The 111,968-nt window shown below is 62.2% G+C and carries 114 protein-coding genes, 3 tRNA genes, 3 pseudogenes and 2 riboswitches (2 of these 122 cut by a window edge); of the genes and pseudogenes, 58 read left to right on the forward strand and 62 right to left on the reverse strand.

Translation table 11 applies throughout. The features are described 5' to 3' along the window. A protein-coding gene (locus tag GST84_16000; protein ID XGB13754.1) for an isochorismatase family protein crosses the window boundary here: on the reverse strand, positions 1–274 show its 5' portion. It extends 203 nt beyond the left edge of the window; the window shows 274 of its 477 coding nt (coding positions 1–274); its start codon is at positions 272–274; the stop codon falls past the left edge of the window. 250 nt (positions 275–524) lie between these two features. Between GST84_16000 and GST84_16005 the strand changes: the two genes are divergently transcribed. Genes GST84_16005 through GST84_16015 form a run of 3 tightly spaced genes read left to right on the forward strand, consistent with a single transcriptional unit; the run spans position 525 to position 3,438 of the window. Continuing rightward, positions 525–1,388 carry a diguanylate cyclase gene (locus GST84_16005; GenBank protein XGB13755.1) on the forward strand — a complete coding sequence of 288 codons (864 nt, stop codon included), beginning with the start codon at positions 525–527 and terminating at the stop codon, positions 1,386–1,388. Positions 1,389–1,405: 17 nt separating this feature from the next. Further along, the gene (chrA, locus tag GST84_16010; GenBank protein XGB13756.1) at positions 1,406–2,758 is read left to right on the forward strand and encodes a chromate efflux transporter; all 1,353 of its coding nucleotides are present in this window, start codon (positions 1,406–1,408) and stop codon (positions 2,756–2,758) included. Between the two features lie 11 nt (positions 2,759–2,769). Further along, positions 2,770–3,438 carry a methyltransferase domain-containing protein gene (locus tag GST84_16015; protein ID XGB13757.1) on the forward strand — a complete coding sequence of 223 codons (669 nt, stop codon included), beginning with the start codon at positions 2,770–2,772 and terminating at the stop codon, positions 3,436–3,438. 68 nt (positions 3,439–3,506) lie between these two features. Here the strand turns inward: GST84_16015 and GST84_16020 are convergent, their stop codons facing one another. After that, positions 3,507–5,414 carry a TIM barrel protein gene (locus tag GST84_16020; protein ID XGB13758.1) on the reverse strand — a complete coding sequence of 636 codons (1,908 nt, stop codon included), beginning with the start codon at positions 5,412–5,414 and terminating at the stop codon, positions 3,507–3,509. A 289-nt stretch (positions 5,415–5,703) separates the two neighbouring features. On the opposite strand from GST84_16020, the gene GST84_16025 reads away from it, so the two are divergent. Further along, a complete protein-coding gene (locus GST84_16025) occupies positions 5,704–7,077 on the forward strand; it encodes an MFS transporter (GenBank protein ID XGB13759.1) in 1,374 nt (457 codons plus the stop codon). A 67-nt stretch (positions 7,078–7,144) separates the two neighbouring features. Here the strand turns inward: GST84_16025 and GST84_16030 are convergent, their stop codons facing one another. The 5 genes from GST84_16030 to GST84_16050 form a co-directional block, all read right to left on the reverse strand. Next, positions 7,145–8,557: an aminotransferase class V-fold PLP-dependent enzyme gene (locus GST84_16030; GenBank protein ID XGB13760.1), complete on the reverse strand. Its 1,413-nt coding sequence runs from the start codon at positions 8,555–8,557 to the stop codon at positions 7,145–7,147. An 81-nt stretch (positions 8,558–8,638) separates the two neighbouring features. Further along, positions 8,639–9,583, reverse strand: a complete 945-nt coding sequence (locus GST84_16035; GenBank protein ID XGB13761.1) for a LysR family transcriptional regulator — start codon at positions 9,581–9,583, stop codon at positions 8,639–8,641. Between the two features lie 137 nt (positions 9,584–9,720). Further along, the gene (locus GST84_16040) at positions 9,721–10,434 is read right to left on the reverse strand and encodes a YebC/PmpR family DNA-binding transcriptional regulator (GenBank protein ID XGB13762.1); all 714 of its coding nucleotides are present in this window, start codon (positions 10,432–10,434) and stop codon (positions 9,721–9,723) included. A 97-nt stretch (positions 10,435–10,531) separates the two neighbouring features. After that, on the reverse strand, positions 10,532–11,923 hold the full coding sequence (locus GST84_16045) for an FAD-dependent oxidoreductase (protein XGB13763.1): 1,392 nt from the start codon (positions 11,921–11,923) through the stop codon (positions 10,532–10,534). Positions 11,924–11,937: 14 nt separating this feature from the next. Continuing rightward, positions 11,938–13,254 (reverse strand): MFS transporter, encoded by a 1,317-nt coding sequence (locus GST84_16050; protein ID XGB13764.1) that lies wholly within the window; start codon positions 13,252–13,254, stop codon positions 11,938–11,940. Positions 13,255–13,497: 243 nt separating this feature from the next. On the opposite strand from GST84_16050, the gene GST84_16055 reads away from it, so the two are divergent. Both GST84_16055 and GST84_16060 read left to right on the forward strand, forming a co-directional pair. Continuing rightward, positions 13,498–14,367: a LysR family transcriptional regulator gene (locus tag GST84_16055; protein XGB13765.1), complete on the forward strand. Its 870-nt coding sequence runs from the start codon at positions 13,498–13,500 to the stop codon at positions 14,365–14,367. Between the two features lie 156 nt (positions 14,368–14,523). After that, positions 14,524–14,895: a DUF2784 family protein gene (locus GST84_16060; GenBank protein ID XGB13766.1), complete on the forward strand. Its 372-nt coding sequence runs from the start codon at positions 14,524–14,526 to the stop codon at positions 14,893–14,895. Here GST84_16060 and GST84_16065 read toward each other — a convergent pair. Then, positions 14,885–15,661: a trans-aconitate 2-methyltransferase gene (locus tag GST84_16065; protein XGB13767.1), complete on the reverse strand. Its 777-nt coding sequence runs from the start codon at positions 15,659–15,661 to the stop codon at positions 14,885–14,887. The two genes, GST84_16060 and GST84_16065, sit on opposite strands and share 11 nt — an antisense overlap. 114 nt (positions 15,662–15,775) lie before the next feature. Here GST84_16065 and GST84_16070 point away from each other — a divergent pair, with 114 nt between their 5' ends. After that, on the forward strand, positions 15,776–15,955 hold the full coding sequence (locus tag GST84_16070) for a hypothetical protein (protein ID XGB15786.1): 180 nt from the start codon (positions 15,776–15,778) through the stop codon (positions 15,953–15,955). 3 nt (positions 15,956–15,958) lie between these two features. Here GST84_16070 and GST84_16075 read toward each other — a convergent pair whose 3' ends face one another. Next, positions 15,959–17,371, reverse strand: coding sequence for an amino acid permease (locus GST84_16075; protein XGB13768.1), 1,413 nt, complete (start codon positions 17,369–17,371; stop codon positions 15,959–15,961). A 325-nt stretch (positions 17,372–17,696) separates the two neighbouring features. Here GST84_16075 and GST84_16080 point away from each other — a divergent pair, with 325 nt between their 5' ends. From GST84_16080 to GST84_16090, 3 genes and pseudogenes are all read left to right on the forward strand, one after another. Next, positions 17,697–19,121: an aminotransferase class I/II-fold pyridoxal phosphate-dependent enzyme gene (locus tag GST84_16080; GenBank protein XGB13769.1), complete on the forward strand. Its 1,425-nt coding sequence runs from the start codon at positions 17,697–17,699 to the stop codon at positions 19,119–19,121. Between the two features lie 231 nt (positions 19,122–19,352). Beyond that, positions 19,353–19,577 (forward strand): annotated as a pseudogene (locus GST84_16085) (NAD-dependent DNA ligase). Between the two features lie 361 nt (positions 19,578–19,938). After that, complete coding sequence (locus GST84_16090) at positions 19,939–20,490, forward strand: WYL domain-containing protein (protein ID XGB13770.1); 552 nt, start codon at positions 19,939–19,941, stop codon at positions 20,488–20,490. A 75-nt stretch (positions 20,491–20,565) separates the two neighbouring features. Here the strand turns inward: GST84_16090 and GST84_16095 are convergent, their stop codons facing one another. Beyond that, on the reverse strand, positions 20,566–21,288 hold the full coding sequence (locus GST84_16095; GenBank protein XGB13771.1) for a hypothetical protein: 723 nt from the start codon (positions 21,286–21,288) through the stop codon (positions 20,566–20,568). A 79-nt stretch (positions 21,289–21,367) separates the two neighbouring features. Continuing rightward, positions 21,368–21,670: a DUF3077 domain-containing protein gene (locus GST84_16100; protein ID XGB13772.1), complete on the reverse strand. Its 303-nt coding sequence runs from the start codon at positions 21,668–21,670 to the stop codon at positions 21,368–21,370. Positions 21,671–21,867: 197 nt separating this feature from the next. Between GST84_16100 and GST84_16105 the strand changes: the two genes are divergently transcribed. Beyond that, positions 21,868–22,491, forward strand: a complete 624-nt coding sequence (locus GST84_16105; protein ID XGB13773.1) for a glutathione S-transferase — start codon at positions 21,868–21,870, stop codon at positions 22,489–22,491. A gap of 52 nt (positions 22,492–22,543) precedes the next feature. Here GST84_16105 and GST84_16110 read toward each other — a convergent pair. Further along, positions 22,544–22,985: pseudogene (locus GST84_16110) on the reverse strand (MFS transporter). Here GST84_16110 and GST84_16115 point away from each other — a divergent pair. Next, a pseudogene (locus GST84_16115) lies at positions 22,985–23,791 on the forward strand (LysR family transcriptional regulator). The pseudogenes GST84_16110 and GST84_16115 overlap by 1 nt on opposite strands. 52 nt (positions 23,792–23,843) lie before the next feature. On the opposite strand, the gene GST84_16120 reads toward GST84_16115, so the two are convergent. Continuing rightward, positions 23,844–24,464 (reverse strand): TetR family transcriptional regulator, encoded by a 621-nt coding sequence (locus GST84_16120; protein XGB13774.1) that lies wholly within the window; start codon positions 24,462–24,464, stop codon positions 23,844–23,846. Between the two features lie 131 nt (positions 24,465–24,595). Here GST84_16120 and GST84_16125 point away from each other — a divergent pair, with 131 nt between their 5' ends. The 3 genes from GST84_16125 to GST84_16135 all read left to right on the forward strand — a co-directional run bounded on the left by GST84_16125 (position 24,596) and on the right by GST84_16135 (position 28,556). Beyond that, positions 24,596–26,278 carry an amidohydrolase family protein gene (locus tag GST84_16125; protein ID XGB13775.1) on the forward strand — a complete coding sequence of 561 codons (1,683 nt, stop codon included), beginning with the start codon at positions 24,596–24,598 and terminating at the stop codon, positions 26,276–26,278. A 14-nt stretch (positions 26,279–26,292) separates the two neighbouring features. Continuing rightward, a complete protein-coding gene (locus tag GST84_16130) occupies positions 26,293–27,450 on the forward strand; it encodes an MFS transporter (protein XGB13776.1) in 1,158 nt (385 codons plus the stop codon). 110 nt (positions 27,451–27,560) lie between these two features. Further along, positions 27,561–28,556, forward strand: coding sequence for a D-2-hydroxyacid dehydrogenase family protein (locus GST84_16135; GenBank protein XGB13777.1), 996 nt, complete (start codon positions 27,561–27,563; stop codon positions 28,554–28,556). Between the two features lie 7 nt (positions 28,557–28,563). Here GST84_16135 and GST84_16140 read toward each other — a convergent pair whose 3' ends face one another. Beyond that, positions 28,564–29,049: a hypothetical protein gene (locus tag GST84_16140; GenBank protein ID XGB13778.1), complete on the reverse strand. Its 486-nt coding sequence runs from the start codon at positions 29,047–29,049 to the stop codon at positions 28,564–28,566. 142 nt (positions 29,050–29,191) lie between these two features. Here GST84_16140 and GST84_16145 point away from each other — a divergent pair, with 142 nt between their 5' ends. The 3 genes from GST84_16145 to GST84_16155 all read left to right on the forward strand — a co-directional run bounded on the left by GST84_16145 (position 29,192) and on the right by GST84_16155 (position 32,376). After that, positions 29,192–30,187, forward strand: coding sequence for a 5'-nucleotidase (locus GST84_16145; protein XGB13779.1), 996 nt, complete (start codon positions 29,192–29,194; stop codon positions 30,185–30,187). An 82-nt stretch (positions 30,188–30,269) separates the two neighbouring features. Beyond that, on the forward strand, positions 30,270–31,547 hold the full coding sequence (locus GST84_16150) for a bifunctional O-acetylhomoserine aminocarboxypropyltransferase/cysteine synthase (protein ID XGB13780.1): 1,278 nt from the start codon (positions 30,270–30,272) through the stop codon (positions 31,545–31,547). A 64-nt stretch (positions 31,548–31,611) separates the two neighbouring features. Further along, entirely contained in the window at positions 31,612–32,376 is a 765-nt protein-coding gene (locus tag GST84_16155; GenBank protein XGB13781.1) for a hypothetical protein, read from the forward strand. 81 nt (positions 32,377–32,457) lie between these two features. On the opposite strand, the gene GST84_16160 is transcribed toward GST84_16155, so the two are convergent. Then, positions 32,458–32,937 (reverse strand): hypothetical protein, encoded by a 480-nt coding sequence (locus tag GST84_16160; GenBank protein XGB13782.1) that lies wholly within the window; start codon positions 32,935–32,937, stop codon positions 32,458–32,460. 145 nt (positions 32,938–33,082) lie between these two features. Here GST84_16160 and GST84_16165 point away from each other — a divergent pair, with 145 nt between their 5' ends. Continuing rightward, positions 33,083–34,246 carry an AAA family ATPase gene (locus GST84_16165; GenBank protein ID XGB13783.1) on the forward strand — a complete coding sequence of 388 codons (1,164 nt, stop codon included), beginning with the start codon at positions 33,083–33,085 and terminating at the stop codon, positions 34,244–34,246. A gap of 28 nt (positions 34,247–34,274) precedes the next feature. Here the strand turns inward: GST84_16165 and GST84_16170 are convergent, their stop codons facing one another. Then, the gene (locus tag GST84_16170) at positions 34,275–34,931 is read right to left on the reverse strand and encodes an HD domain-containing protein (GenBank protein XGB13784.1); all 657 of its coding nucleotides are present in this window, start codon (positions 34,929–34,931) and stop codon (positions 34,275–34,277) included. 254 nt (positions 34,932–35,185) lie between these two features. Here GST84_16170 and GST84_16175 point away from each other — a divergent pair, with 254 nt between their 5' ends. Next, a complete protein-coding gene (locus tag GST84_16175) occupies positions 35,186–37,414 on the forward strand; it encodes a TonB-dependent siderophore receptor (protein ID XGB13785.1) in 2,229 nt (742 codons plus the stop codon). A 40-nt stretch (positions 37,415–37,454) separates the two neighbouring features. On the opposite strand, the gene glsB is transcribed toward GST84_16175, so the two are convergent. Next, entirely contained in the window at positions 37,455–38,363 is a 909-nt protein-coding gene (gene glsB, locus GST84_16180) for a glutaminase B (GenBank protein XGB13786.1), read from the reverse strand. Positions 38,364–38,409: 46 nt separating this feature from the next. Between glsB and GST84_16185 the strand changes: the two genes are divergently transcribed. After that, positions 38,410–38,640 (forward strand): hypothetical protein, encoded by a 231-nt coding sequence (locus GST84_16185; GenBank protein XGB13787.1) that lies wholly within the window; start codon positions 38,410–38,412, stop codon positions 38,638–38,640. Here the strand turns inward: GST84_16185 and GST84_16190 are convergent. From GST84_16190 to GST84_16200, 3 genes are read right to left on the reverse strand one after another with little or no spacing between them, the layout of a single operon-like run. Further along, on the reverse strand, positions 38,627–39,085 hold the full coding sequence (locus GST84_16190; GenBank protein ID XGB13788.1) for a DUF3429 family protein: 459 nt from the start codon (positions 39,083–39,085) through the stop codon (positions 38,627–38,629). The two genes, GST84_16185 and GST84_16190, sit on opposite strands and share 14 nt — an antisense overlap. Positions 39,086–39,120: 35 nt before the next feature. After that, positions 39,121–39,681 (reverse strand): GTP cyclohydrolase I FolE, encoded by a 561-nt coding sequence (folE, locus tag GST84_16195; protein XGB13789.1) that lies wholly within the window; start codon positions 39,679–39,681, stop codon positions 39,121–39,123. Continuing rightward, positions 39,666–40,079, reverse strand: coding sequence for a DUF393 domain-containing protein (locus tag GST84_16200; protein ID XGB13790.1), 414 nt, complete (start codon positions 40,077–40,079; stop codon positions 39,666–39,668). Before GST84_16200 ends, folE begins: the two co-directional genes overlap by 16 nt. 797 nt (positions 40,080–40,876) lie before the next feature. On the opposite strand from GST84_16200, the gene GST84_16205 reads away from it, so the two are divergent. The 3 genes from GST84_16205 to GST84_16215 all read left to right on the forward strand — a co-directional run bounded on the left by GST84_16205 (position 40,877) and on the right by GST84_16215 (position 42,187). Beyond that, the gene (locus GST84_16205; protein ID XGB13791.1) at positions 40,877–41,056 is read left to right on the forward strand and encodes a hypothetical protein; all 180 of its coding nucleotides are present in this window, start codon (positions 40,877–40,879) and stop codon (positions 41,054–41,056) included. Positions 41,057–41,530: 474 nt separating this feature from the next. Further along, on the forward strand, positions 41,531–41,773 hold the full coding sequence (locus GST84_16210; GenBank protein XGB13792.1) for a hypothetical protein: 243 nt from the start codon (positions 41,531–41,533) through the stop codon (positions 41,771–41,773). A gap of 150 nt (positions 41,774–41,923) precedes the next feature. Further along, complete coding sequence (locus tag GST84_16215) at positions 41,924–42,187, forward strand: DUF3077 domain-containing protein (GenBank protein ID XGB13793.1); 264 nt, start codon at positions 41,924–41,926, stop codon at positions 42,185–42,187. Between the two features lie 169 nt (positions 42,188–42,356). Here the strand turns inward: GST84_16215 and GST84_16220 are convergent, their stop codons facing one another. Continuing rightward, a complete protein-coding gene (locus GST84_16220; GenBank protein XGB13794.1) occupies positions 42,357–43,073 on the reverse strand; it encodes an SDR family NAD(P)-dependent oxidoreductase in 717 nt (238 codons plus the stop codon). A 45-nt stretch (positions 43,074–43,118) separates the two neighbouring features. After that, a complete protein-coding gene (locus GST84_16225) occupies positions 43,119–43,604 on the reverse strand; it encodes a DUF2165 family protein (protein XGB13795.1) in 486 nt (161 codons plus the stop codon). A gap of 366 nt (positions 43,605–43,970) precedes the next feature. On the opposite strand from GST84_16225, the gene GST84_16230 reads away from it, so the two are divergent. Then, positions 43,971–45,008 (forward strand): diguanylate cyclase, encoded by a 1,038-nt coding sequence (locus tag GST84_16230; GenBank protein ID XGB15787.1) that lies wholly within the window; start codon positions 43,971–43,973, stop codon positions 45,006–45,008. A 157-nt stretch (positions 45,009–45,165) separates the two neighbouring features. On the opposite strand, the gene GST84_16235 is transcribed toward GST84_16230, so the two are convergent. Next, positions 45,166–45,375, reverse strand: a complete 210-nt coding sequence (locus GST84_16235; protein ID XGB13796.1) for a 2-hydroxymuconate tautomerase family protein — start codon at positions 45,373–45,375, stop codon at positions 45,166–45,168. 69 nt (positions 45,376–45,444) lie between these two features. Beyond that, complete coding sequence (locus tag GST84_16240) at positions 45,445–46,176, reverse strand: SDR family oxidoreductase (protein XGB13797.1); 732 nt, start codon at positions 46,174–46,176, stop codon at positions 45,445–45,447. Positions 46,177–46,289: 113 nt separating this feature from the next. Here GST84_16240 and GST84_16245 point away from each other — a divergent pair, with 113 nt between their 5' ends. Both GST84_16245 and GST84_16250 read left to right on the forward strand, forming a co-directional pair. Beyond that, positions 46,290–47,216, forward strand: coding sequence for a LysR family transcriptional regulator (locus GST84_16245; GenBank protein ID XGB13798.1), 927 nt, complete (start codon positions 46,290–46,292; stop codon positions 47,214–47,216). Positions 47,217–47,338: 122 nt separating this feature from the next. Beyond that, the gene (locus GST84_16250) at positions 47,339–47,578 is read left to right on the forward strand and encodes a hypothetical protein (protein ID XGB13799.1); all 240 of its coding nucleotides are present in this window, start codon (positions 47,339–47,341) and stop codon (positions 47,576–47,578) included. 6 nt (positions 47,579–47,584) lie between these two features. On the opposite strand, the gene GST84_16255 is transcribed toward GST84_16250, so the two are convergent. The 9 genes from GST84_16255 to thrS all read right to left on the reverse strand — a co-directional run bounded on the left by GST84_16255 (position 47,585) and on the right by thrS (position 55,071). Next, positions 47,585–47,661 (reverse strand) — tRNA-Pro (locus tag GST84_16255). 114 nt (positions 47,662–47,775) lie between these two features. Further along, the gene (locus GST84_16260; protein ID XGB13800.1) at positions 47,776–48,132 is read right to left on the reverse strand and encodes a MerR family transcriptional regulator; all 357 of its coding nucleotides are present in this window, start codon (positions 48,130–48,132) and stop codon (positions 47,776–47,778) included. Beyond that, positions 48,113–48,415 (reverse strand): integration host factor subunit alpha, encoded by a 303-nt coding sequence (gene ihfA, locus GST84_16265; protein XGB13801.1) that lies wholly within the window; start codon positions 48,413–48,415, stop codon positions 48,113–48,115. The genes GST84_16260 and ihfA overlap by 20 nt, the downstream gene beginning before the upstream one ends. A gap of 4 nt (positions 48,416–48,419) precedes the next feature. After that, positions 48,420–50,801: a phenylalanine--tRNA ligase subunit beta gene (pheT, locus tag GST84_16270; GenBank protein ID XGB13802.1), complete on the reverse strand. Its 2,382-nt coding sequence runs from the start codon at positions 50,799–50,801 to the stop codon at positions 48,420–48,422. 31 nt (positions 50,802–50,832) lie between these two features. Next, positions 50,833–51,849 carry a phenylalanine--tRNA ligase subunit alpha gene (gene pheS / locus GST84_16275; GenBank protein ID XGB13803.1) on the reverse strand — a complete coding sequence of 339 codons (1,017 nt, stop codon included), beginning with the start codon at positions 51,847–51,849 and terminating at the stop codon, positions 50,833–50,835. 109 nt (positions 51,850–51,958) lie between these two features. Continuing rightward, entirely contained in the window at positions 51,959–52,315 is a 357-nt protein-coding gene (rplT, locus tag GST84_16280; protein ID XGB13804.1) for a 50S ribosomal protein L20, read from the reverse strand. A gap of 27 nt (positions 52,316–52,342) precedes the next feature. Next, positions 52,343–52,537: a 50S ribosomal protein L35 gene (gene rpmI / locus GST84_16285; GenBank protein ID XGB13805.1), complete on the reverse strand. Its 195-nt coding sequence runs from the start codon at positions 52,535–52,537 to the stop codon at positions 52,343–52,345. 60 nt (positions 52,538–52,597) lie between these two features. Further along, on the reverse strand, positions 52,598–53,131 hold the full coding sequence (gene infC / locus GST84_16290) for a translation initiation factor IF-3 (protein ID XGB15788.1): 534 nt from the start codon (positions 53,129–53,131) through the stop codon (positions 52,598–52,600). 17 nt (positions 53,132–53,148) lie between these two features. Continuing rightward, positions 53,149–55,071, reverse strand: coding sequence for a threonine--tRNA ligase (gene thrS / locus GST84_16295; protein XGB13806.1), 1,923 nt, complete (start codon positions 55,069–55,071; stop codon positions 53,149–53,151). 338 nt (positions 55,072–55,409) lie between these two features. On the opposite strand from thrS, the gene GST84_16300 reads away from it, so the two are divergent. Both GST84_16300 and GST84_16305 read left to right on the forward strand, forming a co-directional pair. Then, positions 55,410–55,715 carry a hypothetical protein gene (locus tag GST84_16300; GenBank protein ID XGB13807.1) on the forward strand — a complete coding sequence of 102 codons (306 nt, stop codon included), beginning with the start codon at positions 55,410–55,412 and terminating at the stop codon, positions 55,713–55,715. 162 nt (positions 55,716–55,877) lie between these two features. Continuing rightward, positions 55,878–56,090 (forward strand): cold shock domain-containing protein, encoded by a 213-nt coding sequence (locus GST84_16305; protein XGB13808.1) that lies wholly within the window; start codon positions 55,878–55,880, stop codon positions 56,088–56,090. Between the two features lie 201 nt (positions 56,091–56,291). On the opposite strand, the gene GST84_16310 is transcribed toward GST84_16305, so the two are convergent. Continuing rightward, complete coding sequence (locus GST84_16310; protein XGB13809.1) at positions 56,292–56,612, reverse strand: hypothetical protein; 321 nt, start codon at positions 56,610–56,612, stop codon at positions 56,292–56,294. 273 nt (positions 56,613–56,885) lie between these two features. On the opposite strand from GST84_16310, the gene GST84_16315 reads away from it, so the two are divergent. After that, positions 56,886–57,098, forward strand: a complete 213-nt coding sequence (locus GST84_16315; GenBank protein ID XGB13810.1) for a hypothetical protein — start codon at positions 56,886–56,888, stop codon at positions 57,096–57,098. Here the strand turns inward: GST84_16315 and GST84_16320 are convergent. The 7 genes from GST84_16320 to GST84_16350 all read right to left on the reverse strand — a co-directional run bounded on the left by GST84_16320 (position 57,070) and on the right by GST84_16350 (position 64,006). Continuing rightward, positions 57,070–58,071, reverse strand: coding sequence for a nucleoside hydrolase (locus tag GST84_16320; protein ID XGB13811.1), 1,002 nt, complete (start codon positions 58,069–58,071; stop codon positions 57,070–57,072). The genes GST84_16315 and GST84_16320 overlap by 29 nt on opposite strands. Before the next feature lie 63 nt (positions 58,072–58,134). Continuing rightward, positions 58,135–58,533: a D-ribose pyranase gene (gene rbsD, locus GST84_16325; protein XGB13812.1), complete on the reverse strand. Its 399-nt coding sequence runs from the start codon at positions 58,531–58,533 to the stop codon at positions 58,135–58,137. Next, a complete protein-coding gene (rbsK, locus tag GST84_16330) occupies positions 58,530–59,438 on the reverse strand; it encodes a ribokinase (protein ID XGB13813.1) in 909 nt (302 codons plus the stop codon). Before rbsK ends, rbsD begins: the two co-directional genes overlap by 4 nt. Before the next feature lie 15 nt (positions 59,439–59,453). Then, positions 59,454–60,476 (reverse strand): substrate-binding domain-containing protein, encoded by a 1,023-nt coding sequence (locus GST84_16335; GenBank protein ID XGB13814.1) that lies wholly within the window; start codon positions 60,474–60,476, stop codon positions 59,454–59,456. A 4-nt stretch (positions 60,477–60,480) separates the two neighbouring features. Beyond that, positions 60,481–61,476, reverse strand: a complete 996-nt coding sequence (locus GST84_16340) for an ABC transporter permease (protein ID XGB13815.1) — start codon at positions 61,474–61,476, stop codon at positions 60,481–60,483. Beyond that, positions 61,473–63,026: an ATP-binding cassette domain-containing protein gene (locus tag GST84_16345; GenBank protein ID XGB13816.1), complete on the reverse strand. Its 1,554-nt coding sequence runs from the start codon at positions 63,024–63,026 to the stop codon at positions 61,473–61,475. The genes GST84_16340 and GST84_16345 overlap by 4 nt, the downstream gene beginning before the upstream one ends. Before the next feature lie 20 nt (positions 63,027–63,046). Continuing rightward, a complete protein-coding gene (locus GST84_16350) occupies positions 63,047–64,006 on the reverse strand; it encodes a substrate-binding domain-containing protein (GenBank protein ID XGB13817.1) in 960 nt (319 codons plus the stop codon). Positions 64,007–64,407: 401 nt separating this feature from the next. Here GST84_16350 and GST84_16355 point away from each other — a divergent pair, with 401 nt between their 5' ends. The 3 genes from GST84_16355 (at position 64,408) to GST84_16365 (ending at position 66,653) form a co-directional block, all read left to right on the forward strand. Next, a complete protein-coding gene (locus tag GST84_16355) occupies positions 64,408–65,496 on the forward strand; it encodes a type II asparaginase (protein XGB13818.1) in 1,089 nt (362 codons plus the stop codon). Positions 65,497–65,711: 215 nt separating this feature from the next. Continuing rightward, complete coding sequence (locus tag GST84_16360) at positions 65,712–65,954, forward strand: DUF1654 domain-containing protein (protein XGB13819.1); 243 nt, start codon at positions 65,712–65,714, stop codon at positions 65,952–65,954. A gap of 6 nt (positions 65,955–65,960) precedes the next feature. Next, the gene (locus GST84_16365) at positions 65,961–66,653 is read left to right on the forward strand and encodes a deoxyribonuclease (GenBank protein XGB13820.1); all 693 of its coding nucleotides are present in this window, start codon (positions 65,961–65,963) and stop codon (positions 66,651–66,653) included. Positions 66,654–66,656: 3 nt separating this feature from the next. Here GST84_16365 and GST84_16370 read toward each other — a convergent pair whose 3' ends face one another. From GST84_16370 to GST84_16385, 4 genes are all read right to left on the reverse strand, one after another. Continuing rightward, positions 66,657–67,082, reverse strand: a complete 426-nt coding sequence (locus GST84_16370) for a GTP pyrophosphokinase (GenBank protein ID XGB13821.1) — start codon at positions 67,080–67,082, stop codon at positions 66,657–66,659. Positions 67,083–67,234: 152 nt separating this feature from the next. Then, positions 67,235–67,804 carry an SPOR domain-containing protein gene (locus GST84_16375; protein ID XGB13822.1) on the reverse strand — a complete coding sequence of 190 codons (570 nt, stop codon included), beginning with the start codon at positions 67,802–67,804 and terminating at the stop codon, positions 67,235–67,237. Positions 67,805–67,935: 131 nt separating this feature from the next. Then, positions 67,936–68,012: transfer RNA gene (locus tag GST84_16380), tRNA-Val, on the reverse strand. Between the two features lie 171 nt (positions 68,013–68,183). After that, positions 68,184–68,260 (reverse strand) — tRNA-Val (locus GST84_16385). A 203-nt stretch (positions 68,261–68,463) separates the two neighbouring features. On the opposite strand from GST84_16385, the gene GST84_16390 reads away from it, so the two are divergent. Further along, positions 68,464–69,747, forward strand: a complete 1,284-nt coding sequence (locus GST84_16390) for an FAD-dependent oxidoreductase (protein ID XGB13823.1) — start codon at positions 68,464–68,466, stop codon at positions 69,745–69,747. A gap of 89 nt (positions 69,748–69,836) precedes the next feature. Here GST84_16390 and GST84_16395 read toward each other — a convergent pair whose 3' ends face one another. After that, positions 69,837–70,571 carry a peptidase C39 family protein gene (locus GST84_16395; protein ID XGB15789.1) on the reverse strand — a complete coding sequence of 245 codons (735 nt, stop codon included), beginning with the start codon at positions 70,569–70,571 and terminating at the stop codon, positions 69,837–69,839. 166 nt (positions 70,572–70,737) lie between these two features. On the opposite strand from GST84_16395, the gene GST84_16400 reads away from it, so the two are divergent. After that, complete coding sequence (locus GST84_16400; protein XGB13824.1) at positions 70,738–70,917, forward strand: hypothetical protein; 180 nt, start codon at positions 70,738–70,740, stop codon at positions 70,915–70,917. A gap of 129 nt (positions 70,918–71,046) precedes the next feature. Here GST84_16400 and GST84_16405 read toward each other — a convergent pair whose 3' ends face one another. Continuing rightward, the gene (locus GST84_16405) at positions 71,047–71,799 is read right to left on the reverse strand and encodes a TerC family protein (GenBank protein ID XGB13825.1); all 753 of its coding nucleotides are present in this window, start codon (positions 71,797–71,799) and stop codon (positions 71,047–71,049) included. 28 nt (positions 71,800–71,827) lie between these two features. Continuing rightward, positions 71,828–72,067 carry a hypothetical protein gene (locus tag GST84_16410; GenBank protein ID XGB13826.1) on the reverse strand — a complete coding sequence of 80 codons (240 nt, stop codon included), beginning with the start codon at positions 72,065–72,067 and terminating at the stop codon, positions 71,828–71,830. Positions 72,068–72,199: 132 nt separating this feature from the next. On the opposite strand from GST84_16410, the gene nhaR reads away from it, so the two are divergent. The 3 genes from nhaR (at position 72,200) to GST84_16425 (ending at position 75,138) form a co-directional block, all read left to right on the forward strand. After that, positions 72,200–73,093 (forward strand): transcriptional activator NhaR, encoded by an 894-nt coding sequence (gene nhaR, locus GST84_16415; protein ID XGB13827.1) that lies wholly within the window; start codon positions 72,200–72,202, stop codon positions 73,091–73,093. A 97-nt stretch (positions 73,094–73,190) separates the two neighbouring features. After that, complete coding sequence (gene sstT / locus GST84_16420) at positions 73,191–74,402, forward strand: serine/threonine transporter SstT (GenBank protein XGB13828.1); 1,212 nt, start codon at positions 73,191–73,193, stop codon at positions 74,400–74,402. 88 nt (positions 74,403–74,490) lie between these two features. After that, complete coding sequence (locus GST84_16425) at positions 74,491–75,138, forward strand: DUF480 domain-containing protein (protein XGB13829.1); 648 nt, start codon at positions 74,491–74,493, stop codon at positions 75,136–75,138. A 4-nt stretch (positions 75,139–75,142) separates the two neighbouring features. On the opposite strand, the gene GST84_16430 is transcribed toward GST84_16425, so the two are convergent. From GST84_16430 to ahpC, 3 genes are all read right to left on the reverse strand, one after another. Continuing rightward, complete coding sequence (locus GST84_16430) at positions 75,143–75,331, reverse strand: hypothetical protein (GenBank protein XGB13830.1); 189 nt, start codon at positions 75,329–75,331, stop codon at positions 75,143–75,145. Between the two features lie 167 nt (positions 75,332–75,498). Then, positions 75,499–77,061 (reverse strand): alkyl hydroperoxide reductase subunit F, encoded by a 1,563-nt coding sequence (ahpF, locus tag GST84_16435; GenBank protein ID XGB13831.1) that lies wholly within the window; start codon positions 77,059–77,061, stop codon positions 75,499–75,501. A 124-nt stretch (positions 77,062–77,185) separates the two neighbouring features. Next, complete coding sequence (gene ahpC, locus GST84_16440; GenBank protein XGB13832.1) at positions 77,186–77,749, reverse strand: peroxiredoxin; 564 nt, start codon at positions 77,747–77,749, stop codon at positions 77,186–77,188. Positions 77,750–78,070: 321 nt separating this feature from the next. Here ahpC and GST84_16445 point away from each other — a divergent pair, with 321 nt between their 5' ends. Next, positions 78,071–79,135 (forward strand): TerC/Alx family metal homeostasis membrane protein, encoded by a 1,065-nt coding sequence (locus tag GST84_16445; GenBank protein ID XGB13833.1) that lies wholly within the window; start codon positions 78,071–78,073, stop codon positions 79,133–79,135. 7 nt (positions 79,136–79,142) lie between these two features. On the opposite strand, the gene GST84_16450 is transcribed toward GST84_16445, so the two are convergent. From GST84_16450 to GST84_16460, 3 genes are all read right to left on the reverse strand, one after another. Then, the gene (locus tag GST84_16450) at positions 79,143–79,532 is read right to left on the reverse strand and encodes a hypothetical protein (protein XGB13834.1); all 390 of its coding nucleotides are present in this window, start codon (positions 79,530–79,532) and stop codon (positions 79,143–79,145) included. Beyond that, a complete protein-coding gene (locus tag GST84_16455; protein XGB13835.1) occupies positions 79,525–80,922 on the reverse strand; it encodes a PAAR domain-containing protein in 1,398 nt (465 codons plus the stop codon). Before GST84_16455 ends, GST84_16450 begins: the two co-directional genes overlap by 8 nt. Positions 80,923–81,085: 163 nt before the next feature. Continuing rightward, entirely contained in the window at positions 81,086–82,315 is a 1,230-nt protein-coding gene (locus GST84_16460) for an acyl-CoA dehydrogenase (GenBank protein XGB13836.1), read from the reverse strand. Positions 82,316–82,455: 140 nt separating this feature from the next. Between GST84_16460 and GST84_16465 the strand changes: the two genes are divergently transcribed. Both GST84_16465 and GST84_16470 read left to right on the forward strand, forming a co-directional pair. Continuing rightward, entirely contained in the window at positions 82,456–83,382 is a 927-nt protein-coding gene (locus tag GST84_16465; GenBank protein XGB13837.1) for a LysR family transcriptional regulator, read from the forward strand. 193 nt (positions 83,383–83,575) lie between these two features. Then, positions 83,576–84,730 (forward strand): aminotransferase class V-fold PLP-dependent enzyme, encoded by a 1,155-nt coding sequence (locus GST84_16470; protein XGB13838.1) that lies wholly within the window; start codon positions 83,576–83,578, stop codon positions 84,728–84,730. Positions 84,731–84,737: 7 nt separating this feature from the next. Here the strand turns inward: GST84_16470 and GST84_16475 are convergent, their stop codons facing one another. From GST84_16475 to GST84_16485, 3 genes are all read right to left on the reverse strand, one after another. Then, entirely contained in the window at positions 84,738–85,175 is a 438-nt protein-coding gene (locus GST84_16475) for an RES domain-containing protein (GenBank protein XGB13839.1), read from the reverse strand. Beyond that, positions 85,172–85,621 carry a DUF2384 domain-containing protein gene (locus tag GST84_16480; protein ID XGB13840.1) on the reverse strand — a complete coding sequence of 150 codons (450 nt, stop codon included), beginning with the start codon at positions 85,619–85,621 and terminating at the stop codon, positions 85,172–85,174. The genes GST84_16475 and GST84_16480 overlap by 4 nt, the downstream gene beginning before the upstream one ends. A gap of 142 nt (positions 85,622–85,763) precedes the next feature. Continuing rightward, positions 85,764–86,417 carry an oxygen-insensitive NAD(P)H-dependent nitroreductase NfsB gene (locus GST84_16485; protein ID XGB13841.1) on the reverse strand — a complete coding sequence of 218 codons (654 nt, stop codon included), beginning with the start codon at positions 86,415–86,417 and terminating at the stop codon, positions 85,764–85,766. 103 nt (positions 86,418–86,520) lie between these two features. Between GST84_16485 and GST84_16490 the strand changes: the two genes are divergently transcribed. The 3 genes from GST84_16490 to GST84_16500 are packed head-to-tail and all read left to right on the forward strand — an operon-like array spanning position 86,521 to position 88,958. After that, positions 86,521–87,444: a LysR family transcriptional regulator gene (locus GST84_16490; protein ID XGB13842.1), complete on the forward strand. Its 924-nt coding sequence runs from the start codon at positions 86,521–86,523 to the stop codon at positions 87,442–87,444. A gap of 48 nt (positions 87,445–87,492) precedes the next feature. Continuing rightward, positions 87,493–88,323: a helix-turn-helix domain-containing protein gene (locus tag GST84_16495; protein ID XGB13843.1), complete on the forward strand. Its 831-nt coding sequence runs from the start codon at positions 87,493–87,495 to the stop codon at positions 88,321–88,323. Between the two features lie 50 nt (positions 88,324–88,373). Continuing rightward, entirely contained in the window at positions 88,374–88,958 is a 585-nt protein-coding gene (locus GST84_16500) for a LysE family transporter (GenBank protein XGB13844.1), read from the forward strand. A gap of 39 nt (positions 88,959–88,997) precedes the next feature. On the opposite strand, the gene GST84_16505 is transcribed toward GST84_16500, so the two are convergent. Continuing rightward, entirely contained in the window at positions 88,998–90,197 is a 1,200-nt protein-coding gene (locus tag GST84_16505; protein XGB13845.1) for a sugar transporter, read from the reverse strand. A gap of 205 nt (positions 90,198–90,402) precedes the next feature. Between GST84_16505 and GST84_16510 the strand changes: the two genes are divergently transcribed. After that, complete coding sequence (locus tag GST84_16510; GenBank protein ID XGB13846.1) at positions 90,403–91,719, forward strand: hypothetical protein; 1,317 nt, start codon at positions 90,403–90,405, stop codon at positions 91,717–91,719. 110 nt (positions 91,720–91,829) lie between these two features. Here the strand turns inward: GST84_16510 and GST84_16515 are convergent, their stop codons facing one another. Continuing rightward, a complete protein-coding gene (locus GST84_16515; GenBank protein XGB13847.1) occupies positions 91,830–92,882 on the reverse strand; it encodes an alcohol dehydrogenase catalytic domain-containing protein in 1,053 nt (350 codons plus the stop codon). A 181-nt stretch (positions 92,883–93,063) separates the two neighbouring features. Here GST84_16515 and GST84_16520 point away from each other — a divergent pair, with 181 nt between their 5' ends. Continuing rightward, a complete protein-coding gene (locus GST84_16520) occupies positions 93,064–93,969 on the forward strand; it encodes a helix-turn-helix domain-containing protein (GenBank protein XGB13848.1) in 906 nt (301 codons plus the stop codon). Positions 93,970–93,996: 27 nt separating this feature from the next. On the opposite strand, the gene thpR is transcribed toward GST84_16520, so the two are convergent. Beyond that, on the reverse strand, positions 93,997–94,542 hold the full coding sequence (gene thpR, locus GST84_16525) for an RNA 2',3'-cyclic phosphodiesterase (GenBank protein ID XGB13849.1): 546 nt from the start codon (positions 94,540–94,542) through the stop codon (positions 93,997–93,999). A 158-nt stretch (positions 94,543–94,700) separates the two neighbouring features. Here thpR and lpxO point away from each other — a divergent pair, with 158 nt between their 5' ends. From lpxO to GST84_16565, 8 genes are all read left to right on the forward strand, one after another. Next, positions 94,701–95,600 carry a lipid A hydroxylase LpxO gene (lpxO, locus tag GST84_16530; protein ID XGB13850.1) on the forward strand — a complete coding sequence of 300 codons (900 nt, stop codon included), beginning with the start codon at positions 94,701–94,703 and terminating at the stop codon, positions 95,598–95,600. 119 nt (positions 95,601–95,719) lie between these two features. Next, positions 95,720–96,064 (forward strand): carboxymuconolactone decarboxylase family protein, encoded by a 345-nt coding sequence (locus tag GST84_16535; GenBank protein ID XGB13851.1) that lies wholly within the window; start codon positions 95,720–95,722, stop codon positions 96,062–96,064. Between the two features lie 78 nt (positions 96,065–96,142). Continuing rightward, positions 96,143–96,712 (forward strand): GNAT family N-acetyltransferase, encoded by a 570-nt coding sequence (locus GST84_16540; GenBank protein XGB13852.1) that lies wholly within the window; start codon positions 96,143–96,145, stop codon positions 96,710–96,712. A 94-nt stretch (positions 96,713–96,806) separates the two neighbouring features. Continuing rightward, positions 96,807–97,015: riboswitch (cobalamin riboswitch) on the forward strand. A gap of 108 nt (positions 97,016–97,123) precedes the next feature. Next, a complete protein-coding gene (locus GST84_16545) occupies positions 97,124–99,250 on the forward strand; it encodes a TonB-dependent siderophore receptor (GenBank protein ID XGB13853.1) in 2,127 nt (708 codons plus the stop codon). A gap of 117 nt (positions 99,251–99,367) precedes the next feature. Next, positions 99,368–100,534: a DUF1624 domain-containing protein gene (locus tag GST84_16550; protein XGB13854.1), complete on the forward strand. Its 1,167-nt coding sequence runs from the start codon at positions 99,368–99,370 to the stop codon at positions 100,532–100,534. Between the two features lie 28 nt (positions 100,535–100,562). Next, positions 100,563–100,761, forward strand: a riboswitch (cobalamin riboswitch). A gap of 110 nt (positions 100,762–100,871) precedes the next feature. Then, on the forward strand, positions 100,872–101,882 hold the full coding sequence (locus tag GST84_16555) for an ABC transporter substrate-binding protein (GenBank protein XGB13855.1): 1,011 nt from the start codon (positions 100,872–100,874) through the stop codon (positions 101,880–101,882). After that, entirely contained in the window at positions 101,882–102,898 is a 1,017-nt protein-coding gene (locus tag GST84_16560; GenBank protein XGB13856.1) for an iron chelate uptake ABC transporter family permease subunit, read from the forward strand. Before GST84_16555 ends, GST84_16560 begins: the two co-directional genes overlap by 1 nt. After that, complete coding sequence (locus GST84_16565; protein XGB13857.1) at positions 102,895–103,683, forward strand: ATP-binding cassette domain-containing protein; 789 nt, start codon at positions 102,895–102,897, stop codon at positions 103,681–103,683. The genes GST84_16560 and GST84_16565 overlap by 4 nt, the downstream gene beginning before the upstream one ends. Positions 103,684–103,739: 56 nt before the next feature. On the opposite strand, the gene GST84_16570 is transcribed toward GST84_16565, so the two are convergent. After that, entirely contained in the window at positions 103,740–104,237 is a 498-nt protein-coding gene (locus GST84_16570) for a GNAT family N-acetyltransferase (protein XGB13858.1), read from the reverse strand. A gap of 133 nt (positions 104,238–104,370) precedes the next feature. Here GST84_16570 and GST84_16575 point away from each other — a divergent pair, with 133 nt between their 5' ends. The 4 genes from GST84_16575 to GST84_16590 all read left to right on the forward strand — a co-directional run bounded on the left by GST84_16575 (position 104,371) and on the right by GST84_16590 (position 108,935). Beyond that, positions 104,371–104,850 carry a hypothetical protein gene (locus GST84_16575; GenBank protein XGB13859.1) on the forward strand — a complete coding sequence of 160 codons (480 nt, stop codon included), beginning with the start codon at positions 104,371–104,373 and terminating at the stop codon, positions 104,848–104,850. 59 nt (positions 104,851–104,909) lie between these two features. After that, entirely contained in the window at positions 104,910–106,481 is a 1,572-nt protein-coding gene (locus GST84_16580) for a diguanylate cyclase (protein ID XGB13860.1), read from the forward strand. A gap of 159 nt (positions 106,482–106,640) precedes the next feature. Further along, on the forward strand, positions 106,641–107,417 hold the full coding sequence (locus GST84_16585; GenBank protein XGB13861.1) for an AAA family ATPase: 777 nt from the start codon (positions 106,641–106,643) through the stop codon (positions 107,415–107,417). Between the two features lie 180 nt (positions 107,418–107,597). After that, positions 107,598–108,935, forward strand: coding sequence for an MFS transporter (locus tag GST84_16590; GenBank protein XGB13862.1), 1,338 nt, complete (start codon positions 107,598–107,600; stop codon positions 108,933–108,935). 32 nt (positions 108,936–108,967) lie between these two features. On the opposite strand, the gene GST84_16595 is transcribed toward GST84_16590, so the two are convergent. Then, positions 108,968–111,968 carry the 3' portion of a CusA/CzcA family heavy metal efflux RND transporter gene (locus tag GST84_16595; protein ID XGB13863.1) on the reverse strand. The gene runs 146 nt beyond the window's last position, so only the last 3,001 of its 3,147 coding nucleotides appear in the window; the start codon falls outside the window, past its right edge; the stop codon is at positions 108,968–108,970.

Below are 111,968 nucleotides of genomic sequence, written 5' to 3' on the forward strand. Positions count from 1 at the left end.
CCCGCTCTACACCCAGTTGCCGGATGTAGTCGATAGCTTCGGCACTTTGCCCATAGCCATGCTTGACGAACACCTGGTCGGCCTCGACCAGGCTCTCGTCCTCGGCCGCCGGGTGCCAGCCAAGCTGGCGCTCGAACGGCGTGATCTGTTCATCGTGCAACTCGACCGAGGCTATGGTGGGAATGTTCGCTGACAACCGGCGCAAACCATCGACCAGCCACTCGGGCGGGCTGAAGGTGGACTGAACATCGACGATGAGCAAAACCTGGCGCATAGCGTACTCCGGCCATCATGCAAAATGGCGCGGAGTATAACGCGTGGCACCGGGCCTTGATCACCCATCGTTGCTCCCCCCACCGACAAGGCCGGCGCAAGTTGGGCAAATACCTTGGCGAGCAGCACAAGGCAGCTTCTGCAAGCACTGGACTGTGACGACAATCGGCGCCCTGGCCCTGCAGGCTGCCGTAGCTGCGACGTATTCCTTCAGGCTATGATCGGTCACCCTGCCGCGGACCCCCTGAACCATGCCCGTAGACCTGCAAGCGTTGTACCCCAGGCTGATCCACCTGATGCTGGACACGGTATTCGTGGTCGACAGGGACAACCAGATCGTGTTCGTCAGTGATGCCTGCAAGACGCTGCTGGGCTATGAAGCCTGCGAACTGATCGGCACACCGATCACCCGCTACATGCACCCTGACGACCTCCCGGCTACGCGCGCCTCGATCATGCGGGTGATGAACGGCCAGCCGCACTACGACTTTAGCAACCGTTACCTTCGCAAGGATGGCAGCGTGGTGCACATACTGTGGGCGGCCTGCTGGTCCGACGAGGCCCAGGCGCGTATCGGCGTGGCACGGGACGTTACCGCCCTGCGCGAGGCCGAAGACGAACTGCGCTTCCTCGCCCATCATGACCCACTGACCCGGCTGGCCAACCGCGCCATGTTCAATGAGCGGCTGGACACCGCCCTGGCCGCGGCCCGGCGTCACAACCGCAGGCTGGCCTTGCTGTTCCTCGATATCAATGACTTCAAGCAGATCAACGACAACCACGGCCACAGCGTGGGTGACCGGGTACTGTGCACACTGGCCCGACGCCTGGAAAGCTGCGTGGGGGCGGCTGGCACGGTAGCGCGGATGGGCGGTGACGAATTCACCGTGCTGTTACCCGATTGCCCGTCGCCGGAGGCCATTGCCACGCACGTACAGCACATTCTCGCGGTCATGGCCAAACCGCTCGACGCCGAATTTTCCGGCATCGAGGCACCTTCCTGCAGTATTGGCGTGGCCTGCTTTCCCGAAGACGGCAACGATGCCGACATGCTACTGCGCCATGCTGACGGGCACATGTACCGAATCAAGCGCCAACGCGCTGCGACGGGCTGAAGGCAAGGGCACACCGCATGGCTGAACACCTGCAAGCAACTGCCGGGCAAACACCCGCCTCTGTCGGCCTGGGCCAGGCATTGCTGTTCTGGCTGAAGCTGGGTTTCGTCAGTTTCGGTGGCCCGGCCGGGCAGATTGCGATCATGCACCAGGAGCTGGTGGAGCGGCGCCGCTGGATCAGTGAGCGGCGTTTTCTGCATGCCCTCAACTACTGCATGTTGCTGCCCGGGCCGGAGGCCCAGCAACTGGCCACCTACATCGGCTGGCTGACGCACCGTACCTGGGGCGGGGTGATTGCCGGCGCTCTGTTCGTGCTCCCGTCGCTGTTCATTCTGATCGGCCTGTCGTGGGTGTACCTGACCTGGAGCGAAGTACCGGTGGTAGCCGGGATTTTCGAAGGGATCAAGCCGGCCGTGACCGCCATCGTCGTGCATGCCGCCCACCGCATTGGCACGCGGGCGCTAAAGAATGGCTGGTTATGGGCCATTGCCGCGGCCTCGTTCGTGGCCATTTTCGCGCTCGACGTCCCCTTTCCGCTGATCGTGCTGGCGGCCGCACTGCTGGGGTATGTCGGTGGCCGGGTGCTGCCGGCACAGTTCGCGCCAGGTGGTGGCCACAGCGCAGCCAGGGCCCGCCAGCGCCCGGCGCTGATCGACGACGAGACCCCGATACCCTCGCACGCCCGCTTCAGCTGGGGCCGTCTGGTGACCTTGCTGCTGGCAGTGGCGGCGCTTTGGCTTCTGCCCATGGGCCTGCTGACGGCGGCCTTTGGCTGGCAAGGCACACTGACGCAAATGGGCTGGTTCTTCACCAAGGCGGCGCTGCTGACCTTCGGAGGTGCCTATGCAGTGCTGCCCTATGTCTATCAAGGGGCTGTCAGCCACTATGGCTGGCTGTCGCCCACGCAGATGATCGATGGCCTGGCGCTGGGCGAGACCACGCCCGGGCCGCTGATCATGGTGGTGGCCTTCGTCGGTTTCGTCGGTGGCTACCTGCAGCCGATGTTCGGCGCCAACCAGGCGTTCCTCGCGGGCGCTGTGGCGGCGGGCCTGGTGACCTGGTTCACCTTCCTGCCCTCGTTCCTGTTCATCCTCGCCGGAGGGCCGCTGGTGGAGTCGACCCACAACGAACTGAAATTCACCGCCCCGTTGACCGCGATAACTGCGGCTGTAGTGGGGGTAATCCTCAACCTTGCGCTGTTCTTCGGCTACCACGTGCTGTGGCCGGCCGGGTTCGATGGCGCGTTCCACTGGTCCTCGGCTGCGATAGCGCTCGCGGCGGCTGTGGCACTGTTCCGTTACAAGCGCGGGGTGATACACGTGTTGATCGGCTGCGCCGTTGCCGGGCTCGCCCTTCACCTTTTCCGCTGATGGAGCCGATCATGCGCAACCCTGAAGACGCCTTGCTCGACAGTTGGCACCATAACGCCCAAGCCTGGATCGACGCCGTACGCAACGGCGCCATCGAGAGCCGTCGCCAGGTCACTGACCAGGCCATCCTGCTGGCCATCCTTGGCCGCCAGCCCGAACGGGTGCTCGACCTGGGTTGCGGTGAGGGCTGGCTGCTGCGCGCGCTGGCCGACCGGGGTATCGAGGCCGTGGGCGTCGACGGCGACAGAACGCTGGTAGATGCAGCGCGAGCCGCGGGCGCGGGTGAGGTGCACCTGGCCAGCTATGCGCAGTTGGCTGAGGCGAAGGTGCATGTTGGCAAAAACTATGACCTGATCTGCGCCAACTTCGCACTGTTGCACCAGGACATCATTGAACTGTTGTCGGCAATGCGTGCTTTGCTGGTGCCAGGCGGTGCGCTGGTGATCCAGACCCTGCACCCGTGGAGCGTGGCCGACGGGGATTATCAGGATGGCTGGCGAGAGGAGTCTTTTGCCGGGTTCGTCGGGGATTGGCAACCGATGCCTTGGTATTTCCGCACCTTGGCCAGCTGGCTGATTGCGCTGGACATGGCGGGGTTGCGACTGGTCAGTCTGCAGGAACCGCAGCATCCGCAGAGCGCGGTGCCGCAGTCATTGTTGATGGTGGCTGAGCGTCACTGAATCGGGCCGTAATAATCCTGTGGAAGCAGGGTTCACCCCACTCCCACAAGACAGGCCAGTGCAGGCGACTACAGCACCGGCTTGCGCGCCGCTCCGCTACGGGCCTTGGCCATGGCTGCCAGGCGCACCGCAACGTTGGCAGCGCCGTAACCGGCGTACCCTGCCTTGCGCTGGATGATCTCGAAGAAGAAACGCTCCTCGAACGGCTCGGTATAGACGTGGAACAGCTCGCCACCTTGAGCGTCGCGGTCATACAGCACGTTGTAGTACGCCAGTTCGCTGAGGAACTCGTCGTCGAAATCGAAACGCGCCGCCAGGTCGTCGTAGTAATTCAGCGGGATTTCCAGCAGTGGCACCCCTGCCAGCTTGGCCCGCGCCACTTCGCGGAAGATGTCGTCACAATCGAAGGCGATGTGATGCACGCCCGAACCACGGTAGCTTGAAAGCGCATGGGCGATGGCGGTGTTGCGGTTTTCCGAGATATTCAGCGGCAGGCGCAAGGTGCCGCACTGGCTGCGCAGCGCGCGGCTCTTGACCAAGCCGTACGGGTCGGGGAGCACCACTTCGTCGTCGGCGGCGAAGTCGAACAAACTCTTGTAGAACAGCACCCAGCTGTCCAGCGACTCGGCCGGCAGGGCCAGGGCCATGTGGTCGATGCGGCGCAGGCCGCCGGTCGCGGCTGCGTTCTTGTCCAGGCTGAAGTCGGTGTCGTACAGGGAGTGGCCGGCAGTGCCCTGCTCTACCAGGTACAGCAGGCTGCCATCGGGCGCACGCACGGCCGGCACTTCACATTCGTTGGGGCCGACCAGGCCGCGGAACGGCTGGCCACGGAACGCAGTGGCACGCTTCAGGGCCGCTTGCTGGTCCTTGACCCGCAGCGCAGTGGCGCACAGCGACGGGCCATGGGCCTCGAAGAAGTTGTGGCCGAAGGAATACGGTTCAGCGTTCAGCACAATGTTGATATCACCCTGACGCAGCAGTTGCACTTCTTTGCTGCGGTGCTTGCCGGCTTCGGCAAAGCCCAGGCGCTTCAACCAGTTGCCCAGGCGCGCGCCGACGGCTTCGTCGACCGCGAACTCCAGGAACTCCACGCCGTCGTAAGCGCTGGCCGGCGGAGGGGTGAACAGTACGCCAGGTTCGATCGGCGTGTTTTCCTGCTCCAGGCGCAAGCGAGTCTGCTCTTCGAGGTACAGCAGCGAACGCAAGCCGTCGGCGGCATTCTGCCGGGTTGGTGCGGCGCGGAAGCCGTCATTGAAGATTTCCAGCGACAGCGGGCCACGGTAGCCCGTGGCGAGGATCGGCGCCAGGAAACCCGCCATGTCCATTTCGCCCTGCCCCGGGAAGCAGCGAAAGTGGCGGCTCCACTCCAGCACATCCATGGCCAGGATCGGCGCATCGGCCATTTGCACGAAGAAGATCTTGTCGCCGGGGATGTCGCGGATCGCGCTTGGGTCACCTTTGAGCGACAAGGTGTGGAAGCTGTCGAGGATCACCCCGAGTGCCGGGTGGTCGGCCTGGCGCACCAGGTTCCACACTTGCTGGTATGTGTTGACGTGGCGGCCCCAGGCCAGCGCTTCGTAACCAATGCGCAGGCCGCGCTTGCCGGCATGTTCGCCCAGCAGGCGCAGGTCGTCGACCAACAGTTGCTCGTCACCCAGGGCATCGGCCTGGACGTTGCTGCACACCAGCACCAGGTCAGTACCCAGCTCCTGCATCAGGTCGAACTTGCGTTCGGCGCGGTCGAGGTTTCTCTGCAGGCGGTCGCGGCGGCAGCCTTCAAAGTCGCGGAACGGCTGGAACAAGGTGATGGCAATACCCAGGTCGGCGCACATCTGGCGCACCTGGCGCGGGCTGCCAGCGTAATAGAGCAGATCGTTTTCGAAGATCTCGACGCCGTCAAAACCGGCGGCGGCGATGGCTTCGAGCTTTTCCGGCAGAGTGCCGCTCAAGGACACGGTAGCGATCGAACGCTGCATGGCGGGAGTTCCTTGTTGTTGGAGGAATACGGTGCCATTCGGGCAAATAACCCCTGTCACAGTTTATGGCACGATCGATTATTCGCAGGTAAAGTCGACGCTTCAATATCTTTGTACGGAATGGTTAGTTTTGCGTTCGATTATCGCACAAAACCCGTTTTAGCGAATTGCTAGACCGCGGGCCCGTGGTCAACATGGACCACAGACGCAGGCACACCGACCGTTGCCTCCTGCCTTGGCATAACCTCTGGCGGAACCTGCGCAAACAACAATAACAACGGAGACAACGATGGCTCACTCCAGCTCGCAAGCAAAGAAAGCGACCGCCAGTGGATGGATAGGCTCGGCACTCGAGTACTACGACTTCTTCATCTACGCCCAGGCCGCTGCGCTGATTTTCCCGCAGATTTTCTTCCCCAACACCGACCCGAAAATGGCCATCATTGCCTCGTTGGCCACCTATGGCGTGGGCTACCTGGCACGTCCGGTCGGCGCCTTCGTACTGGGCCACTGGGGTGACACCCGCGGTCGCAAGAACGTACTGCTGCTGTGCATGTTCCTGATGGGCCTGTCGACCATGGCTGTCGGCCTGCTACCCACCTACCACGACATCGGCTACCTCGCACCGGCCTTGCTAGTTGTGCTGCGCCTGATCCAGGGCTTTGCCGTGGCCGGGGAAATTTCGGGTGCCAGTTCCATGATCATGGAGCATGCGCCGTTTGGCCGAAGGGGCTACTACGCCAGTTTCACCCTGCAAGGTGTGCAAGCGGGCCAGGTACTGGCGGCGGCGGTATTCCTGCCACTGGCTTACTTCATGCCCAGCGAAGCCTTTACCGAATGGGGCTGGCGCATTCCGTTCCTGATGAGCGCCATCGTGCTGATTGCCGGCTTCATCATCCGTAAGGAAGTGCACGAAACCCCGGCGTTCGTTCAAGAAGAGAAACAGGACAAGGTTGTCAAATCGCCCATCAGCGAAGCCTTCCGCCACAGCTGGAAGCACATGGTGCTGGTGATGTTCATGGCCCTGATGAACGTGATCCCGGTCGTGGCCACCATCTTCGGTGCGGCCTACGCGGTACAGCCGGCGTATGGCATCGGCTTCGACAAGAGCGTCTACCTGTGGATTCCGGTGGTCGGTAACATCGTCGCGGTGCTGGTGATCCCGTTCGTGGGCAACCTGTCGGACAAGATCGGCCGCCGCCCGACCATGATCGCTGGCTGCCTGGGCTCAGGCCTGCTGGCCTTCGTCTACCTGTATGCGATCAGCATCCAGAACGTGCCAATGGCGTTCGCCGCCTCGATCGTCATGTGGGGCATGGTTTACCAGGGTTACAACGCGGTGTTCCCAAGCTTCTACCCAGAGCTGTTCCACACCCGCTACCGCGTTACCGCCATGGCCATCGCGCAGAACATCGGCACCATGCTGACCGCCATGCTGCCCGCGCTGTTCGCAATGGTTGCCCCACCTGGCTCGGACAACATTCCGCTGGTAGTCGGTGGGCTGGCCTTCTTCATCACCGGCGTGTGCGCCCTGGCGGCCTACATTGCCCCCGAAACCCACCGCCTGGCGATGGAAGACCTGGGCAACCCAGAGGCCAAGCCGATGGAAAAGGCAGCCTATGAAGCCAGCCGTAAAGATAGCTTTCAGGCAGTAAGTCACTGATAGATTGCAGGGGCTGCTTTGCAGCCCCTTCGCGGTCAAGCCCGCTCACACACGTACCGTACAGGCTTCAGCCTTTGATCACGTCCTGCAGACGTGCCCACAGCCGCTGCACATCCCCCCGCTCGGTCGGCAGCGCACCAATCGACACCCGCACCATCCACCGCCCGTCCAGTGTAGCCGGCGTCACATAAGCATCGCCGGATGCATTCAGCCGCTCGGCCCAGCCCTTGGTATGCGCATCCAGCGCCTCCCCTTCAAGCCCCGCCGGTCGATGGCGAATGCACAAGGTTTGCAGCTGTACTGGCGCCAACACTTCCCACTCCGCCGCCGCCTCGACCTGCCCCGCCAGCCACTGGGCATTGTCCAGGTCACGCCGCAGCCGTGCCTGCAATGCGTCGACACCCTCGCTGCGCAACATGAACCACAGCTTCAAGGCGCGGAACCGACGACCCAGCGGAATGCCCCAGTCGCGCAGGTTCTTCACCTCGCCATCCACCGCCGACTGCAGGTAGCTGGGATTGGTGCTCATCACCCGGATCAGGTGCTGCGGATCGCGCACGTAATAGATCGAGCAATCGAAGGCCACACCCAGCCATTTGTGCGCGTTGACCACCACCGAATCGGCCAGCTCGATGCCGTCCCACATCCAGCGGCACTCGGGCAGGATCATCGCCGAACCGGCCATGGCCGAGTCAACGTGCAACCACAGCCCATTGGCCCGGGCAATTTCGCCCACCGGGCGCAGCGGGTCGAGGGCAGTGGTCGTCGTAGTGCCGGTGGTGGCAACCACGGCGCAGGGCTGGTTGCCGGCGGCCAGGTCCTGTTCGATCGCCGCCTGGAGTGCCTCTGGGCGCAGGGCGTAGCGTTCGTCGGTGGGGATCAGGCGGATATTGTCGCGCCCAAAACCTGCCAGCAGTGCAGCCTTGTCCACCGAGCTGTGGGCATGAGCGCTGACATATACGATCAAAGGCTTGGCTTCGGCCTGCAGGCCGCCGCGTACCAAGGCGTAGTCGGTGGCACGTTCACGGGCGCTGATCAGCGCCACCAGGGTGCTGGTCGAGGCGGTGTCCTGGATCACGCCACTCCATTGGCCAGACAGGCCGAGCAGCTGGCGCAGCCAGTCGAGGGTGGTTTCTTCCAGTTCGCTGAGGGCCGGGCTGGATTGCCACGACAGGCCCAGCACGCCCAGACCGGTACTGAGGAAGTCACCCAGCACCGAGGACAGGGTGCCGTTGGAGGGGAAGTAGCCGTAGAAGTCCGGGTGCTGCCAATGGGACAGGCCAGGCATGACCAGGTTGTTGACGTCGTCGAGAATGGCCGCGAAAGGTTCGCCTTGTTGAGGGGCAGTTGCGGGCAAGGCGGCCTTGAGATAGCCAGGTTCGACCTGGGCCATGACCGGGCGTTCGCCCACGGTCTGGCGGTAGTCGGCGATCAGATCGATCAGCTGGTGGCCGTACTGGCGGAATTGTTCGGGGGTCACACTCGCTCTCCTGTGGGTTACGTATCGCCCCCAGTCTAGGCACCTATCCCCAGCCGAATAACCCCGCTTCCCGCATAGCTGCTATGGCGAACCCGCATGCCCGCCCTGCACACCAAACTGCGACTGGCGCCACAACTCGAATACCCGGTTACGCAACCAGCGGTGCTCGGCCGAGGCCTGCAGGCGCTGGTGCCACACAACCCAGTACCGCTGGCTGTGGTCGATAAAGCCCAGTGGCCGCCAGGCCAGATCATGCAAACGGCTCAACTGCCGGGCGATGTGCTCGGGGACCGTGGCCACGGCCTGGCTGCTGGCAATCACGTTGACCGTGGCGGAGAAAAACGGCACTTCCAGGCTGACCCGCCGCTGCAGGCCCTGCGCGCGCAGATGGCGGTCGATGAAGCTGTCCTTGTCCCCGCCGCCGGAGATACGTACGTGCTTGTGCGCCAGGTAGTCGGCCTGGCTGAGCGCGCCATGTGCAGTCAGCGGGTGATCGCGGCGCATCAGGCACACTGCGCGGTCCTCCCCCAGCAGGCGCCCGTGCAGGTTGGGCGGCGACTCGTCGAACAATGTGGTCGCCAGGTCGATTTCGCCACTGGCCAGCAAGGCATACTGGCCGGCTTGCCAGGTGCGATACTCCAGCGAAACGCAGGGCGCTTCGTGCTCCAGCGCAGCGACCAGCAACGGCAGCATGTGCTCGGCCACATAGTCCGAGGCAGCCAGGCAGAAGCGCCGCTCGCAGCGGGCCGGGTCGAATACGGCAGGTTGGCGCAGCGCCTGCAGTTCTTCGAGCACTTGGCGCAAAGGCTCGACCAGGGCTTCGGCGTGCTCGCTAAGCACGTAACCACGCCCTTGGCGCACCAGCAATGGATCATCGAAGGCTTCGCGCAGGTGGGCCAACTGGCGGCTAAGGGCCGATTGGCTGACGCCTAGGCGCTCGGCCGCGTGGCTGAGGTTTTTAAGCTGCAACAGGTGGTCGAGGGTACGCAGGTGGGCGAGGCTGAGGGAGGCGAAGGTGGGGTTCATGCAGGCTCCCTGCGGTGGAATTCAAGGGCCCTCTCGCGGGCAAGCCCGCTCTCACAGGGTTCTCACATCGTAAAGCATCGTGAAAAACCTGCGGGAGCGGGCTTGCCCGCGAACAGGCCGCAACGCGGCCCGGACGATTACTCGGTCAGGCCAACATAGACGTTCTGCACGTCATCGTGCTCGTCGATCGCTTCGAGGAACGCTTCAACCTCAGCCAGTGCTTCTGCACTCAGGCTCGCCGCGCTTACCGGGTTTTTAGGGGTGTAGCCGATTTTCGCCGCGGTCACGGTGAAACCATGCTCTGGCAGGGCCTTCTGCACCGCGTCCAGGTCGGTGGTGTCGGTGATGAACAGGGTCGAGCCCTCTTCTTCACCTTCCTCGAAGTCCTGGGCACCGGCTTCGATCGCGGCCATTTCCGGATCAGCGTCAGCGCTCGCAGGCGTGGCTTCGATCAGGCCTACATGGTTGAAGTCCCACGCTACCGAACCGCTGGCACCCAGCTGGCCCTTGCGGAACAGCACGCGGATCTGCGCGACGGTGCGGTTGATGTTGTCGGTCAGGCACTCGACGATCAGCGGTACCTGGTGCGGTGCGAAACCTTCATAGCTCACCGCATGGTATTGCACGGCATCACCGTCCAGGCCTGCGCCCTTGCGGATTGCCCGATCCAGGGTCTCGCGGGTCATCGAAGCCTTCTTGGCTTGCACGATGGCCAGGCGCAGGCGCGGGTTCATGTCGGGATCGGCACCCGACTTGGCCGCGATCTGGATTTCCTTGGACAGCTTGCCCATGATCTTGCCTTTGGCATTGGCCGCTGTTTCTTTATGTTTGGCTTTCCACTGTGCGCCCATGTCGACTCTCTTGTTTCAGCGGCCGGTTCAGGAAGCGACCGGCCAAAAGTGGGTGCATTTTATACGCCCTCGAGCATGGGATCGACAAGAAATCTCATCAGCCTTTATCGGCCTTGCCCGCCGCCGCGGCAAACCGCGCCAACCGCACGTCCAGCCTTCGCGGGCGCACACCACGATCTTCGGCCTGCTCCTTGCGGCGGATGGCATTGCGCACCATCAGCGAACCCAGGTAGCGGATCGGCTCGGGCGGGAACAGCCCCAGCGGCCCCTTGACCAGCGGCGACCGGGTCCACGGGTTGTCCAGCCCCAGCGCCAGCGACGAAAGAATCTGCCCGCCCATGTGGCACGGGCCAACGCCGCTGCCGGAGTAACCGAAGCCGTAGAACACGTTGCCCTGCCCGTCCAACCGGCCAAAGAATGGCAAGCCGGTCACCGAGCGATCCGACGGCCCGTTCCAGCTGGCCGCCAGTGGCACCTCGGCCAAGGCCGGGAAAAAGCCGCCAAGGCTTTCGCCCAGCAACCGCCGATACGGCGACGGCTGGTCGAACACCGGCAACATGCGCCCGCCATAGGCAAACGTGTTGCCGCCCTTGCCGAGCATCAGCCGGCCATCGGAGGTGTTGTGGTAGTAGTGCACGAAAATACGCGAGTCGAGCACGCTGATCCCGCTGTCCAGGCCGATCTGGCGCAGCAGCTCGGGGCACGGTTCGGTAATGACCATGTCGCTGGAAACGATCGCCACACTGCGCTCGAACTGCGGGAAGACGCGCGCCATCCAGGCATTGAGGCCCAGCACTACACGGTCGGCGCGCAGCGTGCCGTGGGCCGTGCGGACCTGCACCGGGGCACCGTGCTCCAGGCCGGTCATGGCGGTGCCTTCGTAGAGGCGCACGCCGCGCTGCAAGGCCACCCGGCGCAGGCCGCGCACCAGTTTGCCCGGCTGCACGGTGGCGGCGGCCGGCGAGAACCAGCCTTCCAGGTGCCGTGCCGAACCGGCCAGGCGCTGCACCTGCTCCAGCGGCAAGCGGCGGAACGAGTTGATGCCCTTGCGCTCCAGCGCGGCGATCACCGCGTCGGTGGCACCCACCTGGGCTGCATTGGTGGCCGTGTACAGCGTGCCGTCCAAGCGGAAGTCGCAGTCGATGCCATTGGCCGCGCAGAACACACCGATGTCTGTGATGCTGCGCTCCGACTCGCGCACCAGCCGTACCGCCTCCTCCTCCCCGAACAGGCGTTCGAGGGTGAAGTACTTGGCCGACCAGGACAACGCACAGCCCCCATTGCGGCCGCTGGCACCAGCACCGCAGATGTCGGCCTCGATCAGCACCACATCCAGGGCCGGTACCGCCTCCTTGAGCATCAGCGCTGTCCACAGACCGGTGTAGCCACCGCCCACAATGCACACATCGCAACGGGTATCGCCTTGCAGCGGCGGGCATACCGCCTCCTGCGCCGAATCCAGGGCCTGTTGCAGCCAGAAGGGTCTCATTCGCTCGCTTTCCTTTAAGTACGCAGTGGCTTGATTGCCATGCTGGTGTTCGGTGCCACGTCGGTGCCTTGCGCGCTGCTGGCCGGGCGGCTGTTCCAGTGCGGCAGCAACACCAGCGCCGAGAACAGCGCGCAGCCCGCGAACACGATGAACACCGTGACGCCGTCGAAATAACCCGGCAGCAGCCCGCCCAGCACCGCGCCCACCGACCCACAGCCGTTGACGAAACCTGCTGCGGTAGCGCCGGCCTTGGCGGTGCCGAAGTCGATGGCCGCAGCGCCGCTGATCATCGAGTCCGGCCCGTACAGGGTCAGGCCCATGACGAACAGCAAGGCCACCACCAGCAGCACGCTGCCGGTGTGCATGGCCGCCATGAACAACGCCAGTGTCACGGTCAGCAGCACCAGGCTGATCACGCAGGCCGGCATGCGGCGGGCGCCAAACAGTTTGTCCGAGGCCAGGCCGATCATGATCGGGCCAAGCAGCCCGGCCAGTTCGAAAGCGGTCGGGATGATTGCCGCGCCCACCTTGCCCACCGAGGGCATCTGCTCGAAGACGATCACAGGGCCCCACAGCAAGATGGCGTAGCGCGCCGGCTTCAGCAGGAAGTACGCCAGGCCCAGGGTCAACACCGTGCGGTTGCGCAGGATTTCCCGCAGTGGCGCCCACACGCTGCACAGGTTGTCGGCCGGGGCCATGCTTTGCGGCTCGGGCTCAACCGCCGGCAAGCCGACGTCCTCAGGTTTGTTGCGCTGCAGGAAGAAGAACAGCACCGCCACCAGCGCCACCACGACCGCGCTGGAGAAAAACGCCGCATGCCAGGTGCCCACCAGGGTGTAGGCCCACCAGCCCGCGAACGGCGAGGCTACCAGGCCGCCGAAGGCATAGCAGGAACTCCACAGGCCCAGCACCCGCCCACGCTGCGAAGCCGGGAAGAAGCTGCCGATGTTCTTGCACAAGCCGGCCCAGCCAGTGGATTGCGCCAGCCCCTGTACCAGCATGCAGGTGGCGAAGATCGGGAAGGTTGCGTAACTGCCCATCACCACTGCCGCCGCCGCAGAGATCAGCAACCCGCCCAGTACGACCACGCGAGGGCCGAAGCGGTCGGCAAGCATGCCCCAGGTGAACTGGCCCACGGCATAGGCGGCCAGGTAGATGGCGTCCAGGTTGGCCATGGCGGCCTTGTCGAGCATGAAACCTGGGTCTTCGGCGATGCCCAGCTTGGCCACCGAGAAGGCTTTGCGGGTGAAGTAGAAGGCGGCGTAAGCCAGCCAGGTGATGGCGAAAATCTGGATGCGCCAGCGTTTGAACGCGGCTAGGGAATGGTTCATGTAAGTCTGACCTCTTGCTCAAGTGTGCCGGCAGAATGTGAAGAAACGCCTGTCTTGTTCTTGTGTTACGCACAGCGATGACGAGGCTGTCATCGGGTCAGGTGGCGCCGTGTGAGCGCCATGGCCCTGGCGGCATTCGTGGTGCCAGCGTCGGGCTGAAATCCATGGAAACAGTTGCTGTAAGATAAATAAAATCGATTTATCGTATTACACACATAAGCTCAGCTTGTTACTGAGGTCGTCATGTCGGTTTCCCACGCTCAACTCAAGGCTTTCCACGCGGTGGCCGTGCACGGTAGCTTTACCCGCGCCGCAGAAAAGTTGTTTCTTACCCAGCCTGCGGTGTCCGACCAGGTGCGCAAACTGGAGGAGCGCTTCGGCGTATTGCTGTTCCACCGCAACAAACGCTCGGTGCAGCTCACCGACCTTGGCGAGCGGCTGCTGGGCATCAGCCAGCGCCTGTTCGCCTGCGAGGCCGAAGCCCAGGAGCTGCTGCACGACTCGCGTGCACTGCAGACCGGCAGCCTGGTGCTGGCAGTGGATGCGCCGGTGCACGTGCTGCCGCAGATCGCCCGCTTCTGCCAGCGCTATCCGGGGATCCAGGTGAAGATCGAAACCGGCAACACCGACGAATCATTGGCGCGGCTGTTCAGCTATCAGGCTGACCTGGCCCTGCTGGGCCGGGATGTCGATGACGAGCGCCTGCATTGCCTGCCGCTGCGTCGTGACCCGATGGTGGCGTTCGTTTCCCACCACCACCCATGGGCCAGCCGCGGCTCGATCAGCCTGGCCGACCTGGACGACACGCCACTGGTGCTGCGCGAGCCCGGCTCGGTGACGCGGCAGACGCTGGAAGAAGAGATGCAACGTGCCGGCCTGCGGATGCGCGCAGCGATCCAGGTGGAGGGGCGGGAAGCGGCGCGTGAAGCAGTGGTGGTAGGGATTGGTGTGGGCGTGGTGTCTGCGGCGGAGTTTGGTGCCGATGCGCGGGTATGTGCGTTACCGATAGTGGATTGCCAGCGCCATTTGACCGAGACCCTGGTGTGCCTGAGCGAGCAGCGAACCCGCCGGGTGGTGGCGACTTTCCTGCAGATGGTCGAGGAAAGGGTGTAGGCCTGTGCTGGCCTTTTCACGGGCTCGCCCGCTCCCACAGGTCCTGCGCAGCATCCACAATCCGCGGTGAAGCTGTGGGACCGGGCGAGCCCGCGAAGGGGCCAGTTCAGGCAACCCAACTATGCTGGGATAACCTCGATCCGTGGGCACCCACCCATGCTCTACCGCCTTGCCGCCGACACCTTGGTGCTGCTGCACCTGGCCTTCATTCTGCTGGTGCTGTTCGGCGGCCTGCTGGTGCTGCGCTGGCGCCCTGCCCTGTTGCTGCACTTGCCGGCCCTGGCCTGGGGCCTGGCGGTGGAGTGCCTGCATCTGGGCTGCCCGCTCACCACCTGGGAAAACCGCATGCGCAATGCCGCCGGTGACGCAGGTTACCGGGGCGGTTTCGTCGAGCACTACATCTGGCCACTGATCTACCCCGCCGGCCTCACCCCGCAGACCCAGCTGCTGCTGGGCACCCTCGTGCTGGCGCTGAACCTCGGCATCTACAGCTACGTGGCCTGGCGCTGGCGCCGTCCTAGCGGGTAGCGATCACGAACAACCGCGGGAAGGGCAACAGGACCTTGCCATCAGAGGCCGGCGGGTAATCGCGCTGCATGGCCTGCAGGTACATCTGCAGGAAGTCAGCCTGCTCCTGCTCATCAAGCCTGGCCAGATAAGGCCGCAACGCCGAGCCCTTGAACCATTCCACTACCGCTTCGGCGCCGCCCATCAACGGGTGATGATAGGTGGTGCGCCAAACGTCCACCCGTGCGCACAGCGGGCTGAGCAAGTCGTAGTAGAACGCCGCGTTGTGCCGTGGCGGCAACTGCAAGTCGGCGAACTTCGCCGCCCAGGGGCCTTGGCTTGCGATCTCGCGCAACTGCCGGTGGGCCGGTTCGTCGAGGTTGTCCGGGGTCTGCACGGCCAGGCTGGCGCCCTCGCTGAGCTGGCGCACCAGGTGCGGATACAGCAAGGCGTGGTCAGGCACCCATTGCAGCGAGGCATTGGCCAGGATCAAGTCCTGCGGCTCGGGGGCAGTCCAGCCGGCAATGTCGGCAATGACCGTGCGCACACGCGGGATGCACAGCCGCTTGCGCTCACGGGCCTTGTCGATCATGTCCGGGTCGCTGTCCAGTGCCGTCACCTGGGCATCGGGGTAACGTTGCAGCAGCACCTCGGTCGAGTTGCCGGGGCCGCACCCCAAGTCAGTGGCGTGGCGCACCGGCCGTGGCGGGATGGCGGCAATCAGGTCGCGTACGGCGCGCGTGCGTTCGTCTTCGAACAGGGAATACTGGGTGGCGGACCAGGCCATGTGCGGCTCCTTTGGGCGGGCAATGTGCCTAGCATATGCCATCTGTCGCCCGGCGGGACGGTTGCGCAGGGATAACACCGGAACTGATCACCTATGCTTGAAGTCAGTCCTTCCATGCGCACGCCCATGAAGACCTACATCGCCCTCGCCATCCTGGCCCTGATCGCCGCGGCCGCCCTGCTCGGTTCACCGTGGATGAACCAGCGTTTCCACATGCCCGCAGAAAAAGCCCAGGCCCAACAACGCGAAACGGCCGGGTCCCCAAGGGAGCCGGCCGTTTCCAGACGCGAGTGACGCTTAGTGCTGCTTGCTACCAGAGCGGATCTGGTGCACCACACCCATTGCCACCACGACCGCCGCAGCGATACCGGTGGAAATGACCAGGATCTGATAGTCAGGCATGAAGGCCATGGTGACCAGGGCAGCCACGATGAACGCGATCACCAGGTAGGTCAGCCACGGGAACAGCCACATCTTCAGGCGTACTTCCTTACCTTGGGCAATCAGCTTGCGGCGCATGCGCAGTTGCGAGAAGGCGATGACCAGGTACACCAGCAGGGCGATCATGCCGGTGGTGTTCATCAGGGTGTCCAGCACGTCTTTCGGGCGCAGGGTCTCGCTGAAGTTGATCAACGCACATACCACGGCCACGGCGCACGAACCCATGATCGCGTACACCGGTACACCGGTACCGGCGCGGGTGATCTTGAAGAACGACGGCGCGTCGCCACGCTGGGCCAGGGAGAACAGCATGCGCGATGCGGTGTAGTGGCCAGAGATCAGGCAGCTGCTCACCGAAGTCAGCACCACGAAGTTCATCAGCAGCTCGGCATACGGCACGCCCAGCAGTTCCAGGGTACGGCGGTAAGCGCCATAGCCAGAAACCCCCAGGTGCGGGTCGTTCCACGGTACCAGGCAGACGATCAGGAAGATCGAACCGACGTAGAACAGGCACACACGCCAGACCACCGAGTTGGTTGCCTTGACGATCTGCGCAGCCGGGTCTTTGGCTTCGGAAGCGGCGATGGTGACGATTTCGGCGCCGAGGAAGGCGAACATCACCCCGAGCAAGGCACCGATCACCGTGGTGATGCCATTGGGCATGAAGCCTTCGGCAGTGAGGTGGCTGATGCCACGCACTTCACCGAACTGCCAGATGTTCATCACGGCAGCGGTACACACGATCAGGAAGCAGACGATCGCAATCACCTTGATCAAGGCGAACCAGAACTCGAACTCACCGTAGTGCTTGACGTTGAAGAAGTTGACGGTGATCAGCAACAGGGTCGTGGCCAGCACGAACACGTTGACGCTAACGTCGGGGAAGAAGCCATGCAGGATCTTGCCCGCCACATAGGCTTCCCAGGCCATGAGGATGACCCAATACCACCAGTACAGCCAGCCGATGGTAAAACCGGCCCAACGGCCAATGGCGCGGTCGGCGTAGGTTGAGAACGAGCCGGTGTCAGGCGAGGAAGTCGCCATTTCACCCAGCATGCGCATGATCAGCACCACCAGGATGCCGCCTGCCAGGTAGGCCAGGACAGCGGCTGGGCCGGCACTGTGGATCACGCTGCCGGATCCGACGAACAAGGCGCCGCCAATAACCCCGGCGATCGACATCATCGTCAGGTGGCGCGACTTCAGCGAGGCACTGAGCTTGCTCTCGTGCCCGCTTTTCGCGGTGGTGGTTGTGGATGTTGCGTCCATCAGTTGTGTACCCCGTGCTTCTTTTTATCCAAGGAAAACTGTGAAACCCCGATGGCTGGCGATTTCACCTGTACATCAGTGCTAATGCGGGCAGGATGGTGTGAACGAACACACGCAGGCCTTCCATGGCGGCCTGCTGACGCGCCCCAGGGCGACTGCCTGAGGCGAACTGAACATGCTTTATGTGGCGATATCCGACACCTAATGTAAAAATGTACGACGCAGAGAGCCATGCACAGTGGCATGAATCTCGCACTGCACTGTATAGGTCGCCCATGCAGTACACCCTGCAAACGCCAGGCGATACGCACCCTGAAGGCCCCGAATGTTCGAATTACATCCAGACTCCTCAACCCCGCTGGTCAACCAGATCATCGACGGGCTGCGCGATCTGATCGACAACCAAACCCTCAAGCCAGGCGCCAAGGTCCCGTCGATCCGCGCCTTTGCCGCAAGCTATTCGGTGAGTACCTTCACCGTGGTCGAAGCCTACGACCGCCTTGTCGCCCAAGGGCTGCTGGTGAGCCGTGGCAATGCGGGGTTCTTCGTCAACCGTGCGGCGGGCGACCTGTTGGAGCAGCACAACGCCGAGGCCGACACCAGTCGACCAATGTTCAACTCCGAGTGGTACCTGCAGCAGATCTTCGAAATCCGCCAGTTGCCTTACAAGCCGGGGTGCGGTTGGCTGCCCAACGACTGGATGTACGAAGACGGCCTGCGCCGCGGCCTGCGCCAAGTGGCCGGCAGCCCGCTGGAGTTGTCGGGGTACGGCGACCCCATGGGCCTGATGGAGCTGCGTGCGCTGACCGCCCAGAACCTGCAGCAAGAGCTGTCGATCGTCGCCAACCCGGCACAGCTGATGCTCACCCACGGCGCCAGCCAGGCCCTGGACCTGGCCGCACGCACACTGGTGCGCCCAGGCGATGTGGTGCTGGTGGACGACCCCGGCTACCCGAACCTCATGAGCATCCTGCGCACCCAAGGCGCAACCCTGGTAGGCGTGCCACGTACACCGGCCGGCTACGACCTGAACCAGCTGGAGCAATTGCTCACCCACCACCGCCCGACGGCGTTCTTCACCCAGCCGCACCTGCACAGCCCGACGTGCTCGCGCACCCCGCTACCGCAGTTGCACCGCCTGCTGCAGCTTGCCAGCCAGCATGGCTTCCGCCTGGTGGAGAACAACCTGTACGCCGACATGGTCGCCGAGCCGCAGCCATGCCTGGCCAGCCTCGACCATCTGCAGCAGGTGGTGTACGTGGGCAGCTATTCCAAGAGCATTTCGCCCAACGTGCGGGTCGGCTACATGCTGGCCAACCCCGAGTTGATGCAAAAACTGCTGCACCTGAAGATGCGCTCAGGCCTGACCACCTCGCAGGTGATGGAGCGCGTGGTGTATGCGGCGATCATCGACGGGCGCTGGCGCAAGCACCTCAAGCGCCTGCGCCAGCGCCTGGCCGAGGCGCATCAGGAAGTTGGCCGGCACCTGCACCGATTGGGCTTCGAACTGTTCACCGAGTCGGATGAAGGCATGTACATCTGGACCCGCCACCCGGCGATTCCCGATAGCGCCGCGTTGCTGGATGATGCGCTGGAGAAAGGCATCATGCTTGGGCCTGGGCAGTTGTTCATGGTCGACGCCAAGGCGACCGGGTGGATGCGCTTCAATGTGGCGTTCAGTACGGACCCGGCGATGTGGGAGTTGTTGGAGAAGGTGTTGGTGAAGCATGTGCGGCGGGGCGGGATGTAAGGCCGCTCCACATCAGTTTTGGGCCACACCTTCCTGTGAGGGCCCGCTGTCCGCCTAGTTTGTTCCCTTGATATCGAAGGTTCCCCGCTGCACCTCATCATTTCCAGCCATGCCCCCGGGGGAGGCTCGCGGGGCGCAATGGCAAGGTGAAATAACACCTGGCTTTTTTACCAATAGCGCATGACGCTTGATTCAGATGACCCCATAACTAACCGGACAACAAAGGAACGGGGGCCTCGCAAAGCATGCGAAGCACTGGTAGTCGAACGTGGGGGTTCAATCGCCGCGGGGGTGAGCAAGAAGATCCACTATCTGGTCATTGGCAGTATTGGCAACGAGCAGTGGCTGCACAGCAGTTACGGCACGAAGATCAAGAAAGCAGTGGAAATCAGGGAAGCGGGTGCGAACATTGCGATTGTGAGCGAGGCGCATTGGCAGCGTGCGGCGTTTGGTTGATGACCATGATGGCGTTCACCGCTTCTGAGCAGATCGATAGACCTCGCTACGCTCGCGCTTGCCAACCGATACCACCCACTACAACGATACGCTCGTCTTCGACGCGATAGGCGAGGCCTTTGTGGGACATCGCCCAACCCCTTGGACTGCGCAGTCGCGCAGAAAACTCAGCGCGCAAGCGGTCCGCGTACCATGTGGGAGCGAGCCCTTGTGGGATTGGTAGTTGTGGCAAGACAGTGACACGCCTCAAGCCAAGAGCGCGTCCGGGAACTTGGATCCCATTCCTGGAAAAGGTATGCTGGGCAATAGCTAAACGCCACTACCCAGGCAGGCTTGGTGCCTGTCTTCAAGGACGAACCCTTTGCCCAGCCACCCGACCCGCCATACCATCGCCCGCCAGTGGCAACTGCTCAAGTTACTGCCCGGCCGCCACCCGGGTATGAGCTCCACCCAGTTGCAGGCTGCCCTAACAGCCGTGGGCCATACCACCAGCAAACGCACCGTCGAGCGCGACCTGGTCGAGCTCGCCGCACTGTTCCCGCTACAGTGCAACAGTAAAGGCATGCCTTATGGCTGGTACTGGCAACCGGGCTTGAGCCTGGGCGAAGCGCAGCAGCTGCAACCCGACACACTTGCGCCCCCGACACACGTTGTACTGTATGCCTGGGTCGATGACGCGCTGGCCCGCCGGCTGGAACAGTCACCACTATCCCTCGACATGCAACTGACGCCGCAGGCTAGCGGCGGTGCCGCGCTGGTGGCCACCGTCGTCGACAACCGTGCGCTGATGGGCTGGCTGCTGTCCCAGGCGGGTTCGATCCGCATCCAGGCCCCGCAGGCGCTGCGCGCGGCCATGATTGAACAATTGCGCCAGAGCCTGGCGCTGCATGATGGAGAGAGCTGTAAGCAATAACGCCAACGGCGTCAGTAGGTTCCGGGATACGCTACGGCATCGCCAAAACGCGACGCCGGAATGGCTCAGGTCGCTTTACCGCGGGTCACGACGTGCCAGGCAAGCATAGGCCAGGCCCAGTACGCTGGCCGCCAGTATGCCAAGCAGTATCATCAGCTCACGGCTGTAACGGGCCACCATGGCCGGAAAACCGATGACCTCGCGGTACACCTGCACTTTGGCCTCACCATCGGCATGGCTGATACTGACCCCGCCATGGCGGATCTGTGAGTAGTCGGCATCGAAATACACCCACACCTTGCATGTGCCACCTGGCTCGATGGCCGGTATATCAACCTGGGCGGTGGGGGTTTCCAGCAGCGTGTCGTTGCCGGCAGCATTTCGCACCTGCACCAGGCCCTTGGCTGGCAGGCGGATTTTCACCTGCCGGACCTGCGCATCACCACTGTTGTGCAGTTCGACCAGCAGGCCGGTACGGTGGTCGACCAGCCCGGCCTCGAAAGGCTTGGCGAACAGCTGAGCATAAGGTGCCTGCGCCATTTCGATGAGCCGCTCGACCTGATCATGGCCCAGCTGGCCTTGAACGATACCGTTGATTTGCCCCTGCAACTGCTCGTACTTCAGCTGTTCGCTGGCTTTGCTGATCCGCTCGCTGAACTGGCCGGGGTAAGTGAGGTAGGCATAGGTGAGGGACGCCTCAAGACGCGGATTGCCCCTGAGCAACGCGTAGGCGGCCAACAGGACCATCAGGCCGATCAGCACGGCGACGAGAAGCTTTCCCACCTTGTCCCAGCTCAATGCATGCTTCCTTCTGTCGTGTTACAGACGATTAAAACCGCCCAAGGGTGCCAAGTTCGCGCCCCCCAGGCAAGCCTGGCTAGGCTTCGCCCTCGCCTTCGCGTGCCTGACGTATCTGCAGCAGCTGGCCGTCGATCAGTGACTTGGCCATCCCGGCCAGATAGTACGTGGCCTTCATCATCACCTGGCGGTCGCCAGGCCTGTCGATGGCCTTGCGAGTGATTTCGGTGATGCAGCCCATGATGCCCGAAGCTTCCATCAGTGCGGTGCGTATTGGCAGCTGCGGTTTCATTTGCACCAGTTCGGCATCGCTGTTGCCAAAGCGGCTCGCTGCACGCACGACAGTGGGTTTGCTGCTGTTTTTCGGCGTTTCGCTGTCCATGTCCATTCCTCAAGGTTAGGCGCGTGCAGAGGCTAGGCCGCTGTCTACCCCATTACAATGACAAAGGCCTGGAAACGGTCACTTTAGGAAATGGACTACAAGAACCCTGCAAAGGGAGCGCCGAGCCACCGCTCAGCCCCTTGACCCGCCCCCGGCAGTGGCGGACGATCAACCTCCCCCACACAAGGACGAACACCATGCTGCGGATACTGGGAAGAGCCTCTTCCATCAATGTGCGAAAAGTCATGTGGGCCTGTGCCGAATTCGAGATCGCATTCGAACGCGAAGACTGGGGCTCTGGCTTCAAGGCCACTGACAGCGCCGAGTTCCTCGGGTTGAACCCCAACGCCATGATCCCGGTGATCCAGGACGGCGACTTCACTTTGTGGGAATCCAACAGCATCATCCGCTACCTGGCCAACCGCTACGGCGCCACCGCGTTCTATCCCGGCGAGGCCCAGGCGCGGGCCAGGATCGATCAGTGGATCGACTGGCAGGCCTCGGACCTGAACCGCTCATGGAGCTACGCGTTCATGTCGCTGGTCAGGCACTCACCCGCTCACCAGGACCCGCAAGCACTGGCTGCCGGTTGTGCCGAGTGGTCACGCTACATGCGCATCCTCGACCGCCAACTGGCGAGCACCGGCGCCTATGTGGCCGGCAGCCAGTTCACCCTGGCCGACATCCCTATCGGCCTGTCGGTCAACCGCTGGTTCGAAACGCCGTTCGAGCACCCGCACCTGCCTGCTGTGCGCGATTATTACGAGCGACTCAGCGAGCGCCCTGCCTATCACTTGCATGGCCGAAACGGTACTCCGTAGTACCGCCAGGAAGTGTGTCGAGGGGCGCAAAGCGCCCCAAGGTTCCGGCCTGTTACAGCGCAACCTGCCGCGCAGCTACCCCCCCTCGCCCTCGCCAGGCAAACAGCAGCACCAACACCAGCCCCAGCGCCGCCATCGCAGCCCCCGCCAGGGAGATCGCCGGGTAGCCCAGCCCCGCGTTGATCACCGCGCCGCCCAGTGCCGCACCGATTGCATTGCCCAGATTGAACGCGCCGATGTTGACTGCCGAGGCCAGGTTGGCCGCCTCCATTACCCGCATTTGCAGCGGCGGCACCAGGGCAAAACTGGCCGCCCCCCCAAACCAGGATCGCCAGGGCGGTCGGCAATGGCCAGTCCAGTACCAGCGGGAACACCAGCAGCACGGCAATCAGCCCAGCCAGTGACAGGATCAGGGTGCGATCGATGGAGCGGTCCGCCGCCTTGCCGCCCCACACGTTGCCCAAGGTCAGGCCGACACCGAACAGCACCAGCATCACCCTCGGCGGTCAGCCGCATTCTCGCCCGCACCGAACAGCGCCTGGGTACCCGCCTGCTACTGCGCACGACCCGAGCGCTCGCCCTCACCCCCGAGGGAGAGGCCTACCTGCGCGGCGCACGGCGAGTGCTGGCGGACATGCTCGAAGTGGAAGAAGCCATCACTGACCAAGGCGTGCCACGCGGGCGCTTGCGGGTCAGCGCTGCGCTGGGCCATGCCCGGTTGACCGTAGTGCCCCTGCTGGCGGCCTTCAGCGCACGCTACCCGCAAGTGCTGGTTGACCTGACCCTCAGCGACGAGGTGGCCGACATTCTCAGCGGCCAGGCCGACGTGGCGCTGCGCTTCGGTCACCTGCCGGACAGCTCGTTGAGCGCCCGCGCCATCGGCGAGACCGGCCAGGTAGCGGTGGCCTCGCCCGATTACCTGCAACGCCACGGTACCCCGCTTGCGCCTGAAGACCTTGCCAGGCACAACTGCCTGCGCTTCAACTTCCGCCGTGCGATGCCCGACTGGCCGTTTCACCGCGACGGGCATACGTTCTCACTGAAGGTTAAAGGGAATATCGAATGCAGCAGTGGCGAGGCGCTGGCGCAACTGGCCAGGCTGGGCGCCGGCGTGGCGCGTATCGGCACCTTTACCGTGGCCGATGACCTGGCCAACGGGCAGCTGGTGCCGTTGCTGGAGGCTTACAACCCTGGTGATCGGGAACCGATTCATGCGGTGTTCGTCGGCGGCCCGGCGATGCCGGCGCGGGTACGGGTGTTTGTGGACTTTCTGGTGGAGCAGCTATCTGGCGGCCTGTAGAGCCGGCCTCATGTCGCGACAAGGCCGCCCACACGCCCCCTGGTCAGTCTCATCACGCTTGCATGCCGGCCAGGATAAAGCCCATGAACCGCCGCACATCCGCCCGGTGTGCCGCCATGTCCAGCGGCTCGCGGCTGCAAAGGCGCAGCAACTGAAGGTGCCCGTAATCGTTGATCAGGAACGCCGCATACCCCACGTCCAGCCCAGCCGACAGCCTGCCGCTGTCGCACAAGTCCTGTAGCAGGCACTTCAACTCGTTGACCAGCGCGTCATTGACCCGCCTGTAGGCATCCGGCACGCCCTGCTGCTCAGCCCCCAGCAACGGCAGCAACGGCGGCAATATCTCGCGCCAGAGCGGTGCAGGCAGCACCTCGAATGCGTAATCGGTCAAGTGCGCTTCGTAGCAACACAGGGCCTCCAGCGCATCGTCGAATTCCGGCAGGCGCCGCCGGGCTTCGGTCACCGCCCGGTGGTCGGCCTCGCGGAGCTTCTCCAGCAAAATCTCCTGCTTGCTGCCGAAGTAGGCAAACACCGTGGGCACCGACACTGCGGCCAGGCGCGCGATCTGTTCCATGGTGGTGGTCTGGTAACCCTGCGTTTCAAACAGGCCTAGCGCCGTTCGGCTGATGGTTTCACGACGCATCGCCTTCTGCTGCTCGCGCAATCCGCTCACATTCACACCTTTTTTCGATCCGTACACGTCGGCGCCCAGCATAACGCAAAGCTGTGTCGTAAAAATATTTTATTGACTAAAGGTTTTAATCAACTCAAAACTAATGTTCTATTCTGACCCCGGGAGTTGCCATGTCCACCGCCGCAGACCTCATCATCCACAATGCCCGCATTTACACGGTCGACCCGCACAGGCCCTGGGCCGAGGCGGTGGCCATTTGCGGCGAACGCATCGTTTGCGTGGGCGACCGCGGCAGCGTCATGGCATACGCCGGCCCTGCCACACGGCTGCTGGATGCCGGCGGCAAACTGGTGCTGCCGGGCTTCGTCGAGTCTCACTGGCACTTTTCCTCTACCGCCTTTGCCTTTCAGGCGCTGGTCAACCATACAGACCCACAACAGGTGCTGGCCCTGCTCAAGGCCTACGTCGAGGCCAACCCCTCTGAAAAAGCCATTACCGGCATGGGCTGGATCCAGCCGTTGATGCCTGGGCACATGTTGCGCCGCGAAGTACTGGATGCCATCTGTCCGGACAAGCCCGTGTGCCTGCTGTCCACCGACTATCACACCATGTGGGTCAACAGCTTCGCCCTGAACGCTGCCGGCATCGACCGCAACACCCCGGCGGTAGAAGAAGGCGCCAGCTGGTTCGAAAAGGACCCGATCACCGGCGAGCCAACGGGCCTGATCATTGACTGCGCAGCCTATTCGCTACTGATGCAACGCCTGAGCGAAGCCGGCTACCTGCCGACAGGCATCGACCTGTACCTGCGCTCGATCCCCTTCTGGCAGGAGAAACTGGTGGCGGCCGGAATTACCACAGTATTCGATGCCGGTTTCCTCGACCCCGCCGGCGACCAGTCGCTGCTGTATGAAACCTTGCAGCAACTGGAGCGTGAGGAGCGCCTTAAACTGCGGGTAGTCGGCAGCTACATCAACATGGGCACCGAGGACGACCCGGTCACTCGGCTGCAGGCCCTGCGCGAACGCTACGACTCGCCGCTGGTCAAGGCGCAGACCCTCAAGCTGATGCTGGACGGGACCGAGCTGAACCACACCGCATTCCTGCTCGAGCCCTATTGCGACAAGCCACACAGCTGCGGTTCGACGACCATGCCCGAGGAAGTGTTCGAGGGCCATGTACGCAAGGCCGACGCCCTCGGTATCGACGTGATGGTGCATGCAGTGGGCGATGCCGCCGTGCGCATGGCGCTGGACGTGTTTGAGCGCACGTTCTCCAGCAACCCGCCCCGCGACCGTCGCCACGTCATCACTCACGCCTTCCTCACCCACCCCGACGACATCCCGCGCTTTCGCCGTATCGGCGTCATGGCCAACACCCAGTTGCAGTGGGGCGTGGTCGACGCCTACGCCGAGGCCATCCAGCAGGCCTATGGCTACCCGCGCTGGGCGTCGATGTACAAATTCCGCAGCTTCATCGACCAGGGTGTGACCGTGTCCATCGGCATGGACGGCCTGGTGTGCCAATGCCGATGCCAGCACAAGCCGGTGGAACACATCGAATCGGGCCACACCCGCCAGCTCAGTGGCGAACCCGATGCCCCTGTGATGCCCGATGCCGACGAGCGCCTGAGCATCCCGCAACTGATCGCCGCCTATACCCTCAACGGTGCCTACCAACTGGGCCTGGAACGGGAAATCGGTTCGATCACCGTTGGCAAGCGTGCCGACATCATCGTGCTGGAGCAGGACCTGTTCGAACTGGACCGCTACCAGATCGGCAATACCGAAGTAGCGCTGACCGTGATGAACGGCCGCATCACCCACGACGCAGGTACCCTGCCCCGCGCCTGACCCCGGACCCGACCATGCACAACAATAACAACACCTTGCTTCTGCGTGCCGCGTTGATCTACATCGCCGCCACGGCGCTGATCATCATTGGCGTACAACCCATCTTCATCGGCCTGCTGGCCGAGCGGTTGCATCTGGACCTGAGCCAACAGGGCTGGGTACTTTCCAGTGAAATGAGCGGAACCCTGCTCGGTTGCCTGCTGCTGTCGATACCCAGGCGTCACCCGAGTGGCCGTGGGCTGTACCTGGCGGCAGCCTTTGCAGCGCTGATGTTGAACGTCCTCAGCGCTACGCTGGACACTTTGACGACGTTGATTCTGTGCCGTTTTGCCTGTGGTATCGCTGCAGGTCTGCTGTATGCCGGGTCGATCAGCGGGCTCGGCCGGCTGCCGGGCCAGGATCGCTCGTACGGCCTGTCGCTGCTGATTCAAACCGCTGTCTTTGCCCTGTACGCGACGTGCCTGCCACAACTGGCAGAGCAGTTCGGTCACCGCACGGCGATTGCATCACTGGGTTTCTGGTTCGTGCTGATCGCTATGGCTGCGTTGTTCATTCCGGTACGGCTGCAGCATGCAACACCCGTGCGCCTGGCGCAGCCAGGCGGTGGCTCGGCGATTATCGGGCACTACGCCCTGCTGGGGATGCTGTGCCTGCAGCTGGCCATCTATTCGTTGTGGGGGTTTGTCGAACAGTTGGCGCGCGAACGCGGCATAGACGCGGTGGATGTGGGCTGGGCGTTCGGGCTGGGAATACTGGGTGGCTTGCCTGGCGGTGCCCTGCCCAGCCTGCTGGGTGCACGGGTGAGCCGTGGCCCTATGATCGGCCTGGGCTCGCTGGTAGTGCTGGTGTCAATCACCCTGCTGGCGCGCTATACGCATGATGCCGATCAGCTGTGCATGGCACTGTTTCTGATGAACTTCGGCTGGGTGCTGGCGCTAACCTACTACATGGGGGCAATTGCCACCAATGACCCACGCGGCACGTTAACGCCCTGGGTCAGTGCGCTGCAACTGGGGGCCGCGGCGGCAGCGCCGGCGTTAGTGGCCTTGCAGCAACAGAGTGCCGGGCGGGAAATGATCTTTGCCAGTGCAGGGACGGCGGTGGTGTTGGGGTGTGCGCTGAAGTGCGTGGCCGGCGTGGTTCATCGGCGGGCAGTTCGTGAAGCTGGTTGATGGGGCGCATGAGCCGGTGATGGTGTGCAACGACTGCAGCCTGATCTGACACCGATACCGCCAGTTAGGTTATCTTCGACGCTTCACTGTACCGCCCGGGCCAGACCACCATGCGCATTGTCATTCCCGACGACTACCAGGATGTAATCCGTACGCTCGATTGCTTCGGCAAGCTGAGCGGGCATGCTGTCAGCGTCCTTCATGAGCACGCACCTGCCACGCTGGAACAACTTGCAGCACGCTTTGCCGATGCCGACGCCCTGGTACTCACCCGTGAACGCACACGCATCGACGCCGCCTTGCTCGACCGCCTGCCCAACCTCAAGCTGATCAGCCAGACCGGCAAGGTGTCCAGCCACCTCGACCTGGCTGCCTGCACCGCGCGCGGCATTGCCGTGACCGAGGGGCGGGGATCGCCGGTAGCGCCTGCCGAACTGGCCTGGGCGCTGATCCTCAATGCCCGCCGGCAACTGGTGCCGGCCATTGATGCCTTCCGCCAAGGTCAATGGCAGGTCAACCTGGGTCAGGCGCTGGCCGGGCAGACGCTGGGCATCTGGGGCTATGGCAAGATCGGCCAGCGCCTGGCGCGTTATGCGCAGGCCTTCGACATGCCCGTGCTGGTGTGGGGCAGCGACAGCAGCCGCGCCGCAGCCAAAGCCGATGGCCACTCTGCTGCCGCCTCGCGCGAGGCGTTTTTTGCCGAGGCGGATATTGTCAGCCTGAACCTGCGCCTTTCGGATCAGACACGCCATGGGGTGACCTTCGACGACCTGTCCCACATGAAGCCCGACGCCTTGCTGGTGAACGTCAGCCGCGCGGAACTGATTGCACCAGGCGCATTACTGCAGGCATTGGATGCCGGGCGGCCGGGCTACGCGGCGGTGGATGTTTATGAGGAAGAGCCGTTACTCGACCCGGCCCATCCCCTGCTGCGCCACCCACGTGTACTCAGCACGCCCCACTTGGGGTATGTGGAGAAGAACGGCTACGAGCTGTACTTCGGTGACGCCTTCGACAATGTGCTGGCGTTTTTCGAAGGGGTGCCGAAGAACGTCGCCAACCCGCAAGCTTTGGCACTTCAACGCTTGAACCCAGTGCAGCCTTGAGGTTGCACTACCCAAGCAGGTGCAGCCCCAGCGTAAACACAGCCACGGCCAAGGCGACCAACGACACTCCATGACGTTCCAGATACGCTGACCAACCGGGCGCTGACTGCGACGCGCATCCACATTGGTGCTTGGCCAGGCCGGTCAACCGCGTCTCCACACTGTCCATGCGGTCTGCCTGGGCGCTGGTTGCCAGTACGAGCTTCTTCAGCGCCGTGGTCACCGTGATGGACAGCTCCTCCCGAGCCTGGTTGCTGGCGGCCAGTTGCTGCTGGCACTGCTCAAGGCTCTTGCGGATCGCCCCTTCTTTCTGCACGCGGGCCAGGGTACTTGCCACCAGCTTTTTGTTCAGCGCCTCGATACTGGCCTGCAGTGCTTCGTGTTCGGTGGCCCGCAGGGTCGAAGCGTCCGCCTCAAGGTGGGGCTCGTGCATCCTGTTCCCACTCGCCTCGGCAAGCGGAGTCAGGGTGCCGTGTTCATGTAGCTGGTTCATCAATCACTATCCGGATACTGCGGTAAGGGGCGAGAAGCTATCAAATTGACATCATCGGATCCACTGATGAGTCGCGCAATTCGCGGCTTTCGTCAGAACGTGCGCGTACACTTGCCTTCATGCCACTCGCAGGAGCCGCTTCATGCCCTACCCCATTGAAGAAAAACTGGTCATCGGCGTTGCCTCGAGTGCGCTGTTCGACCTCTCCGTTTCCGATGACATCTACCAGACACAAGGTGTCGAGGCCTACCGCCAACATCAGGAACAGAACCTGGACGAGCCGTTTCCCAGGGGGGTGGCGCTGCCGTTCATTCGCCGCTTCCTGAGCATCAACAAGGCATTCCCCGACCAGTTGCCGGTGGAAGTGGTGCTGCTCTCGCGCAACTCGCCGGAAACCGGCCTGCGGGTGTTCCGCTCCATCAGCCACTATCAGCTGGACATCACCCGTGCGGCATTCATGTCAGGTCGCTCGCCCTACGAGTACATCCCCGCGTTCAATGCTTCGCTGTTCCTCAGTGCCAACGAGGAAGATGTGCAAAAGGCCATCGACGCCAACTACCCTGCCGGGCGTGTGCTGCCTACGCGCATCTACGATGATGAAATCGACACCGAGCTGCGGGTGGCCTTCGACTTCGATGGCGTGATTGCCGACGACGAGGCAGAGAGTGTGTACAAGCGCAACGACAACCTGGACGACTTTCAGGAACACGAGCGCGTGCACAAGGGCACCCCGCATTCGCCGGGGCCTTTGGCAGACCTTTACCGCAAGCTCTCGCGGATACGCATGCTGGAGGACCGCAAGCTGTCCGAAGACCCGACGTACCAGCGGATCCTGCGCATTGCCATCGTCACGGCGCGCAACGCACCTTCGCATGAGCGAGTAGTGACGACCTTGAAGGATTGGGGCGTATCGCCGGATGAGTGCTTTTTTCTAGGCGGTATGGATAAACCCAGAGTGTTGTCGATATTGAAGCCACATGTGTTTTTCGACGACCAGCGCACGCACTTGCAATCGCCAGCGGGGAACCTGCCGATGGTGCATGTACCGTTCGGGGTGGCGAACAGGGTGCGCTCGCCTCAGGCACCAGACCCGCAGCAGGAACAACTGTCAATTTGCGAATTGTCACGCGAGCCATAAACCGCCAGAGCGACACCCTTGACCCACGCCCGCTCGCCGCCGCATGCTCGAGCGCTTCCACCCACGCTCAAGGAACGATTGCATGAAGCTGGAAACGCTTGCCATCCATGCGGGCTTCAGCCCCGACCCGACCACCAAGGCGGTGGCCGTACCGATCTACCAGACCACCTCCTTCGCCTTCGATGACACCCAGCACGGCGCCGATCTGTTTGACCTGAAGGTTGCCGGCAACATCTACTCGCGCATCATGAACCCCACCAACGACGTGCTCGAGCAGCGCATGGCCGCCCTGGAAGGCGGGGTTGGCGCGCTGGCCGTTGCCTCGGGCATGGCGGCTATCACCTACGCCATCCAGACCGTCGCCGAAGCCGGCGACAATATCGTCTCGGTGGCCAAGCTGTACGGTGGCACCTACAACCTGCTGGCGCACACCCTGCCGCGCATGGGTATCCACACCCGCTTCGCGGCCCATGACGACATCGCCGCCCTCGAAGCGCTGATCGACGCGCGTACCAAAGCGGTATTCTGCGAGTCCATCGGCAACCCCGCCGGCAATATCGTCGATATCGCCGCGCTGGCCGAAGCTGCCCACCGCCACGGGGTACCGCTGATCGTCGACAATACCGTGGCCACCCCGGTGCTGTGCCGGCCGTTCGAGCACGGCGCCGACATCGTCGTGCACTCGCTGACCAAGTACATCGGCGGTCACGGCACCAGCATCGGCGGTATCGTCATCGACTCCGGCAAATTCCCCTGGGCCGAAAACAAGGAACGCTTCGCCCTGCTCAACACCCCCGACCCGTCCTACCACGGCGTCACCTACACCGAAGCCTTCGGGCCTGCCGCCTTCATCGGCCGCTGCCGTGTGGTGCCCTTGCGCAACACGGGCGCCGCGCTGTCGCCGTTCAATGCTTTCCTGATCCTGCAAGGCCTGGAAACCCTGGCCCTGCGCATGGAGCGCCATACCGAGAACGCGCTAAAGGTCGCCCATTACCTGCAAGCCCACGAGCAGGTGGCCTGGGTGAAGTTCGCCGGGCTGCCCGACCACCCCGAACATGAACTGGCCCAGCGCTACACCGGCGGCAAGCCGGCGTCGATCCTGTCGTTCGGTATCAAGGGTGGCCAAGCGGCTGGCGCGCGCTTCATCGACGCGTTGCAGTTGGTGGTACGCCTAGTGAACATCGGCGACGCCAAGTCACTGGCCTGCCATCCCGCTTCCACTACTCATCGTCAGCTCAACGACGAGGAACTGGAGAAGGCCGGCGTGCCACGGGACATGGTGCGCCTGTCGATCGGCATCGAACACAGTGACGACATCATCGCCGACCTGGCCCAGGCCTTGGAGGCCAGCCGCGGCTGATTCCTCCGCGCCCTACCCAATGTCGAAGGCGGGCGCACCTTCATCAAGCCTGGATGCACCCGCAATGACCCTGTTTTACCTGAAACTCACCATCACCCCCCTGCTGATGTGGGCCATCTCCCTCGCCTCCCGGCGCTGGGGCGGCCTGCTAGGCGGTTTGCTGTCCGGCCTGCCGATCACCTCGGCGCTGGTGATGACCTTCCTGTGCCTGGAACAGGGCACGGCCTTCGCCCTGGGCGCGTTGCCCGGCGCACTGGGCGGCCTGGCGGCGGTGCAGGCCACCTACACCGTCTACCTGCTGGCCACGCGCACACTCGGCATCGCCGTGGCCGTACTGCTGGCGTTGCTGTTCTATGGCCTGGCGGCCTATGCCTTTACCCACTGGGGCAGCCTGTACCTGTCGATTGCAGTGGCGTTGGCGCTGATCGGCGTGCTGATCCGCGCCAGCAGCCGCGAGCCCAAACCTGATACCTTGGCCCGCCCCCGGCACCGGCACTGGGAAATCCCGTTGCGCATGGTATCTGCCACTTCCCTGCTGATGATCACCACCAGCCTGGCCAGTTGGCTGGGCCCGGCGACCAGTGGGATGCTGGCGCCCATTCCGGTGATTGCGTGGCCACTGGTGGTGTTCGCCCATGTGCAGGGCGGGCGAGCCGGGATGGCGGCGATGGTGCGGGGCAATGCGATCGGCGCGGTGGGAGTGATTGCGTTCTATCTGGTCTTGGCGGGGCTGCTGGAAACGTGGGGCGTTGGTGTGACCATCGGGCTGGCCATGCTGTGCGCTGTGGTGCTGACCATTGGGCTGGCCGCTGTGTTGCGGCGACGTTGATAGCCCGTTGGGGCTGCTTCGCAGCCCATCACAGGCAGCCAGCGCCTGCAGGAACCGAGCGCACTGCTCGCACCTGCGGTCTTAGTCGAACGCCCCGTTCAACACCTCATAGATGATCCCGGTCGCCACGGCGACCAGAATCAGGTCTGCGCCCGCTTGCATCCACTCATACCCGTCGTAGTGAGGCAGCTGCCCCAACAGACGGCCATCCAGTTTCTTGGCGATACCAGGTGGCAGGGGCTTGCCGCGGGCCAGGTTCTTCTGAATGCCTGGAGGCAATGCCGGGCCCGGGCTCCAGTAGTTGCGGTGGCCACCGAGGATACCCAATACATCGCCACGGTCGATGGACGGGCCGCCGTGCCAGTCATTGCCGCCGGCGCTCTGCTTGTGGCCGCCCGAATTGCCCTGGCCCTGGGCGTGCGGCGCCTGGCCCTTGCCGTGCCCCTGACCTTGGCCCTGGCCCTGGCCTTTGCCATTACCCGGGTCGGCGAGCACCGGGCCAGAGGCCAAGGCCACCGCCAATGAGGTGACAACGGCTGTCATGATTGTTGATCTGGCCATGTGAGCATCCTTTGCGAGAGAGGTTGCCCCACACTATAGACGGTGCGCACGCCTGCTTCACTTGCAACAGCCTCAGCAGGGAGGCTGACAAGGCAGGCACGCTTCGGCCACAATCGGTCGCCTGGTCCACGCTGGGAAGCACTGCATGCTCACTACCCTCGCCATCGGCAACTACCGCTCGATCAACCACCTGGTCCTGCCGCTGGGCCAACTCAACCTGGTGACCGGTGCCAACGGCAGCGGCAAATCCAACCTGTACAAGGCGCTGCGCCTGCTGGCCGAAACCGCACAGGGCGGTGTGGTCGAAGCCCTCGCCCGTGAAGGCGGGCTGGATTCGACCTGGTGGGCCGGCCCAGAAACCAGCGCACGAATGCGGCGCGGCGAAGTGCCCATCCAAGGCCAGCATCCGAGCGAAGCCAGGCGCCTGCGCCTGGGCTTTGCCACCGAGGACCTCGGGTTTGCCATCACACTCGGCCTGCCAATTCCCCTGCCGTATCCGACCGCGTTCATGCTCGACCCCGAAATAAAGTGCGAGGCCATCTGGGGCGCTGGCGCCTATCGGCCCTCGTCCTTGCTGGTCGAGCGCAAGAACGCCTTGGTGCGGGCCCGCGAGGGCAACAGCTGGGCGGTGCTTGATCAGCATGCTGACAGCGGCGAGAGCTTCTTCAACATCGTCGGCCGGCCCCGCCAGGCACCGGAAATCGGTGACCTGCGCGCATTCATCAATAGCTGGCGGTTTTACGATCACTTCCGGATTGACCGTGATGCGCCTTGCCGTCAACCCCAACTGGGCACTCGCTCGCCGGTACTGCATCACGACGGGCGCAACCTGGCCTCGGCGTTGCAGACCATTATCGAAATTGGCGATGTGGAGGATCTGGTGGAAGCGCTGAATGACGCGTTTCCCGGCAGCCGTCTGGAGATCAATGCGCCACCTGGCGGGCTGTTCAGTGTAAGGCTGCACCAGCACGGTCTTTTGCGCCCGCTCGAGGGTGCTGAATTGTCGGACGGCACCCTGCGTTATCTTCTGCTGATGGCCGCCCTGCTTACACCACGGCCGCCATCGCTGATGGTCTTGAACGAACCGGAAACCAGTCTGCACGCGGACCTGCTTCCGGCCTTGGCGCGGCTGATCATTCGTGCATCACGCCGTAGCCAGGTTTGGGTGGTATCGCACAGTGCGCCATTAATCAACGCGCTGGCAGCCTGTGACGGGTGCAATGTGCTAGAGCTGGAAAAAATACAAGGGCAAACCCAGCTGCGGGGGGTTGGGTTGCTGGATGAGCCGCTGTGGCGCTGGGCTGACTGAATTCAAGGACGGTATGAGCCCGGCATGACTAACCGGCCCCGGTAATCTCATCCATGAACTGGGTAAGAAAGGTTTCAAGCCGGGTATGACGCTCGGCAGCAAGGCGAGCCCCTTCTTGGGTTTTAAAGCCCGAGGCGAGCTTGAGCAGTTTGGTCTGGAAGTGGTCGATGGCATACGCCCCGTCCTGGTACGCCCTCTGCTGCGCGAAAGGATTCTCGAAGTCATAGAGCGCCGACCCCATTCGCCCGGAGACGTAAAAACACCGGGCAATACCCACCGCGCCTATGGCGTCAAGCCGGTCACTGTCCTGAAGGATGCAGGCCTCAAGTGTCAGCGGTTCGAGTCCTGCCGAGTAACTGTGTGTTTTGATCGCATGCACTACTTGCTCAACGCGCCCACTCGGCCAGCCCATCTCAGCAAGGGCTGATGCAGCCTTGTTCGCCGACAACGTCGAAGCCTGCCCACGTAACGGCGAATGCTTTTCCACTGCCACACAGTCGTGCAGCACCGTCGCCGCAAGCAAGATTTCAAGGTCGCCACCCTCTACCCGCTGGATCCGGTGCGCATTGACCCACACGCGCTGAATATGGGCCAAGTCGTGGGAGCCATCACGCTGGTCGGACGGCAGATACTTCAGCAAGTCAGTGGCAAGAGACTGATAAGGGGCAAACGCTTCGCGGGTCATCTTCGGTAGATTCCATTTCCGGTGAATGCACGGGTTCACGGGTGCCGTCCGGACGCTGCCTTGGGCAAGTACCGAGAGCCTGCATGTCGGTTTCAAAGCCTGTACAGCACTGGCAGGAGCAGCCTTGTGCTGCAATGAGGATGTTACTGCCAAAGTAATTCCTCAGTCCTATCAGCACCTTGCTACTAAGTATTTCCGTCAACAACACGTTTGTTACTGGGAGCACTTGTATTCGATCAGCAAGGAGTCAATGGATGTCCGCTCGCTTTTCCTCCCCCGCCACCCGTATTCGCCAAACCGCACTAGCGGTCAGCTTCGCGGGCTCGCTGCTGGGCACTGCAAATGCCAGGGCTGAGCCAGTGGATTACAGCACCCCGGCAGATTCGTTAGCCAGCGCTGAACAGGATGGCGCCATGGAGCTTGCGGCAACCACCGTCTCCAGCATGGCCCTGGGTGCCACCACCGAAGGCACCGGCAGCTACACCACCGGCTCGGTCAATACCGCAACCGGGCTGCGGCTGTCTGCACGCGAGACACCCCAATCGGTCAGCGTGGTCACCCGCCAGCAGATTGAAGACCAGAACCTGAACGATGTTGCCCAAGTGCTTGAACAGACACCAGGCGTGGTCGTTGACAGCATGGGGCCCGCCGGAAGCGACGCCAACCATATCTACGTGCGCGGCTTCGAGGTCGGCAGCATCCAGGTGGACGGCATCAACCGCCCCGATACCTTTGGCTTCAGGGACGACCTCTCCGACATGGTGTCGTATGACCGGGTAGAGGTAGTGCGCGGTGCCACGGGCCTGATGTCCGGCACTGGCGACCCGGGCGCCACCGTCAACCTGATCCGCAAGAAGCCGACCCTGGAAACACAACGCAAGCTGACCTTGAAAGCGGGCTCGTGGGACAACTACCGCACCGAACTAGACGTTTCTGGCAAGTTGACGCAAAGCGGCAATGTCCGCGGGCGTTTTGTCGCCTCCAATACCGACAGCCAGAGCTACGTCGACCGCCAATCGCTGGAACGGCAGGTGGCCTATGGGGTGCTGGAGTGGGACATCACCGACAGCACGATGCTGACAGCGGGTGCGGAATATCAGGAGATGGACAACGACGGGGCAGGCAACCACGGCTTCCCGATGTTCAATTCAGATGGCAGTCACTTCAGCCCCTCCCGCACGTTCAATTCAGCTTCGGACTGGAGCTATCACAAGCGTCGCACCAAGACGGTATTCACTACGCTGGAGCATCAACTGGACAACGGCTGGCAGTTGAAAGTGAATGCCGAACACAGCCGTCGCAGCTATGACGACACCTTTGCCACGGCTGCCAGCGGCACCGTCAAGCCCGATGGCAGTGGCATCAGCACCTGGACGGGGCGTTGGGCCGGCGAGCCCCGGCAGACCTCGTTCGACCTGTCGGCGTCGGGCCCGTTCGAGCTGTTTTCACGCGAGCACCAGGCCTACCTCGGGGCCAGTCACTACCGCGCCTACTACCGCAACGACGGTTACCCACTGTGGACGATCCAGACCATCGACAACATTTACACCTGGGACGGTTCGCTGGCGATACCAGACGCCATCCATGCCAAGTCCTCGGAGGACGCGCTGGATGAAACCCAGGACGGCCTGGTGGCTTCGGTACGCTGGAGCCTGGCCGATGACCTGTCGCTGATTACCGGGGCGCGGCTGATCGACTGGAAACGCGACGAAACCTCTACCACCCTGTCGTCCGGCGCGACAAGCCGCACTTCGCGTAGCGAAACCGGAGTCGTCACGCCCTACCTTGGCCTGGTGTATGACCTCAACGAGCACTGGTCGGCGTATGCCAGTTACACCACCATTTTCAAACCGCAGAGCAACAAGGATATCAACGGGACCTACCTGGACCCGTTGGAAGGCGTTAACTACGAGCTCGGTCTGAAGAGTGAGTTCTGGGACCAGCGCCTGACCGCGGCTTTCAGCGTTTTCGAGGTACACCAGGACAACCTGGCGGTAGCCGACGGAAGCAACCTGGCGCCAGACGGCAACCAGGCCTACCGTGCCGAGTCGGGTACCAAGACACGCGGTTTCGAGATGGAAATGGCGGGCGAGGTTTTGCCTGATTGGCAGGTCTCGGCCAGCTACACCTATGCGGTGAGCAAGGATTCGGATGGCGACCGCCTGAACACTGAAATACCGCGAGACACCTTGAAACTGTTCACCAGCTACCGCCTGCCGACCCTGCCACAGTTGAAGGTCGGGGGTGGTGTGCGCTGGCAGGGTACCGAGTATTACAAGAGCGCCGGGCCCAACAACGAAACGTTCACCCAGGACCCCTACAGCGTGGTCGACCTGATGGCTCAATATGCCTTCACGCCGCAGACCAGCGTTTCACTGAACCTCAACAACGTGTTTGACAAAACCTACTACACGGCGATTGGCGCGCGCGGCTGGTATGGCAGCCCACGCAGCGCCACGGCCACGTTGGTGTACGCGTTCTGACCCGCCAAGGCGACGCCTGATTGCCCCCTGAGTTCGCTGATCAGAACACCGACCATCCGATCCGCGAACTGAGCAGCTCAAGCGCCGCCATCCCGGCCAGGGAGTTGCCCGCAGCATTCAGCTCTGGCGACCACACGCATACGGTAAATTGCCCCGGCACGATCGCCACGATACCGCCACCCACGCCACTCTTGCCAGGCAAACCCACCCTGAAGGCAAAATTCCCCGCCTCGTCATACAGCCCGCTGGTGGCCATGATCGAGTTCACTTGTTGGGTCTGGCGCCGCGTCAGGATCTGCTCACCGCTGTGCTTGCAGAACCCATCATTGGCCAGGAAGCAGAATGCCCGCGCCAGGTCCAGGCAGTTCATTTGCAGTGCGCAGTAACTGAAGTAACTGCGCAGCACCGTCTCGACCTCGTTGTGGAAGTTGCCAAATGACTGCATCAGGTACGCCATGGCAGCGTTGCGCGCGCGAAACTGATATTCCGAATCAGCGACCCGGGTATTGATCGAGATGTGAGGGTTGCCTGAAAGCCGTCGGACAAAATCGCGCATCGACAACGTGGGGGCCGCGAAGCGCGACTGATTGATATCGCAGATCACCAATGCCCCGGCATTGATGAACGGGTTACGCGGCCGCCCGCGCTCGAACTCCAGCTGCACCAACGAGTTGAACGGCTGCCCCGAAGGCTCATGCCCCAGCCGCTCCCAAATGGCTTCCCCCGAATGGCCAATGGCCTGAACCAGGCTGAACACCTTGGAAATGCTCTGCACCGAGAATGGCACCTGCGCGTCGCCTGCGCAGTGATAACTGCCATCGTTGCCATAGACAGCGATGCCCAGCTGGTTCGCCGGCACGTCCGCCAGCGCGGGAATGTAGTCAGCGACTTTGCCCTTGCCGATCAAGGGACGTACTTCTTCGAGAATCTCGTTCAACAGCGTTTGCATGGAAGGCCCTGTATCAATCCCCAGACGACGGCGAGGGGCAGTCTTCTTGACGAAGACCGAGCGGGAGAGATCACACATTCAGAAACAAATCACCGTAAGCGTCGTCATCGCCAGGAAGATCGCCGCGCGTTACGGCCGTGAAGGCAGCTGTAAAAAGCTGCGAGGGCCGGCCACGCGCCGCACCGATGTTGTGGGAATTTCCCCAACGATCCGGCCATCACGCGGCTGGCTGGGTAAAACGGATCGAAGCGTGGATTGGGGTTTCAAAAATCAATGAATACGGCGAGTGCACTGAGCAGCAAACAGAGGCTCGCGACAGCCGTTAAATGCACGCGCATCGGCAGATACCACCCAGGCACCGCTTGCGCCAGTTTGCGATCCTGCCAAAGATGGCCGATAAAACCAAAGGTCAACACTAGACACCCCACCGGCACAGGCAGCAACGCGCCAACCCAACCGATCAGGGCCGGTATAACGCTCCACACCAGTCGCTCTTGACGCTGCTTCGCGGGCAACCCCTGCAACGTCATGGCGAACCCCCAGTGCAGGGCACCGACGAAGCTCAATATCACCGCGCCATAGCCAACCAGCATCATCGAGAAAAACGCTCGATACTCAGCCCAAAAAAGGATGAGCAGCGTCAAACCAATAAACGGCAGCAGACCGCCGTACCCCAGGGCAGCGAAGCGGCTTGGAGATAACGCAGTAGCATCGGTATTCATCTGGGCGCCCCTTCGCGACGGTTCAGGACCGGACGTCAACTGTGTCGTCCAATGAGGTTAAGGAATTCGTGCCGCGTAGAGGGGTCGTCGCGAAATTCACCTAACATCACGGATGTCATCATCACCGAGTTCTGCTTCTCTACCCCGCGCATCATCATGCACATATGCTTGGCTTCGATCACGACCGCCACTCCTGCAGCATCCGTGACTTCCTGCACGGCATACGCGATTTGCCGCGTGAGGTTTTCCTGTATCTGTAAACGACGAGCGAACATGTCCACCACGCGTGCAACCTTGGAAAGGCCTAACACGCGTCCTGTTGGCAGGTACGCGACATGAGCCTTGCCAATAAACGGCAGCATGTGGTGTTCGCACAATGAGTAGAGCTCAATGTCACGCACCACAATCATTTCATCGTTTTCACTCTCGAACAGAGCACCGTTTACAACCTCGTGAAGATCCTGGGCATACCCGTTGCACAAGTACTGCATCGCTTTTGCCGCACGCTGGGGTGTGTCCAGAAGCCCTTCGCGCTGCGGGTTCTCACCAATGCCGACGAGGATTTCATGAAAGTGCTCGGCTAACGAATGTGACATTTGGACTCCTCACCGCTACAGCGGTGCCCGCCATCGGGATGTGGTAGCCAGGCCAAGCGTGGCCTCAATCGACAGAACAGCCTGTAAAGAACCGAAAACAGGGGACGTAGCGGGCGCCAGGCCAGTGGCGCGACCCACAGGCCCACATCGGCAGCACGCCAACTCCACAAGGTGGCGTCCAAGCCTGTAACCCAGTGCCCGCTCGCGAACCTTCCATGCAGGCATGACCTCAGTTGTTCAACCGTGAAGCCCAATGCCCCTGCATCGAAATCATCAGCACTGATGTCAACCAGGGTGAGCTTTCCACCGGTCGAGTGCCTGCGCAGGAAGGCGATCTCCCGAGCGCACAATGGGCAGGCGCCGTCGAAGTACAGGGTGAAGGGCCACTTGCAATACATGTACAACCTCTCATGCTTGTACAGATTTTTGTATAAGTTAGCTGAAACCAGGAAATTCGCAATGGGGGGGGTTATAGGGGGGCTGGGGGGTGTTCGCCGGTGGATTTGTGTTGCCGGTGAGATCGAGCGCCGCCCGCGCGGCGCATCGCGAGCTGCGCTCGCTCCTACGTTTGTTTCGGGCCAGTAATGCCTGTGAGAGGCGCGCGCGACCGCCTTGTTTGTACGACGCGATATCGCGCCATGCGCCAAGGCGTTCGCGCGCAAATCCCCAGGAATCATTGGCCCGAAACAAACGTAGGAGCGAGCGCAGCTCGCGATGCGCCGCGCGGGCGGCGCGCGATCTCACTGCCACCAAACCTCCCATGGCAGTTAGCTGAAACCAGGAAATTCGCAATGGGGGGTATAGGGGGCTGGGGTGCTCGCCGGTGGATTTGTGTTGCCGGTGAGATCGAGCGCCGCCCGCGCGGCGCATCGCGAGCTACGCTCGCTCCTACGTTTGTTTCGGGCCAGTAATGCCTGTGAGAGGCGCACGCGACCGCCTTGTTTGTACGACGCGATATCGCGCCATGCGCCAAGGCGTTCGCGCGCAAATGCCCCAGGAATAATTGGCCCGAAACAAACGTAGGAGCGAGCGCAGCTCGCGATGCGCCGCGCGGGCGGCGCTCGATCTCACTGCCACCAAACCTCCCATGGCAGGCACCCTCCACTCGCCGCAACCAGATTTGCTAAGATCGCGGCATTCCCGCTGGGTGAACTGCGTATTCACTCGAGCCCTTTGCAGCCTGCTGGAACACCCGATGAACAAACTGATCCTGCCTTTCACCATCTTCGTTAGCGTCATCATCACAGGGAAGATCGCCGAGCATTACGGCCTGGAGGGCAGCTGGAAAGTCGGCCTACTGTGCCTCGTTGCAGCTGCCGTCCAGATCGCGGTTACCCGCTTTCAGCGCCACCAGCGGCACAAAGCCGAGCTTTAAAGGGCGCGGGGCCCTCTGGATGATCACGTTATGGGGACCTTTCTTTCACCCAATTTTTACAGTGGCTTGGGCAGGATGAAGCTATCCCTACGTGATAGTACTTAGCCCGCCTCGGCGGGCTTTCTTTTGCCCGCATATTTCCTATCGACGTTTTGAGGAACGGGAGCGGGTCGAAAAATCAGAAATTACCCCTTCCTTGTAGGCCATTTCCCAAAGATACTCCTCGCGCCTGATTTTCGTTGCACATGGAAATAGTCAGCCCTAGTCTCGATCCGTCGCTGCCAATTCAGCGACCGGTTTTGACAGACCGCTGACGTTGTCCTCATGTGCTCGCTTTCATGGCGGCTGTACGTGTGGGCACCCTGTGGTGCGCCGAGTGCCAACGTCTCGGTCTGTCAACCCGCGTACAGCTGCCACCATCTTGTTTGACAGCAAGGTTGAGGTAGCTCCACTTTCCGACGTTGGAGTTACGCCATGCTCAAGATCGTTCCAGATCCACCCCACAGAACCCTCTGCCTTGAAGACACCCTGATCCAGGCCACGGATTACGCGCTTTGCGCGGCGACCGTCGTGCATCAGGCAATGCTGCTGCAGCCCAAGTCACCCGCGTCGATTCTGATGATGGCCTCGATGCATGAACTGGAGACCTTGAGAGCTTTACTCGAGTCCGCAATAGCCCAAGTGCAGATGCCCAGTGAGCCTCGGACTATGCATTGACGTGTCGCTGATGTACTGCCTGGGCCGGCCTCTCTGCGGATACCCCCTCCCAGGCACTCCCTCAGCCTTGAAGACTGCCGTGCTCCTGTAGGAGCGGTTCACCCGCGAATAGGCCCGTACAGGCTGAAGCAATCTTGGGGAAACTGAACAATGTCCACAGAAGAAACCAAATTCACCGTCGGCAAAACCACCTTCTACCAAGGTGAAAACCAGACCCATCCCCTCTTCCGCATCGAAGCCGGTATCCCTTGCCAAAGCGCACGTGAACAGGCGTCCGAGCTGATGGGCTATGCACGGGACATGACCCTGGATGGATTGATGGAAGACAAACCTCAGTTGATCTGGGCTTCGCACTACCTTTGCGCTTTGGCCAAGGCGCTCATGGATGATGCTGAACTGGGCATGATGCGCTGAATGACTCATTTTTGACTGGGTGCCTTCAAGACCTATGCGACTCCCGGTTTTGAAGGCGACTCAGCGACCTAACCCCTGCCCCTTTCTTGCTAGACGTGATCCAAGATTCAGCTCCATCGATTGCGACATCAAAGCCGAACCCACACGCAAAGGCTCCGGTGCTTTGGCCTCAGAAGCGCTCATCACCGATAGCCGGCAAGATCAGCTCCCGTACGAACGAAGCCCCGGACAAGCGCAACAGCGCGTCGACCATAGTGACCACATCATGCACCGGTACCTGGCGCCGCTCGCCACGTGCTGCGGCTTGTGCCAATGGAGTGTTCAGGGAGTCGTCGGTATTCAGATAACCCAGTTGAAGCACGGTCACCGCCAGGTTGTCATCCCTAAAACCTTCGCGCAGCGCATCAGCCATGCCGTTGAGGGCGAACTTTGAGGCGCCAAACGCTACCTCCGGGCGCCCACTCTGGCGAAGAGCTGAGGTCGAACCGGTGAGGATCAACTGCGGCCGGGGCGCGCCAAGCAACTTGGGCACCAGGCGCTTGAGCAGAAGCAGCGTGGCCGTGATATTCACCTCGACCAGCCTGGTGATCGATTCGTCGCTGTCGTCAAGGAATGCATAGTGCTCACTGAAGGCGTGTTCTTCCCAGATGCCAACGTTGTAGATCAGGACATCCAGATCGGCAGGAGTCCGATCCGCGATCTGTGCTACAGCCGCCGTTGGCTTGGCAAGGTCGGCATCGACCCACTGCAGATCGATGCCCGGGGCAAGGGCCAAGTCTGGCGGCTGATTGCGTGATACGCCGATCAGCGTGTCCCCTGGCTTGCCGAGCCCTTCGAGCAAAGCCCGGCCCAACCCTCTGCCGGCGCCTACGATCATCATCTTCATCTGTTGCTCCTTTTAACTGAAATGCTCCAAGCTTCCCTGGGCCGCTCAACTCCACCGGACATTCAGTACGACGAAGTGCAGCAGGATCCAGACCATCAACAGCAGATGGGTCAGTTGCAACCCTTCCTGGCGGATCCAGTAGCCGAACCATATCCCGCCCAGCAGCATCGCGAGCAGGAACCCGAGCGCTGCGCTCAAGGCCAGGTTCAACCAGGGCCGCGCCACCTCCAAGCCGGCGCCAAGCAGCAGTTCATAGCACCCGACCCAGGCCGCGAGAGCGGCGGCTGCCTGTGTCAGCACTATGATCGACAAGGCCAAGCGATGGATGGCGTGAGAGGTCATCGCTCGCACCAGCAGAGGGAGGCTGATTCCGGGAGGTTGGGCCAGCGGCGCCATCGACATGGTCTCCCCGATCGCCCCGGCTGAGCTGGCAAAGGCCTGCAGGTTGTTGATCAGGCTGATACTCAGCCACAGGCTCAAGCCAACGCAGCAGGTGATCTGGAAAATCAGCAGTGAAGTCGGAGTGTCCATTCCTGGTCCTTTGTGAGTTCGTTTCCGAAAGCAGCGAGAGCGTCCGGACGCCACTCTAAAACCTTGACTTAACTCGAGGTCAATACCGGTTTTCCAATAAGGCAGCCAGGGGCGACAACCTCAACCGTTTGTTCAAGCCGCCTGTAAGTCTTAGAAGTTTGTCGAGGTCTTGGGCGACCGACCGAGCCGCGCCGATCAACGCCACAGGTATTACCCACTGGAGGATCCGGGATAGAGCCAACCGGTTTGCTATGCTCTCTACTTCGGCTGGCCTGAAGGCGCCGAGCGTGTGCGGCATTGGCCAAGATGCTTGAGATTTTTCTATCCGCGTTTGTGAAAAACGAATCAAGGAGTGGAGTAACAGACATGCCAGCTTGCCCCCTACCCTCTGATGAAGCACTTCGTCAGCGCACACTTGATGACATGAACTTGGTCGATACGCCGGCCGAGCATTATCTTGATACCTTGGTACGACTCACCCAAGAACTAGCCCAGGTCGAGACCGTTCTGATCAGCCTAATCGATCAGGATCGGCAGTGGTTCAAGGCTCGGATCGGCATCGAGGTAAGCGAGACGAAACGCAATGTGTCCTTTTGCGGCTACGCGATTCTCGGCGAAGATACCTTGATGGTTTCCGACGCCAGGTGCGACTCACGCTTCGAGGACAATCCCCTCGTGCTGAACCCACCCTATATCCGGTTCTATGCGGGCCACCCGTTACGTGCCTCAAATGGCAAAGCCATTGGCACCCTGTGCATGTTCGATCCTCGGCCGCGGAAGCTCAGCGAAGCGCAACAGGCTAATTTTCGGGACTTAGCCACGCTCACCGAGGGTTATTTGCAACTGCGGAGCCTAGCTCAGGTCAATCGCGCCTTGCGTGTTGAAATGGATCGCGGGCAGCGCAGGGCTTTGCTTGATCCTTTGACACAACTATGGAACCGCGGGGCGTTGGCAGCATTTCAGAATCGAGAGCTTCGTTTGGCTGAAGAGCGAGGTTTACAGCTAGGTGCCGTATACGCAGACCTCGACCGTTTCAAATCCGTCAATGACGAGCATGGCCACGATGCCGGCGATAAAGTGCTCTGCGAGTGTGCCCGCCGACTGCGGGCTACGCTTCGGCCAGATGACCTGCTGGTACGCCAGGGAGGAGAGGAGTTCGTGGCCCTGCTACGGGTTAAAGATAGCCAAGAATTAACGCAGATTGCGGAGCGCTTGCGTCAGTCAATCGGCAGCGCGCCGTTTTTGATACCCGGCGGCCCTCGGAAAATGACCATCAGCATTGGATGCACCCTGCTTACCCCTGGTGAGCAGATTGATGATGCAATAAAGCGCGCTGACGGCGGTCTCTATGCGGCCAAACATGGGGGGCGTGACCAAGTTGTCTATGTGCCAGCGTTATCCTGAGGAAGTTAAGACTCGGTAACATGGGGCGAGACTCTACCTATACGAGATGCGCTAGCGTATTGGCCACCCCGGTCTCCAAGTGGGTTCTCCTTCGCAAGCGTGTCGAGCCAAGGCCGCCCTGGAGGCGCTGATTCGCGCCGCCGGGGCAGTTCGCAGCTCATCCCTGAGTTTTTTTGCTGCGGTACTCGGTGGTGGTCATGCCGGCGTAGCCCCAGTTATCGGTGTCGACCTCCTCGATCACGATATGGGTGAGCTCAGGTTTCTTTCCGAGCACTCGCTGCAAGGTCTCGGTGATTTCCTTGATGACCTGGGCTTTCTGATCACGGGTGACGCCGTCGCGAGTGATGCGGACGCTGACGAAGGGCATGGTATTACTCCTATGGGCTGGGGAAATCAGGGCACGGAGGCGGGATGCCTCCCCGTTACGTTCAGCCTATTACCATTTGCCGACACTCATACCGCCGTCGACCGGCAACACCACGCCCGTGGTGAACCCGGCGTTGGCCAGGTAAAGCACGGCGTCGGCAATGTCGCTTACGCGGCCGATGTGTCCGGCCGGTTGCAGGCCGTTGAGGAAGTCGAAGCTGGCCGGATCGTGCATCGGCGTCTCGATGATGCCGGGAGCCACCGCGTTAACCTGGATGTTGTGCGACGACAGCTCCAGCGCCAGCGCGCGGGTGACCTGGTTGAGCCCCCCCTTGATCAGCACCGGCAGGGCGGCGGGCACGGCGATGTTGGGTTGCAGCGCCACAGCGGCGGTGATGTTGATGATGTGGCCCTGACGCCGCTCGATCATGTGCGCGGCGGCGGCCTGGGAGGCGTAGACCACGCCCTTGAGGTTGGTCTCCAGCATGCCTTGGATGTCTTCCGGGCTGTATTCGATGAAGGGTTTGGGCAGGAAGAAGCCAGCATTGTTGACCAACACGTCGACCTGGCCGAAGGCATCGATGCTGGCCTGAATCAGGCGGCGGGCGGTCTCAGGCTTGGCGATATCGCCGGCCACGCCGATGAAGGCGGGGCTGTCCAGTTGTGCCTTGGCCTCGGCGAGGCGTTCGGCGGAGCGAGCATTGCCGACCACATTGAAGCCACTGGCGAGGAAAGCCTTGGCCAGGCCGAAGCCGATGCCGCTGGAGGCGCCGGTGATCACTACCGTTTTGCTGTTGCTCATGTCGTATCTCCCAATCAGGTGGCGCCGAAGAGCGCCGTTGGGAGGACTATATTTTTGCTTCAGATAAGGATAAATATGGCAGCGAGAACTTCAGTTGATACATGGTGTAATCAATGCAGCGGCATTTCGACGACGTCCTACTCGGCAGCATCGAGCTGTTCTGTCTGGCGGCGGAGCTGGGCAGCTTCACCGCAGCCGGTCTCGCGGCGGGCGTGACGCCGGCAGCGGTCAGTCGCTCGATCAGCCGCCTGGAAGAGCGCTTGGGCTCCAGACTGTTCGTCCGTACCACTCGCAGCATCCGTCTTACCGAGGGCGGGCGAGGCTACTACGAACAGTGTCGTCAGGCACTGACCCAGCTGGTGGAGGCCGAACGGGTAGTGACCGGGCAGCAGCAGGAGCCTTCGGGCACGCTGCGCATCAGCCTGCCCACGACCTACGGGCACCACCGAATCCTGCCGTTGCTGCCCGAGTTTCGCCGGCGCTACCCGAAGGTGCAGGTCGACATCCACCTGGGCAACCGCAATATCGACTTTGTCGGCGAGGGCTACGACCTGGCCATCCGCGTGCGTGCACAACCGGATTCGACCCTGATCGCCCGGCCGCTGGAAGACGCCCGGCTGGTGGTGGTGGCCACTCCAGATTACTTGGCACACGCGGGCGAGCCGCAGAGCCTTGAAGAACTGGCGCGGCATGACTGCATCCAGTTCGAACTGCCCAGCAGCGGTCGGCGCATCGCCTGGCTGTTCGACGAGGGGGGCTGCGAACGGGAAGTCCTCACCCAGGGCGGCTGCGTCTGCTCGGACGACGTGCTCGGTGGCGTGACCTTGGCCAAGCACGGCGCGGGACTGTTCCAGACCTACCGCTTCATCGTCGAGCGCGAGCTGGCCGAGGGCTCGCTGGTCGAGGTGCTGCGGCCCTTCGCGGGCCGCTCGCGGCCGTTCACCCTGCTATATCCCCAGGGCCGGCACATGCCGTTGCGCCTGCGAGCATTCGTCGACTTCATCATGGACAAGCGGCGCCACTGGGCCGCTGGCAGCTGAGGGGACGTATCACTCTGTATCAGTGCCATGGTGGATGCGGCGCCGATGGGCCAGCCTGTAGTTGGCCTTGGACCGATATCCGGTTTAGCACCTGCCGGCCCAGCACCGGGCCGGTGGCATGGATGGACTCACGCTCACCTCAGACGCACGCCACGATCTCGAACGAGGTTAAGCAGCACAACCTCAAATTCGGTGGAGCGCCTGCCTCGGCGGTCAACGACTACAGCATTTCGCTCTACACCCACGTCGATCCTGGCGAGGTTGACGGCATGAGAATTCGCGGTGGTGTTATCCTGAGAAGTCACGCAAAAGTCACGCAAATGAAAAAGGCCACTCCTTTCGGAAATGGCCTAAGTCATTGAAATATATGGTCGGGACGGAGTGATTCGAACACTCGACCCCTTGCACCCCATGCAAGTGCGCTACCGGGCTGCGCTACGCCCCGACTGGGCTTTGAAGCATGTTCTCAATCTTGCCGAGAACGTTGAAGAATGTACCCTAACCTCCTGATAAATGGAAGCTTTTTCTCAAAAAAATTTCCACTCATCAGAAACCCGGCTCACTTCTTCAAAACCACCAATACATCCTCCAATTCAACAATCATCTGCCGAATCAGCTGCTTGTACTGGCTGGATTCATCTTTAGCCTCATCACTGGAGAGCCTCAACCGCGCCCCGCCAATGGTGAACCCCTGGTCATACAGCAACGCACGAATCTGACGGATCATCAGCACATCCTGCCGCTGGTAATACCGCCGGTTCCCCCGCCGCTTCACAGGGTTCAGCTGGTCGAACTCCTGCTCCCAATACCGCAGCACGTGTGGCTTTACGGCACACAACTCACTCACTTCACCAATGGTGAAGTAGCGTTTGCCCGGTATGGGGGGCAGTTCGTCGTTATGGCTTGGTTCCAGCATAGGCCTCAACCCGGGCCTTCAACTTCTGCCCTGGACGAAAGGTGACGACGCGCCGTGCGGTGATCGGGATCTCTTCCCCTGTCTTGGGGTTGCGGCCCGGCCGCTGGCGTTTGTCGCGAAGGTCGAAGTTGCCGAAACCGGACAGCTTGACCTGCTCGTTCTCTTCAAGTGCGTGCCGAATTTCTTCAAAAAACAGCTCGACCAGCTCCTTGGCCTCACGCTTGTTAAGCCCCAGCTCCTCGTACAGCCTTTCGGCCATCTCAGCTTTCGTCAGAGCACCCATGCCGTTATTTCCTTAACGTGGTGTTCAACCTTTGTTCGAGCGAGGTGAGGATGTTTTGCAGGGTAGTGTTCACCTCATCGTCGTTAAGAGTGCGCGATGGATGCTGCCAGGTCAAGCCGACGGCAAGGCTTTTTCTATCAGGATCAATGCCTTTACCTTGGTACACATCAAACAGCCTGAGGTCTGTGAGCCATTCGCCTGCATTGTCACGAATTAATTCAAGCACCGCGCTAGAAGCCACATCACGTCCTGCGATCAAAGCCAGGTCACGACGGGTTTCCGGGAACTTGGACAGTTCGCTGAATTTCGGCAGGCGGCCTTCGACCACATCGCCCAGCACCAGCTCGAACAGGAATACCGGGCGGTCCAGGCCCAGGGCCTTGGCCAGCTCCGGGTGGATGGCGCCGAGGTAGCCGACCAGTTTGCCGTCACGCTCGATGGCAGCGGTCTGGCCTGGGTGCAGGGCTGGGTGTTTGCTGGCACTGAAGGTGAAGTCGCTCAGGGCGCCGGAGTAACCCAGCAGGGCTTCCACGTCGGCTTTCACGTCGAAGAAATCGACGCCGTCGCGGCCGTTGGCCCAGCCTTCTGGCAGGCGGCTGCCGGTGATGACGCCGGCAATCATTGGCTGCTGCTGCAAGTCACCCAGTTGGCCGACAAAGCGCAGGCCGCTTTCGAATAGGCGCACGCGGTCTTGCTGGCGGTTGAGGTTGTGCTGCAGTGCCTTGACCAGGCCCGGCCACAGCGAGGCGCGCATGGCGGCCATGTCGCTGGAGATGGGGTTGGCCAGCAGCAGCGGCTCTACGCCCGGGCTGAACAGTTCGAACAGTTTCGGGTCGATGAAGCTGTAGGTGATGGCTTCCTGGTAGCCACGGGCAACCAGCAGACGGCGCAGGGTCGGCAGGTCACCGCGGGTTTCCGGCTTGCCCTGTGGGGCCAGGCGGGCTTGCGGGTAGCGTACAGGCAGGTTGTTGTAGCCGTACAGGCGGGCCAGCTCTTCGATCAGGTCCACTTCCAGGCTGATGTCGAAGCGGTGGCTTGGCACGCTGACGGTCCACTGCCCTTCCCCGCTCTTGGTCGTGGTCAGTTCGAGGGCGTTGAGCAACTGCTCGACCTGGGCTGGGTCCATTTCCATGCCAAGCATCTGGGTGATGCGTTCGGCGCGCAGGGTGACCGGGGCTACTTGTGGCAGGTGCTGTTCGCTGACCGCTTCGACCACAGGGCCGGCTTCGCCGCCAACGATGTCCAGCAGCAACTGCGTGGCGCGCTCCATGGCTTCGCGGGCCAGTTGCGAGTCGACGCCGCGCTCGTAGCGGTGCGAGGCATCGGTGTGCAGGCCATAGGAACGGGCTTTACCAGCGACGGAAATCGGCTCGAAGAAGGCACTTTCCAGGAACAGATCGCGGGTTTTTTCGGTGTTCACACCGCTGTGCTCGCCACCCATGACGCCGGCGATGGCCAGAGCGCGGGTGTGGTCGGCGATGACCAGGGTGTCGGCACGCAGGGCCACTTCCTGGCCGTCGAGCAGGACGAGCTTTTCGCCCTCTTCGGCCATGCGCACGCGGATGCCGCCGTTGATTTCTGCCAGGTCGAAGGCGTGCATCGGCTGGCCGAGTTCGAGCATCACGTAGTTGGTGACGTCGACGGCAGCGTCGATGCTGCGTACGTCGCTGCGGCGCAGGCGTTCGACCATCCACAGTGGGGTTGGCTTGCTCAGGTCGACGTTACGGATAGCGCGGCCCAGGTAGCGCGGGCAGGCAGCCGGGGCGCTGACTTCGACCGGGCGCACTTCGTCATGGGCGGCCGCTACGGCTGGCACCACCGGGCGGGTGACCGGGGTGTCGTACAGGGCGCTGACGTCGCGGGCCAGGCCGGCGATGGACAGGCAGTCGCCGCGGTTCGGGGTCAGGCCGATTTCGATGCTGGCATCATCCAGGCTCAGGTACGTGCGAATGTCTTCACCAACCGGAGCGTCGGCAGCCAGCTCCAGCAGGCCGTCGTTTTCTTCGCTGATCTGCAGTTCGGCAGCCGAGCACAGCATGCCGAAGGACTCGACACCGCGCAGCTTGGCCTTCTTGATCTTGAAGTCGCCTGGCAGCTCGGCACCGATCATGGCGAACGGGATCTTGATGCCCGGGCGGGCGTTAGGGGCGCCGCACACAACCTGGAAGGTTTCCTGGCCGCTGCTTACCTGGCACACGCGCAGCTTGTCGGCGTCCGGGTGTTGTTCGGTGGCGAGAATTTCGCCCACGACGATGCCGCTGAACTGGCCGGCAGCGGGGGTAACGCTGTCAACTTCGAGGCCGGCCATGGACAGGCGGGCGACCAGTTCGTCACGGGAGACTTGCGGGTTGACCCAACCGCGCAGCCACTGTTCACTGAATTTCATGCTGTTCTCCTGAAAGTTGCGTCGATTGGGCCTAGCGGAATTGGGCTAGGAACCGCAGGTCGTTGTCGAAGAACAGACGCAAATCGTTGACGCCATAACGCAGCATGGCCAGGCGCTCGGCACCCATGCCGAAGGCAAAGCCCTGGAACTCTTCTGGGTCGATGCCGGACATGCGCAACACGTTAGGGTGCACCATGCCGCAGCCCATCACTTCCAGCCAGCCAGTTTGCTTGCAGACGCGGCAGCCGTTGCCGGAGCACATCACGCACTGGATGTCGACTTCTGCAGACGGCTCGGTGAAGGGGAAGAACGATGGGCGGAAACGGACCGCCAGTTCTTTCTCGAAGAATACGCGCAGGAATTCTTCGATGGTGCCCTTGAGGTCGGCGAAGTTGATATCGCGATCGATCAGCAGGCCTTCGACCTGGTGGAACATCGGCGAGTGGGTGATATCCGAGTCGCAGCGGTATACGCGGCCCGGGCACACAATGCGGATGGGCGGCTGGGTGGACTCCATGGTCCGCACCTGCACCGGCGAGGTGTGGGTACGCAGCAGCATGTTGGCATTGAAGTAGAAGGTGTCGTGCATCGCCCGCGCCGGGTGGTGGCCAGGGATGTTGAGCGCTTCGAAGTTGTGGTAGTCGTCTTCCACCTCTGGGCCTTCGGCAATGCCGTAGCCAATATGGGTGAAGAACTGCTCGATGCGCTCGAGTGTACGGGTGATCGGGTGCAGGCCACCGGTGGCCTGGCCGCGGCCTGGCAGGGTGACGTCAATGCATTCGGCAGCCAGGCGAGCGCTGAGCTCGGCTTCCTCAAAGGCAGCCTTGCGGGCATTGAGCACAACGGTGACGCGCTCTTTGGCGTCGTTGATCAGCGCGCCGACTTTCGGCCGCTCTTCGGCTGGCAGGTTGCCCAGGGTCTTCATCACCTGGGTCAGCTCGCCCTTCTTGCCGAGATAATTAACCCGGATCTGTTCCAGGGCGTTGATGTCTTCAGCGCGTTCCACGGCCTCTAGGGCTTGGGAGACCAGCGCATCCAGGTTTTCCATGTACAGACTCCAGATACGAAAATAGGGGAAGAGCTTTGAAGGCTCTTCCCCTATCGATGACGTTCAATGCCCGGCAGCGCTAGCACCGCCGGGTGATTGTCGCGGGTACTTAAGCCAGAACGGCTTTAGCTTTCTCGACAATCGCAGCAAACGCCGCTTTTTCGTTCACTGCCAGATCAGCCAGAACCTTACGGTCGATTTCGATCGAAGCCTTTTTCAGGCCAGCAATCAGACGGCTGTAGGACAGACCGTTGGTGCGGGCACCGGCGTTGATACGAGCGATCCACAGTGCGCGGAACTGACGCTTCTTCTGGCGACGGTCGCGGTAGGCGTATTGGCCTGCCTTGATGACCGCTTGCTTGGCTACACGGAATACGCGCGAACGTGCGCCGTAGTAACCTTTAGCCAGTTTCAGAATTTTTTTGTGACGCTTACGAGCGATAACGCCGCGCTTAACACGAGCCATGAGTAACTTCCTCTATCTTAACCAGAATTAACGAACGCGCAGCATGCGCTCGACTTTTGCGACGTCGGACGGGTGCAGCAAGCTGGCACCGCGCAGTTGACGCTTACGCTTGGTCGACATTTTGGTCAGGATGTGGCTCTTGAAAGCGTGCTTGTGCTTGAAGCCCGAAGCTGTCTTCAGGAAGCGCTTCGCAGCACCGCTCTTGGTTTTCATTTTTGGCATGTTGGAACTCCGCATTCGATAAAATTACACATAATCATCAGGCCTGCCGTGCCCGGGAGATTACTTCTTTTTCTTGGGGGCGATGACCATCATAAGCTGGCGTCCTTCCATCTTCGGATGCTGCTCAACGGTGCCGTATTCGGCGAGGTCGGCTTCGACCCGCTTCAACAGCTCCATGCCCAGCTCCTGGTGGGCCATCTCACGACCACGGAATCTCAGAGAGATCTTGGCCTTGTCCCCATCGGTAAGGAAACGTACCAGGTTGCGTAGTTTTACCTGGTAATCCCCATCCTCCGTCCCTGGACGAAACTTGATTTCTTTGATCTGGATCTGCTTCTGGTTTTTCTTGGCTTCGTTAGCCTGCTTCTTCTTCTCGAAGAGGTGCTTGCCGTAGTCCATGACCTTGCAGACGGGTGGTACCGCGTCTGCAGAGATTTCTACCAGGTCCAGCTTCGCTTCATCAGCGATACGCAGCGCTTCATCAATCGAGACGATGCCAACCTGCTCGCCGTCTGCGCCAATTAACCGAACCTCGCGGGCCGAGATATTCTCGTTGATCGGGGCCTTCGGTACAGCACGCTTATCGTTTCTCATTTCACGCTTAATAGTCATTACTCCGATTCTTGGCGACCACGCCGGGAAACCGCTTGTGTCAGAAGCTCAACGAATTGGGCGACGGGCATGGAGCCCAGGTCTGCGCCTTCGCGAGTACGCACAGCGACGGTTTGCGTTTCGACTTCGCGGTCCCCTATAACCAAAAGGTACGGGACCTTGAGCAAAGTATGCTCGCGGATTTTAAAGCCGATCTTCTCATTTCTCAAGTCCGACTTGGCACGGAAACCGCTTCCGTTCAGAGATTTCTCAACCTCAAGGGCAAAATCGGCCTGTTTGTCGGTGATATTCATGATCACCGCCTGGGTTGGGGCCAGCCACGCCGGGAACACGCCAGCGTAGTGTTCGATCAGCATGCCGATGAAGCGCTCGAACGAACCAAGGATGGCGCGGTGCAGCATGACCGGGCGAACTCGGCTGTTATCTTCGGCAATATAGCTGGCATCCAGACGCTCTGGCAGGTTCGGGTCGTACTGCAGGGTACCGCACTGCCAGTTACGGCCGAGGCAGTCGCGCAGGGTGAACTCGATTTTCGGACCGTAGAAGGCGCCCTCGCCAGGCTGGTACTCCCACTCGAGGCCGGATTCGTTCAGGGCATCGGCCAGCGCGGTTTCAGCACGGTCCCACAACTCTTCGGAACCGACACGCTTGGCCGGGCGAGTGGACAGTTTCATGGCGATGTCGCTGAAACCGAAGTCCTTGTAAACGTCCAGGGTCAGCTTGATGAAGTCGGCGGCTTCTTTCTTCACCTGTTCTTCGGTGCAGAAAATGTGCGCGTCGTCCTGTACGAAGCCACGCACGCGCATGATGCCGTGCAGTGCGCCGGAGGGCTCGTTACGGTGGCAGGCACCGAACTCGGCCAGACGCAGCGGCAGGTCGCGGTAGCTTTTCAGGCCCTGGTTGAACACCTGCACGTGGCACGGGCAGTTCATCGGTTTTACCGCGTAGTCACGGCTTTCCGACGAAGTGGTGAACATGTTTTCGGCATAGTTGGACCAGTGGCCGGAACGCTCCCACAGGATGCGGTCGACAACCTGCGGGGTCTTGATTTCCTGGTAGCCGTTTTCGCGCTGTACGCCACGCATGTACTGCTCGAGTACCTGGTAGACGGTCCAGCCGTTGGCGTGCCAGAACACCATGCCCGGGGCTTCTTCCTGCAGGTGGAACAGGTCGAGCTGCTTGCCGATCTTGCGGTGGTCGCGTTTTTCGGCTTCTTCGATGCGCTGGATGTACGCAGCCAGCTGCTTCTTGTCAGCCCAGGCCGTGCCGTACACGCGCTGCAGCTGCTCGTTCTTGGCATCGCCACGCCAGTAGGCGCCGGACAGCTTGGTCAGCTTGAATGCCTTGAGGAAGCGGGTGTTCGGCACGTGCGGGCCACGGCACATGTCGACGTATTCTTCGTGGTAGTACAGGCCCATGGCCTGTTCATCCGGCATGTCTTCGACCAGACGCAGTTTGTAGTCTTCGCCACGAGCCTTGAACACCTCGATGACTTCGGCGCGCGGGGTCATTTTCTTGACCACGTCGTAGTCTTTTTCGATCAGCTCCATCATGCGCTTTTCGATGGCGGCCATGTCTTCTGGCGTGAAGGGGCGCTCATAGGCGATGTCGTAATAGAAGCCTTCGTCAATGACCGGGCCGATCACCATCCTGGCGGTCGGGTACAGCTGCTTCACGGCGTGGCCAACCAGGTGGGCGCACGAGTGACGGATGATCTCCAGTCCCTCTTCATCTTTAGGGGTGATGATCTGCAGGGTGGCGTCGTTGCTGATCAGGTCACACGCATCGACCAGCTTGCCGTCGACTTTGCCGGCAACGGTGGCCTTGGCCAGGCCAGCGCCGATGGAAGCGGCTACTTCAGCTACGGATACGGCGTGATCGAACGAACGTTGACTGCCATCGGGAAGAGTAATAACGGGCATGGCGCCTCCTCTCCTAGTGGTGACCCCTACCAAAGGTCACGTGGGTTGGGATGAGCCAGTACAAGATCCGACCTGCCTTCCGGTAAAAGGAAGCCTGCCCCACAGTGGCAGAAGCCTTTCGGCTTGTCAGGGACGAACCAGAGTGACTGGAAAGAAAAAAGATAGCTGCAGCCGGCAACAGCGCGACCGCAAGCCGGGCATGCTAGCACGCGGGTTGCACCCCAGGCAGAAATATTTGGAAATTGCCCCACAGCGGTGAACTAACGCGGAAAAATACCGCTCAGACTTTGGGAAGCAACCTACTCTTGATGAGACCTTAACCCAAGGAGTAACTGGTGATGCGAGTTCCGTCTCTTCTGGCCCTGACGGCCGCTGGCGCCCTGCTGCTGCCCGTGGCTGCGAACGCCGGCAACTTCCCCCCTGGGAAGGAGGCCGGCTACATGACCCAGTGCACGCAAGTGGCCAGCGGCCAGGGCGTTGACGCTGCCACCGCGAAAAAGCACTGCGAATGCGGCGCGCAAGCCATCAAAAAGAACTTCACCGACGCCGAGATTGCCGACCTCGACAGCAAGGACGGCGTTGACGCCAAGCTGATGCAGAGGGCGCAGATGGTGGTGAAACAGGCCTGTGCACCGAAGAGCTGAAACCTTAAAGTCAGCGACGACCAGCCATTCTTTGAGCTGGATCAATATCCTGCGAAGGTAAAAGGCGCTAGATGCGCAGAATTAGACTATGATGTATCCCGTGCTCCGTAGCCTCGGCCGCATTGCACCACTGAAAAAACTAAATGTTCTGGAGATTCACCCATGTCCAATCGCCAACAAGGCACCGTCAAATGGTTCAATGATGAGAAAGGCTACGGCTTCATCACCCCAGCAGGCGGCGGCGACGACCTGTTCGTACACTTCAAAGCCATCGAATCTGACGGCTTCAAGAGCCTGAAAGAAGGCCAGACTGTTTCCTTCGTCGCCGAGCGCGGCCAGAAGGGCATGCAGGCTGCACAGGTTCGTCCGGAGTAATTCGGATAGCTGTAAAAAAACCCGCCCTTGTGGCGGGTTTTTTTATGGGTGATTGCATCATCTGAGTGGGGCGGGATTGCCTGCAAAACAGACTTTAGGGTGAACGGCACGGGCTTCGCCCGTGTTCGCGGGCGAACCCGCCCCTACAGGCGACTGCGCAGGCTTTTCACATTTTGCGCAAGGCAGTTGCCCCCGCGTGCATCAACCGCAGTTGACGCGGGTTACCCTGCCCTGCTCGTCCACGTTCAGGTTCAGGCGCTCGGAGCGGTACTCCAGGGTGACCACATCGTGCGGCTTGAGAATGCGCGCCATCTGCGAGCCGCTGGCCTTGCGTGCCTGCTCCAGCAATTCGGCGCTGGCCTGCTTGCCCATGGCAAAGTCGGCACCACTGGCTTCGCAGCGGCCATCGTTGCCCACTGGCGCGGCCGGCGCAGCACCGCCATCAGCATTGCCACCAGTGCTGCAACCCGCCAGGACAGCAGCCACAGCCAGAGTTGCCAGGTAAGCACGGGTACGGAACATGAAGCCTCCTAAATCGGTCCGGGAACTGCCTGATCCGACAGCTCCGCTCATCATTTGTTGCAAAACCGGTCAAGTCTGCCTGAACTGTAGCAGCAAGACGAAAAGCAATCGTGACCGGATTTTGCACAACGTGCTGTGTTTGCCATATGCTTAGCTCGCACGGTCACCGGCGCAAAGCCATGATTTGCTGCAAGAAGTGGAGCGCATCCCGCCTCCATCGAACACCAGGGCCAGGTGTTCCTCTTCGTTCCGGGCCCCCAGCGAGAGCTTTTCATGAGCACCCACAGCATCGATGCCGATATCAAGGTCAAATGGGCCGAGGGCCAGAGTGCGTACAGCCCTGGCACACCGGAAGAGTTGCTGTTGATCGCCATCGACCTGTTGGTGCGCGATAACGGCGCCGAGGCGGCACGCAGCTTCATCGACCAGGTGTTCGAGCGCTACGCGCCGCACGCGGCTATTCCAATCGCGCCAGGCGGGCACTGAGCAGGTCGAACAGCCCCTGGGCATCACCCTGCTCCACCCACAGCACATTCGCTGGCTGCTTGAGCACGCCGTACCAGTCCGCAATTGTCTGGCCGAAAGTGGGCCCTTCGCGGCTGTCGATGCTCATGTGGATGCGCCGACCACTGAAAAGCTCGGGTTTTAACAGGTAAGCGATGACACTGGCGTCATGCACAGGGCCGCCGGGCATGCCGTACAGGTCCATGTCGTGGGTAATGTAGGCATTGAGGATGTCCACCACGCGCTTGCTGGCCTGGTTGTTCACGGCTGCCAGTTGCGTCAGGCGGGCGTTACTGGTCAGCAGCTTGTGGGTGACGTCCAGCGGCAGGTAGGTCAGCTGCACGCCGCTGGCCAGCACCACTTCGGCGGCATGCGGGTCGGCGTAGAGGTTGAACTCCGCCACCGGGGTGATGTTGCCACCATTGAAATGGGCTCCCCCCATGACCACCACCTCTTTGATGCCTTTGACGATACCTGGGCGCTGGATCAGCGCCAGGGCCAGGTTGGTCTGCGGGCCAAGCATGGCGACGGTGATGCTGTGCGGTTTGGCTGCGCCGAGGGTATCGACCAGGTATTGCACGGCATTGCCCTGGGCCAGGGGGGCTTTCGGCTCGTGCACCTGGACACCGGTGAGGCCTTCTTCACCATGAACATCGGCGGCATAGATCGGCGTGCGCACCAATGGGCGGCCGGCACCGGCGTACACCGGGATGTCTTCGCGCCCGGCCCATTCGCGGGCCAGGCGGGCATTGCGCGAGGTCTTGTCCAGGCGCACGTTGCCGGCCACTGTGGTGATGGCGCGGATATTGAGCTCTTTGGGCGAAGCCATGGCCAGAAACAGCGCAACCACATCGTCGGCGCCGGGATCGGTGTCAATGATCAGGTCGATGGGGGCGGCCTGGAGGGTCGAGGCTGTGGCCATGAAGACGATTCCTTGTAGCAGGGACTTGAGCATGGGTGGCACTCCTGTTGCCTATGAATTATTCGTTTGCCCCCCCGGTGTCTTTTGTGGAACCGGCTAAAAGGTGACGCCGGAGATGAGGGCGATGTTGCTGTAGGGCTGACACTCGCCTGTACGCACCACTGCACGAGCACTACGCGACAGCACTTTGAAATCCTCATGGGCCAGCCACTCGCGCTTGCCCAGCTTGCCCTTCAATCGCTCGATTTCGACCAGCGCGGGTGGCACCACTTTTTGCATTTCTTCAGCCAGCACGTGCCGCTCAACCTGCAATTCGCTCAGCACCACCCGCAGCACGCTGGCGAAGTCCGGCAGGCCAGGCGTAATGGCCAGGTCGATAAATTCCACCCCCGGCGGCACCGGCAGCCCGGCATCGCCGATCACCAGGATGTCGCCATGCCCCATGCCGGCAATGACCCGCGACAGGGCAACGTTCAACAGTGGGGTTTTCTTCATGGCGTCAGCTCCGCCAAGTAGGGAATCGATGGCTGGGCACCGGCACGGGTAACCGACAATGCTGCGGCCCGCTGACCAAAGATGATCGCCTCACCCTCCTCCAACCCACGTACCAGGCCGGCAGCAAAGCCGCCAATGAAGGTATCGCCGGCAGCGGTGGTGTCCAGCGGCTGCACGTGCGGTGCAGGATAGTGCTGATGGCCTTGGGCGGTAACCAGCAAGGCACCTTGCGCACCCAAGGTGATGATCACTTTGCCTGCCCCCAGCTGCAGCAAGCACTCGCCGGCGCGCCGGGCACTGTCCTGATCGGTCACCGCCACACCGGTCAAGGCTTCGGCTTCGCTTTCGTTAGGGGTAAGGTAATCGATATGCGCAAACCAGTCCGCTGGCAAGGGGCCGGTAGCAGGCGCCGGGTTCAGGATGACCTGCTTGCCCAGTTCACGCGCCCTGGCCAGCGTGCAAGCCACAGTGTCAGTCGGCACTTCCAGCTGGCAGATGACCACCTCGGCGGCCTGCAGCAGTGCATCGAAGCGCAGCACCGACTGCGGCGTCAGCAGGCCGTTGGCGCCGGGAACGATGACAATACAGTTCTGGCTGGCGGCATCCACCGTGATCAGCGCCACACCGCTGGACACGCCTGGGCAGGTGCTGACGCCCTGACAGTCGACCCCCTCGACATACAAGGCCCGGTGCAGTTGCCGACCGTAATCATCATCCCCAACATTGCCGATCATCGCCACGCTGCCGCCCAGCCGCGCAGCCGCCACGGCCTGGTTGGCACCCTTGCCGCCCGGCACCGTGAAAAAGCTATCGCCGGGGAGTGTTTCGCCGGCCCGTGGCAGGCGCCGGGCGCGGGCCACCAGGTCCATATTGAGGCTGCCGACCACCACAACCTTGGCATTCATGACATTTCCTTAGCGTTAGCGGTAATCATTGAACAGGTCCGGGCGCGGCCCGGTGGACTCACGCAAGACGATACGCGGGGCGACAATGCGCTGCTCTGCCGCGCCCTGCCGAGGTGTAGCGATACGCGTCAGCAGCAACGAGGCAGCGCTCTCGCCCAGCTCGCGAATCGACTGGCCCACGGTGGTCAGCGGCGGGTACACGTAGCGGCTCAGTTCGATGTCGTCGAAGCCGATCACCGACAGCTCGCCGGGTACGCTGATATTGCGTTCGGCTGCAGCACGCAGCACACCAAAGCCGATCATGTCGTTGCCGGCAAAAATCGCCGAGGGCCGTTTGCCTTCCAGCACCTGCGCCGCCGCCGCATGGCCACCCGGGCTGGTGAAGTCGCAGTGCAGTACACGGCTGCCCAGCACAGGCGCCCCGGCTTCGGCCATGGCACGGCGGAAGCCGCTCAGGCGCAGCTGGGTAACCCCGGTTTCGGCGGGGCCGCCGATATAGGCAACATCGCGATGGCCAAGCCCCAGCAAGTGCTGGGTGGCCAGGTACGCCCCCTGCTCGTGGTCAATGCGCACCAGGTCAGCATCGACGCCTTCCAGTTCACGGTCGACGATGACCATTGGCGTGCGCACACTGGCCAGGCTTTGCAGCAGGTCGTCGTCCTGGCCCACCGAGGCCACCACCAGGCCGTCGATGCGTTTTTCCAGCAGCACGCGCAGGTAGCTGCGCTGCTTCTGCGGGTTGTCGTCGGAGTTGCACAGGATCACGCAATAGCCGTTGCGCTCGCAGGCGTCTTCGATACCCCGCGCCAGCTCGGCGAAGTACGGGTTGACGCTGTTGGGCACCAACAGGCCGATGGTGGCCGTGCTACGCGCCTTCAGCGAACGCGCCACCGCGCTGGGCACGTAATCCAGCTCAATGATGGCGGCTTCCACTTTCAGCCGCACCTGTTCGCTGACCGGCCGGGTCTTGTTGAGTACATGAGACACGGTGGTGTACGAAATACCCGCCAGTGCCGCGACGTCTTTGATGGTTGCCATGTTGTCAGTTCCGCCGGCCTGCACGCCGGCTACGGTAAGTGTCGAGCACCACGGCGATGACGATCACCGCCCCGGTGATGATGCGTTTGGTCGGCTCGCTGGCACCGATCTGCGCCAGCCCGGCGGCCAATACGGAAATGATCAGTACGCCAAAGAAGGTGCTGATGACCGAGCCACGCCCACCCATCAGGCTAGTGCCGCCGATCACGACGGCAGCAATGACCTGCAGCTCCAGGCCAGAGCCAGCATTGGGGTCGGCCGCTTCCAGGCGCGAGATCTGGAACAGCGCGGCCAGGCCGGCGAGCAGGCCCATCAGGGCGAACACCAGCACTTTGTAGGGGCGCGGATCGATACCGGCCAGGCGCACGGCCTCTTCGTTGGTGCCGATACCGATCAGGTAACGACCGAACACCGTACGCGTCAGGACCAACTGGGCGAGCACGATCACCAACAAGGCGATGATGAACGCCGGCGAAACACCAAAGGCGACCGGGTTGGAGAACCAGGCATAGGCGTCGCCGATATAGGCGGTGCGCGAGTCGGTGAACTGGTAGGCCAGGCCACGGGCCATCTCCAGCACACCAAGCGAAACGATGAACGACGGGATGCGCCAGGCCACGGTGACGCCACCGGTAATGCTGCCGGTCAATGCGGCCACAGCCATGCCCAGCAGCGCCGAGGGCAGCACGCCCCAGCCCCAGCCGAGTATCGCCACGCTCACCGTCGAGGCGGCCAGCGCCAGCACCGAACCCACCGACAGGTCGATGCCGCCGATGATCAGCACAAAGGTCATGCCCACCGCCAGCACCATCAGGTCCGGGATCTGGTTGGCCAGCGTGCTGAAGGTGCCATACGACCAGAAGTGGCTGCTGAGGAACGAGAACAGCACGATCATCGCCAGCAAGGCGCCAGCCAGGCCCAGGTAGGTGCCCAGGCCAAAGTACGTACCGCTGCGGCGCATGGGGGCGGCGCCCTGGTTGTTTAGCGGGGTGGTTTTCATGCATCCATCCTGGGGGCTGCATCATGCAGCAGTGCGTCACGTTTCTGATAACCGGCGAAGGCGGCGGCAAGCAACTGGTCCTGGCTCCAATGATCACGCGCGAAGGTGTCGATCAGGCGGCCGGCGGACAGCACGGCGATGCGGTCGCAAATCAGCATCAGTTCGCGCAGGTCACTGGACACCACCACCAAGGCCTTGCCTTGACGCGCCAGCTCGGCCAGCAGGCCATAGATGTCGAACTTGGCGCCCACATCGATGCCACGCGTGGGTTCGTCGAACAGCAGCACCTGGCAATCGCGCTCCAGCCAGCGGCCAATTACCACCTTCTGCTGGTTACCGCCAGACAGCTCGCCCACCACTTGCTGCGCGCCAGCACTGCGAATGCGCATGGCCTGGATCTGGCGTTCGGCCAAGGCCTTTTCCGCTTCGCTATCGAGCACACCGGCGCGCGATACCGCGCCCAGGTTGCCCAACGCAATGTTGGCGCTGATCGACTGCGTCAACAGCAGGCCCTCGCCTTTGCGGTCTTCGGTTATCAGCGCGATGCCGGCCCGCACTGCAGCCTTGGGCAAGTCGATGTTTACCGCCTGCGGCGGTTGGCCCAGCGCGATACAGCCGCTGTCGGCGCGATCGGCACCGTAGATCAGGCGCAACAGCTCGGTACGGCCGGCGCCGATCAGACCGGAGATGCCAAAAATTTCCCCTGCCCTGACTTCGAACGACACCTCGCGCACCTTGTCGCCGCGGCACAACTTGTCAACCTTGAGCAGCGGTGCACCTATCTGCCGCCGGCCCAGGTCGATATGCTCGCCCAGCTCGCGGCCGACCATCAGGTTGACCAGTTCGGCGCTGCTGTAGCGCTGGATCGGCTCGTCGCACACCAGTTTGCCATCGCGCAGTACAACGATGCGTTGCGCCACGCGCTGCAACTCTTCCAGGCGATGCGAGATATAAACGATGGCCACGCCACGCGCACGCAGGCGCTCGATCTGGGTGAACAGCAACTCCACCTCGCGCGCAGTGAGCATGGCCGTGGGTTCGTCCAGGATCAGTACATGGCAGTCACCGATCAGGTTGCGGGCAATCTCGACCATCTGCTGATGGCCGATGCCCAGCTCGCCGACCGGGGTGTCCGGGTCGATGGCGTCGAGCCCGACCCGGGCCATGGCGGCCATTGCCAGTTGGCGCAGGCGCTTGTGGCTGATCCAGCCAAAGCGGCTGGGCAAGTTGTCGAGAAACAGGTTCTCCGCCACAGTCAGCGTCGGCAGCAGGTTCAACTCCTGCATGACCATGCGCACACCTAGGCGTTCGGCCTCACTGCGACTGCCGGGCGCGTAGGCCTGGCCGCGGTAGGTCATGTGCCCGGTGGTGGGCAGCTCCAGGCCACCGATGAGCTTGGACAACGTGCTCTTGCCAGCGCCGTTCTCGCCGGTCAGGGCCAGCACTTCACCGGCGCGCAGGTTCAGGCTGACCTCGCCGAGCACGGGCTGGGCGTAGGTCTTGCCCAGGCCGCTGGCGGCGAGCACCACTTCATTGGCCGATGCAGGCATGGCCGATTCTCCTGGCAGCATCAGGGCTTCTTGGTGATGAGTTCGACCGGGGTCTGGATGACGTTGTCGGCATCCACATCAGGCTTTTCGCCCTTGACCATTTTCAGCGCCGCCTGAATGCCGTACACCGCCTGCTGGCTGGCGGCCTGGTCGAGGGTGGCAAGCACGCGACCGTCTGCAAGCATTGGCTTGATGGCATTGATGTTGTCATAGCCCACCACTTGCACCTGGCCGGTCTTGCCAGCGGCACGCACGGCGGACACAGCGCCCAGGGCCATGCTGTCGTTGCCAGCCAGCAAGGCCTTCAGGTCGGGGTATTCGTTTAGCATGGAGGCAGCGACGGCGTTGCCTTTGTCGATCTCCCAATTGCCGCTTTGTACCGAGACGATGTTCATCTGCGCGGCATTCATGGCGTCCTTGAAGCCGGCGGTGCGCTGCTGGGCATTGGTGGTGGTCGGCACCCCTTCGATAATGCCCACCTGGTCGCCGGCCTTGAGCTTCTGGCTGGCCAGGTAATCGCCAACCAGGCGCGCGCCCTTGCGGTTGTCGGGGCCGACGAAGGGAACGCTGATGCCTTTGCTCTTGAGCAGATCAGGGTCCAGACGGTTGTCGATATTGATCACCACCACCCCCTGGTCCATGGCCTTCTTCACCGCCGACACAAGTGCCTTCGAGTCAGCCGGCGCAATGACCAGGGCCTTGGCGCCGGCATTGACCATCTGCTCGACGATGCGGATCTGCTCGCCAGTGTCGGTTTCGTTCTTGATGCCGTTGGCGATCAGGTCGAACTCGTCGGCGTGGGACTTCTGGTAGTCCTTGGCGCCGTCTTCCATGGTGCGGAAGAACTCGTTGGCCAGCGACTTCATGACAAGGGCGACTTTGGGCTTGTCTTCGGCGTGGGCAGCAGACAATGGCAAGGCGAGGCTAAGCGAGGAAATGACAGCGAGGGCCAGCAGACGACCGGCGAACGGCAGCTTCATGGACGATGACTCCGAATCTTGTGTTTTTTATCGGATCGCAAACGTTTGCGCTGACCAACTATGGTAACAGGACCGTTGTTTGTCAAATCCGTTTGGCTATCGGAGGCCAGAGTGCTGCTGAGACCGATTATGCAGATTTTCCGAAAAACCGAACACCTTTACCTTTTTTTGTTCGGAATTGCGAATGCAGTCCCCCCTTTTTGCAGGCGCGGTCTCGCGTCACGAATGCGTCGCGCGGCGCCCTCGACTCGGTGCAACACCACGCATTGCCGGGGCTGCTACACAGCCCATTGCAGCGCACGGCCGTCCCAACCCTGGCGCACGTGGCGCCTTGGTACGAAAAGTGCCTGTAGCCGAGCGCGACTCAATAACTATCTCACTAGGAAGCGAGAACAATAACGATGAATGCCGCACTGAAAACCTTCGCCCCCAGCGCACTCGCCCTGCTGCTGATCCTGCCAACCAGCGCCTCGGCCAAGGAAGCCGAAACCCAACAAAAGCTGGCCAACGTGGTCATCCTCGCCACCGGCGGCACCATTGCCGGGGCCGGTGCCAGCGCTGCCAACAGCGCCACTTACCAGGCTGCCAAGCTGGGCGTCGACAAGCTCATCGCCGGCGTGCCAGAACTGGCCGACATCGCCAACGTACGCGGCGAACAAGTGATGCAGATCGCCTCCGAGAGCATCAGCAACGACGACCTGCTGAAACTGGGCAAGCGCGTCGCCGAGCTGGCCGAAAGCAAGGACGTCGACGGTATCGTCATCACCCACGGCACCGACACCCTCGAAGAAACCGCCTACTTCCTCAACCTGGTAGAGAAGACCGACAAGCCAATCGTGGTGGTCGGCTCGATGCGCCCGGGTACCGCCATGTCCGCCGACGGCATGCTCAACCTGTACAACGCCGTGGCCGTAGCCAGCGACAAACAGTCGCGTGGCAAAGGCGTGCTGGTGACCATGAACGACGAGATCCAGTCCGGCCGCGACGTGAGCAAGGCGGTCAACATCAAGACCGAAGCCTTCAAGAGCGCCTGGGGCCCGATGGGCATGGTAGTGGAAGGCAAATCGTACTGGTTCCGCCTGCCGGCCAAGCGCCATACGGTCAATTCCGAGTTCGACATCAAGCAGATCAGCAGCCTGCCGCAGGTGGACATTGCCTATGGCTATGGCAACGTCACCGACACCGCCTACAAGGCGCTGGCGCAGAACGGCGCCAAGGCGCTGATCCATGCCGGTACCGGCAACGGTTCGGTATCGTCGCGGGTAGTCCCGGCGCTGCAGGAACTGCGCAAGAACGGCGTGCAGATCATCCGCTCGTCGCATGTCAACCAGGGTGGTTTCGTACTGCGCAACGCCGAACAGCCGGATGACAAAAACGACTGGGTCGTGGCTCACGACCTGAACCCGCAGAAGGCGCGGATCCTGGCGATGGTGGCAATGACCAAGACCCAGGACAGCAAGGAGCTGCAGCGCATCTTCTGGGAATACTGAGTGCTCCCCCTCAGGGCCGGTGCGCCGGCTCTGAGGGCCTCACTGCCCTCGCCTGAACCGCACAGACACTGAGGGTAAAAAACCGGCGACATCGCTTACCTTTCTGACCGGCCTCATGGTTTACAGGCCAACGCTGGATTTCTCCTGACAAGCTGTTGCGAATTTACTTACAGTGAAATACTGTACGTGCATACAGCAAAAACAAGGAAATTCCTGTGTCCAGCACCGCCTCCGCCACCCCGAGCAGCTATGAACAGCTGGGTGTACGCATCCAGAAGATCATCAACAGCCCCACCGCCCAGCGCAGCCGCGCGGCACTGATCTTCCGCCTGGAACAGGAAAGCCCGGATGACTGGGAAACCCTGCTTCAGGAGATTGCCGAGAACGACAACGTCACCCTCGCCCACCGTGACGATGGCGGCGTGCAGATTTTCTGGACCGTACCAAAGGAAGACTGACTGCGCATGAGAGTTTCGCTTTTCGCAGCCGCTTGCCTGTTACTGACCACGCCGTTTGCTCAAGCCGACGCCCCGCGCACTTTCCAGGAGGCCAAGAAGGTCGCCTGGAAGCTCTATGCACCGCAATCGACCGAGTTCTATTGCGGGTGCAAATACAAGGGCAACAAGGTCGACCTGGCGTCATGCGGCTATACCCCACGCAAGAATGCCCGGCGCGCCTCGCGCATCGAATGGGAACACATCGTACCCGCCTGGCAGATCGGCCATCAGCGCCAATGCTGGCAGAGTGGCGGGCGCAAGCAGTGCTCGCAGCATGACGAAGTCTACCAGCGCGCCGAAGCCGACCTGCACAACCTGGTGCCAAGCATCGGTGAGGTCAACGGCGACCGCAGCAACTTCAGTTTCGGCTGGCTTCCGGAGCAACGCGGCCAGTATGGCCGCTGCCTGACCCAGGTCGACTTCAAGGCGAGGAAGGTGATGCCGCGCCCGTCGATCCGCGGCATGATCGCCCGCACCTACTTCTACATGAGCAAGCAGTACAACCTGCGCCTGTCCAAACAGGACCGCCAGCTTTTCGAGGCCTGGAACAAGACCTACCCGCCGCAAGCCTGGGAGCGGCAACGCAACCAACAGGTCGCCTGCGTGATGGGGCGGGGAAACGCGTTCGTGGGGCCGGTCAACCTCAAGGCGTGCGGTTGATCCTCAGGCCAGCGTTTGTAAGTAGGCGCTGGCTTCCCGGTAACGGGCCAGCCGCGCCAGGTCAGCGGGGCCCGGGCAGGGGATGCGCGAGAGGTCACTATTGTCGGCCAGATCGGCCAGCTTGACGGTGCGCGCCAACGGATCACCGCCCAGTCGCACTACGAAATCCTGGTAAGGTTCGCCCTCGCGGCGGCTAAGCGCCAGCAACGCGGCCAGGATTTTCAGCGCGAAGCCCTCACGCGCCAGGTCGGACAGGGTCAGCGGGGTGTCTTCGATCACATCGTGAAGCACCGCCACAATCCGCTGTTCAGGTGTGGAAACCCGCATCATCACGCGTAACGGGTGGAGGATATAAGCCGCCCCACCCTTATCGTATTGCCCTTCATGCGCCCTGGCGGCCACGGCAATGGCCCGCTCCAGTGTAGACATGAGGCCCTCCCCGTTTGGCAGCTACCCACCCAAGCATAGCCAAACTTGTGTGAAAGGCGCCTGACACAAGCCTTGGCGGCGGCGCCTCTGCCCAGGCTTAGGCTCTGAAGGAAAAGCCTTGATACTTGTTTATGCCGCGTTGAAAACAGGCCCTAGCGTGATGCGCCGTGCTGGATGACCACTGAATCGGTACCCAGCTTGGCCATCACTTCGTCCCTGCGCGCTTGCGCCTCTTCGCGGGTGGGGAACGGCCCCAGCAGCACCACCGGCTTGCCGTCGCGGTACTCCACCGAAGACGGGATGCCCTTTTCGATCAGGCGCGCCGTCATGTCGCTGAGCGCCCCCATGTTGGCGCCCTGCACCACTTCCACATCCCAACCCTGGGGCGCCGGCTGGCCTGCCAGGGCCTCGGCACGCCGCTGCAGATCGGCGCCGCCGCAAAGCTCGCGGATACGCAGGTTATTGCCGGTATCGTCGACGATGATGTCGTATTGGCCATCGCGCTTGATCGCCACGTAGCTGCGGTAGGCTTCGTACTGCCCGGCATCGTCCTTGCCGCGGACCTGACCGCAGATGGTGCCCTGGGTGTCGATCCGCACGTTACCGAACTTGGCGGTCTTGGGGTTGTGCAGGTGTTCGGCCACCTGCTTGTGCACGCCTTCGACCTCGTTCTCACAGCCCGCCAGGGCGAGCACTGCCATTACCACAGCCAGTTTGCGCACGCGTGTACCTCCAGATTCGAAGGGGCGGATTCTAGCACGCCGGGGTATGCCCGAACCGCGACCAAACGTTACACGCTGCTTCGGGCGCAAATGCAAAAAGGGCGATCATTTCTGATCGCCCTTTTTCGATTTGGTAGGCACAATTGGACTCGAACCAACGACCCCCACCATGTCAAGGTGGTGCTCTAACCAACTGAGCTATGTGCCTGTCGTGTGGTGCGCATATTAGTGATCCGATGCGTACCTGTAAAGCTTTTTTTTGAGAAAAATCAAAAACTTTCGCATGCAAGCGCTTCGTGCCCATACCGCGGTTTTCGACCCGCATGGCAATGGACAATGAAAAAAGGGGTGACCCTTTCGGATCACCCCTTTTTCGATTTGGTAGGCACAATTGGACTCGAACCAACGACCCCCACCATGTCAAGGTGGTGCTCTAACCAACTGAGCTATGTGCCTGTCGTGTGGTGCGCATTCTACGCATTACAAAAACCCTGTCAACACTTTTTTTCGCGCTAACCTACTGAATCTTAAACTCTTTATAGAGAGGCTGACTGAGGGGGGCCCCGTAAAGGATTTTCACCAGACGACTAGCGGGTGTTTATTATTATTGATAGCATCGGTACATTCGTTAAAAATATAAAACACGAGGTTCCTGCAGCATGGCTAACACCCCCTACCCCCAGTCCTACTACGCCGCCTCGGCCAACCCGGTGCCGCCACGTCCGGCGCTGCAGGGTGAGGTGGAAACCGATGTGTGCATCATCGGTGCCGGCTACACCGGCCTGTCCAGCGCCCTGTTCCTTCTGGAGAACGGCTTCAAGGTAAGCATCGTCGAAGCGGCCAAGGTCGGCTTTGGCGCATCGGGCCGCAACGGCGGCCAGATCGTCAACAGCTACAGCCGCGACATTGATGTCATCGAACGCACCGTTGGCCCCAAGCAGGCACAACTGCTGGGCCACATGGCCTTCGAGGGCGGGCGCATCATTCGTGAGCGCGTGGCCAAGTACAACATTCAGTGCGACCTGAAAGATGGTGGCGTATTCGCCGCCCTTACCAGCAAGCAGATGGGCCACCTGGAATCGCAAAAGCGCCTGTGGGAACGCTTTGGCCATAATCAGCTGGAGCTGATGGACCAGAAGCGCATCCGCGAAGTGGTTGCCTGCGACAGCTACATTGGCGGCATGCTCGACATGAGCGGCGGCCACATCCACCCGCTGAACCTGGCCCTGGGCGAAGCTGCCGCGGTCGAGTCGCTGGGTGGCATCATCTATGAGCAAACCCCGGCCGTGCGCATCGAGCGTGGCGCCAACCCGGTCGTGCATACCCCGCAGGGCAAGGTCCGCGCCAAGTTCATCATCGTTGCCGGCAACGCCTACCTGGGCAACCTGGTACCCGAGCTGGCCGCCAAGTCCATGCCATGCGGCACGCAGGTGATCACCACCGAGCCACTGGGCGAAGAACTGGCACGCACCCTGCTGCCGCAGGACTACTGCGTCGAGGATTGCAACTATCTGCTCGACTACTACCGCCTGACCAGCGACAAGCGCCTGATTTTCGGTGGCGGCGTGGTGTACGGCGCGCGTGACCCGGCCAACATCGAGGCGATCATCCGCCCGAAAATGCTCAAGGCCTTCCCGCAGCTGAAGAACGTGAAGATCGACTACGCCTGGACCGGTAACTTCCTGCTGACCCTGTCGCGCCTGCCACAGGTTGGCCGGATCGGCGACAACATCTACTACTCGCAGGGTTGCTCGGGCCACGGCGTGACCTATACCCACCTGGCGGGCAAGGTACTGGCCGAGGCCCTGCGCGGCCAGGCAGAGCGCTTCGACGCCTTTGCCGGCCTGCCGCACTACCCGTTCCCGGGTGGCCAGATGCTGCGCGTACCCTTCAGCGCCATCGGTGCCTGGTACTACAGCCTGCGCGACCGCCTGGGCTTCTGATTCAGGCAAGCCCGCGCCCACAGGATTTGTGCTATTGCACAGTCCGTGTGGGCGCGGGCTTACCTGCGAAGGGGCAGGCACTGGCAGCGCTATTTGTTCAGGCTATTTACCGCCTGCTTCGCCGCAATCTCTTGCCCCGCCTTGGCCAGTTCATCCGCAGCATGCAACCACCGCTGGCGATCAACCTGAGCCGGCAGTTGCCGAGGTGGCTGCACCAGCACCGCCCAACTCCCCTGCTTTGCCCACGCCGATGCAAAGTCATCGAATGCCATCATCTGCCGCCGGTGCATGCCCGAGCGCAGCAGCACCCGCTGCTTGTAACGGTCATACCCCATCAACACCGCATAGCGCGGCTCGCTCCACCAGGCCGAACCTTCCTCGTAACGCAGCAGCACCGGGTTGCCCGCCGCCACTTGGGTCAACAGCGCGTCCAGTTGCTTGTCCAGCGGGTACACCACCCTGCCGTAGTCCCGCGCCACACGGGGAATAGCGGTATCCAGCGTTTCGGCGCCCTGAGGCAGGTTCAGCGGCTTATCCAGCAAGCCCGGCGTAATAGGCGCCCCCTGCTGCGACAGCACTGCCGCCAGCGCCATGGCCCCGCTGTGGTTGGCGTTGCCACGGTAGAACGGCACGCTGCTGATTTCGACCCGCTGCGGCAGGCCCTTGAGGTTACCGGGCGGTGCGCTGGCGCAGCCGGCCAGGGTGGCAGCCAGCAGACAGGCGGCCAGTAGCCGTCGGGGGGCAGCCTTGAAGGAATGTTGCTCCATGGACACTCGCTTGTTCCAACGCCAGGCAGGCAGCGCCCGGCTCTGGCCACCGATCATAGGTCCGACAGCCGCGCGGGTATAGTCCGACAGCGCCTTGGAGCGAATCGGCACTAGAGATCGACCATTGTTCGATGGAACGTCACAGGCGAAGGGCTAGACTAAAGCAGTGTCTGGAAGGTAAACGCGGGCCAATCAAGCGCTTGCCGTAGAGATGGAGGCACAGATGAGCCTGACCATGGCAATACTCATGCTGGTAGGCATGTGGCTAAGCGTCGCAGCCGCCATGCTGTGGGGTGTACTGCGTATCGTGCGGCGTCATGCACACCATCACCACCTGCCACCGCAGGCCCCGCCAAGGCCACAGCCGGTATCACGGGCGCGGCGGCATGCCGGGGTGAGCTAACCTCAGGATTTTCTGAAGCCCACTCACGGACAAGCCCGCTGCACAGGTATTTCGCAATGCCAGTGGGACGCGAGGTACCTGTAAGAGCGGGCTTGTCCGTGAGGGGGGGCGCAAAACGCCTTTTTTACATCAACCTTCAGCCGCTTCACGCTTCAAACGCGCCCGGCGGGCCAGGATGTTGAGGACCTCGATAGCCGTCGAGAACGCCATGGCGGCATACACATAGCCCTTGGGTACATGGGCGCCGAAGCCTTCGGCGATCAGCGTCATGCCGATCATGATGAGGAAACCCAGCGCCAGCATGACCACGGTCGGGTTGTCGTTGATGAAATTGGCCAGCGGATCGGCTGCCACCATCATCACGATCACAGCAGTGATAACGGCGATAATCATGATAGGCAGGTGCTCGGTCATGCCCACGGCGGTGATGATGCTGTCGACCGAGAAGACGATATCCAGCAGCAGGATCTGGAAGATCGCCGCAGCAAAGCCCAGGGTAACCGTGGAGGAGACTTTGGCTTCCTCCTTGGCGCCATGCGGGTCGACGTTTTCGTGAATCTCCTTGGTCGCCTTCCACAGCAGGAACAGACCACCGGCAATCAGGATCACATCCTTCCACGAGAAGGTGTTGCCGAACACTTCGAACACCGGGTCGGTCAGCTGAACGATCCAGGCCACGGTGCTGAGCAAGGCCAGCCGCATGACCAAGGCCATGCTGATACCGATACGCCGCGCCTTGGAGCGGTACTCCACCGGCAATTTGTTGGTCAGGATCGAGATGAAGATCAGGTTGTCGATGCCCAGTACAATTTCCATGGCCACCAGCGTAGCCAGGGCAACCCAGGCGGTCGGGCTAGCGGCGAGTTCCAGCAAATATTCCATTGTTCAAATCCTGCAGCGTCGGTTGGGGTCAGATTTCCTGGGTTTCTTCTTTCTTCTCGGCATCCTTGGGCTTGTGCCCTTCGCTGCCGATGGCTTCGCTCAGCGCCTGCTGGGCAGCCTTGTTGGTGTCGTCGATGGCCTGCTTGGCCGACTGCGCCGCCTGGTCGAGCATCTGCTGGGCGGATTTCTCGGCCTGGTCGCAGCCTGCCAGGGTGAACAGGGCCAAAGCCAGCACCAACGGGGTGCCAATGGATTTGAATTGCAGCATGGTGTCCTCGCTTGAAATAACCCGGCGGCGCATGGCGCCTGGTAGCCGTGCATTCTAGAGACGGCAATAGTTCAGGAAAATTCGTATTTTCATGGCATATACTTCGGTTTTTACGAATCGGAACGACCGACGGTGCTTAACTATCGCCAGCTGCATTACTTCTGGGCCGTGGCCAAGACGGGCAGCATCACCCGCGCCAGCCAACAGCTGAACCTCACACCGCAAACCATCAGCGGGCAGATCACCCTGTTCGAGCAAACCTACGGCCTGGAACTGTTCCAGCGCGCCGGCCGGCAGCTGGAACTGACCGAAACCGGCCGCCAGGCCCTGGTGTATGCAGAACAGATGTTTCAGATTGGCAGCGAGCTTGAAGCCATGCTGCGCGCCGGCCCTCAGGAGCAGATCCTGTTTCGTGTGGGGGTGGCTGACGTGGTGCCCAAATCCATTGTCTACCGCCTGCTGGCACCGACCATGGATCTGGAGGAGGTGCTGCGCATCAACTGCCGCGAGGACAAACTTGAGCGGTTACTGGCAGACCTGGCTATCCAGCGCCTGGACCTGGTGATTTCCGACAGCCCCATGCCCAACCACCTGGACATCAAGGGCTACAGCCAGAAGCTGGGCGAGTGCGGGCTGAGCTTCTTCGCCACACCGGCGCTGGTACAACGGCTGGACGGTCCTTTTCCAGCGTGTCTGCAGGATGCTCCGCTGCTTGTTCCCGGCCAGGAGACCGTGGTACGCAGCCGCCTGCTGCGGTGGCTGGGCGAGCAGCAGGTGCAACCACGGATCGTGGGGGAGTTCGATGACAGTGCCTTGATGCAAGCGTTCGGTCAATCGGGCAGCGGCATTTTCGTTGCTCCCAGCGTAATCGCCGAAGAGGTGTGCCGTCAGTATGGCGTGCAACTGATCGGGCAGACCGAAGCCGTGCACGAATCGTTCTATGCCATTTCGGTGGAGCGCAAGGTCAAGCACCCAGGGATCGTGGCGATTACCGAGGGGGCGCGGCGGGAGTTGTTTCACTGGTAGCCGTAAAAGCCTGATTGACTACGAACACAGCCCGGCATGCGCCATAGGTGCTCTATGGTAAAGTCCGCCCTTTCCAGATTCCGAGATACCGCTGCACATGACCCCTTTTCTCCGCCTCCTCAACCGCACCAGCCTGGTGACCCAGATCGTCATCGGCTTGCTCGCCGGTATCGCCCTCGCCCTGCTGGCACCTGCCATCGCCCGTGACCTGGCCTTTCTTGGCAAGGTGTTCGTCAGTGCCCTGAAGGCGGTTGCGCCTGTGCTGGTGTTCATCCTGGTCATGGCTTCGGTCGCCAACCATCGTCACGGCCAGGAAATCCACATTCGCCCGATCCTCTGGCTGTACCTGCTGGGCACCTTTGCCGCTGCAGTGGTGGCCGTGGTTGCCAGCATGCTGTTCCCCTCGCACCTGGCGCTAAGCACCAGCGAAGCCACGCTGAGCGCGCCAGGCGGCATCGCCGAGGTAATGCAGAACCTGCTGCTGAGCGCGGTAGACAACCCGGTCAATGCCCTGCTCAATGCCAACTTCATCGGCGTGCTGACCTGGGCCGTCGGCCTGGGCGTGGCCCTGCGCCATGCCGGCGAAACCACCCGCACCGTGGTCGCAGACCTGTCCAATGGCGTCACCCTGATCGTGCGCATGGTCATCCGCTTCGCCCCGCTGGGCATTTTTGGCCTGGTCAGCTCCACCCTGGCACAGTCTGGCCTGGACGCCCTGCTCGGCTACCTGCACCTGCTGGCGGTACTGATTGGCTGCATGCTGTTCGTGGCGCTGGTGATGAACCCGCTGATCGTGTTCTGGAAGATCCGCCGCAACCCCTACCCACTGACGCTGCTGTGCCTGCGTGAAAGCGGCATTACTGCGTTCTTCACCCGCAGCTCGGCCGCCAACATCCCTGTCAACATGGCATTGTCGGAACGACTCGGCCTGCATGAAGACACTTACTCGGTGTCGATCCCGCTGGGCGCAACCATCAACATGGCCGGCGCGGCAACCACCATTACCGTGCTGACCCTGGCCGCAGTGCATACCCTGGGTATCCAGGTAGACCTGCCAACTGCCGTGCTGCTCAGCGTGGTGGCGGCAGTGTGCGCCTGCGGCGCCTCGGGCGTGGCCGGGGGTTCGCTGCTGCTGATTCCGCTGGCGTGCAGCCTGTTTGGCATCCCAAGCGAAATTGCCATGCAGGTAGTGGCGGTGGGCTTCATCATTGGCGTGTTGCAGGATTCGGCCGAAACGGCGCTGAACTCTTCGACCGATGTGCTGTTCACTGCGGCGGCGTGTCAGGCTGAAGAGCGGCGTAACGGCTAAGCGCGCCGGGGCCGCATTGCGGCCCCAATTGCCTTACTCGATGGCATTACCTACCCTAGTGGCCTTTCCCCAGCCACGAGACAGGGCCATGTCAGAACACGAAACCGCAGGTGAAGGCCGCTTCAACAGCATCGAGATCCGCGTTCTCGGCTCGCTGATCGAAAAGCAGGCCACCAGCCCGGAAAGCTACCCGCTGACCCTCAATGCCCTGGTCCTGGCCTGCAACCAGAAGACCAGCCGCGAGCCGGTGATGAACCTCACCCAAGGCCAGGTCGGCCAGGCGCTGCGCGCCCTCGAAGGTCAGGGCATGACCCGCCTGCAGATGGGCAGCCGTGCCGACCGCTGGGAACATCGGGTAGACAAGGCACTGGAGCTGGTGCCAGCACAGTTGGTGTTGATGGGCCTGATGTTCCTGCGGGGCCCGCAAACCCTCAACGAACTGCTGACCCGTAGCAACCGCCTGCACGACTTTGACGACACCGAGCAGATCCAGCATCAGCTGGAGCGCCTGATCTCGCGGGACCTGGCTTTGCACCTGCCACGTCAGGCCGGCCAGCGTGAAGACCGCTACACCCATGCCTTGGGCGACCCGGCGGAAATCGAGGCGATTCTCGCTGCACGCCAACAGGAAGGCGGCGCGCGCAACAGTGGCGGCAGTGTGTCAGAAGACCGCATCGAAGCCCTCGAAGCCCGCATTGCGGCGCTGGAAGCGCGCCTGGCCGAACTGGAAGGCTGAGCCGTCACGGTTCGGGGTCGGGGAAATTGCGGCAGCTCTTGCGCTCGGCCAGTTCCCGGTCAGTGGGGCGCTGGTCGACGAACACAGCGCGACCGTCGGCGTAGATTTCCAGGTAGCCCCAGTGCAGGTCCTGCTCTTGCTCCCCGGGCTTTGGGGGGACTAGCCACCAGGGTTCGCGGCTGATCAGGGTCATGGGTGTGGTTCCTGAGAGGTCTGCTGTAAGCATAGACACCTTCAGGTGCTGCTTTGCTTGAACCGGCCCTTTCGCGGGTAAACCCGCTCCTACAGGGATTTTCACAGTTTCAACAACTGCGCAGTCCTGCGAGAGCGGCTTTAGCCGCGAAAAGGGCCGGTACAGGCTTACGCCGGTGCCGAAGTCCGAATCAGGTGGTCAAAGGCCGCCAGCGATGCCTTGGCCCCCTCACCCACCGCAATGACAATCTGCTTGTACGGCACGGTAGTCACGTCACCGGCGGCAAACACACCGGGGATGCTGGTCTGGCCCTTGGCGTCGACAATGATTTCGCCACGCGGCGACAGCTCGACGGTGCCCTTCAGCCAGTCAGTATTGGGCAACAGGCCAATCTGCACGAAGATGCCTTCCAGTGCCACTTCGTGCTGTTCATCCGTGGTGCGGTCCTTGTAGCGCAGGCCGGTCACCTTCTCGCCATTGCCCAGCACCTCGGTGGTCAGCGCGCTGGTGATCACGTTAACGTTCGGCAGGCTGTGCAGCTTGCGTTGCAACACCGCATCGGCACGCAGCTGGCTGTCGAACTCGATCAGCGTCACCTGGGCGACGATACCGGCCAGGTCGATGGCCGCCTCCACACCCGAGTTGCCGCCGCCAATCACCGCCACGCGTTTACCCTTGAACAGCGGGCCGTCACAGTGCGGGCAGTAGGCCACGCCGCGGCTGCGGTACTCCTGCTCACCTGGCACGTTCATTTCGCGCCAGCGGGCGCCGGTGGCCAGGATTACAGTCTTGGCCTTCAGCGAAGCGCCCCCCGCCAAACGCACTTCGTGCAGACCGCCCTCGGCAGCAGGAATCAGCGCTTCACCGCGCTGCAGGTTCATGATGTCGACGTCGTACTGTTTGACGTGCTCTTCCAGCGCCGTGGCCAGCTTCGGCCCTTCGGTTTCCTGCACCGAGATAAAGTTCTCGATGGCCAGTGTGTCCAGCACCTGGCCGCCGAAGCGCTCGGCGGCAACACCGGTGCGGATGCCCTTGCGGGCAGCGTAGATGGCAGCAGCGGCGCCAGCGGGGCCACCACCGACAACCAGCACGTCAAAGGCATCCTTGGCGTTGATCTTCTCGGCCTGGCGGGCGCCGGCGTTGGTGTCGATCTTGCCAAGGATTTCTTCCAGGCCCATACGGCCCTGACCAAACACTTCACCGTTCAGGTAGATACTCGGTACCGCCATGATCTTGCGCGATTCCACTTCGTCCTGGAACAGCGCACCGTCGATGGCAACATGCCGCACGTTGGGGTTGAGTACCGCCATCAGGTTCAACGCCTGGACCACGTCCGGGCAGTTCTGGCACGACAGCGAGAAGTAGGTTTCGAAGTTGAATTCACCTTCCAGGGCCTGGATCTGCTCGATCACTTCGGCACTGGCCTTTGACGGATGGCCGCCGACTTGCAGCAGCGCCAGCACCAACGAGGTGAACTCGTGGCCCATGGGGATGCCGGCGAAACGCAGGCTGATATCGGCACCCGGGCGGTTCAGCGAGAACGAAGGGCGACGGGCATCGGTACCGTCCGCGCTGAAGGTAATGAGGTTCGACAGGCCGGCAATTTCCACCAGCAGGTCGTGCAATTCGCGGGACTTCGCGCCGTCGTCGAGGGAGGCAACGATCTCGATCGGCTGGGTGACCCGCTCCAGGTAGGTTTTCAGTTGCGATTTAAGCGTGGCGTCCAACATACGGGCGATTCCTTTTTCAAAACTCGGATACAAAAACGCCCAGGCGAGGTCGCCCGGGCGTTTGACGGGGCGGTAGGTATTTCAGCTTTGGCGGCTGCTTACCGCCCGCGTTATGGGCATGACCTTAGATCTTGCCTACGAGGTCCAGCGACGGCGCCAGAGTGGCTTCGCCTTCTTTCCACTTGGCCGGGCACACTTCGCCTGGGTGAGCGGCAACGTACTGGGCAGCCTTGACCTTACGCAGCAGTTCGGCAGCATCACGGCCTACACCACCGTCGTTCAGCTCGACAATCTTGATCTGGCCTTCCGGGTTGATCACGAAGGTACCGCGGTCGGCCAGGCCGGCTTCTTCGATCAGCACGTCGAAGTTGCGCGAAATGACGTGAGTCGGGTCACCGATCAGCGGGTATTGGATCTTCCCGATGGTGTCGGAAGTGTCGTGCCAGGCTTTGTGAGTGAAGTGGGTATCGGTGGAAACACCGTAAATTTCCACGCCCAGCTTCTGGAACTCGGCGTAGTTGTCAGCAAGGTCACCCAGCTCGGTCGGGCAAACGAAGGTGAAGTCGGCCGGGTAGAAGAACACGACAGACCACTTGCCTTTCAGATCGGCTTCGCTGACCTGAACGAACTCGCCTTTGTGGTAGGCGGTGGCGTTGAAGGGTTTGACCTGGCTGTTGATGATTGGCATGAGAGACGCTCCTTCATGGGGTTGGAATCAGTTGATGGATAGAATCCTAACTAATCATCCCGCTGAAGGCTCATTGGCAAAGCTCATGCTTTCGATTGGTTTTGGCTATAACCGGGGTTATTTAATAGAAGGGAAAGGGCTGAGCAAAGGATTGCGGGCTTGAGCGCTGCACTGGCAAAGAAATGTAACAGCTACCCATTCGGCACCACTGGCAAACGGGTCTAGGCTCAAGCTCATGTGATACCGGGCCCCTCTGACGGCTGCCAAGCCGCCATGTCGGATCACTGTTGCCATGCAACGTCGACATTCAAGGAGGGGCTCATGACAGCTCTGCAAGCATTCCTCACAACACCTGTCCTCGGTACCAGCGCCTGGTTGTGGCTGGTGTTCATGGCCATCGTCATCGGTTTGCTGGTGCTCGACCTGGGCGTGCTGCACCGCCACGACCGGGAAATTGAAATGCGCGAGAGCCTGCTGCTGTATTCGGGCTATTTCAGTGTCGGTGTGCTGTTCGGCGCGGGGGTCTGGTACCAGTTGGGTGCGCAGTCTGCGCTGGAGTTCTACACCGGTTTCCTGGTCGAACAGTCGCTGTCGATGGACAACGTGTTCGTCATGGCGATGATCTTCAGCTACTTCGCCATCCCCCGCCGCTACCAGCACCGCGTGCTGTTCTGGGGTATCCTGGGCGTGGTGTTCCTGCGGGCCATCATGATCGGCGTGGGCGCGGCGCTGGTACAGAACTTTGCCTGGGTGCTGTACATCTTTGGTGCCTTCTTGCTGTTTACCGGGGTGAAAATGGCGCTGTCGAAGGAAGACAGCCGCCCGGACCTGGCCAACAACCCGATCCTCAAGTTCGTGCGGCGGCACATGCGGGTTACCGACCAGATCCATGGCTCGCACTTCTTCGTACGCCACACCCCGGCCGGGCACAGCAAGGCGCTGCGTTATGCCACCCCGCTGTTTCTGGCACTGGTACTGATCGAACTGGCCGACCTGGTGTTTGCCGTCGACAGCGTGCCGGCGATCTTCGCCATCACCCAGGACCCGTTCATCGTCTACACCTCCAACATCTTCGCCATCCTCGGCTTGCGCTCGCTGTATTTCGCGCTGGCGGCGCTGATGCACCGGTTCGTCTACCTCAAGTACGCACTGGCACTGGTGTTGATCTTCATTGGCTGCAAGATTTTCTACCACGGCATGGTGGGCAAGGTGCCGGCGCTGCTGTCACTGGGCGTGACATTCGGGTTGTTGCTGGGTGGGGTGGTGATTTCGTTGATCAAGACGCGGGGGCAGACGTTGAATAAAGACGAAAAGACGATAGAAAAAGCAGCTAACGATAAGAAAACAACGGGACAAAAGAAGAATGACCCACAGTTGCGGGTCTGAGTTGCAATCATTGCTTGATGATGAAGTAACCAACCGCTCCCCAAAGTGAGGCAATCAAGATCAGCCAAAGGGCTGCTCCCATATCTCGCCTCAACTTTGGGGGGAAATTGTCAAGCTCCGCTTCGTTCAACCATCCGAGGCGTAAATGTAGCCTTGGGAATGTGACCAAAGCGCTTACTGTACTCATCAGTAGGCATCGATGCCTTAGGTTTCGTCCGCCCCATACGGGTTTCATCTGCTCAAGATAGGGGTTGCTCGTGATCGCTGAAAGGGCGACATCAAAATCACTCGACAAAGCAATTTTCACATTGATAGCGATCCCCGCAAGGCCCAGGACGAAAGGCGCACTCAGGAATACTATTTGCAACAATGGGGACCAATTGTCAAAGTCAATCATCAGTCACCTCATGAAGGAATTCACCGGTCCGCTCTCCGAGGGCGCCAATACCAATAGCGCTTGCAGAAGAGGCGGCGCCAACGATCGCAATCCCGCACACTGCACCAAACCCACCGGTACCCACCGCAAAAATACCGCATAACGCAGCTGCTGCAGCACCTCCACCAGAGGCGCCTACCAACCCTCCCGTTAGACCTCCTGCAAAATTTCCCGCTTCAGTAAACCGAACCTTTCGACAAGCACGAGTCTCCCCGGCCCGACAGACTTCTTTTACTTTCAGATAAGACGAGGTCCCGCCCAGCCCAATCGCTGCATACCCTCCGTATTGAAGGTACTTACTTAACCGCGCCACCTTCTCAAGATGTGTCGCATACCCCGGAATTTGCCCCGGTCCGCCCGCTTTCGACCAATGGTGCACCAGGCTCTTGGTAGAGATACGCAAGCTCTTCTTCAGCCGCTCATAGCTCCCCAGATTCAGTTGCTTATTAAGCAACGCCGCTTTCAACTGGCCATCCAGTTGCTGCAACAACCGCCTGCGCTCGGCGAAGAAACCCGGACTATTCAAATGGCCATTGTGCATGAACTCACGCTGGTGCAATTGCTCGATGCTGGTCAAGGTATTGCTTACTTGTTTCAAGCCTTGATCCAGCATGTCCTTGCCCACGCCCATGGACAGACTGGCGTTGCTGAGCAAGCCGGCGATTTCGGCCTGGTGCTGCATCATGAAATCCGCTTCGACGTAGTCGAGTGCTTCCAGCGCACGCCGCGCATGCTGCGCCGCCGCCATAAGCTCTCCCTCTTCGCGCGTGCAGGCATTTCCATTGTCAGGATCACCGATAACGAAAATTTCCCCAGCTTTGAACCCTTGCGCATACGTGGGGTTGAGCCGCTGTAACCGTGAGATCGGCAACGTGGAATCGTGACCGGCCAGTTGAAGCAGTATCTGGGGAAACGACATGCGTCGTGGAACCACGTAGAAGCCAGGCTCCAGCGTGCCAGGCAGTGCACCTATTACCGGTTGGGAGAAGCGCTCGGGGTTGAAGGTGGGTGACAGCTCGGCAGCGTGGGTATTGGCACGCCCTGCAATGGAGTGCATGGACGGCGGAGCCTCATACAAGGGCGCGACTACCCGGTTGGTGCCCGGCGAACAGCCACAGACAACCAACGCACCATCCATAGCCACCCGCTGGCCATCTGAAATAAAGTGATCCACACCTTCGGCGACAGTTCCCGCCTGCCCACAAAGAGGGCATGGCGTGGTGTGGTCGCCTTCACGGAGCACCATTCGGCCTTCATCTAGGTAGCCGGCCCCGGTCGCAATACAGACAGCACCCGTTGTGGTGATATCGCCATCTACCGCCTGACCTTTTCCCTCTAGATTGACGCGCATATATGAACTCCCTGTACTTGACTCAGGTTGGAAACCTATCACCAGCAAGGGAGATACAAGTGGCATCAGCCAAAATTCAGATACGTCCTACAAGTTGCAGGACTTTGCGCAATCACTGCAGGCGCGGGTTCACCCGCGAATGGGCCGGGGCAGGCTGACGCGTTCACCGCCCGCTACGCAACATCTCCACCGGCACATACTTGCCAATTTCGTACTTGCCAATCGCCGCCCGGTGCACTTCATCCGGCCCGTCAGCCAGGCGCAGGGTGCGCTGCATGGCATACATGTAGGCCAGCGGGAAATCGCCGCTTACCCCTGCCCCGCCATGTATCTGGATAGCCCGGTCGATCACGTTCAAGGCCACGTTCGGCGCCACCACCTTGATCTGGGCGATCTCGCTACGAGCCACCTTGTTGCCGACGGTGTCCATCATGTAGGCCGCTTTGAGCGTCAGCAGTCGGGCCATGTCGATTTCCATGCGCGAGTCGGCGATCTTGTCGACGTTGCCGCCCAAGCGTGCCAGTGGCCGACCAAAGGCAGTGCGCTCCACCGAGCGCTTGCACATCAGCTCCAGCGCGCGCTCGGCCATGCCGATCGAGCGCATGCAGTGGTGGATACGGCCTGGGCCCAGTCGGCCCTGGGCAATTTCGAAGCCGCGGCCTTCGCCAAGGATCACGTTTTCGTACGGAACCCGCACATTCTCGAAAAGGACTTCGGCATGACCATGGGGCGCATCGTCATAACCGAACACCGGCAGCGGGCGGACAATCTTCACGCCCGGCGTGTCGGTCGGCACCAGCACCATGGAATGCTGCTGGTGGCGTGGGCCTTCAGGGTCGGACAGGCCCATGAAGATCATGACCTTGCAGCGCGGGTCGCAGGCGCCGGAAGTCCACCACTTGCGGCCGTTGATTACCCACTCGTCACCGTCCCGTATGGCGGTAGCAGCCATGTTGGTGGCGTCCGAGGAGGCCACGTCCGGTTCGGTCATGGCAAACGCCGAGCGGATCTCGCCGCGTAGCAGCGGCTCCAGCCACTGGCGTTTCTGTGCCTCGCTGCCATAGCGCACCAGCACTTCCATGTTGCCGGTGTCCGGCGCCGAGCAGTTGAACGGCTCCGGCCCGAGCAACGAGCGGCCCATGATCTCTGCCAGCGGTGCGTACTCCAGGTTGCTCAGGCCGGCGCCGTATTCCGACTCTGGCAAGAACAGGTTCCACAGCCCTTCGGCGCGGGCCTTGGCCTTGAGTTCCTCCATGATTGCAGTGGGCTGCCAGCGGTCACCCTCGGCGACCTGGCGCTCGAACACGGCTTCGGCAGGGTAGACATGGGCGTCCATGAACGCAGTGACACGCTCGCGCAGTGCCTGGACCTTGGGTGAATAGGCGAAATCCATCAGGGCTACCTTCACAGTTCGGAGTACGTGGAGCAGAGCCTAGAGCAGCATTGCTCCATCCACCTAGTCTATTTTCCGCGTGTATAAACATTCATAACCGATATATGATCGACCGATAACTCCAACAAAGAGCGGCGCCCATGAACCTCAGCAAGGTCGACCTCAACCTGTTCATCGTGTTCGATGCGATCTACACCGAAGCCAACCTGACCCGCGCCGGGCAGATCGTCGGCATTACTCAGCCGGCAGTGTCCAATGCCCTGTCGCGTCTGCGCGAAACCTTCAATGACCCGCTGTTCGTGCGCACCGCGCAAGGCATGGTGCCCACACCCATGGCGCAGAACATCATCGGCCCGGTGCGCAACGCACTGGCGCTGCTGCGGACCTCGGTGCAGGAAAGCCGCACGTTCAATCCGCAGCAGGCAAACAAGACCTTCCGCATCAGCATGACCGACCTGACCGAAGCGGTCATCTTGCCGCCGCTGTTCCAGCGCCTGCGCCGCCTGGCGCCGGCGGTAATGATCGAGAGTTTCCTGTGCAAGCGCCGCGAGACCACCAAGGAACTCGCGGCCGGCCGCCTGGACTTTGCCATCGACGCGCCACTGAACACCGACCCGCAGGTGCGCCACATCAAACTGATGCAGGACCGCTATGTCTGCGCCCTGCGCCAGGGCCACCCGCTGGCCGACAGCAAGCTGACCCTCGACAGCTACCTGGGCATGACCCATATCCATATTTCCAGCCGACGCAACGGCCTGGGTTACGTCGACCTGGCGCTGGGCAAGATGGGTGTGCAACGCAAGGTCGCCCTGCGTTCGCAACACTACCTCATGGCGTCGCAGGTGTTGCAGCAGACCGACATGGCCATGACGGTTCCCGAGCGCTTCGCCCGTCGCCATCAGTTGCGTTATCAGGCGCTGCCGGTGGAGGTGCCTGCACTGGAAACGCACCTGTACTGGCATGAAAGCACCGACCAGGACCCGGCCAACCGCTGGATGCGCGAACAGATCACCGAATTGTGCGAGCGCGTGGTGGCCGAGGAAGAGAAGGCGCTGGAGCCCGCCTGAATAAGCTGGCGAGGGGCCATTTATGGCACCTCACCCAAAAAAGTAGAAAATTCCATGCAATGTCTTAGAAAGAGAATTTTTTTCTATAAGCATCGAGAATCGAACCAAAGGAAGTGAAAAATATCGCGCTGCTGGCGGGTACGCTTACGTCAATGATTGCCGATTTCACGGCCACTGACACGGACCCGCCTCAATGCCTAGCGCCCCACTCTACTTCGATTACGCCGCCACAACCCCGGTTGACGACCGGGTCATCGAAACCATGCTCGCCTGCCTGGGAAGCCAGGCCAACTTCGGCAACCCGGCGTCCAGCGGGCACGCCTTCGGCCAAGCTGCACGTCACGCCGTAGAGCAGGCCCGTCAGCAAGTGGCCGAGTGCATCGGTGCGCAACCCGAGCATCTGGTGTGGACATCGGGGGCGACCGAGTCCAACAACCTGGCGCTCAAGGGTATTGCCCAAGGCATCGGCCAGCCCGGACACCTGATCACCAGCCAGCTGGAACACAAGGCCGTGCTCGACACCGTGGCCGAACTGGAGCGCCAAGGCTGGGCCGTTACTCGCCTGGCGGCGGATGCCGCCGGCCTGATCCAGCCCGCAAGCGTACAGGCAGCGTTGCGCGCTGACACCCGCCTGGTATCGCTGATGGCGGTCAACAACGAACTGGGTACGGTCACCGACTTTGCCGCGATCGGCGAGCAGGTGCGTGCCCACGGTGCCCTGCTGCACGTGGATGCCGCGCAGGCTGTGGGCAAGCTGGCAATCGACCTGCATACGATGGCCGTGGACCTGATGTCTTTTTCGGCACACAAGGTCTACGGGCCCAAGGGCATCGGTGCGCTGTATGTGGGGCCACGCGCTCGCGCGCTGATGCGTGCCCAGATGCACGGCGGCGGCCATGAGCAAGGCTTGCGTTCCGGCACCCTGGCGACCCATCAGATCGCTGGCATGGGCAGCGCCTTTGCCTTGGCCGGCCAACCCGGCGACAGCGAGTACCAGCGCCTTGAGCAATTGGCAAGACGCCTGCGCACAGGCCTGCTGGCCATGCCCGGCGTTACCCTGAATGGCTGCGCCAAGCAACGTATTCCCCATACCTTGAACCTGTGCATCGACAGCAAGGGCTTCAACAGCACGGCGCTGGCCAGCGAATTGGCCTTGTCGACCACCTCGGCCTGCAACTCGGCGAGCAACGCTGCCTCGCATGTGCTGCTGGCACTGGGGCTGGATGAACGCCAGGCACGCAACAGTGTGCGCTTGAGCCTCGGCCGTTTCAGCACCGAGGCTGACGTGGACAAGGCGCTCGAAGTGTTTGGCCGGGTGCTGGCGTCAGCATCGGCAGCACTGTGGTGACCACGCCCTAGAACAGGCGGCTGTCCGGCGTGAAATCCTCAACCTGGATTTTCGCGCTCTGCGCCTGCGGGTGCCGTGGGTTGAACAGGTAATTGGTAGTGCTGGGCATGATCGCGCTTGGCACCGGCAGCAGCAATGCCGAACAGTCATCCAGAAAGCGATTGCCCAACGTACGGGTCAACTCAGGCTGGGCGGACCAGCCGGGCTGCAAAGCGGGCAACTGCGCCTGGGAAACCGTGTCAGGCAGTTCGATGCGAAGCAAGCGCATGGTGGTAGGGAAATCCTCCGGGTCGATCTCCAGATGCACTAACACTTCCAGCATCGCCCCGGGAGGGCTGGTGGCGGCATACACCACCGGCCGACCCGCCTGGTGCCAGCGGCCGCTTACACGCAAGCCCCCCGTACCGCTCAAGTCTGCATAGGCGCTGATTCGCCACAAAATCACAGGCCATAGCCCTCGGCAATCTGCAGCAGCATTTCTTCGACCTGAGTGGTGCCTTGCTGGGTGGTGAGCATCTGCATCGGCGTCAGCCCCGAGAAGCGTTCCTTGGGCTTGGACAGCCAGCGCTTGGCCTTGCCCGCTTCACCGAACACGGCCTCGGCCATGGCGGTGATGTGGGCCGAGCGGAACAGCCGGTCGCTCTCATCCACGGTCAGCGGTTGGTCACGCTCGATACGGGATTTGAGCGTGCGCAGCGGGATGATCTGGTCGCGCTCCACCGGCGTGAGCACACCGCGTTCGGTCAGTTTCACCAACCAGGTGGCGGCAAAACCATCGGTGATGCGGGTGTGAATTTCGAAGTCGCTGGCAAGCTCGGGAATGTCCAGCAGCGCCTGCAGGCGCGCCCGGTACTCGTGGTAACCGTTGTCGCGAAGCACTTCGGCAAGCATGGCACGCTCCTTTTCGGCATTTACCGATAAGTATGCGGTATATGCCGGGTCATTGCCAGTTTGCCGGGGCGGGCAATCGAAGCCAGGGCTTTGCCAGATTGACCGCCAGCATTGCCAGGACCGCAAAGCGGCCCCGGAAACCTCACAGGAAGGTGAACACTTGCGATGCCGGCAACCGCGACTTGTTCAGCCCGGCATTGAAGTCCGCCTCGCTGCGGTAACCCAGGCTCAGGATCACCACACTGGTGAACCCACGCTCACGCAAGCCCAGTTCGGCATCGAGGACCTTGCTGTCGAAGCCCTCGATCGGCGTGGCATCCAGCCCATGCGCTGCCGCACCCAGCAAGGCAGTACCCAACGCCAGGTAGGTCTGCTTTTCCATCCAGTGCTGCACATCCTTCTGGTCGAAGCGGTGCAGGTTGACATAGTGACGGCGGCTCTGGTTTTGCCCGGCGCGCGCTTGCTCATCACGGAAACGGCCATCGGCAGCCTCTTGATCGAGCACGGTGTTCAGGTGTTCTTCAGTCATTTCGGTACGGGTGCAGAACACGATCACATGCGAGGCATCGAGAAGCTTCTGCGTGTTGTAGGCATAACCCTCCGCCGTGCTCTTGGCCAGGCGGGCCTTGCCTTCGGCCGTGTCGGCGACGATGAAATGCCAGGGCTGGGAATTGACCGACGACGGGCTGTGGCGCAGTTGTTCGAGCAGGGCGTCGACAGTGGCTTGGGGAATGCGGCGTGAGGCATCGTAAGCTTTGGTAGTGTAACGGCGCTTGGCCAGCGATACGGTATCCATGCGACAACTCCGTAATGAACAGTGGATGTGCCGCGCATCTTATCTTTCCAGCAAAAAAGAAAAAGCGGCACAATGTAACAACACTTTCATCCCTGGAATGAAAATGCTGCGCATCACCGACCTCGAACTGTTTGCCCGCAGCAGCGTGCTGGGCAGCTTCACTGCCGCCGCCCATGAAGCAGGCCTGCTGCCGGGCCAGGTGGCTGCCGCGATCAAACGCCTGGAACGCGACCTGGATGTACGCCTGTTCGCCCGCACCACCCGCAGCCTGCGCCTGACCGCCGAGGGCGAGCGCTACCTGCCAACCGCGCTGAATGTGCTGGAAAGCCTGCGCCAGGGCCATGAAGATCTGCATGGCAACCCCAATAGCCTGCGCGGCACACTGCAAGTGTCGGCCCCTTCCGACATGGGCCGCAACATGCTGCTGCCCTGGCTCAGCGCCTTTCGCCGCGACCACCCGGCATTGCAACTGCGCTTCTTTCTGTCCGACCAGATGGCCGACCTCAACCGCGACCCTGTGGATGTGGCCATCCGCTATGGCCTCAACCAGGATGCCAACTACATCGCCCTGCCGCTGGCCGAATGGAACCGCCGAGTACTGGTGGCCTCGCCCGACTACCTGGCCCGCCACGGCCGCCCGCTCACCCCCGACGCGCTGCAGCAGCATGCCTGCCTGCTGTACATGCAGCACAGCCGGGTGTACGACAAGTGGCAGTTGGGTAATCGCACCGTGCAGGTGCGTGGGCCGCTGGTCAGTGACGATGCCGACGTCATCCGCCGCCTGGCCATCCAGGGGGAAGGTATCGTCTACAAGTCGTGGCTGGATGTCAGCGCCAATATTGCGGCCGGGGAACTGGAAATCGTCCTGCCCGAATTGCTCGGCGAGTCTACCCCGCTCACGTTGGTTTGCCCTCATCGCAAGCAACTCACGCCTGCCGTGACGCAATTGCACCTGTGGCTACGCGAACGCTTCGAGGCCCTGCGCGCCCGGGCACTGACCAACGGCTGCACAATCGTTCCAGACTGAGCCGGGGGCGTTGCGCTAAGGTAGCGATTTACCCCACGGTACACGTCCATGAGCAACTGGATCGACTTCAAACAAGACGCCGACACCGGCATCGAGTCGGTCCGGGCGCATTTTGTCGGGCATGCCTATGACCCCCACTGGCACGACAGCTTCCTGGTCGGCGTGACCGAGCAGGGCGTGCAGCAGTTCAACTGCCGCCGGGTGCGCCACCGCAGCACGCCGGGGCAGGTGTTTTTACTTGAGCCTGGCGACATCCACGATGGCCTGGCGCCCACCGAAGAAGGCTTCACCTATTCGACGCTGTACCTGGAGCCCGCCTGGCTCGACCAACAGCTGCGCGCGCTGTACGAGCACGCGCCAGGCGACAGCCTGCCCAGCTTTGCCGACACCCTGTGCCATGACGAACGTCTGGCGCGGGCCACCGCCCAGGCCTTCCAGGCCGTGCATGATCAGGACTTGCGCATCGTCAGGCAAACGGCCATGGACGATTTACTGGCCTGTCTGACCCGTCACCTGCACTGGCGCCGCCGCATCAATCCCGACCCGCGCCTGCCGCTGACCGCACAGCGTGCGCGGGACTTCCTGCACGCCAACCTGGAGCGCGACATCGGCCTGGAAGACCTGGCCCAGGCCTGCGGCATCGACCGCTTTCGCCTGACCCGTGCGTTCAAGGCAGCGTTCGGCATTGCACCCCATGCCTACCTGATCCAGCTGCGCCTGGCCCGCGCGCGGCGCCTGCTTGCCCAAGGTCAGACACCTGCTGAAGTGGCCGTGGCGTTGGGCTTTGCCGACCAGAGCCATCTGGGGCGCTGGTTCCGCCGCGCCTACCAGTTGACCCCGGCTGACTACCGCAGGCGCTGCTCAAACCTTCCAGACTGAGTGCCGGCAGGCAGCGAGCATGGTGCTCCGCGTTTACGGAGCCCTGAACCATGTCGCAGTCGTTGTTGCCCTTCATTCTGTTCGCCCTGGTGTCCAGCATCAGCCCGGGGCCGACCAACCTGTTGATCCTGGCCCATGGCGCCCACCGGGGCCTGCGCGCAAGCCTGGCGCCGATCGTGGCGGCGTGTGGCGCGGCTGCAGCCATTGTGCTGCTCGTCGGGCTGGGGCTGGGCGAACTGCTGCTGCGCTACCCCCTGGCGCAACAGCTGATGAGCTGGGCCGGGGTGCTGTGGCTCAGCAGCCTGGCGTGGAAGATGCTGCGCAGTGCCGCCGCCCCGCTCCACACGACCACGGCGCCAGGCTTCAGTGCGCTCAGCGCGGCCTCGTTGCAAGTGGTGAACCCCAAGGTGTGGTTGATGGCCGTGGCGGTGGTCGGGGTATTTGCCGCGCCGTCGTTGCCAGTGTGGCAGTTGGCGCTGGTGTTTTTGCTGATCGCTCTGCCGAGCATGGCAACGTGGGCGCTGCTGGGGGTGGGGAGCGCCCGGTGGCTGCAGGCACCGGGGCGGTTGCGGGTGTTCAACCAGGTGTTGGCGGGGGTTTTGTTGATATCGGCATGGGCTGCAGTATTAGCCTGAGTCGCTACTTGGCTTGCAAGTGGCCTGAACGGCCTCGGCTCAGCGAGTCAGCGCCTCGCGAAAGCGCTGGGTACTGGCAACGGCCAGTACCAGCCCGACCACTGCTACGCTACCGCCCACCAGGCCGATATGCGCCACATTCATCTGGCTGCTGACGATACTGCCCAGCAGCGCACCACCGCCAATGCCGATGTTGTAGATACCCGAGAACAGCGCCATGGCCACATCGGTGGCATCGGACGCCAGCTTCAGGGTCCTGGACTGCAGCGACAGACTGAAGCTGAGAATCGCCACGCCCCAGAACATGCTCAGCACTGCGAACACATGGAAGTTGCCCGACAGCGGCAACATCAGCAACAGGCACGCGGCGAGCAACCCGATCGACCCCACCAGAAAGCCATGCGGGAAGCGGTCGCTGTAGCGGCTGAACAACAACGAACCAAAAACCCCGGCACCGCCGAACAACAGCAGCAACAGCGTGGTACGGTCGCCGCCAAACTGCGCTACGTGCAGGGCGAACGGTTCGATATAGCTATAGGCCGTGAACTGCGCGGTAATGACCAGCGTCACCAGCAGGTAGGTAATGACCAGTGCCGGGCGCTTGAACAGGACCGGCAGGCTGCGCAACGAACCGGAGTTCTGGCTGGGCAGCAGCGGCAGCGATTTCATCAGGCACAGCATGGTGGCAAGCGCTACCCCGGCAACGCTCAGGAACGTGATGCGCCAGCCCAGTGCCTCGCCCACTACGCGGCCCAGCGGGATGCCAAGGACCATGGCCAGGGTAGTACCGGTGGCCAGCAGGCCGAGCGCCTTGGCCTGCTGGCCCGGCGGCGCCACACGCACCGCCAGCGAGGCAGTGATGGACCAGAACACCGCATGCGCCAGGGCAATGCCGATACGGCTGACCAGCAATATGGCGAAGCTTTGCGAAAGCCACGACAACAAGTGGCTGACAATGAACACCAGGAACACGAACAGCAGCAGACGCCGCCGTTCGATGTTGCGGGTCAGCAACATCATGGGCAACGAGGCCAGTGCCACGACCCAGGCATAGATGGTCAGCATCAGGCCCACCTGGGCAGTGCTCATGTCGAAGCTGCGGCCAATGTCACTGAGCAGCGCCACCGGGACGAACTCGGTGGTGTTGAAAATGAAGGCCGCCAAGGCCAGGGCGATGACGCTCAGCCAGCTGCCGCTGCCCGTTGTGGGCGGCAGGTGTGTGGGGATGGGTTCGTTCATGGGTGGAAACTGCTTCTCCGCAGGCAACGCAACAAGTCGCACGCCAGCGACCCGCTTGCAGGGGTGCCAACGTACGTTTTGTTATGGATAGGAATGCCCGGCATGGTACGCGTCAAGCTGGGGCCTCACAACCACAGGGCAGGCAGAAGGAGTACCATGCACGCTTTGTGTGAAACGCGTGTGCAACAAGGAGCCCGATCCGCTCATGGACAAGCAGCCCCCCCAGCAGCAGTGGCAGCAGGCAGTTACCGCCTATGCCCAGGCCGTCAACGACTATGTCGCGCAGGGCCGTGCGCACAGTTGGGACAACCTCGAAGAGCCGCAGGCACCCGCCACCGAACACCTGCTCGACGCCTGGCTGGCAGCCCTGCAGGCAGCCAACCACCCTGGCGTCGACGAACTGCAGCGCCAGGCCTTCCGTGAGGCCTGGCCACCCGCGCACCAGCCCTTGGTACCGTTGCTCGAAGCGCACGGCCAAGGCATCGGCAGTGTCCTGCTGCTGGAAGATGGCAGCCTGCTGGCACGTATCGGCATGCCTTACGACAAGGGCCAGGTGGTGCGTATAGACCACCATGGGGTAACCCCGGTCATCGGCGTCGAACACTTTGGCCGCTGCCCGGCGCGGCGCTATTTCGCCTTGGCCAATGCCGAGGGCGTGCGTGTGACCGATGGCTGGGGTGGCCCGCAGGTGCAACGTCTGGCCTGGCCCACGGGGCTGGAGGGGTTGCCGCCAGGTTACCCGTTCGAGCCGTTCGACCTGCCGCCCACACCGACCGCGCTGATCCCCTTCCCCGACGGCCAGCGCGTGCTGCTGGTGAGTGCCGAAGGTATCTTTGTGCTGGCCACCCAAGGTGCGACCCGCCTGCTGCCACAGCAAGCACGCGTGCTCGATGAGTTGGCCGAGGGCACCGACCCGGACGATATCAGCCTGGGGCTGAGCATGGAGCATGGTGCGGTGTCGGCGGATGGCCGGCTGATCGTCGTGGGTGAGCAAGGCAGCCGGCACCTTGTTCTGGACGAACAGCTCAAGCCGCTGGCGCACATCGGCCCGGGCAGCGAATACCCACACTTTGCCTTGTTCAACCGCGCCGGTGACCAGTTGATCGTCAATGCCTGCCATTTCTACAGCGGCGCCACGCTGGCCGTGAGGGTGGCAGACCTGCACGGGCTGGATACCGATTACTACAGCCAGGACCCGCGTACCCCGCTGGTGCAGGATGGCGCAAGGGTGTATGCGGGGGTAGCGCGCGATGGCGAGTACATTGTGGGTGATGCCTATGGCTACCTGCGGGCGTTTGGCGAAGAGGGTACGGAGCATTGGCAGCATTACCTGGGATCGACCATCAGTGCGATGGATATCAGCGCCGACGGGCAAACACTGGTGGCGGCGAGCCATGCGGGGGTTATTTCGGTGATTGCGCTGGATAGCGGGCGGCCCGAGTGGCAGATCGGTACCGGGGCGCACGGCGAGGTGCGGCGATGGTTGTTCTGGAAGGGCTGGGACAAGCCAATGGCCTGGTAAAACGGCTGCATCGTTGCTGCCTGTACGGGCCCCACCGCGCGCAAGCCCTACATCACCCCTGTGTAGGAGCGGGCTTGCCCGCGAAGAGGCCCGTACAGGCAACCGATCAATCAGCCCTGTAGCGTGGCCATGTCGATCACGAACCGGTACTTCACATCACCGGCAATCATCCGCTCATAGGCCTGGTTGATGTTGCGGATATCCAGCATCTCGATATCGCAGCGGATGTCGTGCTCGGCGCAGAAGTCCAGCACTTCCTGAGTCTCGGCAATCCCCCCGATCAACGACCCCGCCAGCACCCGGCGCTTCATCACCAGGTTGGCCGCATGCAATGCCGGGTCAATCGGTTCGATCAGGCCGACCAGGATGTGCACCCCGTCGAACTTCAGCGTTTCCAGGTACGGGTTGAGGTCGTGCTGCACCGGAATGGTGTCGAGCAGGAAATCGAAACGGCCGGCAGCGGCGCGCATCTGCTCGGCATCCGTGGAGACGATCACATGGTCGGCCCCCTGGCGGCGCGCTTCCTCGGCTTTGGCCTGAGAGCGCGTGAACAGGGTCACTTCCGCACCCAGCGCCTTGGCCAGTTTGATGCCCATGTGGCCCAGGCCGCCCATGCCGAGGATGCCGATCTTGTGGCCCGGGCCCACGCCGTGGTGCTTGAGCGGCGAATAGGTGGTGATGCCGGCGCACAGGATAGGCGCAGCGCTGGGCAGGTCCATACCGGCTGGTATGCGCACCACGAAGTGCTCGCTGACCACGATGCTGCTGGAATACCCCCCCATGGTGTTGCTGCCATCGACCCGGTCCGGGGTGGCGTAGGTCATGGTCGGGCCTTCCAGGCAGTATTGCTCCAGATTCTTGGCGCAGGCTTCACAGGTACGGCACGAGTCGACCATGCAGCCAACGCCCACCAGGTCACCGACCTTGTGCGCGGTGACCTTGTCGCCCACCGCCGTGACCCGGCCGATGATCTCGTGGCCCGGCATCAGCGGGTACACGGCAATGCCCCATTCGTTGCGCGCCTGGTGGATGTCGGAGTGGCACACGCCGCAGTACAGAATGTCGATGGCGACGTCGTCCGGGCGCGGGCTGCGGCGTTGGAACGTCATGGGGGCCAGGGGGCTGGTGGGGGTTTGAGCGGCGTAACCGATGGCGGTATACATGCAGGGCCTCGCAGTGAAGTGAAACGATTCAGGCGACGCATTCTGCGCGCCGTTTGCCGCCTCGCCCACGGCTGATTCTCCGGCATGCATGCCTGATTCTACGAAGATGCCAACCCATAGCTGGCGCCACGCCCTCAATCTGCGATGATCAAGCTGTCTGATTCTCTGCCCTTGGTCCACCATGCAACTGACCCGTCACGTCGATGCCAATGCGCCGCTTTGCGCACTGATCCGCAGCCTCGCCACGCGCCCAGGCTTTGTGCCCACGCACCTGCCCCAGGTGCAGGTGCTGAGCTGGGACCACTATGTGGCCAGCAGCCCGCAGATCTACGAACCAAGCCTGATGATCCTGGCCCAGGGCAGCAAGCTGGCGCGCCTGGGGCCGCGCACCCTGGAGTACGGCGCCGGGCATTACTTGGTGCAGGCGTTGTCGGTGCCGTTCATGTGCGAAACCTTCGCCACCCCTGACGCGCCATTGCTGGGCGTGGCGGTGGGCATCGACCGTGGCGTGCTAGGAGAACTGGTGCAGAGCATGGGCCTGGTGCCGGACGCTGCAGTACAGGCGCAAACACCGCAATCGATGACCTCTGCAGCACTGGATGCGCCAATGCGCGAAAGTGTGGAACGGCTGCTGCACTGCCTGCAGGACCCGCTTGACGCCAAGGTACTGGGCCCGGCGCGCGTACGCGAGGTGCTGTATACCGCGCTGCGCGGCCCGCAGGCCGGTGTGTTGCGGGCACTGGTGGAGCAACAGGGGCACTTCGCCCGCATCGGCGCCGCCCTCGCCCACCTGCGCGAGCACTACGCCGAGCCGCTGAGCGTGGAGGCACTGGCTGCGCGCGCCAACATGAGCGTTTCGACCTTCCATGAACACTTCAAGCGCTGCACCGACATGGCGCCGATGCAGTACCTGAAGCGCTTGCGGCTACTCAAGGCGCAGCAGATGCTGATCGGCGAAGGCCTGGGCGTGGCACAGGCTGCGCACCGGGTGGGCTATCAGAGCACCTCGCAGTTCAGCCGCGAGTACAAGCGCCAGTTCGAACGTAGCCCGGGGGATGAATTGCCTTACCAGAGCTTGCCGGTGTAGTTGCTTGACCTGGACGGCCCCTGCAGGTCAGTCCACCAGCGGCCACTGCGCCAAGGGCCAGTAAGCCCCCTTGCGCGACTCGTAGAGCGTAAAGTGTCGTGCGGTGAGGTAAAACTCCGGCGCGCTGCTGGCCTCGGGCGGCTGCCCGCGGTAATCCCTGGACAGCGTCAGGTGCGGTCGATACTCACGTTTGGCCGCCTCCATCCCCAACGGCAGCAGCGCCTGCTGCAAACCGTACACCAGTTGCAACAGGGTCGGCGGTACCTGCTGCGCCTCCAGCACCAGGGCGCTGGCCCGCTGCCACACCTGCAAACGGTCGAGCAACAGCCGCGGCGCCGAGGCTGGCAGCGCCAGTTGGTCGACGGCCGCGCAAATCGCAGGCACCTGCGCGGTATCCACATCACCGAGGAACAGCAGCGTGACGTGGAAGTTGGCGGCCGGCACCGGTTTGCCGCTGCGCAGGTTCAGCCCTCGCCGCCACTGGGCCAGGTCACGGCGCTGGGCGTCGCTGACCGGCAAGGCGAAGAACAGCCGCTTGAACGGACTACCACTGGGGCGTATATCCTGAACCATACCAACTCCCTGACATGAAACGTTTGCGCAAGACTGTAGGGTATTACACCAATGTCGCCCCACAGTTTCGTAACAATCAGTACAAACTACCCCCATGATTGTTTATGCTGGCGGGCTCATGCCATGGCGCATGGCCATTCTTCGACCAGTAAACGTCCATGAAAATTGCACTCGTACTCATCTTCGTCCTCTCGATCGCCTATGTTCACCTGCGCGGTCGGGTTCGCCACAAGCTGACTCGCCAGCTGGGCGACCACTCCAGCTTCCTGGCCCCGATCAACAGCTTCCTGTACCTGTTCTCCAAACACCCGGCCAAGCCTTACCTGCCGGTCGAGGCCTTTCCAGAACTGAAACCGCTGCAGGACCACTGGCAGGAGATCCGCGAGGAAGGTCGCCAGTTGCTGCACGTGGGTGAAATCAAGAAGTCCAACAATTACGATGACGTCGGTTTCAACTCGTTCTTCAAGACCGGCTGGAAGCGCTTTTACCTGAAGTGGTATGGCGAAAGCCACCCGTCGGCAATGGCCCTTTGCCCACGCACGACCGAGCTGCTGCAAGGCATCGGCACGGTCAAGGCGGCCATGTTCGCCACCCTGCCACCCGGTGCCAAGCTGGTGCGCCACCGTGACCCGTATGCCGGTTCCTACCGCTACCACCTGGGCCTGGACACACCGAATGACGATGGCTGCTACATCGATGTGGACGGCGAGAAATACGCGTGGCGCGATGGTGAGGGGGTCATCTTCGACGAAACCTACATCCACTATGCGGCCAACACCACCGAGCACAACCGCATCATCCTGTTCTGCGACGTCGAACGCCCGCTCAAGTACCGCTGGGCAACTGCGTTCAACCGCTGGTTCAGCCGCAACGTGATGGCCGCTGCCGCTGCGCCCAACGACGCCAGCGACAAGACCGGTGGCATCAACCGCCTGTTCACCCGCATCTACAAGATCCGCGAGCGTGGCAAGGCGCTGAAAAAGCGCAACCGCATGCGCTACTACCTGGAAAAATGGGCAGTGGTCGCGGCGTTGGTGCTGGTGTTCATCTACATCTGAAGGCTCAACGCAGGCCACTGTACGAGTGACCTGCGTTTACCAACCAAAGTACCGCCTCACACGTGCAACTCTTCGACTAGCCTGAAAGCTCCACTCGCAACCACCCCAAGGTGAAGACGATGAGCATGATGGACTGGGACGCCTACCGTAAGCAGTTGATGGCCGGCATCGGCGATCTCAAGCAACTCTCACCCGACACCGTAGCCGGCTACATGACCGCCAGCGGTGCAGGCGCCAAAACCAACCACCTGGATGCCAAGACCCGCGAGCTGATCTCCTTGGCCGTGGCTGTGACCACCCGCTGCGACGGCTGTATCGCCGTGCATTCGCAGCAAGCCGTCAAAGAGGGTGCCAGCCGCGAGGAAATTGCCGAGGCCCTCGGCGTGGCCGTGGCCATGAACGCCGGTGCCGCGCTGGTGTACTCGGCCCGCGCAATGGACGCGGTGGGCAAGGCCAACGGTTGAGCACAAACGGCGTCGTCGCCCTTGCGCGACGGCGCCGCGCCACCCAGACTGGGCGGCTCACCCCGCGCAGGAACCCGCATGATCCACATTCGCCCCATGATGCCGGACGATTTTGATCGTTTCTGGCCTACCTTCCAGGCCATTGTCCAAGCCCGTGAGACCTACGCTTTCGACCCGGCCCTGAGCTTCGAGCAGGCCCGCCAGCTGTGGCTGGAGCTGCCCTTGCACACGCTGCTGGCCGAAGAAGATGGCGAGCTACTGGGTTCGTATTACCTCAAGGCCAATGCTGCCGGGCCTGGTGCGCATGTGGGCAATTGCGGCTACATGGTCTGCGCACAGGCACGCGGCCGGGGCGTGGCGCGCTTGATGTGCGAGCACTCGCAAAAGCTGGCGCGCCAGGAAGGCTTTCTGGCATTGCAGTTCAACTCGGTGGTAGCCAGCAACGAAGTGGCCGTGGCGCTATGGCACAAGTTGGGCTTTGAAACGGTCGGCCGTTTGCCCAAGGCCTACCGTCATGCCCGCCTGGGGCTGGTGGACTGTTTGGTGATGTACAAATGGCTGGCGGATGAGCCGGTGGTGGAGAAGCCGCCGCTGCTGATCGGGCGCAAGAACATCGAGGCACGGGTATCGCGACGCCGCGGGCGCTAGCCTGTACGGGCAAGCCTGCCTTCAAACTCAAAACCTGATTTTTTCGCGACATTCACAGCACACCCACATTTGACGCCCCCGCATTTCAGTGGTCAGATGCGCGCCAGTTTCAGGTGCCCTGCGCCGCCGCGCGCAGGGTGAAACGGGAAACCGGTGCGTCGTGTTGCCCACGACAAGTCCGGTGCTGCCCCCGCAACGGTAAGCGAGCGAACCCTTCGAGATACCACTGTGCTCAGGCATGGGAAGGTGAAGGTTTCATGCCCCTCGCAAGCCCGGAGACCGGCCTGGAGCTTCACTTGGCAACCCGCGGTGGGCGGGCGCAGGCCGGAATCCGTGCGCGCGCCTGCCTGCATGGTTCGCCTTTGCGTGTTTTCCACCGGGATCCATTCATTCCTGCAGCAGTGGAACGACATGTCCCGTATGTTCAAGCTTCACCCTCTGGCGGCCTGCCTGGCCGTCACCCTGCCGGCGCTGGCTGATGACCGCGACCCGCAGCCTCTGGCCCTGCCTTCCACGGCCATCACCGACACCCTCGACAGCCGTACCATCGACCTGGCCACGCCGACCCAGGCAGGCTCGCGCCTTGGCCTCAGTGCCCTGGAGACGCCGGCCAGCACCAGCAGTATCAGCGAACGGCAGATTCAGCAGCGCAACAACCTCACAGTGCAGGATGCAGTGACCCGCTCGCCGGGCATTACCTTCGTCGGCTCACCGGGGGACGGCGGTACAGGCTTGTCTGCCCGCGGCTTTGCCGGCCACAGCTCGGTGATGACCCTGTTCGACGGCGCGCGCCTGTACACCGGTGCCGGCACCCAAACCTTCCCGGTCGACCCATGGATGGTCGAACGCATCGAGGTGATTCGCGGCCCGGCCTCGGTACTGCATGGCGAAGGCGCCACCGGCGCGGTGATCAACGTGATCCCGAAAAAACCTTTTGCCGGCGAAGTGCGCAACCACCTGCGCCTGGGTTACGGCTCGTGGGACCGCCAGCAGCTCGGCCTGGACAGCGGCGGCAGCCTCAGCGAGCGCCTGAGCTACCGCCTGACGCTGAACCAGCAGGCCGGCAATGGCTGGGTCGACCGCACCGCTTCACGTAGCCTGGCCATGAGCGCCGCGCTGCGTTTCGATGCCAGTGATGACCTCAGCTTCACGCTGGCCCATGACCGCGGCGATGCACAACCTGCCAACTACTACGGCACCCCGCTGATCGACGGCCACTACCGCAGCAGCCTGCGCAAAAAGAACTACAACGTACAGAACGACGTGCAGCAGTACGTTGATGAATGGACCCGGCTGACAACCGACTGGGCGCTGAACGACCAGCTCAGCGCCAGCAACCAGTTTTACTACATCAAAAGCCGCCGCCACTGGCGCAACGCCGAGGACTACAGCTGGGACGCAGAGCGTCAGCAACTGCTGCGCGGCAGCTACCTGGAGATCAAGCACAACCAGGAGCAGTTCGGCGACCGCCAGACCTTCACCTTCGACCACACCCTGTTCGGCCTGGCCAGCAAGACCGTGCTCGGTGCCGAGTACAACAAGGTGCGCTTCAACGTCGACAGCAATTCCCCCTACAACGATGTCGGCGGCGACTACGTCGACCCGTGGCAGCCACAGCCCGGCGGGTTCCATAGCGCCTCGCCGTTGCGGCCGCAAACGCTCTCGACCACCCATACCTTTGCCCTGTTTGCCGAAAACCGCCTGCAATTGAGCAATCGCCTGTCGTTGGTTACCGGCGTGCGTCGCGACCAGAACCACATCGACCGCAACAACTTGACCAACGACAGCCGCAGCGATCGTAGCCTGCAAGGTGGCAACTGGCGCGTGGGGCTGGTGTATGCACTCAACGACGACCTGTCGTTGTACGGCCAGTACTCAACCAGCGAGGACGGGGTCAACAACCTCATCAGCCTCAGCCCCGCGCAGATGCACTATGACCTGACCAAGGCGAAGCAGACCGAGGCCGGCATCAAGCAGCGCTTTTGGGAGGGGCGTGGCGAATGGACGCTTGCCGCCTACCACATCGTCAAGAAAAAGCTGCTGGTCGACGACCCGATCACGCACGAGAAGCAACAAGCCGGGCAGCAGACCTCCGATGGCCTGGAAGCGACGCTGGAGCTGGCCCTGGCCCATCAGTGGCAGGTGTCGGCCAATGCATCGCTGGTACGCGCCAAGTACGACGACTTCGACGAAATGGTCGGCGGCCTGCCACAGGACCGCGCAGGCAACCGGCCGGCCAACGTGCCACGGCGTACCGCCAACCTTTGGTTGAGCAAAGGCTTCGGCCAGCAGGTAGAGGCCGGCTTGGGGGCGCGTTATGTGGATGAGCGTTTTGCCGATACCGCCAATAACCACAGCGCCCCCGGCTACACCGTGGTCGATGCCAACATCGCCTGGCAGTTGTTGCCGGATGTGAAGTTGGGGTTGCAGTTGAACAACCTGTTCGATCGTGAGTATGTGCAGTCGGCGTTCAGCGGGCAGCAGTGGTTGATGGGGATGCCGCGGTCGTACTTCGCGACGCTGGATTACAGCTTCTGATCTGGGTGGCTTGTGCCGCGAAGAGCCCGGCACAGGCCACACAAAAACCTCTGTCCCCTTTTATCTCCATGTTATACGATAACGTTTCATATGAAATTAATTCCTGTTAGATACCCCATGACAAGTGCCAGCGCCACGCCCACGCTGATCACCCAGCGCCTGCAGAGCATCGATGCCCTGCGCGGCCTGGTGATCCTGTTCATGCTCCTGGACCACGTCCGCGAGACTTTCTTCCTGCACCACCAGGTCAGCGACCCCATGGCCATCGACACCACGGAACCGGCGCTTTTCTTCAGCCGCACCCTCGCCCACTTGTGTGCGCCGGTGTTCGTCCTGCTGACCGGCCTGTCGGCCTGGCTGTATGGCGAGAAGTATCAGGGCCGTGGCGACGTCTCGGCGTTCCTGTTCAAACGCGGGCTGTTCCTGGTGGTGCTGGAGTTCACCCTGGTCAACTTCGCCTGGACCTTCCAGTTGCCCCCCAGCGTTATCTACCTGCAAGTGATCTGGGCCATCGGCGTCAGCATGATCGCCCTGTCGCTGCTGGTGTGGCTGCCACGCGCCGCGCTGCTCGCCCTGGGCGCCATCATCGTCGCCGGCCACAACCTGCTCGACGGCGTGCACTTTGGCGCAGAGTCAGCCCTGCATGTGCCGTGGGCAATCCTGCATGATCGAGGCTGGCTGGCGTTTTCCGAGACCCTGCACCTGCGCACCTCTTACCCGGTGCTGCCGTGGATCGGCGTCATCGCCCTGGGTTACGGCCTGGGGCCCTGGTTCGCCCGTCGCAGCGATGCCGGACAACGCCAGCAACACCTGCTGGTAGCCGGTTTGCTCGCGCTGCTTGGCTTTGCCCTGCTGCGCATGTTCAACGGTTACGGTGAGGCGCCGTGGAGCGGTTATCCAACCTTCACGCAAACCCTGATGAGCTTCTTCAACATCACCAAATACCCACCGTCGCTTCTGTTCCTGGCCCTGACCCTGGGCTGTGGCCTGCTGCTGTTACGCGCGTTCGAGCGGGCCGGCCAAGTGCGCTGGATCACGGCACTGGCGGTGTTCGGTGCGGCACCGATGTTCTTCTACCTGCTGCACCTGTATGTGCTGAAGCTGCTGTACCTGGCCTGCGTGGCGCTGTTCGGGCTCAACCATGGCGACTACTTCGGTTTCGACAGTATTGCAACGGTGTGGCTGGGCGCGGTACTGCTGGCGGTTTCGCTGTACCTGCCGGTGCGCGGGTTCGCCCGGCTGAAGCAGCGCCGCCGCGACATCAGCTGGCTGAAGTACTTCTGAAAAGCGTTTTCCCCCGGCGCCGCGATGGTCTACCATGCGGGCCGCCGGTTTCCACCACGGAACTAACAGGGAATCCCAGGCCCGCCAATACGGGCCAAACGGAACTGCCCCCGCAACTGTAGGTGCCGAGCCTGCTCCACCCATGCCACTGGGCCTACCGCCCGGGAAGGCCGGAGCCAGGCCATGACGCACCAGTCAGGAGACCTGCCGGCCTGCATTCACCAACCGGCGGGGTGTCCGGGATTGGCCGTCAGTGTTGCCCCAGCCACCCGCTGGGGCTCGGCGATGCCTGTCCGTGCGTTCCTCACCAGAACTGTCCGATAAGAGATCGCCCAGCATGCTGCCCCGTTTCGCCACCCTGCTCGCGGGCCTAGGCCTCACTGGCCTGGCCCAGGCCGCTGCCACCCACTACCCGCTGACGGTCGACAACTGCGGCAAGCCGCAGACTTTTGCCCAGGCACCGCAGCGCGCCGTCACCATCGGCCAGGCCGGTACCGAGCTGCTCTATGCCTTGGGGCTGGGTGACAAGCTGGCAGGCACCTCGCTGTGGTTCAACAACGTATTGCCTGAATACCAGGCAGTGAACGCCAAGGTTCCACGCCTGGCCGACAACGAACCCAGCTTCGAGGCGGTGGTCGGCAAGCACCCGCAGCTGGTCGCGGTGCAGTTCGAATGGATGGTCGGTGCCCAGGGCTCGGTCGCCACCCGCGAGCAGTTCGATGAACTGAAGATCCCCACCTACGTGCTGCCATCGGACTGCGAAGGCAAGGACAACCTGGTCGGTGCAGACGGCACCCGCCTGCAAGCGTTCCAGGTAGACAGCATCTACAAGAGCGTCAGCCAACTGGCCGAGATCTTCGACGTTCAGGACCGCGGTGCGGCCCTGAACGCAGAATTGCAAGGGCATCTGGACAGCGCCAGGGCGCGGCTGGCCGGCAAGGACCTGTCGGCAACTACGGCGCTGTTCTGGTTCTCCAGCGCCGACCTTCACATCGACCCCTATGTGGCCGGCCGCCAGGGTGTCGCCGACTTCATGCTGCGCACCCTTGGTGTACGCAACGTGGTCGAGTCCAGCGAAGAATGGCCAAGCGTAGGCTGGGAAACCCTGGCCAAGGCCAATCCGACCTGGCTGATCATCGCGCGCATGGACCGCCGCCGTTTCCCCGCCGACGACTACCAGAAAAAGCTCGAATTCCTGCGCAGTGATCCGGTAACCCGCAACATGGACGCAGTGAAGCACGACCGTATCATTATCCTTGACGCCGACGCCATGCAGGCCGGTATCCGCCTGTTCCGCGGCGTTCAAACGCTGTCCACGGCCTTCGCCAGCGGTAAAGCAGCCCAGTGATGATTCGCCTGTTACCCTGCATCGCCGTTGCCCTGGCCGCCCTGTTGGCTGCCCTGCTGGCCGGCACCGCCATCGGCGAAACCAACCTGTCGCCCAGCGTGGTCGGCCAGGTGCTGGCCAACCACCTGTGGCAAGCCGCCTACCCGGTGGACCCGATCGACGCCGGCATCGTCTGGAACTACCGCCTGACCCGCACCCTGGTCGCAGCCGCTTGTGGCGCCGGGCTGGCCACCTGCGGTGTCATCCTGCAGGCGATGTTGCGCAACCCACTGGCCGAGCCCTACTTGCTGGGGCTGTCTGCCGGTGCCTCGACCGGCGCGGTACTCGTCGGCCTGCTGGGCCTGGGTAGCCTGGCGTTAAGCATGTCCGCAGGGGCTTTCATCGGTGCCGTGGCCGCATTCGCCTTGGTACTGGTGCTGGCCCGCGCGGCCGGCCCCAGCAGCAACAATGCCCAGGTGATCCTTGCCGGTATCGCCGGCTCGCAACTGTTCAATGCACTGACCGCCTTCCTGATCACCAAGTCGGCCACCGCCGAGCAGGCGCGCGGTATCCTGTTCTGGCTGCTGGGCAACCTGAGCGGCGTGCGCTGGCCTTCGGTGTGGCTGGCTGTGCCGGTGGCGATTTTCGGTTTGCTGGTGTGCCTGTGGCACCGCCGTGCTCTGGATGCCTTCACCTTCGGTACCGATTCGGCCGCCTCGCTGGGCATCCCGGTGCGGCGCACCCAGTTGCTGCTGATCAGTTGTGCAGCGCTGGTGACAGCTGTGATGGTGTCCATTGTCGGCGCCATCGGGTTTGTCGGGCTGGTAATACCCCATGCCCTGCGCCTTCTGCTCGGCCCCGGGCACAGCCGTCTGTTGCCCGCCAGCGCACTGGGCGGTGCGCTGTTCCTGATTGCGGCAGACATTCTTTCACGCACGCTGATCGCCGGCCAGGTGATCCCGGTGGGCGTGGTGACTGCGCTGATCGGTGCCCCCGTATTCGCGCTGATTCTGGTTAGCCGTCGGGGGCGCCCATGACCGCCATGACAGCAGTTCGCATCCCTCCGCTGGCCTGCCATGGGCTGGGGCTGCAACTGGCCGGCAATACCGTGCTCAGCGATATCGACCTCAGCGTTGTCGCCGGTGAAACCCTGGGAATTGTCGGCCCTAACGGCTCGGGCAAATCCTCGCTACTGAAGTTGCTGGCAGGGTTGCGCAAACCGGCCTGCGGCAGCGTGCAGCTCATGGGTGAGCCACTGGCACAGATGCCCCGCCGCCGTGTTGCCCAGACGCTGGCGCTGGTCGAGCAACAGGCCGACACCCTCGATGCGATCAGCGTGTTCGACGCGGTTGCCTTGGGCCGCACACCCTGGCTCTCGGCCCTGGCACCGTTCTCGCGGCAGGACCGCGCCATCGTCGAGCAAGCCCTGACCGACCTCGATGCCCTGCACCTGCGCACGCGCCTGTGGGGGTCGCTGTCCGGTGGCGAGCGCCAGCGTGTACACATCGCCCGCGCGCTGGCCCAACGGCCGCAGGTGCTGCTACTGGACGAGCCGACCAACCACCTGGACATCCAGCATCAGCTAAGCCTGCTGCAACAAGTGCAGGCGCTGCCGGTAACCACCCTGGTGGCGCTGCATGACCTCAACCAGGCGCTGACCTGCGACCGTGTCGCGGTTCTTGACAAAGGCCGCCTGATCGCCCTCGGCAAACCCTTCGAGGTGCTTACCCCCAAGCGCCTGCTGAGCACCTTCGGCGTCCACGCCCACTACCTCACCGACCCTTTCGACGGCGCGCGCATCCTGCGCTTTCGCGCCCCCTGAACCAAGTAGCCCTGCCCATGCTGTTGCGTCATTGCCAACAGGCACGTTCCCACAGGTCAGCGTAATCGCAACTGCATGTGCGTGGTCTGCCACACCGGGTCTTGCTCCACATCCACCAGCGTGAACCCTTGCCGCTCCCAGAACGCAATGGCGCCCGGCAGAAACGGATGAGTATGCAGGTAAAGGCAGTCGACGCCCGCTTGCATCGCCCGTTCGCGCAAGGCACCAAACAAGGCAGCCGCCAGGCCATGCCTGCGGTAGGCCGGCAACACGAACAGCCGCACCACCTCGACTACCCGCTCTGCGCGGTAATCAAGCTGGGCAAAGCGATGATCATAGGGCAAGTAACCTATCACCGCGACCAGCCGCTCACCCTCACGGGCTTCCAGAAAACAGCCCGCGCCGTCCAGGTAAGTGTCGGCGAAATGCGCCAGGTCACGCGGCAAGGGTGCGTTGGCGAGCATCGGAAAAAGCACGCGGCGAGCGCTGTCGACAAACGCCAGCACTTCGGCAATGGCGTCACGCGCTACAGGTTGCAGGGTCCAGTTCGGCATCGGGCGGTTGCCAGTGTGATCGGGAGCGCACGGTTCTACCGCAGCGTGCCGCTCAAGGCAAATCACAGGGCTCGTCGCGGCAAGGCGGACACCGGTATAATCGGCAGTCTTCACTGCCCGACCAGGCCACACCATGCCTCGCCTCCCGAAGTTGCTGTTCCCCCTGTTGCTGGCTGCTGCACTCACCGCCTGCGACCAGAAACCCTCCCGTGAAGAACAGATCCTCGCCCAGCTGCCGCTGCAGGACGCCTACACGCACAACATCGAGCGCATGTCCGCGCTGCTGGGCCGCACTCACCCGCAGCTGTCGCAAGCGACCATCCAGGACGTACTGCGCAAGCACCTGACCGTCGAGGACCAGCGCCGGGACCTGTTCCGCCTGTACAGCGAAAAGAACTTCAGCGACGCCGAATTCGCCACCATCGTCGCCGCCACTCAGGACCCCGCCAAAGCGCGCGCCCTGGAAGACACCGAAGCCGGCAAACGCTTGAGCGAAAAACTCACCGCGCTGATGCGCGAAACCGCCCGCGATGTGAACGTGCAGGCCTTGGTCGAACAGCGCATGCAACAGGTGGAAGATGAGCTTGATGCACTGGACAAGGCAGGCTCTTGAGCGCCACCCGCTAAGGTAACTCCCGTTCAGCAGCCCTTTACGATCACCCGAGGTCAGGATTGCCACACACCAAGCACGGATTGCGCCTGGATCTACGTACACTCATTCTGGTGCTCTGCGCCCTGACCGCAGTGGTCATGCTGTGCGCCAGCTATTTCGCCAGCTACCGGGTGCAGCGCCAGCTACTGATCGACAATGCCCTGGAAGCCAACCGGGTGTATGCGAGAAAGCTGGCCAGCATCACCGAAACCTTCATTGGCAGCGCCTTGCAGCAACTGATGTTCAGCGCCGGTGTACAAAGCCGACAGTTGAGCGACACCGCAGCGCTGCAGGTAGAGACTGACCGCGTACTGGGCCAGAGCATGGCCTTCAACTCCACCTTCGTGATCGATGCCAACGGGGTACTGCTGGCAGTATCCCCCGCCCCGCTACGCCACCTGATCGGCACCCACGTGCAGTCGCCCGGCGCTCAGGAAGCCCTGCACGAACGCCGTCCACTGGTTTCCACGCCCTACCTGTCGGCGGCCGACAACCTGGTGGTGGTGCTTTCGCAACCTATTTTCGACAACAACGGCCGCTACCTGGGGTATGTGGGTGGCAGCCTGTACCTGCGTGAACACAACATCCTCAACAGCCTGCTGGGCGAGCATTTCTACAAGGACGGTTCGTACCTGTATGTGGTCGACCGCAACCGACGCCTGCTGTACCACCCCAATAGCGAACGGGTAGGCACGGTGGTGGAGGGCAATGCGCTAGTTGACCAGCTGGCGACACTGGACAGCGGTACCCGGCAGTTGACCAATAGCCTAGGCGTGGAAATGCTCGCCGGTTTCGCCACTGTACCCAGCGCCGGCTGGGGCGTGGTAGCGCAGCAGCCTTTGGCGCAGACGGTGACGCCGCTGAACCATCTGGTGCTGAACGTGATCGCCAGTTCGGCGCCTTTGGCGCTGGTTGGCAGCCTGCTGCTGTGGTGGTTGGCCCGTACCATCGCCCGGCCGCTGTGGAAACTGGCCGCGAGTGCCCGCACGATGGACCGCGCCGGTACCGCCGAACGCTTGCATCAGGTGCGGGCCTGGTACTTCGAGGCGGCAGAGCTCAAGCGCGCATTGCTGTTCAGCCTGAACTTGCTGCAAGAACGCATCGGCCGGCTCAATCGGGACGCCCAGACCGACCCGCTGACCGGCCTGGGCAACCGCCGCAGCCTGGAATTCAGCCTTTCGTTACTGGAAGCTGAAAACCAGGAGTTTGCTGCCATTGCGCTGGATATCGACCATTTCAAGCGGATAAATGACAGCCATGGACACGAAGTGGGCGACCAGGTGCTGCGCCAGCTGGCGGAGCTCATGCGCCGTTGTTGCCGCGAGGGCGACCTGTTGTGTCGCACCGGCGGCGAGGAGTTCTTGATATTGCTGCCTGGGGCAACCCTGAATGTGGCCGCCGCAGTGGCCGAACGGTTGCGTGTGACCGTACAGGATATGCCGGTGGAACCGGTGGGGGCAGTGACAATTTCGCTGGGGGTGACGCACTGGGATGGCGAGACGCACGGCGAGCCCATGAACGCATTGGGCGAGGCTGACCGGGCGCTTTACCGGGCCAAGCAAGAGGGGCGCAACCGGGTCGCTTTTGCCTGAACGCCTTGTGTTGTCACCATGGAACGGGCTCGCCCGTGAAAATGCCGATACAGGCAACGATGCATCGCTGCCCTGTAACAATTCCTGTCATAAAACTGCAGCGTTCCAGTCATAGGATTGACCCCGACCTGACATTTTCACTTCATGGATGAGCGTCTCATGCGTCGTGTGGTTTTCAATCAGAAAGGTGGCGTTGGCAAATCCAGCATTGCCTGCAACCTCGCCGCAGCCAGTGCCGCCGAGGGCTACCGAACCTTGCTGGTCGACCTCGACCCACAGGCCAATGCCACCTTCTACCTGACCGGGCTGGCCAACGACACCATTCCTGCCGGCATCGCCGACTTCTTCCGCCAGACCTTGTCGCCGGTTACTGCCGCCGGCAAGAAGCACCGCGTGGTAATCACCGAAACCCGCTACAGCAACCTGCACCTGGTCACCGCCAGCCCTGACCTCAGCGACCTGCAAAGCAAGCTGGAGAGCAAGTTCAAGATCAACAAGCTGCGCAAGTTGCTGGTGGCGCTGGGCGAGGACTACGAGCGGATCTACATCGACACCCCGCCCGCACTGAACTTCTACACCTTCAGCGCGCTGGTGGCGGCCGAGCGTCTGTTGATTCCGTTCGACTGCGACAGTTTCTCGCGCCAGGCCCTGCACAGTGTCATGGCCGAGGTCGAAGAACTGCGCCAGGACCACAACCCCGCGCTGCAGGTGGAAGGTGTGGTGGTCAATCAGTTCGCCGGCCGCACCGCACTGCACCAGACCCTGGTCGATCAACTGCGCAGCGAAGGCCTGCCGGTGCTGCCGGTGTACCTGAGCAGTTCGATCAAGATGCGTGAATCGCACCATGCCTCGGTGCCATTGGTGCATTTGGCGCCACGGCATAAACTGGCCCTGGAATTTGTCGATTTGCTGGATGTGCTTGAGCGTGCGGCCTGACAGGCCTTTTGAGGCACTCCGGCTGTAACCTGCTGCATCGGTTGAATCAGGTATACCGAGGTCGCCCTCGACAAAGCGCCTTGCAGCGCCCGGCTATCTACTGGCAAGCACAATAACGATGGCGCGGCCCTACCGCGCCACTTTCATCATGGCTGCCAAAGGAAACCGGAGAGCTCCCGCATGTCCGCACATCATGAGGTATCCCCCGCCACCCTGCGCAGGGTGATAGCCGCTTCGGCCATCGGCAACTTCGTCGAATGGTTCGACTTCGCCGTGTACGGCTTTCTCGCCACGCTGATCGCCAGCCAGTTCTTTGCCAGCGAAGACGCCAGCGTGGCCTTGCTCAAAACCTTCGCGGTGTTCGCCGTGGCCTTCGCCCTGCGCCCCTTGGGCGGCATCGTCTTCGGTGCCTTGGGCGACCGACTGGGTCGCAAGCGCATCCTGTCGCTGACCATCCTGCTGATGGCCGGCTCCACCACGTTGATCGGCCTGCTGCCGACCTATGCCAGCATCGGCCTGGCAGCCCCGGCGCTGCTGACCCTGGCCCGCTGCCTGCAGGGGTTTTCTGCCGGTGGCGAATATGCCGGGGCCTGCGCCTACCTGATGGAGCACGCGCCTGACGACAAGCGCGCCTTTTATGGCAGCTTCGTACCTGTGTCGACCTTTTCCGCCTTTGCCTGCGCAGCGGTGATCGCTTATGGCCTGGAGGCCAGCCTGTCGACCGAGGCGATGAATGCCTGGGGCTGGCGCATTCCGTTCCTGATTGCCGCACCGCTGGGCCTGGTCGGCCTGTACCTGCGCTGGCGCATGGAGGAAACCCCGGCGTTCCGCGAAGCCGTCGCCCAAGGCAAGGAGCACGAGCATTCACCGCTGAAGGAAACCCTGCGCCACCATGGCCGGGTCATCCGCAACCTGGGGGCGTTCATTTCGCTGACCGCGTTGTCGTTCTACATGTTCACCACCTACTTCGCCACCTACCTGCAACTGGTCGGCAACCTGACCCGCGCGCAGTCACTGCTGGTGACCACCGTGGCCCTGCTGTTCGCCGCCGTGGGCTGCCCGCTGGCCGGTGCATTTTCGGACCGGGTGGGGCGGCGCAAGACCATCGGTTTTACCTGCCTGTGGATGATGCTTAGCGTGTTCCCGGCGTACTGGCTGGCCAGCTCTGGCTCGATGTCGGGTGCGTTGCTGGGGGTGATCCTGCTAGCGGTGGGGGCACTGTGCAGTGGCGTGGTTACCGCAGCATTGCTGTCGGAAAGTTTCCCTACACGTACCCGCTATACCGCTTCGGCGATTACCTACAACGTGGCCTACACGCTATTTGGCGGCACTGCGCCGCTGGTGGCAACCTGGCTCATCGGCCAAACCGGCAGCAGCCTGGCACCGGCGTTCTACCTGGTGGTGATTGCGCTGGTGGCGTTGGTGGGCGGCTTGGCGTTGCCGGAAACTTCGCGGATTTCTTTGCATGAGGACATGAGCATGGACGGTGTGCGGGCCGGAACCCGAAACACCGTCTGAAATTTCCGGGGCTGCCTTGCAGCCCCGACTGCTCAGCCTTCTTGCTGCTCTTCCCGCCGATACGCCCACTGATACAACGCCGGCAACACCAGCAACGTCAGCGCTGTAGAGGACAAGATCCCGCCAATCACCACCGTTGCCAGTGGCCGTTGCACCTCCGCACCGGTCCCGGTGGCCAAGGCCATCGGAATGAACCCCAGCGAGGCCACCAGCGCCGTCATCAGTACCGGCCGCAATCGGGTCAGCGCACCCTCCTCGACCGCCGCCCGCAGCGTGCGCCCTTCCTCGCGCAGCCCGCGGATAAAGGCAATCATCACCAGCCCGTTCAGCACTGCCACTCCCGACAATGCAATGAACCCGACCCCGGCAGAAATGGACAGCGGAATATCACGCGACCACAGCGCCAGCACCCCGCCGGTCAGCGCAAAGGGGATGCCGGTGAACACCAGCAGGCCGTCCCTGAGGTTGTTGAACATCATCAGCAACAGTGCCATGACCAGCAGCAAGGCTACCGGTACCACCACCTGCAAGCGCTCGGCCGCCGACTGCAACTGCTCGAACTGGCCTCCCCAACGCGTCCAGTACCCCGGTGGCACCTGCACCTGGTCGATCAGGGCCTGCTCGGCCTCTTGCACAAACGAGCCCAGGTCGCGTCCACGCACGTTGGCACTGACCACCACCACACGCTTGCCATCCTCGCGGCTCACCTGATTCGGGCCCAGTTGCAGGTTCAGCGTGGCTACCTGCGACAGCGGGATGAAACCGATTTGCCCGGCCCCCTCAGCAGCACTGGCCGGTACGGGAATCAGCAGGCTGGCCAGCCCGTCGACATCGGTACGCAAGGTTTCCGACAGGCGCACGACCATGTCGAAGCGGCGGTCGCCCTCATACAGCGTACCGGCGGTGCGGCCACCCACGGCAATGGCGATGGCGCCCTGCACATCGCCCACATTCAGGCCATGACGGGCGGCCTTGTCACGGTCGATGTCGATGGTCAGTACCGGCAAGCCCGTGGTCTGCTCCACCTTCACCTCGGACGCGCCTGGCACCCCTTGCAGGCTGGTGGCGATCTGCGCGGCAGTGCGATTGAGCACCTCCATGTCGTCTCCGAACAGCTTCACCGCCACATCGCTGCGCACCCCGGAAATCAGCTCGTTGAAGCGCAGCTGAATGGGCTGCGACAGCTCATAGTTGCTGCCCGGTACACTGGCAGCGGCACGTTGCACCTGGGCGATCAGTTCATCCCGCGGCTTGCCCGGGTCAACCCATTGTTCGCGCGGGCGCAGCATCACGTAGGCATCGGAAATGTTCGGTGGCATCGGGTCGGAGGCAATCTCGGCAGTGCCGGTGCGGGCAAACACCCGCTCCACCTCGGGCACCTGGGCGATGATCGCCTGCTCCAGGCGCTGCTGCATGTCCACCGACTGCGACAGGCTGGTGCCCGGCACTCGCAGGGCCTGCAGGGCGAAGTCACCCTCGCTGAGGCTGGGGATGAACTCGCTGCCCATGCGGCTGGCCACCACGCCGGACAACAGCACCAGGGCGGCGGCAGCAGCAAACGCCAGTTTGCGCCGGCCCAGCACCCAGGCCAGCACCGGGGCATAGCGCTGACGAGCCGTACGCATCACCAGGCCTTCCTCCTCCTTGACCTTGCCGGTGACGAACAGGGCAATGGCCGCCGGTACGAACGTGACCGAGAGGACCATCGCACCCAACAGGGCCATGACCACGGTGAAGGCCATGGGGTGGAACATCTTGCCCTCGACCCCGGTAAGGGCAAAGATCGGCAGGTACACCACCATGATGATCAACTGCCCATAGATCAGCGGCCGGCGTGCTTCGCGGGCGGCGGCAAACACCTCATGGAACCGTTCGGCGCGGGTCAGCATGCGACCGTGGCGCAGCTGGGCATGGGCCAGGCGACGGATGGCGTTTTCCACGATCACCACCGCGCCGTCGACGATGATGCCGAAGTCCAGCGCGCCCAGGCTCATCAGGTTGGCACTGACCTTGTTGCTGAACATGCCGGTAAAGGTGAACAGCATCGAAAGCGGGATAACCATGGCCGTGATCAGTGCAGCACGGATGTTGCCGAGGAACAGGAACAGCACGGCAATCACCAGGATTGCACCTTCGATCAGGTTCTTCTTCACCGTGGCGATCGCTTTCTCCACCAGGTGGGTGCGGTCGTACACCGTCACTGCCACTACGCCCTTGGGCAGGTTGCGATTGATCTCGACCAGTTTTGCAGCGACCGCCTGCGACACCGTGCGACTGTTCTCGCCAATCAGCATGAACACCGTGCCCAGCACGACTTCCCGACCGTTTTCGGTGGCTGCCCCCGAGCGCAGCTCTTGGCCAAGGCCAACCTGGGCGACATGGCTGACGCGGATCGGCGTGCCGTCGACGCTGGAAATAACGATGTTGGCAATGTCTTCGGCCGAGGCCACCTGGCCAGGCGCGCGAATCAGCAACTGCTCGCCATTGCGCTCGATATAGCCAGCGCCAATGTTGGCGTTATTGCGCTCCAGCGCTGCAATCAGGTCGTTGAGGGTGAGCTTGTAGGCCGCCAGGCGTTTGGGCTCTGGTGCAATAAGGTATTGCTTGGCATGGCCACCGATGCTGTTGACCTCGGCCACACCCGGCACATTGCGCAGCTGCGGCTTGATGATCCAGTCCTGAATCACCCGCAGGTCGGTTGGGGTGTAAGGTGTACCGTCTTCCTTGAGCGCCCCCTCCTGGGCTTCCACCGTCCACAGGAAGATTTCCCCCAGGCCGGTGGAGATCGGCCCCATGCTCGCCTCGATGCCCTCAGGCAATTGCTCGCGGGCCACCTGCAGGCGCTCGTTGACCAGTTGGCGGGCGAAGAAGATATCGGTGCCATCATCGAAAATGACCGTGACTTGCGACAGGCCCGAGCGCGACAGCGAGCGGGTCTGCTTGAGCCCTGGCAGGCCGGCCATGGCGGTTTCGATGGCAAAGGTGATGCGCTGCTCGGTCTCCAGCGGCGAATAGCCGGGGGCGGCGGTGTTG

This window comes from Pseudomonas putida (assembly GCA_041879295.1).
GTDB lineage: Bacteria > Pseudomonadota > Gammaproteobacteria > Pseudomonadales > Pseudomonadaceae > Aquipseudomonas > Aquipseudomonas putida_Y.

Coding starts and splice junctions, on each gene's coding strand:
- GST84_16005 (XGB13755.1), top strand. CDS start 525: ATGCCCGTAGACCTGCAAGCGTTGTACCCCAGGCTGATCCACCTGATG.
- chrA (XGB13756.1), top strand. CDS start 1,406: ATGGCTGAACACCTGCAAGCAACTGCCGGGCAAACACCCGCCTCTGTC.
- GST84_16015 (XGB13757.1), top strand. CDS start 2,770: ATGCGCAACCCTGAAGACGCCTTGCTCGACAGTTGGCACCATAACGCC.
- GST84_16020 (XGB13758.1), bottom strand. CDS start 5,414: ATGCAGCGTTCGATCGCTACCGTGTCCTTGAGCGGCACTCTGCCGGAA.
- GST84_16025 (XGB13759.1), top strand. CDS start 5,704: ATGGCTCACTCCAGCTCGCAAGCAAAGAAAGCGACCGCCAGTGGATGG.
- GST84_16035 (XGB13761.1), bottom strand. CDS start 9,583: ATGAACCCCACCTTCGCCTCCCTCAGCCTCGCCCACCTGCGTACCCTC.
- GST84_16040 (XGB13762.1), bottom strand. CDS start 10,434: ATGGGCGCACAGTGGAAAGCCAAACATAAAGAAACAGCGGCCAATGCC.
- GST84_16045 (XGB13763.1), bottom strand. CDS start 11,923: ATGAGACCCTTCTGGCTGCAACAGGCCCTGGATTCGGCGCAGGAGGCG.
- GST84_16050 (XGB13764.1), bottom strand. CDS start 13,254: ATGAACCATTCCCTAGCCGCGTTCAAACGCTGGCGCATCCAGATTTTC.
- GST84_16055 (XGB13765.1), top strand. CDS start 13,498: ATGTCGGTTTCCCACGCTCAACTCAAGGCTTTCCACGCGGTGGCCGTG.
- GST84_16060 (XGB13766.1), top strand. CDS start 14,524: ATGCTCTACCGCCTTGCCGCCGACACCTTGGTGCTGCTGCACCTGGCC.
- GST84_16065 (XGB13767.1), bottom strand. CDS start 15,661: ATGGCCTGGTCCGCCACCCAGTATTCCCTGTTCGAAGACGAACGCACG.
- GST84_16070 (XGB15786.1), top strand. CDS start 15,776: ATGCGCACGCCCATGAAGACCTACATCGCCCTCGCCATCCTGGCCCTG.
- GST84_16075 (XGB13768.1), bottom strand. CDS start 17,371: ATGGACGCAACATCCACAACCACCACCGCGAAAAGCGGGCACGAGAGC.
- GST84_16080 (XGB13769.1), top strand. CDS start 17,697: ATGTTCGAATTACATCCAGACTCCTCAACCCCGCTGGTCAACCAGATC.
- GST84_16100 (XGB13772.1), bottom strand. CDS start 21,670: ATGGACAGCGAAACGCCGAAAAACAGCAGCAAACCCACTGTCGTGCGT.
- GST84_16105 (XGB13773.1), top strand. CDS start 21,868: ATGCTGCGGATACTGGGAAGAGCCTCTTCCATCAATGTGCGAAAAGTC.
- GST84_16125 (XGB13775.1), top strand. CDS start 24,596: ATGTCCACCGCCGCAGACCTCATCATCCACAATGCCCGCATTTACACG.
- GST84_16130 (XGB13776.1), top strand. CDS start 26,293: ATGCACAACAATAACAACACCTTGCTTCTGCGTGCCGCGTTGATCTAC.
- GST84_16135 (XGB13777.1), top strand. CDS start 27,561: ATGCGCATTGTCATTCCCGACGACTACCAGGATGTAATCCGTACGCTC.
- GST84_16140 (XGB13778.1), bottom strand. CDS start 29,049: ATGAACCAGCTACATGAACACGGCACCCTGACTCCGCTTGCCGAGGCG.
- GST84_16145 (XGB13779.1), top strand. CDS start 29,192: ATGCCCTACCCCATTGAAGAAAAACTGGTCATCGGCGTTGCCTCGAGT.
- GST84_16150 (XGB13780.1), top strand. CDS start 30,270: ATGAAGCTGGAAACGCTTGCCATCCATGCGGGCTTCAGCCCCGACCCG.
- GST84_16155 (XGB13781.1), top strand. CDS start 31,612: ATGACCCTGTTTTACCTGAAACTCACCATCACCCCCCTGCTGATGTGG.
- GST84_16160 (XGB13782.1), bottom strand. CDS start 32,937: ATGGCCAGATCAACAATCATGACAGCCGTTGTCACCTCATTGGCGGTG.
- GST84_16165 (XGB13783.1), top strand. CDS start 33,083: ATGCTCACTACCCTCGCCATCGGCAACTACCGCTCGATCAACCACCTG.
- GST84_16170 (XGB13784.1), bottom strand. CDS start 34,931: ATGACCCGCGAAGCGTTTGCCCCTTATCAGTCTCTTGCCACTGACTTG.
- GST84_16175 (XGB13785.1), top strand. CDS start 35,186: ATGTCCGCTCGCTTTTCCTCCCCCGCCACCCGTATTCGCCAAACCGCA.
- glsB (XGB13786.1), bottom strand. CDS start 38,363: ATGCAAACGCTGTTGAACGAGATTCTCGAAGAAGTACGTCCCTTGATC.
- GST84_16190 (XGB13788.1), bottom strand. CDS start 39,085: ATGAATACCGATGCTACTGCGTTATCTCCAAGCCGCTTCGCTGCCCTG.
- folE (XGB13789.1), bottom strand. CDS start 39,681: ATGTCACATTCGTTAGCCGAGCACTTTCATGAAATCCTCGTCGGCATT.
- GST84_16200 (XGB13790.1), bottom strand. CDS start 40,079: ATGTATTGCAAGTGGCCCTTCACCCTGTACTTCGACGGCGCCTGCCCA.
- GST84_16205 (XGB13791.1), top strand. CDS start 40,877: ATGAACAAACTGATCCTGCCTTTCACCATCTTCGTTAGCGTCATCATC.
- GST84_16210 (XGB13792.1), top strand. CDS start 41,531: ATGCTCAAGATCGTTCCAGATCCACCCCACAGAACCCTCTGCCTTGAA.
- GST84_16215 (XGB13793.1), top strand. CDS start 41,924: ATGTCCACAGAAGAAACCAAATTCACCGTCGGCAAAACCACCTTCTAC.
- GST84_16220 (XGB13794.1), bottom strand. CDS start 43,073: ATGAAGATGATGATCGTAGGCGCCGGCAGAGGGTTGGGCCGGGCTTTG.
- GST84_16225 (XGB13795.1), bottom strand. CDS start 43,604: ATGGACACTCCGACTTCACTGCTGATTTTCCAGATCACCTGCTGCGTT.
- GST84_16230 (XGB15787.1), top strand. CDS start 43,971: ATGCCAGCTTGCCCCCTACCCTCTGATGAAGCACTTCGTCAGCGCACA.
- GST84_16235 (XGB13796.1), bottom strand. CDS start 45,375: ATGCCCTTCGTCAGCGTCCGCATCACTCGCGACGGCGTCACCCGTGAT.
- GST84_16240 (XGB13797.1), bottom strand. CDS start 46,176: ATGAGCAACAGCAAAACGGTAGTGATCACCGGCGCCTCCAGCGGCATC.
- GST84_16245 (XGB13798.1), top strand. CDS start 46,290: ATGCAGCGGCATTTCGACGACGTCCTACTCGGCAGCATCGAGCTGTTC.
- GST84_16250 (XGB13799.1), top strand. CDS start 47,339: ATGGACTCACGCTCACCTCAGACGCACGCCACGATCTCGAACGAGGTT.
- GST84_16260 (XGB13800.1), bottom strand. CDS start 48,132: ATGCTGGAACCAAGCCATAACGACGAACTGCCCCCCATACCGGGCAAA.
- ihfA (XGB13801.1), bottom strand. CDS start 48,415: ATGGGTGCTCTGACGAAAGCTGAGATGGCCGAAAGGCTGTACGAGGAG.
- pheT (XGB13802.1), bottom strand. CDS start 50,801: ATGAAATTCAGTGAACAGTGGCTGCGCGGTTGGGTCAACCCGCAAGTC.
- pheS (XGB13803.1), bottom strand. CDS start 51,849: ATGGAAAACCTGGATGCGCTGGTCTCCCAAGCCCTAGAGGCCGTGGAA.
- rplT (XGB13804.1), bottom strand. CDS start 52,315: ATGGCTCGTGTTAAGCGCGGCGTTATCGCTCGTAAGCGTCACAAAAAA.
- rpmI (XGB13805.1), bottom strand. CDS start 52,537: ATGCCAAAAATGAAAACCAAGAGCGGTGCTGCGAAGCGCTTCCTGAAG.
- infC (XGB15788.1), bottom strand. CDS start 53,131: ATGAGAAACGATAAGCGTGCTGTACCGAAGGCCCCGATCAACGAGAAT.
- thrS (XGB13806.1), bottom strand. CDS start 55,071: ATGCCCGTTATTACTCTTCCCGATGGCAGTCAACGTTCGTTCGATCAC.
- GST84_16300 (XGB13807.1), top strand. CDS start 55,410: ATGCGAGTTCCGTCTCTTCTGGCCCTGACGGCCGCTGGCGCCCTGCTG.
- GST84_16305 (XGB13808.1), top strand. CDS start 55,878: ATGTCCAATCGCCAACAAGGCACCGTCAAATGGTTCAATGATGAGAAA.
- GST84_16310 (XGB13809.1), bottom strand. CDS start 56,612: ATGTTCCGTACCCGTGCTTACCTGGCAACTCTGGCTGTGGCTGCTGTC.
- GST84_16315 (XGB13810.1), top strand. CDS start 56,886: ATGAGCACCCACAGCATCGATGCCGATATCAAGGTCAAATGGGCCGAG.
- GST84_16320 (XGB13811.1), bottom strand. CDS start 58,071: ATGCTCAAGTCCCTGCTACAAGGAATCGTCTTCATGGCCACAGCCTCG.
- rbsD (XGB13812.1), bottom strand. CDS start 58,533: ATGAAGAAAACCCCACTGTTGAACGTTGCCCTGTCGCGGGTCATTGCC.
- rbsK (XGB13813.1), bottom strand. CDS start 59,438: ATGAATGCCAAGGTTGTGGTGGTCGGCAGCCTCAATATGGACCTGGTG.
- GST84_16335 (XGB13814.1), bottom strand. CDS start 60,476: ATGGCAACCATCAAAGACGTCGCGGCACTGGCGGGTATTTCGTACACC.
- GST84_16340 (XGB13815.1), bottom strand. CDS start 61,476: ATGAAAACCACCCCGCTAAACAACCAGGGCGCCGCCCCCATGCGCCGC.
- GST84_16345 (XGB13816.1), bottom strand. CDS start 63,026: ATGCCTGCATCGGCCAATGAAGTGGTGCTCGCCGCCAGCGGCCTGGGC.
- GST84_16350 (XGB13817.1), bottom strand. CDS start 64,006: ATGAAGCTGCCGTTCGCCGGTCGTCTGCTGGCCCTCGCTGTCATTTCC.
- GST84_16355 (XGB13818.1), top strand. CDS start 64,408: ATGAATGCCGCACTGAAAACCTTCGCCCCCAGCGCACTCGCCCTGCTG.
- GST84_16365 (XGB13820.1), top strand. CDS start 65,961: ATGAGAGTTTCGCTTTTCGCAGCCGCTTGCCTGTTACTGACCACGCCG.
- GST84_16370 (XGB13821.1), bottom strand. CDS start 67,082: ATGTCTACACTGGAGCGGGCCATTGCCGTGGCCGCCAGGGCGCATGAA.
- GST84_16390 (XGB13823.1), top strand. CDS start 68,464: ATGGCTAACACCCCCTACCCCCAGTCCTACTACGCCGCCTCGGCCAAC.
- GST84_16395 (XGB15789.1), bottom strand. CDS start 70,571: ATGATCGGTGGCCAGAGCCGGGCGCTGCCTGCCTGGCGTTGGAACAAG.
- GST84_16400 (XGB13824.1), top strand. CDS start 70,738: ATGAGCCTGACCATGGCAATACTCATGCTGGTAGGCATGTGGCTAAGC.
- GST84_16405 (XGB13825.1), bottom strand. CDS start 71,799: ATGGAATATTTGCTGGAACTCGCCGCTAGCCCGACCGCCTGGGTTGCC.
- GST84_16410 (XGB13826.1), bottom strand. CDS start 72,067: ATGCTGCAATTCAAATCCATTGGCACCCCGTTGGTGCTGGCTTTGGCC.
- sstT (XGB13828.1), top strand. CDS start 73,191: ATGACCCCTTTTCTCCGCCTCCTCAACCGCACCAGCCTGGTGACCCAG.
- GST84_16425 (XGB13829.1), top strand. CDS start 74,491: ATGTCAGAACACGAAACCGCAGGTGAAGGCCGCTTCAACAGCATCGAG.
- GST84_16430 (XGB13830.1), bottom strand. CDS start 75,331: ATGACCCTGATCAGCCGCGAACCCTGGTGGCTAGTCCCCCCAAAGCCC.
- ahpF (XGB13831.1), bottom strand. CDS start 77,061: ATGTTGGACGCCACGCTTAAATCGCAACTGAAAACCTACCTGGAGCGG.
- ahpC (XGB13832.1), bottom strand. CDS start 77,749: ATGCCAATCATCAACAGCCAGGTCAAACCCTTCAACGCCACCGCCTAC.
- GST84_16445 (XGB13833.1), top strand. CDS start 78,071: ATGACAGCTCTGCAAGCATTCCTCACAACACCTGTCCTCGGTACCAGC.
- GST84_16450 (XGB13834.1), bottom strand. CDS start 79,532: ATGATTGACTTTGACAATTGGTCCCCATTGTTGCAAATAGTATTCCTG.
- GST84_16455 (XGB13835.1), bottom strand. CDS start 80,922: ATGCGCGTCAATCTAGAGGGAAAAGGTCAGGCGGTAGATGGCGATATC.
- GST84_16460 (XGB13836.1), bottom strand. CDS start 82,315: ATGGATTTCGCCTATTCACCCAAGGTCCAGGCACTGCGCGAGCGTGTC.
- GST84_16465 (XGB13837.1), top strand. CDS start 82,456: ATGAACCTCAGCAAGGTCGACCTCAACCTGTTCATCGTGTTCGATGCG.
- GST84_16470 (XGB13838.1), top strand. CDS start 83,576: ATGCCTAGCGCCCCACTCTACTTCGATTACGCCGCCACAACCCCGGTT.
- GST84_16480 (XGB13840.1), bottom strand. CDS start 85,621: ATGCTTGCCGAAGTGCTTCGCGACAACGGTTACCACGAGTACCGGGCG.
- GST84_16485 (XGB13841.1), bottom strand. CDS start 86,417: ATGGATACCGTATCGCTGGCCAAGCGCCGTTACACTACCAAAGCTTAC.
- GST84_16490 (XGB13842.1), top strand. CDS start 86,521: ATGCTGCGCATCACCGACCTCGAACTGTTTGCCCGCAGCAGCGTGCTG.
- GST84_16495 (XGB13843.1), top strand. CDS start 87,493: ATGAGCAACTGGATCGACTTCAAACAAGACGCCGACACCGGCATCGAG.
- GST84_16500 (XGB13844.1), top strand. CDS start 88,374: ATGTCGCAGTCGTTGTTGCCCTTCATTCTGTTCGCCCTGGTGTCCAGC.
- GST84_16505 (XGB13845.1), bottom strand. CDS start 90,197: ATGAACGAACCCATCCCCACACACCTGCCGCCCACAACGGGCAGCGGC.
- GST84_16510 (XGB13846.1), top strand. CDS start 90,403: ATGGACAAGCAGCCCCCCCAGCAGCAGTGGCAGCAGGCAGTTACCGCC.
- GST84_16515 (XGB13847.1), bottom strand. CDS start 92,882: ATGTATACCGCCATCGGTTACGCCGCTCAAACCCCCACCAGCCCCCTG.
- GST84_16520 (XGB13848.1), top strand. CDS start 93,064: ATGCAACTGACCCGTCACGTCGATGCCAATGCGCCGCTTTGCGCACTG.
- thpR (XGB13849.1), bottom strand. CDS start 94,542: ATGGTTCAGGATATACGCCCCAGTGGTAGTCCGTTCAAGCGGCTGTTC.
- lpxO (XGB13850.1), top strand. CDS start 94,701: ATGAAAATTGCACTCGTACTCATCTTCGTCCTCTCGATCGCCTATGTT.
- GST84_16535 (XGB13851.1), top strand. CDS start 95,720: ATGAGCATGATGGACTGGGACGCCTACCGTAAGCAGTTGATGGCCGGC.
- GST84_16540 (XGB13852.1), top strand. CDS start 96,143: ATGATCCACATTCGCCCCATGATGCCGGACGATTTTGATCGTTTCTGG.
- GST84_16545 (XGB13853.1), top strand. CDS start 97,124: ATGTCCCGTATGTTCAAGCTTCACCCTCTGGCGGCCTGCCTGGCCGTC.
- GST84_16550 (XGB13854.1), top strand. CDS start 99,368: ATGACAAGTGCCAGCGCCACGCCCACGCTGATCACCCAGCGCCTGCAG.
- GST84_16555 (XGB13855.1), top strand. CDS start 100,872: ATGCTGCCCCGTTTCGCCACCCTGCTCGCGGGCCTAGGCCTCACTGGC.
- GST84_16560 (XGB13856.1), top strand. CDS start 101,882: ATGATTCGCCTGTTACCCTGCATCGCCGTTGCCCTGGCCGCCCTGTTG.
- GST84_16565 (XGB13857.1), top strand. CDS start 102,895: ATGACCGCCATGACAGCAGTTCGCATCCCTCCGCTGGCCTGCCATGGG.
- GST84_16570 (XGB13858.1), bottom strand. CDS start 104,237: ATGCCGAACTGGACCCTGCAACCTGTAGCGCGTGACGCCATTGCCGAA.
- GST84_16575 (XGB13859.1), top strand. CDS start 104,371: ATGCCTCGCCTCCCGAAGTTGCTGTTCCCCCTGTTGCTGGCTGCTGCA.
- GST84_16585 (XGB13861.1), top strand. CDS start 106,641: ATGCGTCGTGTGGTTTTCAATCAGAAAGGTGGCGTTGGCAAATCCAGC.
- GST84_16590 (XGB13862.1), top strand. CDS start 107,598: ATGTCCGCACATCATGAGGTATCCCCCGCCACCCTGCGCAGGGTGATA.